Source organism: Lentzea terrae (assembly GCF_003265345.1).
Taxonomy (GTDB): domain Bacteria; phylum Actinomycetota; class Actinomycetes; order Mycobacteriales; family Pseudonocardiaceae; genus Lentzea; species Lentzea terrae.
Map to the genome: position 1 here is coordinate 287043 of NZ_QFWW01000023.1, position 113454 is coordinate 400496.

General features: G+C 68.5%; 113 protein-coding genes (2 of these 113 running past the window's edge). 49 read left to right on the plus strand and 64 right to left on the minus strand.

The features are described from left to right. Nucleotides 1-2376: the 3' portion of a multifunctional oxoglutarate decarboxylase/oxoglutarate dehydrogenase thiamine pyrophosphate-binding subunit/dihydrolipoyllysine-residue succinyltransferase subunit gene (locus DI276_RS28980; RefSeq protein ID WP_112269053.1), read on the plus strand. It extends 1296 nt beyond the left edge of the window; 2376 of the gene's 3672 nt are visible here — the last part of the coding sequence; the start codon falls outside the window, past its left edge; its stop codon occupies nt 2374-2376. Between the two features lie 78 nt (nt 2377-2454). Continuing rightward, nucleotides 2455-2637 carry a DUF6104 family protein gene (locus DI276_RS28985; RefSeq protein WP_112269055.1) on the plus strand — a complete coding sequence of 61 codons (183 nt, stop codon included), beginning with the start codon at nt 2455-2457 and terminating at the stop codon, nt 2635-2637. A 13-nt stretch (nt 2638-2650) separates the two neighbouring features. On the opposite strand, the gene DI276_RS28990 is transcribed toward DI276_RS28985, so the two are convergent. From DI276_RS28990 to DI276_RS29000, 3 genes are all read right to left on the minus strand, one after another. Then, entirely contained in the window at nt 2651-3739 is a 1089-nt protein-coding gene (locus tag DI276_RS28990) for a ricin-type beta-trefoil lectin domain protein (protein ID WP_112269057.1), read from the minus strand. A 160-nt stretch (nt 3740-3899) separates the two neighbouring features. Further along, nucleotides 3900-4892, minus strand: a complete 993-nt coding sequence (locus DI276_RS28995) for an aldo/keto reductase (protein ID WP_112269059.1) — start codon at nt 4890-4892, stop codon at nt 3900-3902. Nucleotides 4893-4947: 55 nt separating this feature from the next. Then, nucleotides 4948-6213, minus strand: a complete 1266-nt coding sequence (locus DI276_RS29000; RefSeq protein ID WP_112269061.1) for an ABC transporter substrate-binding protein — start codon at nt 6211-6213, stop codon at nt 4948-4950. Nucleotides 6214-6496: 283 nt separating this feature from the next. Between DI276_RS29000 and DI276_RS29005 the strand changes: the two genes are divergently transcribed. Next, entirely contained in the window at nt 6497-7672 is a 1176-nt protein-coding gene (locus tag DI276_RS29005) for a S8 family peptidase (protein WP_112269063.1), read from the plus strand. A 129-nt stretch (nt 7673-7801) separates the two neighbouring features. On the opposite strand, the gene DI276_RS29010 is transcribed toward DI276_RS29005, so the two are convergent. The 8 genes from DI276_RS29010 to DI276_RS29045 form a co-directional block, all read right to left on the minus strand. Further along, entirely contained in the window at nt 7802-8683 is an 882-nt protein-coding gene (locus DI276_RS29010; RefSeq protein WP_157985016.1) for a hypothetical protein, read from the minus strand. Between the two features lie 67 nt (nt 8684-8750). Continuing rightward, nucleotides 8751-9884: an imidazolonepropionase gene (hutI, locus tag DI276_RS29015; RefSeq protein ID WP_112269319.1), complete on the minus strand. Its 1134-nt coding sequence runs from the start codon at nt 9882-9884 to the stop codon at nt 8751-8753. Further along, the gene (locus DI276_RS29020; protein ID WP_112269067.1) at nt 9881-11161 is read right to left on the minus strand and encodes a formimidoylglutamate deiminase; all 1281 of its coding nucleotides are present in this window, start codon (nt 11159-11161) and stop codon (nt 9881-9883) included. Before DI276_RS29020 ends, hutI begins: the two co-directional genes overlap by 4 nt. A 93-nt stretch (nt 11162-11254) precedes the next feature. Beyond that, nucleotides 11255-12424, minus strand: coding sequence for an allantoate amidohydrolase (locus tag DI276_RS29025; RefSeq protein WP_112269069.1), 1170 nt, complete (start codon nt 12422-12424; stop codon nt 11255-11257). Continuing rightward, a complete protein-coding gene (gene hutU, locus DI276_RS29030) occupies nt 12424-14079 on the minus strand; it encodes a urocanate hydratase (protein WP_112269071.1) in 1656 nt (551 codons plus the stop codon). The genes DI276_RS29025 and hutU overlap by 1 nt, the downstream gene beginning before the upstream one ends. Further along, nucleotides 14079-15584, minus strand: a complete 1506-nt coding sequence (gene hutH, locus DI276_RS29035) for a histidine ammonia-lyase (protein WP_112269073.1) — start codon at nt 15582-15584, stop codon at nt 14079-14081. Before hutH ends, hutU begins: the two co-directional genes overlap by 1 nt. Before the next feature lie 75 nt (nt 15585-15659). Further along, nucleotides 15660-16601 carry a hypothetical protein gene (locus DI276_RS29040; protein WP_112269075.1) on the minus strand — a complete coding sequence of 314 codons (942 nt, stop codon included), beginning with the start codon at nt 16599-16601 and terminating at the stop codon, nt 15660-15662. After that, entirely contained in the window at nt 16598-17125 is a 528-nt protein-coding gene (locus tag DI276_RS29045) for a SigE family RNA polymerase sigma factor (protein WP_112269077.1), read from the minus strand. The genes DI276_RS29040 and DI276_RS29045 overlap by 4 nt, the downstream gene beginning before the upstream one ends. A 113-nt stretch (nt 17126-17238) precedes the next feature. Between DI276_RS29045 and DI276_RS29050 the strand changes: the two genes are divergently transcribed. The 4 genes from DI276_RS29050 (at nt 17239) to DI276_RS29065 (ending at nt 20312) form a co-directional block, all read left to right on the plus strand. After that, nucleotides 17239-18027, plus strand: coding sequence for an IclR family transcriptional regulator (locus tag DI276_RS29050; protein ID WP_112269079.1), 789 nt, complete (start codon nt 17239-17241; stop codon nt 18025-18027). Between the two features lie 78 nt (nt 18028-18105). Continuing rightward, entirely contained in the window at nt 18106-18492 is a 387-nt protein-coding gene (locus tag DI276_RS29055; protein ID WP_232836988.1) for a MarR family winged helix-turn-helix transcriptional regulator, read from the plus strand. A gap of 9 nt (nt 18493-18501) precedes the next feature. Next, nucleotides 18502-19335 (plus strand): haloalkane dehalogenase, encoded by an 834-nt coding sequence (locus DI276_RS29060; protein WP_112269083.1) that lies wholly within the window; start codon nt 18502-18504, stop codon nt 19333-19335. 5 nt (nt 19336-19340) lie between these two features. Beyond that, complete coding sequence (locus DI276_RS29065) at nt 19341-20312, plus strand: GNAT family N-acetyltransferase (protein WP_112269085.1); 972 nt, start codon at nt 19341-19343, stop codon at nt 20310-20312. Between the two features lie 48 nt (nt 20313-20360). On the opposite strand, the gene DI276_RS29070 is transcribed toward DI276_RS29065, so the two are convergent. From DI276_RS29070 to DI276_RS29085, 4 genes are read right to left on the minus strand one after another with little or no spacing between them, the layout of a single operon-like run. Next, the gene (locus DI276_RS29070) at nt 20361-21260 is read right to left on the minus strand and encodes an ABC transporter substrate-binding protein (RefSeq protein ID WP_112269087.1); all 900 of its coding nucleotides are present in this window, start codon (nt 21258-21260) and stop codon (nt 20361-20363) included. Continuing rightward, nucleotides 21257-21922: an ABC transporter permease gene (locus tag DI276_RS29075; RefSeq protein WP_112269089.1), complete on the minus strand. Its 666-nt coding sequence runs from the start codon at nt 21920-21922 to the stop codon at nt 21257-21259. Before DI276_RS29075 ends, DI276_RS29070 begins: the two co-directional genes overlap by 4 nt. Nucleotides 21923-21926: 4 nt before the next feature. Then, complete coding sequence (locus DI276_RS29080; protein WP_112269091.1) at nt 21927-22565, minus strand: ABC transporter permease; 639 nt, start codon at nt 22563-22565, stop codon at nt 21927-21929. Continuing rightward, a complete protein-coding gene (locus DI276_RS29085) occupies nt 22562-23644 on the minus strand; it encodes an ABC transporter ATP-binding protein (RefSeq protein ID WP_112269093.1) in 1083 nt (360 codons plus the stop codon). The genes DI276_RS29080 and DI276_RS29085 overlap by 4 nt, the downstream gene beginning before the upstream one ends. A gap of 133 nt (nt 23645-23777) precedes the next feature. Between DI276_RS29085 and DI276_RS29090 the strand changes: the two genes are divergently transcribed. Next, complete coding sequence (locus tag DI276_RS29090; protein ID WP_112269095.1) at nt 23778-25328, plus strand: bis-aminopropyl spermidine synthase family protein; 1551 nt, start codon at nt 23778-23780, stop codon at nt 25326-25328. Here DI276_RS29090 and DI276_RS29095 read toward each other — a convergent pair. Together DI276_RS29095 and DI276_RS29100 are read right to left on the minus strand one after the other, a co-directional pair. Further along, a complete protein-coding gene (locus DI276_RS29095; protein WP_232836989.1) occupies nt 25290-28478 on the minus strand; it encodes a bifunctional diguanylate cyclase/phosphodiesterase in 3189 nt (1062 codons plus the stop codon). The genes DI276_RS29090 and DI276_RS29095 overlap by 39 nt on opposite strands. A gap of 225 nt (nt 28479-28703) precedes the next feature. Then, entirely contained in the window at nt 28704-29900 is a 1197-nt protein-coding gene (locus DI276_RS29100) for an NAD(P)-dependent malic enzyme (protein ID WP_408610586.1), read from the minus strand. A 332-nt stretch (nt 29901-30232) separates the two neighbouring features. On the opposite strand from DI276_RS29100, the gene DI276_RS29105 reads away from it, so the two are divergent. Next, a complete protein-coding gene (locus tag DI276_RS29105) occupies nt 30233-30832 on the plus strand; it encodes a dTDP-4-dehydrorhamnose 3,5-epimerase family protein (RefSeq protein WP_112269097.1) in 600 nt (199 codons plus the stop codon). Here the strand turns inward: DI276_RS29105 and DI276_RS29110 are convergent. Further along, the gene (locus tag DI276_RS29110) at nt 30822-31103 is read right to left on the minus strand and encodes a S24 family peptidase (RefSeq protein ID WP_269814310.1); all 282 of its coding nucleotides are present in this window, start codon (nt 31101-31103) and stop codon (nt 30822-30824) included. The two genes, DI276_RS29105 and DI276_RS29110, sit on opposite strands and share 11 nt — an antisense overlap. Before the next feature lie 94 nt (nt 31104-31197). Between DI276_RS29110 and sodN the strand changes: the two genes are divergently transcribed. Both sodN and fxsT read left to right on the plus strand, forming a co-directional pair. Further along, nucleotides 31198-31605: a superoxide dismutase, Ni gene (sodN, locus tag DI276_RS29115; RefSeq protein WP_109639268.1), complete on the plus strand. Its 408-nt coding sequence runs from the start codon at nt 31198-31200 to the stop codon at nt 31603-31605. Between the two features lie 125 nt (nt 31606-31730). Beyond that, a complete protein-coding gene (fxsT, locus tag DI276_RS29120; RefSeq protein WP_198680970.1) occupies nt 31731-34055 on the plus strand; it encodes an FxSxx-COOH system tetratricopeptide repeat protein in 2325 nt (774 codons plus the stop codon). 32 nt (nt 34056-34087) lie between these two features. Here the strand turns inward: fxsT and DI276_RS29125 are convergent, their stop codons facing one another. Further along, on the minus strand, nt 34088-36739 hold the full coding sequence (locus DI276_RS29125) for an alpha/beta hydrolase family protein (RefSeq protein ID WP_157985017.1): 2652 nt from the start codon (nt 36737-36739) through the stop codon (nt 34088-34090). Between the two features lie 353 nt (nt 36740-37092). Further along, nucleotides 37093-37254, minus strand: coding sequence for a hypothetical protein (locus DI276_RS29130; RefSeq protein WP_157985018.1), 162 nt, complete (start codon nt 37252-37254; stop codon nt 37093-37095). 401 nt (nt 37255-37655) lie between these two features. Here DI276_RS29130 and DI276_RS29135 point away from each other — a divergent pair, with 401 nt between their 5' ends. From DI276_RS29135 to DI276_RS29160, 6 genes are all read left to right on the plus strand, one after another. Next, nucleotides 37656-38237 carry an RNA-guided endonuclease InsQ/TnpB family protein gene (locus DI276_RS29135; protein WP_198680971.1) on the plus strand — a complete coding sequence of 194 codons (582 nt, stop codon included), beginning with the start codon at nt 37656-37658 and terminating at the stop codon, nt 38235-38237. Between the two features lie 10 nt (nt 38238-38247). After that, a complete protein-coding gene (locus DI276_RS29140; RefSeq protein WP_112269105.1) occupies nt 38248-38844 on the plus strand; it encodes a histidine phosphatase family protein in 597 nt (198 codons plus the stop codon). Further along, on the plus strand, nt 38844-39317 hold the full coding sequence (locus DI276_RS29145) for a GNAT family N-acetyltransferase (RefSeq protein WP_112269107.1): 474 nt from the start codon (nt 38844-38846) through the stop codon (nt 39315-39317). Before DI276_RS29140 ends, DI276_RS29145 begins: the two co-directional genes overlap by 1 nt. A gap of 127 nt (nt 39318-39444) precedes the next feature. Continuing rightward, a complete protein-coding gene (locus DI276_RS29150) occupies nt 39445-39855 on the plus strand; it encodes a DUF5684 domain-containing protein (protein WP_198680972.1) in 411 nt (136 codons plus the stop codon). 151 nt (nt 39856-40006) lie between these two features. Next, nucleotides 40007-41479: a glycoside hydrolase family 28 protein gene (locus DI276_RS29155; RefSeq protein WP_112269109.1), complete on the plus strand. Its 1473-nt coding sequence runs from the start codon at nt 40007-40009 to the stop codon at nt 41477-41479. Between the two features lie 206 nt (nt 41480-41685). Further along, nucleotides 41686-42777, plus strand: coding sequence for an IS630 family transposase (locus DI276_RS29160; RefSeq protein ID WP_112269111.1), 1092 nt, complete (start codon nt 41686-41688; stop codon nt 42775-42777). On the opposite strand, the gene DI276_RS29165 is transcribed toward DI276_RS29160, so the two are convergent. The 3 genes from DI276_RS29165 to DI276_RS29175 all read right to left on the minus strand — a co-directional run bounded on the left by DI276_RS29165 (nt 42774) and on the right by DI276_RS29175 (nt 44957). Continuing rightward, nucleotides 42774-43574: an SAM-dependent methyltransferase gene (locus tag DI276_RS29165; protein ID WP_112269113.1), complete on the minus strand. Its 801-nt coding sequence runs from the start codon at nt 43572-43574 to the stop codon at nt 42774-42776. The genes DI276_RS29160 and DI276_RS29165 overlap by 4 nt on opposite strands. A gap of 170 nt (nt 43575-43744) precedes the next feature. After that, entirely contained in the window at nt 43745-44455 is a 711-nt protein-coding gene (locus tag DI276_RS29170; protein WP_112269115.1) for a S1 family peptidase, read from the minus strand. A gap of 82 nt (nt 44456-44537) precedes the next feature. Continuing rightward, nucleotides 44538-44957, minus strand: a complete 420-nt coding sequence (locus DI276_RS29175; RefSeq protein ID WP_112269117.1) for a hypothetical protein — start codon at nt 44955-44957, stop codon at nt 44538-44540. A 251-nt stretch (nt 44958-45208) separates the two neighbouring features. Between DI276_RS29175 and DI276_RS29180 the strand changes: the two genes are divergently transcribed. Together DI276_RS29180 and DI276_RS29185 are read left to right on the plus strand one after the other, a co-directional pair. After that, nucleotides 45209-46150, plus strand: a complete 942-nt coding sequence (locus DI276_RS29180) for a diacylglycerol/lipid kinase family protein (protein ID WP_112269118.1) — start codon at nt 45209-45211, stop codon at nt 46148-46150. 244 nt (nt 46151-46394) lie between these two features. Further along, nucleotides 46395-46649 (plus strand): WhiB family transcriptional regulator, encoded by a 255-nt coding sequence (locus DI276_RS29185; RefSeq protein WP_015104912.1) that lies wholly within the window; start codon nt 46395-46397, stop codon nt 46647-46649. A 142-nt stretch (nt 46650-46791) separates the two neighbouring features. Here the strand turns inward: DI276_RS29185 and DI276_RS29190 are convergent, their stop codons facing one another. Beyond that, nucleotides 46792-48270: a histidine kinase N-terminal domain-containing protein gene (locus DI276_RS29190; RefSeq protein ID WP_112269120.1), complete on the minus strand. Its 1479-nt coding sequence runs from the start codon at nt 48268-48270 to the stop codon at nt 46792-46794. 54 nt (nt 48271-48324) lie between these two features. On the opposite strand from DI276_RS29190, the gene DI276_RS53475 reads away from it, so the two are divergent. Further along, nucleotides 48325-48399, plus strand: coding sequence for a 50S ribosomal protein bL37 (locus DI276_RS53475; protein WP_369809028.1), 75 nt, complete (start codon nt 48325-48327; stop codon nt 48397-48399). A 64-nt stretch (nt 48400-48463) separates the two neighbouring features. Here DI276_RS53475 and rsrA read toward each other — a convergent pair whose 3' ends face one another. Both rsrA and DI276_RS29200 read right to left on the minus strand, forming a co-directional pair. Then, a complete protein-coding gene (gene rsrA, locus DI276_RS29195) occupies nt 48464-48724 on the minus strand; it encodes a mycothiol system anti-sigma-R factor (protein WP_112269122.1) in 261 nt (86 codons plus the stop codon). After that, on the minus strand, nt 48721-49386 hold the full coding sequence (locus DI276_RS29200) for a sigma-70 family RNA polymerase sigma factor (RefSeq protein ID WP_198680973.1): 666 nt from the start codon (nt 49384-49386) through the stop codon (nt 48721-48723). The genes rsrA and DI276_RS29200 overlap by 4 nt, the downstream gene beginning before the upstream one ends. Before the next feature lie 50 nt (nt 49387-49436). Between DI276_RS29200 and ybaK the strand changes: the two genes are divergently transcribed. Further along, entirely contained in the window at nt 49437-49913 is a 477-nt protein-coding gene (gene ybaK / locus DI276_RS29205) for a Cys-tRNA(Pro) deacylase (protein WP_112269124.1), read from the plus strand. Here the strand turns inward: ybaK and DI276_RS29210 are convergent. Then, nucleotides 49910-50413: a hypothetical protein gene (locus DI276_RS29210; protein WP_157985019.1), complete on the minus strand. Its 504-nt coding sequence runs from the start codon at nt 50411-50413 to the stop codon at nt 49910-49912. The two genes, ybaK and DI276_RS29210, sit on opposite strands and share 4 nt — an antisense overlap. A gap of 124 nt (nt 50414-50537) precedes the next feature. Then, entirely contained in the window at nt 50538-51080 is a 543-nt protein-coding gene (locus DI276_RS29215) for a DinB family protein (protein WP_112269128.1), read from the minus strand. A gap of 64 nt (nt 51081-51144) precedes the next feature. On the opposite strand from DI276_RS29215, the gene DI276_RS29220 reads away from it, so the two are divergent. Further along, nucleotides 51145-52002 carry a DUF7916 family protein gene (locus DI276_RS29220; protein WP_112269130.1) on the plus strand — a complete coding sequence of 286 codons (858 nt, stop codon included), beginning with the start codon at nt 51145-51147 and terminating at the stop codon, nt 52000-52002. On the opposite strand, the gene DI276_RS29225 is transcribed toward DI276_RS29220, so the two are convergent. Together DI276_RS29225 and DI276_RS29230 are read right to left on the minus strand one after the other, a co-directional pair. Further along, nucleotides 51999-52610 carry an alpha/beta hydrolase family protein gene (locus DI276_RS29225; protein WP_112269132.1) on the minus strand — a complete coding sequence of 204 codons (612 nt, stop codon included), beginning with the start codon at nt 52608-52610 and terminating at the stop codon, nt 51999-52001. The two genes, DI276_RS29220 and DI276_RS29225, sit on opposite strands and share 4 nt — an antisense overlap. Continuing rightward, nucleotides 52607-53347 carry an SOS response-associated peptidase gene (locus DI276_RS29230; RefSeq protein ID WP_112269134.1) on the minus strand — a complete coding sequence of 247 codons (741 nt, stop codon included), beginning with the start codon at nt 53345-53347 and terminating at the stop codon, nt 52607-52609. Before DI276_RS29230 ends, DI276_RS29225 begins: the two co-directional genes overlap by 4 nt. Nucleotides 53348-53596: 249 nt before the next feature. On the opposite strand from DI276_RS29230, the gene aroA reads away from it, so the two are divergent. The 7 genes from aroA to DI276_RS29265 are packed head-to-tail and all read left to right on the plus strand — an operon-like array spanning nt 53597 to nt 58684. Next, nucleotides 53597-54862: a 3-phosphoshikimate 1-carboxyvinyltransferase gene (aroA, locus tag DI276_RS29235; RefSeq protein WP_112269136.1), complete on the plus strand. Its 1266-nt coding sequence runs from the start codon at nt 53597-53599 to the stop codon at nt 54860-54862. A gap of 1 nt (nt 54863) precedes the next feature. After that, on the plus strand, nt 54864-55862 hold the full coding sequence (rsgA, locus tag DI276_RS29240; protein ID WP_112269138.1) for a ribosome small subunit-dependent GTPase A: 999 nt from the start codon (nt 54864-54866) through the stop codon (nt 55860-55862). 28 nt (nt 55863-55890) lie between these two features. Continuing rightward, entirely contained in the window at nt 55891-56457 is a 567-nt protein-coding gene (locus tag DI276_RS29245; RefSeq protein ID WP_157985020.1) for a hypothetical protein, read from the plus strand. Further along, the gene (locus DI276_RS29250; protein ID WP_112269141.1) at nt 56454-56903 is read left to right on the plus strand and encodes a hypothetical protein; all 450 of its coding nucleotides are present in this window, start codon (nt 56454-56456) and stop codon (nt 56901-56903) included. The genes DI276_RS29245 and DI276_RS29250 overlap by 4 nt, the downstream gene beginning before the upstream one ends. Then, complete coding sequence (locus tag DI276_RS29255) at nt 56900-57394, plus strand: hypothetical protein (protein ID WP_112269143.1); 495 nt, start codon at nt 56900-56902, stop codon at nt 57392-57394. Before DI276_RS29250 ends, DI276_RS29255 begins: the two co-directional genes overlap by 4 nt. A gap of 14 nt (nt 57395-57408) precedes the next feature. Further along, nucleotides 57409-57936 (plus strand): hypothetical protein, encoded by a 528-nt coding sequence (locus tag DI276_RS29260; RefSeq protein ID WP_112269145.1) that lies wholly within the window; start codon nt 57409-57411, stop codon nt 57934-57936. A gap of 22 nt (nt 57937-57958) precedes the next feature. Further along, nucleotides 57959-58684 carry an NAD-dependent epimerase/dehydratase family protein gene (locus tag DI276_RS29265; protein WP_112269147.1) on the plus strand — a complete coding sequence of 242 codons (726 nt, stop codon included), beginning with the start codon at nt 57959-57961 and terminating at the stop codon, nt 58682-58684. On the opposite strand, the gene pruA is transcribed toward DI276_RS29265, so the two are convergent. After that, nucleotides 58681-60309, minus strand: coding sequence for an L-glutamate gamma-semialdehyde dehydrogenase (gene pruA / locus DI276_RS29270; protein ID WP_112269149.1), 1629 nt, complete (start codon nt 60307-60309; stop codon nt 58681-58683). The genes DI276_RS29265 and pruA overlap by 4 nt on opposite strands. A gap of 36 nt (nt 60310-60345) precedes the next feature. Between pruA and DI276_RS29275 the strand changes: the two genes are divergently transcribed. After that, on the plus strand, nt 60346-60732 hold the full coding sequence (locus tag DI276_RS29275; protein ID WP_198680974.1) for a VOC family protein: 387 nt from the start codon (nt 60346-60348) through the stop codon (nt 60730-60732). Nucleotides 60733-60814: 82 nt separating this feature from the next. Here DI276_RS29275 and DI276_RS29280 read toward each other — a convergent pair whose 3' ends face one another. The 3 genes from DI276_RS29280 to DI276_RS29290 are packed head-to-tail and all read right to left on the minus strand — an operon-like array spanning nt 60815 to nt 63373. After that, complete coding sequence (locus tag DI276_RS29280; protein ID WP_112269151.1) at nt 60815-61306, minus strand: DUF6912 family protein; 492 nt, start codon at nt 61304-61306, stop codon at nt 60815-60817. Continuing rightward, complete coding sequence (locus tag DI276_RS29285) at nt 61306-62697, minus strand: WS/DGAT/MGAT family O-acyltransferase (RefSeq protein ID WP_112269153.1); 1392 nt, start codon at nt 62695-62697, stop codon at nt 61306-61308. Before DI276_RS29285 ends, DI276_RS29280 begins: the two co-directional genes overlap by 1 nt. A gap of 10 nt (nt 62698-62707) precedes the next feature. Continuing rightward, nucleotides 62708-63373, minus strand: coding sequence for a phosphotransferase (locus DI276_RS29290; protein ID WP_112269155.1), 666 nt, complete (start codon nt 63371-63373; stop codon nt 62708-62710). A gap of 106 nt (nt 63374-63479) precedes the next feature. Between DI276_RS29290 and DI276_RS29295 the strand changes: the two genes are divergently transcribed. Further along, nucleotides 63480-64238, plus strand: coding sequence for a TrmH family RNA methyltransferase (locus DI276_RS29295; protein WP_112269331.1), 759 nt, complete (start codon nt 63480-63482; stop codon nt 64236-64238). Here the strand turns inward: DI276_RS29295 and DI276_RS29300 are convergent. Together DI276_RS29300 and DI276_RS52470 are read right to left on the minus strand one after the other, a co-directional pair. Continuing rightward, the gene (locus DI276_RS29300; RefSeq protein ID WP_112269157.1) at nt 64220-64525 is read right to left on the minus strand and encodes a hypothetical protein; all 306 of its coding nucleotides are present in this window, start codon (nt 64523-64525) and stop codon (nt 64220-64222) included. The genes DI276_RS29295 and DI276_RS29300 overlap by 19 nt on opposite strands. An 84-nt stretch (nt 64526-64609) precedes the next feature. Further along, nucleotides 64610-65020, minus strand: a complete 411-nt coding sequence (locus DI276_RS52470; RefSeq protein WP_232836991.1) for an HAD-IA family hydrolase — start codon at nt 65018-65020, stop codon at nt 64610-64612. A 66-nt stretch (nt 65021-65086) separates the two neighbouring features. Between DI276_RS52470 and DI276_RS53480 the strand changes: the two genes are divergently transcribed. Next, nucleotides 65087-65491, plus strand: a complete 405-nt coding sequence (locus DI276_RS53480) for an Rv3235 family protein (RefSeq protein WP_408610587.1) — start codon at nt 65087-65089, stop codon at nt 65489-65491. 538 nt (nt 65492-66029) lie between these two features. On the opposite strand, the gene secA is transcribed toward DI276_RS53480, so the two are convergent. Together secA and hpf are read right to left on the minus strand one after the other, a co-directional pair. After that, nucleotides 66030-68975, minus strand: coding sequence for a preprotein translocase subunit SecA (secA, locus tag DI276_RS29310; RefSeq protein ID WP_112269161.1), 2946 nt, complete (start codon nt 68973-68975; stop codon nt 66030-66032). A gap of 336 nt (nt 68976-69311) precedes the next feature. Then, entirely contained in the window at nt 69312-69980 is a 669-nt protein-coding gene (gene hpf / locus DI276_RS29315; RefSeq protein ID WP_112269163.1) for a ribosome hibernation-promoting factor, HPF/YfiA family, read from the minus strand. 977 nt (nt 69981-70957) lie between these two features. Between hpf and DI276_RS29320 the strand changes: the two genes are divergently transcribed. Continuing rightward, nucleotides 70958-71572, plus strand: coding sequence for a ComF family protein (locus DI276_RS29320; RefSeq protein ID WP_112269165.1), 615 nt, complete (start codon nt 70958-70960; stop codon nt 71570-71572). Between the two features lie 360 nt (nt 71573-71932). Here the strand turns inward: DI276_RS29320 and DI276_RS29325 are convergent, their stop codons facing one another. From DI276_RS29325 to DI276_RS29345, 5 genes are all read right to left on the minus strand, one after another. Beyond that, complete coding sequence (locus DI276_RS29325; RefSeq protein ID WP_112269167.1) at nt 71933-73669, minus strand: LpqB family beta-propeller domain-containing protein; 1737 nt, start codon at nt 73667-73669, stop codon at nt 71933-71935. Then, nucleotides 73666-75426: an MtrAB system histidine kinase MtrB gene (gene mtrB / locus DI276_RS29330; RefSeq protein WP_112269169.1), complete on the minus strand. Its 1761-nt coding sequence runs from the start codon at nt 75424-75426 to the stop codon at nt 73666-73668. Before mtrB ends, DI276_RS29325 begins: the two co-directional genes overlap by 4 nt. Before the next feature lie 10 nt (nt 75427-75436). Then, entirely contained in the window at nt 75437-76114 is a 678-nt protein-coding gene (gene mtrA, locus DI276_RS29335; protein WP_030471262.1) for an MtrAB system response regulator MtrA, read from the minus strand. 197 nt (nt 76115-76311) lie between these two features. Then, a complete protein-coding gene (locus DI276_RS29340) occupies nt 76312-77154 on the minus strand; it encodes an SAM-dependent methyltransferase (RefSeq protein WP_198680975.1) in 843 nt (280 codons plus the stop codon). Between the two features lie 76 nt (nt 77155-77230). Next, the gene (locus DI276_RS29345) at nt 77231-77875 is read right to left on the minus strand and encodes a dTMP kinase (RefSeq protein WP_112269173.1); all 645 of its coding nucleotides are present in this window, start codon (nt 77873-77875) and stop codon (nt 77231-77233) included. Between the two features lie 132 nt (nt 77876-78007). Here DI276_RS29345 and DI276_RS29350 point away from each other — a divergent pair, with 132 nt between their 5' ends. After that, complete coding sequence (locus DI276_RS29350) at nt 78008-78976, plus strand: hypothetical protein (protein ID WP_112269175.1); 969 nt, start codon at nt 78008-78010, stop codon at nt 78974-78976. A gap of 193 nt (nt 78977-79169) precedes the next feature. Here DI276_RS29350 and DI276_RS29355 read toward each other — a convergent pair whose 3' ends face one another. Continuing rightward, nucleotides 79170-81167, minus strand: coding sequence for a TerD family protein (locus tag DI276_RS29355; protein ID WP_112269177.1), 1998 nt, complete (start codon nt 81165-81167; stop codon nt 79170-79172). 200 nt (nt 81168-81367) lie between these two features. Between DI276_RS29355 and DI276_RS29360 the strand changes: the two genes are divergently transcribed. Genes DI276_RS29360 through DI276_RS29365 form a run of 3 tightly spaced genes read left to right on the plus strand, consistent with a single transcriptional unit; the run spans nt 81368 to nt 83156 of the window. After that, nucleotides 81368-82096 (plus strand): dienelactone hydrolase family protein, encoded by a 729-nt coding sequence (locus tag DI276_RS29360; RefSeq protein ID WP_112269179.1) that lies wholly within the window; start codon nt 81368-81370, stop codon nt 82094-82096. Between the two features lie 54 nt (nt 82097-82150). Continuing rightward, nucleotides 82151-83005, plus strand: coding sequence for a helix-turn-helix domain-containing protein (locus DI276_RS50285; protein ID WP_157985021.1), 855 nt, complete (start codon nt 82151-82153; stop codon nt 83003-83005). Further along, the gene (locus DI276_RS29365) at nt 82905-83156 is read left to right on the plus strand and encodes a DUF397 domain-containing protein (protein WP_112269181.1); all 252 of its coding nucleotides are present in this window, start codon (nt 82905-82907) and stop codon (nt 83154-83156) included. Before DI276_RS50285 ends, DI276_RS29365 begins: the two co-directional genes overlap by 101 nt. Here DI276_RS29365 and DI276_RS29370 read toward each other — a convergent pair. Together DI276_RS29370 and ahcY are read right to left on the minus strand one after the other, a co-directional pair. Further along, complete coding sequence (locus DI276_RS29370; protein ID WP_157985022.1) at nt 83140-83598, minus strand: hypothetical protein; 459 nt, start codon at nt 83596-83598, stop codon at nt 83140-83142. The genes DI276_RS29365 and DI276_RS29370 overlap by 17 nt on opposite strands. Before the next feature lie 50 nt (nt 83599-83648). Continuing rightward, nucleotides 83649-85112 (minus strand): adenosylhomocysteinase, encoded by a 1464-nt coding sequence (gene ahcY, locus DI276_RS29375; protein ID WP_112269185.1) that lies wholly within the window; start codon nt 85110-85112, stop codon nt 83649-83651. 98 nt (nt 85113-85210) lie between these two features. On the opposite strand from ahcY, the gene DI276_RS29380 reads away from it, so the two are divergent. Next, complete coding sequence (locus DI276_RS29380) at nt 85211-87616, plus strand: hypothetical protein (RefSeq protein WP_112269187.1); 2406 nt, start codon at nt 85211-85213, stop codon at nt 87614-87616. A gap of 10 nt (nt 87617-87626) precedes the next feature. After that, nucleotides 87627-88151: a GNAT family N-acetyltransferase gene (locus DI276_RS29385; protein ID WP_112269333.1), complete on the plus strand. Its 525-nt coding sequence runs from the start codon at nt 87627-87629 to the stop codon at nt 88149-88151. Here DI276_RS29385 and DI276_RS29390 read toward each other — a convergent pair. Next, complete coding sequence (locus DI276_RS29390) at nt 88144-88722, minus strand: TetR/AcrR family transcriptional regulator (RefSeq protein WP_232836993.1); 579 nt, start codon at nt 88720-88722, stop codon at nt 88144-88146. The genes DI276_RS29385 and DI276_RS29390 overlap by 8 nt on opposite strands. Before the next feature lie 78 nt (nt 88723-88800). Between DI276_RS29390 and DI276_RS29395 the strand changes: the two genes are divergently transcribed. Then, nucleotides 88801-89277, plus strand: a complete 477-nt coding sequence (locus DI276_RS29395; protein ID WP_112269189.1) for a DUF2975 domain-containing protein — start codon at nt 88801-88803, stop codon at nt 89275-89277. Then, on the plus strand, nt 89277-89495 hold the full coding sequence (locus DI276_RS29400) for a helix-turn-helix domain-containing protein (RefSeq protein ID WP_090094945.1): 219 nt from the start codon (nt 89277-89279) through the stop codon (nt 89493-89495). Before DI276_RS29395 ends, DI276_RS29400 begins: the two co-directional genes overlap by 1 nt. On the opposite strand, the gene DI276_RS29405 is transcribed toward DI276_RS29400, so the two are convergent. Further along, nucleotides 89492-90727: a glutamate mutase L gene (locus tag DI276_RS29405; protein ID WP_112269191.1), complete on the minus strand. Its 1236-nt coding sequence runs from the start codon at nt 90725-90727 to the stop codon at nt 89492-89494. The genes DI276_RS29400 and DI276_RS29405 overlap by 4 nt on opposite strands. A gap of 17 nt (nt 90728-90744) precedes the next feature. Here DI276_RS29405 and DI276_RS29410 point away from each other — a divergent pair, with 17 nt between their 5' ends. Further along, a complete protein-coding gene (locus tag DI276_RS29410) occupies nt 90745-91350 on the plus strand; it encodes a hypothetical protein (RefSeq protein WP_112269193.1) in 606 nt (201 codons plus the stop codon). Here the strand turns inward: DI276_RS29410 and DI276_RS29415 are convergent. After that, nucleotides 91347-91712 carry a VOC family protein gene (locus DI276_RS29415; RefSeq protein WP_112269195.1) on the minus strand — a complete coding sequence of 122 codons (366 nt, stop codon included), beginning with the start codon at nt 91710-91712 and terminating at the stop codon, nt 91347-91349. The genes DI276_RS29410 and DI276_RS29415 overlap by 4 nt on opposite strands. 81 nt (nt 91713-91793) lie before the next feature. On the opposite strand from DI276_RS29415, the gene DI276_RS29420 reads away from it, so the two are divergent. Next, the gene (locus DI276_RS29420; protein WP_112269197.1) at nt 91794-92762 is read left to right on the plus strand and encodes a helix-turn-helix transcriptional regulator; all 969 of its coding nucleotides are present in this window, start codon (nt 91794-91796) and stop codon (nt 92760-92762) included. On the opposite strand, the gene DI276_RS29425 is transcribed toward DI276_RS29420, so the two are convergent. The 9 genes from DI276_RS29425 to DI276_RS29465 all read right to left on the minus strand — a co-directional run bounded on the left by DI276_RS29425 (nt 92759) and on the right by DI276_RS29465 (nt 102023). Beyond that, nucleotides 92759-93214, minus strand: a complete 456-nt coding sequence (locus tag DI276_RS29425) for a MarR family winged helix-turn-helix transcriptional regulator (protein WP_112269199.1) — start codon at nt 93212-93214, stop codon at nt 92759-92761. The two genes, DI276_RS29420 and DI276_RS29425, sit on opposite strands and share 4 nt — an antisense overlap. A 10-nt stretch (nt 93215-93224) precedes the next feature. Beyond that, nucleotides 93225-94967 (minus strand): alpha-L-fucosidase, encoded by a 1743-nt coding sequence (locus tag DI276_RS29430; protein ID WP_112269201.1) that lies wholly within the window; start codon nt 94965-94967, stop codon nt 93225-93227. 60 nt (nt 94968-95027) lie between these two features. Beyond that, complete coding sequence (locus DI276_RS29435; RefSeq protein WP_112269203.1) at nt 95028-96563, minus strand: amino acid permease; 1536 nt, start codon at nt 96561-96563, stop codon at nt 95028-95030. A 163-nt stretch (nt 96564-96726) separates the two neighbouring features. After that, entirely contained in the window at nt 96727-97650 is a 924-nt protein-coding gene (locus DI276_RS29440; RefSeq protein ID WP_112269205.1) for a cation diffusion facilitator family transporter, read from the minus strand. Nucleotides 97651-97709: 59 nt separating this feature from the next. Then, on the minus strand, nt 97710-98924 hold the full coding sequence (manA, locus tag DI276_RS29445) for a mannose-6-phosphate isomerase, class I (protein WP_112269207.1): 1215 nt from the start codon (nt 98922-98924) through the stop codon (nt 97710-97712). Nucleotides 98925-98943: 19 nt separating this feature from the next. Beyond that, nucleotides 98944-100008: an SIS domain-containing protein gene (locus DI276_RS29450; protein WP_112269209.1), complete on the minus strand. Its 1065-nt coding sequence runs from the start codon at nt 100006-100008 to the stop codon at nt 98944-98946. Nucleotides 100009-100012: 4 nt separating this feature from the next. Continuing rightward, a complete protein-coding gene (locus tag DI276_RS29455; protein ID WP_112269211.1) occupies nt 100013-100213 on the minus strand; it encodes a Trm112 family protein in 201 nt (66 codons plus the stop codon). 13 nt (nt 100214-100226) lie between these two features. Beyond that, a complete protein-coding gene (locus tag DI276_RS29460) occupies nt 100227-101579 on the minus strand; it encodes a phosphomannomutase/phosphoglucomutase (RefSeq protein ID WP_112269337.1) in 1353 nt (450 codons plus the stop codon). Nucleotides 101580-101663: 84 nt separating this feature from the next. Beyond that, a complete protein-coding gene (locus DI276_RS29465; protein ID WP_198680976.1) occupies nt 101664-102023 on the minus strand; it encodes a DUF3499 domain-containing protein in 360 nt (119 codons plus the stop codon). A gap of 93 nt (nt 102024-102116) precedes the next feature. Here DI276_RS29465 and DI276_RS29470 point away from each other — a divergent pair, with 93 nt between their 5' ends. Next, nucleotides 102117-102560, plus strand: a complete 444-nt coding sequence (locus tag DI276_RS29470; protein WP_112269215.1) for a metallopeptidase family protein — start codon at nt 102117-102119, stop codon at nt 102558-102560. A gap of 8 nt (nt 102561-102568) precedes the next feature. Here the strand turns inward: DI276_RS29470 and DI276_RS29475 are convergent, their stop codons facing one another. After that, complete coding sequence (locus DI276_RS29475) at nt 102569-105733, minus strand: glycosyltransferase family 2 protein (RefSeq protein ID WP_112269217.1); 3165 nt, start codon at nt 105731-105733, stop codon at nt 102569-102571. A gap of 202 nt (nt 105734-105935) precedes the next feature. Beyond that, nucleotides 105936-106241, minus strand: a complete 306-nt coding sequence (locus DI276_RS51305; RefSeq protein WP_051784712.1) for a WhiB family transcriptional regulator — start codon at nt 106239-106241, stop codon at nt 105936-105938. 245 nt (nt 106242-106486) lie between these two features. Between DI276_RS51305 and DI276_RS29485 the strand changes: the two genes are divergently transcribed. The 4 genes from DI276_RS29485 (at nt 106487) to DI276_RS29500 (ending at nt 110140) form a co-directional block, all read left to right on the plus strand. Further along, nucleotides 106487-107242, plus strand: coding sequence for a site-2 protease family protein (locus DI276_RS29485; protein WP_112269221.1), 756 nt, complete (start codon nt 106487-106489; stop codon nt 107240-107242). Nucleotides 107243-107275: 33 nt separating this feature from the next. Further along, complete coding sequence (gene cofD / locus DI276_RS29490) at nt 107276-108229, plus strand: 2-phospho-L-lactate transferase (protein WP_112269223.1); 954 nt, start codon at nt 107276-107278, stop codon at nt 108227-108229. Next, nucleotides 108222-109544, plus strand: a complete 1323-nt coding sequence (locus DI276_RS29495; RefSeq protein ID WP_112269225.1) for a coenzyme F420-0:L-glutamate ligase — start codon at nt 108222-108224, stop codon at nt 109542-109544. Before cofD ends, DI276_RS29495 begins: the two co-directional genes overlap by 8 nt. 68 nt (nt 109545-109612) lie before the next feature. Then, a complete protein-coding gene (locus DI276_RS29500) occupies nt 109613-110140 on the plus strand; it encodes an NUDIX hydrolase (RefSeq protein ID WP_112269227.1) in 528 nt (175 codons plus the stop codon). Here the strand turns inward: DI276_RS29500 and DI276_RS29505 are convergent. Genes DI276_RS29505 through manB form a run of 3 tightly spaced genes read right to left on the minus strand, consistent with a single transcriptional unit; the run spans nt 110137 to nt 112275 of the window. Then, nucleotides 110137-110325 (minus strand): hypothetical protein, encoded by a 189-nt coding sequence (locus DI276_RS29505; protein WP_198680978.1) that lies wholly within the window; start codon nt 110323-110325, stop codon nt 110137-110139. The two genes, DI276_RS29500 and DI276_RS29505, sit on opposite strands and share 4 nt — an antisense overlap. A gap of 11 nt (nt 110326-110336) precedes the next feature. Next, nucleotides 110337-111215 (minus strand): DNA-3-methyladenine glycosylase family protein, encoded by an 879-nt coding sequence (locus DI276_RS29510; RefSeq protein WP_112269229.1) that lies wholly within the window; start codon nt 111213-111215, stop codon nt 110337-110339. Beyond that, entirely contained in the window at nt 111208-112275 is a 1068-nt protein-coding gene (gene manB / locus DI276_RS29515; protein WP_232836994.1) for a mannose-1-phosphate guanylyltransferase, read from the minus strand. Before manB ends, DI276_RS29510 begins: the two co-directional genes overlap by 8 nt. A gap of 101 nt (nt 112276-112376) precedes the next feature. Between manB and DI276_RS29520 the strand changes: the two genes are divergently transcribed. Continuing rightward, the gene (locus tag DI276_RS29520) at nt 112377-112781 is read left to right on the plus strand and encodes a hypothetical protein (protein ID WP_112269233.1); all 405 of its coding nucleotides are present in this window, start codon (nt 112377-112379) and stop codon (nt 112779-112781) included. Here DI276_RS29520 and DI276_RS29525 read toward each other — a convergent pair whose 3' ends face one another. Beyond that, nucleotides 112782-113454, minus strand: partial view of a glycosyltransferase family 2 protein gene (locus tag DI276_RS29525; protein ID WP_232836995.1) — the 3' portion only. The gene runs 236 nt beyond the window's last position; only the last 673 of its 909 coding nucleotides appear in the window; its start codon lies beyond the right edge, outside the window; it ends in the stop codon at nt 112782-112784.

Genomic DNA, 113454 nt, shown 5'->3' on the forward strand with positions numbered 1-113454 from the left:
GGCTTCGCCGGCAAGGAGCGGATGAAGCTCCGCGACATCCTCGGTGTGCTGCGCAACTCGTACTGCCGCACCGTCGGCGTCGAGTACATGCACATCCTGGAGCCGGAGGAGCGCCGCTGGATCCAGGAGCGCGTCGAGGTTCCGCACGAGAAGCCGCCGGCCACCGTGCAGAAGTACATCCTCAGCAAGCTCAACGCGGCTGAGGCGTTCGAGACGTTCCTGCAGACCAAGTACGTCGGCCAGAAGCGCTTCTCGCTGGAGGGCGGCGAAACCGTCATCCCGCTGCTCGACGCGGTGCTCGACAAGGCCGCCGAGCACGAGCTCGACGAGGTCGTCATCGGCATGCCGCACCGCGGCCGCCTGAACGTGCTCGCGAACATCGTCGGCAAGCCGATCTCGCAGATCTTCCGCGAGTTCGAGGGCAACCTCGACCCCGGCCAGGCGCACGGCTCCGGCGACGTGAAGTACCACCTCGGCGCCGAGGGCAAGTACTTCCGGATGTTCGGCGACGGCGAGACCAAGGTGTCGCTGACCGCCAACCCGTCGCACCTCGAGGCCGTCGACCCGGTGCTCGAGGGCATCGTGCGCGCCAAGCAGGACCTGCTCGACCGCGGCGGCGACTCCTTCCCGGTGCTGCCGGTCGCCATGCACGGTGACGCGGCGTTCGCCGGTCAGGGTGTCGTGGCCGAGACGCTGAACCTCGCGCTCGTCCGCGGCTACCGCACCGGTGGCACGGTCCACATCGTCGTCAACAACCAGGTCGGCTTCACCACCGCGCCGGAGCACTCGCGGTCCTCGAAGTACTCGACCGACGTCGCGAAGATGATCGGCTCGCCGGTCTTCCACGTGAACGGCGACGACCCCGAGGCCTGCTACTGGGTCGCGAAGCTGGCCGTCGACTACCGCCAGGCGTTCGCCAAGGACGTCGTGATCGACATGGTCTGCTACCGCCGCCGCGGCCACAACGAGGGCGACGACCCCTCGATGACGCAGCCGGCGATGTACGACGTGATCGACCAGAAGCGCTCGGTCCGCAAGACCTACACCGAGGCCCTGATCGGCCGCGGCGACATCACGGTCGAAGAGGCCGAGAAGGCGCTGCAGGACTTCTCCAGCCAGCTGGAGCACGTCTTCAACGAGGTCCGCGAGCTCGAGAAGCACCCGGTGACGGTCAGCCCGTCGGTGGAGGCCGAGCAGCAGGTCCCGGCGAAGCTGCCCACGGGCATCACGCGCGAGACGCTGGAGTACATCGCCGACGCGCACGTCAACCTGCCGGAGGGCTTCACGCCGCACGCGCGCGTCAAGCCGGTGCTCGAGCGCCGCGCGAAGATGGCGCGCGAGGGCGGCATCGACTGGGCGTTCGCCGAGCTGCTCGCCTTCGGTTCGCTGGCCCTGGAGGGTCGCAAGATCCGCCTGGCCGGCCAGGACTCGCGCCGCGGCACGTTCGTGCAGCGCCACGCGACCCTGATCGACCGCAAGACCGGCGAGGAGTACACGCCGCTGCAGAACCTGTCGCCGGACCAGGGCAAGTTCATGGTCTACGACTCGGTGCTGTCGGAGTTCGCCGCGCTCGGCTTCGAGTACGGCTACTCGGTCGCGAACCCGCAGGCGCTGGTGCTGTGGGAGGCGCAGTTCGGTGACTTCGTCAACGGCGCGCAGCCGATCATCGACGAGTTCATCTCGTCCGGTGAGGCCAAGTGGGGTCAGCGTTCCGACGTCGTGATCCTGCTGCCGCACGGCCACGAGGGCCAGGGTCCCGACCACACCTCGGGCCGCATCGAGCGCTGGCTGCAGCTGTGCGCCGAGGGCTCCATGACCGTCGCGGTGCCGTCGACCCCGGCGAACTACTTCCACCTGCTGCGTCGCCACGCCCTCGATGGCGTCGACCGCCCGCTCGTGGTGTTCACGCCGAAGTCGATGCTGCGGCTCAAGGCCGCGGTGTCCGGCACGGACGAGTTCATCAACGACCGCTTCCAGTCCGTGATCGACGACCCGACGATCAAGGACCCGAACGCGGTCACCAACGTCCTGCTGTGCAGCGGCAAGATCTCCTACGAGCTGCACGCCGAGCGCGAGAAGCGCGGTGGCGGCGACGTGGCGATCGTGCGCGTCGAGCAGCTCTACCCGGTCCCGGCCCGCAAGCTGACCGAGACCCTGGAGCGCTACCCGAACGCGAAGACCGTGCGCTGGGTGCAGGAGGAGCCGGCGAACCAGGGCGCCTGGCCGTTCTACGGCCTGGCCCTGCCGGAGCTGCTGCCCGACCACCTGGCCACCGTCCGCCGCGTGTCGCGCCGCCCGATGGCCGCCCCGTCGGCCGGTTCGAGCAAGGTGCACGAGGTCGAGCAGCGCGAGATCATCACCCGCGCGTTCGAGTGATCACCGTGTGAACGGACGAGCCGCCGGATCAACGCGATCCGGCGGCTCGTTTTCTAGGACTACACAGGAGTTTTCGCCATGTACTTCACCGATCGCGGCATCGAGGAGTTGGAGAAGCGGCGCGGCGAGGAGGAGATCTCCGTCGCGTTGCTCGCCGACAAGCTCCGCGCGTTCGTCGACGCCAACCCCGACTTCGAGACGGCCATCGAGCGTTTCGCCACCTACCTGGCGCGCGACGACGAGGACGACTTCGAGGACTGACCTCGCGCAGAGGTCAGGGCCGCCACTGCTGGTTGGCCTGGCCCGTGCAGGACCACAGGTGCAGCTTCGTGCCGTTGGCGGTGCCGAAGCCGGAGGCGTCCAGGCACAGGCCGGACAACGCGTTGGTGATCGTGCCGTCGGAGTTGACGTTCCACTGCTGGTTCGCGCCGCCGTGGCAGTCCCAGATCGCCACCGACGTGCCGTTGGCGGTGCCCCATCCGGCGGCCTCCAGGCACTTCGTGCCGTAGACCGTGAGCTGCTTGCTGGACGTGTAGGTCCAGTTCTGGTTGGTGCCGCTGTGGCAGTCCCAGAGCTGCACCTGCGTGCCGTTGGTGGTGCTCGCACCTGGAACGTCCGCGCACCGGCCGGAGTGGACGCCGACGATCTGCCTGCCCGTGGGGTTGCCGATGCTGCCCGGCACCGACCGCAGCGCGTTGTACCAGGTCGCGGCCATCTTGTCGTAGCCGGTGGCGGTCGGGTGGACGCCGTCGATCAGGTCGGCGGTGGTTAGGGCGGCGTGCATGTCGACCAGGCGCACGCGCTTGCCCGCATTGGCCTTGCTCTGCACCATTCCGGGGATCGTGGCGTTGAAGGCCCGGCCTGCGGCCTCCTGCGACGCGTTGGTCAGCGGGATGATCGTCGCCACGAACACGTCGGCGTTGGGCGCGGTCGCGGTGATCTTGTCGACCAGTGCCGACAAGCGCGCGGGAGCGTTGGCCAGGTCGAAGTTCTGGAGCACGTCGTTGGTACCGATGTGCAGGAGCACGGTGCGGGGGTTGGTGCTGTTGAGCCAGCTGACGATGTTCGCGTCGATCTGGTCGATGCGCCAGCCGGGGTGGCCCTCGTGGTCGTGGTCGCCCAACGATCCCGGGCCGTTGAACTGCGAGCCGACGAAGTCGACGCGGTAGTTCCCGCCGCCGAGCCGCTCCCACAGGCCGATGCGGTAACCGCCGGGCACCTGCGTTCCCTCGGTGATCGAGTCGCCGAGCGGCATGACCCGAGTTCCACCGTTGGATTCCGCTACCGCAGGCGCGGTGGGCAGCAGCACGGCGGTCAACAAAGCGGCGGCGCAGGCGCTGAGCCACCGGAACCTAGCCTGCATACGTTCTCCCTGATCCGCGTGTCCAATGTTGCGTTAGCGTTAACATTGGAGGTGCGGACCAGGGAGGTGTCAAGGAATCCGTCCACTTGAGACGCCCTGGTATACGGGCTGCGCAAGGCTCGAAATGGCGGATGTTCGCGCTAACACCAGGTGGCCGTCATCACCAGGCGTAGGCCTCCGGGGCCGGCTTCGACCCGTTCGGCGCCGGCGCCGGGAACAGCTCGTCGAGCTTGCCCAGCACCTCCGCGTCCAGCTTCAACTCCGCCGCCCGCAACGAGTTGTCGAGCTGCTCGGCCGTGCGCGGACCGATGATCGGCGCGGTGACGCCCTCCTGGTGCAGCAGCCAGGCGAGGCCGACGTTGGCCGGGTCCTCTCCCAGCTCCGCGCACAGCTTCTCGTAGGCGTCGATCGTGTCGCGGTACTTCTCCAACGCGTCCGCGGACCGCCCAGAAGACGACCGAGAACCGCCGCCCTCGCGCTGCTTGCGCAACACGCCACCCAGCAGACCGCCGTGCAGCGGTGACCACGGGATGACGCCGAGGCCGTAGTGCCGGGCCGCCGGCAGGACCTCCAGCTCGACCCAGCGGGTCATCAGGTTGTAGATCGACTGCTCGGACACCAACCCCAGGAAGTTCCGCGCCAGCGCGGCTTCCTGAGCCTGGGCCAGGTGCCAGCCCGCGAAGTTCGACGAGCCGAAGTAGATGACCTTGCCCTGCTGGCGCAGCACGGAGAAGGCTTCCCAGATCTCGTCCCACGGCGTGTCCCGGTCGACGTGGTGCATCTGGTAGAGGTCGATGTAGTCGGTCTGCAGGCGCTTCAGCGACGCGTCCGCAGCGCGGCGGATGTTCAGCGCCGACAGCTTGTTGTCGTTGGGCCAGTCACCCATGCTGCCGTACAGCTTGGTGGCGACGACCGTCCTTTCGCGACGGTTGCCGCCCTGGGCGAACCAGCGGCCGATGATGTTCTCGGTGACGCCCTCGCCCTGCTTCCAGCCGTAGACGTTGGCCGTGTCGAAGAAGTTCAGGCCGTGTTCGTGGGCGCGATCCATGATCGCGTGACTGTCGGCCTCGGACGTCTCGGGACCGAAGTTCATGGTGCCGAGGCACAGGCGGGAGACGGACAGGCCGCTACGGCCGAGGTTGGTGTACTCCATGTCTTCCACCCTGCCTCGCGGCTGGGCGCAGTGCCACGTGGAGTTGCTCCAGGCATCACCGACCTGCTTTCTTGCTCACTTCCGACTCGAACTGGTTCGCGACGATCGTGAGCCCTCCCGGCACCTTGGAGTTCGGCCGGAGAACGAACGTCTGCGTCGCGGACGGCCTACCGGTGATGGAGAACCTCAGCGGAACGGACATACCTCCCGATTCAACACTTTCGACCTCGCGAAACGCCTTGAGGACGCCTTCGCGGGAGAAGTCCTTGCGCTCGCAGGCCCGCTTCAGCACCGAACCGAAGCTCAGCCCGACCAGGTGGCCGTAGTTGACCGCCATGGACGGAGTTCCCTGCGGAAAAGCCGACCGGTACGCGGCCGCGACCTGGCGTGGACCGTCGATCGCGGCATCGAAGGGGGCGACGGACGACAGCACGAAAACCTGACGCTCCATGACTGTCGCGAGTTGTCCCTGCAACAGCTCAGGAGCGAAACCCGGATTGTTGATGATGATCGGCACGGCGAGCCCGAGTTGCGCGGCGGCGGCGACGGCACTCGCAGTCTGCCGCGGGTTGGTGCTCAGAATGACCGACTTCGCGCCGGCCTGCTTGAGAGCAGCGATCCCCGGCGACATGTCCGGGTCGGTGTTCTTGAGTGCCGCTGTTGTCAGGTTGAGGCCGAGTTGCCCGACAGCGAAGGAACTACCAGCGAGGGCGTCGTCACCGTATTCGTTCTCGTCACTGATGTGCAGGTGGCCGACCGTGTCTCCGCGACTGAGCAGCCCCTGCCGCATCAGGTACTCGATCCCGTTCATGACGTCGACCTTGTAGGTCGCTCCCACCACCATCATGTACGGGTTGTCGAGCAGGGCACTTTTCCACGAGGTCGGCGCCGTCAGGATCTGCTGGTGGAGAATGTCGTCTTCGATCGACTCGGCGATTTGCGCCCCGACGATCTGGACGAATCCAAGCACCTTGGGCTCCAGGGACAGGTACTCCTTCTTTCCTCTTTCGACGTCGAACGCGTGATCACGCACGATCAGTTCGACTTTTCTGCCACAGACACCACCAGCAGCATTCACCTTGTCAACGAAGAGCTGATTACCTTCAGTAACGTTCTTGCCGCCGGAGGCGAACGGACCTGACAGATCGCTCAGAACGCCCAGATAGATCTTGTCCTGAGTCACTCCAGGTCCACCGCGAAAATAATCGGCGGAGTTCGCTAAATCGCCGCCGGCTTCACTGCAAGCCGCCAGAAGCGCTGCGGTCACAACCAAAGGAAGCACCTTGCGAGGATGGTTTCGCACCCAATCGAACATCGGCATCGGCGGAGTCTACCGCCACCCCTTTCCGATCGACAGAAGAAACGAACCAGACAGGAAGTCGAATTTGGTCATTCGACAACAGGCGATGACCTGCAAACGTTTTACCGGCGATTTTCTACTGGAAACTTTCATGTAAGGCGTTCATGGAAGCGCTCTCACGGCAGCGCCACCCTCGCCACAGTTTTGACAGTATTGGGAACTGAAGTTTCGAACCTGTCAGCGGACCGTCGGTTCGCGTTAGCTTCTCGGTGTTCCCCAGTTCATTCCCTGCCAGGAGGAACTCATGGCAAGACTCCGGCGTCATGTCGCCATTGCGGCGGCATTCGGCATCGCTTCCACGGCGCTGCTGACGCCCACCGCGATGGCCGAGGAAGCCGTGCTGCCCGGTGCGGGTGCACAGGCGGTCGAGGGCAGTTACATCGTGGTGCTCAAAGACGGCGCGCGCACCCCTGCCAGCGCGTTGGCGTCCCGCTACCAGGGCTTCCTCAAGCACACGTACAGCACGGCACTGCACGGGTTCTCCGTCACCGGGATGACAGAACGACAGGCGCGGCGGCTCGCCGCCGACCCGGACGTCGAGTTCGTCGAGCGCAACACGGTCGCGACGATTCAGGAGACGCAGTCGAACCCGACCTGGGGCCTCGACCGGATCGACCAGGCGAACCTGCCGCTCAACCAGAAGTACACGTACCCGAACACCGCGTCGAACGTGACGGCGTACGTTCTCGACACGGGAATCAGGAAAACGCATTCCGAATTCGAGAACCGGGCAACCGACGGTTACGACTTCATCGACGACGATGCCGTCGCAGAGGACTGCCAGGGCCACGGCACGCACGTCGCCGGAACGGTCGCGGGCAAGACGTACGGCGTGGCGAAGCAGGCGAAGGTCGTCGGTGTGCGAGTGCTCGACTGCGGCGGCAGCGGCGCGTGGGACGGCATCATCCGCGCCATCGACTGGGTGACGGCGAACGGCAAGAAGCCCGCCGTCGTCAACATGAGCCTGGGTGGCAGCGGCACGAACAGCTCGTTGGAGAACGCCGTGCGCCGCTCGATCACCGCGGGCTTCACCTTCGTGCTCGCCGGCGGCAACGAGGGTCAGGACGCGTGCAACTTCACCCCGGCCCGCACACCGGAGGCGATCACGGTCGGCGCGTCCGACCGCACCGACAAGCGGTCGATCTGGCGCGCGGGTTCGTCGAACTACGGCTCATGCCTGGACATCTGGGCGCCCGGTAGCGACATCGTGTCGGCCTCGCACACGAGCGACACGGGCTCACGGGCCGACGGCGGGACGTCGATGGCTGCACCGCACGTCGCGGGCGCGGCGGCGCTCTACCTGAGCGCGAACCCGAACGCGTCGAACGCCCAGGTGCGCGACGCACTGGTCGCGGCGGCAACGCCGAACAAGCTGACCGACATCAAGACCGGTTCACCGAACCTCCTGCTGAAGGTCTGACAAACACGCCGGAACCGGCTCCCTGCACCGGTGACGGCCGTCCTGGCGCCCTCGACGCGCAGGCCGAATGCGGCTCGGCCGAGCACGTCGATCGACTGGGGGCGCTCGCGGTGGGAGTGGGAGTAGCGGCTACTCCCACTCCCACCGCACTCCGTAGATCCCGGGCTTCGAGTTCCGCACGTGGATGTGCGTGGACGCGGTCGTCCCGATCCACAGATCGTTGAGCGTGGTTTCCGGTTCCTGCAACGAAGGCCGGGTGAACGCGCAGCACCGCGCCGGCACCGCGTCCGGGTGGAAGTCGATCTGCAGGACGTAGTCGCCCACCGGCCGCAGGAACCGCCGGTCGCACACCTCGCTGTCCGCACCGGGTCTCATCCGGATCGTGTAGTCGACGAGCGCCGTCTCGCCCTGCCTGAGCATCCGGTCGAACAGGATCTCCGCGACGAGGAACCCGGTGGCGTTCTCCGACCGCACCCGCCCGAGCCGACATGGCGGTCCCGCCTCGATCGTGCCCACGTCGAGGTCGGTGGGGTCGGCGAGCTGGATGGCCAGGAACCGGTCGACGCCGTCGTCCAGTGCCTGCACGATCCCGGTGCAGTGCATGGAGACCTCACGCCGGTCCGGCCCGATCACCTGCCGGTCCCGCACGCTGAGGTACGTCGACGCCGCCGGTTGCATCCGGTCGATCCGCGCCATCACCTCGCCGAGGTCGGTGGCCCGCGAGTCCCACATGTCCTCGAGCGACATCGCCTGCCCGACCCACCGCCCGCGCGGCCGCTTGTCGCCCAGCCGGTCGGTGAGGAACCCCTCGCCGAGATCGAGCAGGTCCTCCAGCGCGGCGACGACCTTCAGCGACTCCGGCCGTTCCGGACGGCTGCGGCCGCGGCGCCAGTAGCTCAGCGTCGAGATGCTCACCTGCATGCCGCGGGCGGCCAGATGGTGCTGGATGCGTTCGAGGCTGAGACCGCTGCTGTCGACGGCTTTCGTCAGTGCCTCCGCGAAGTCCACCACGGCAGCACCGTACGGCGGCGGCACCCTCCGCCAGTAGGCCCACACGGAGGGTTATGAGAGAGCGATCTCAGATGACTCGCTCACCCTTACGCCACACCGAATGCGTCAAAGGGACGCCCGGCCGGTACGCCAGATGCGTGATCGAGGGTGCGTCCAACACGTGGAGGTCAGCGCGCGCACCAGGCCTGATGACGCCGACGTCGTCCCGCCGCAACGCCTGCGCGCCGCCTGCCGTGGCCGACCACACCGCTTCCTCGACCGTCATCCGCATCTGCAGCACCGCTGTCGTCACGCAGAACGCCATCGACGAGGTGTAGGACGAGCCGGGGTTGCAGTTGCTGGCGAGCGCGACCGTGGCGCCCGCGTCCAGCAGCGCGCGTGCAGGAGGCAGCGACTGGCGGGTCGAGAGGTCGCAGGCCGGGAGCAGCGTGGCGACGGTCTCGGAGGACGCCAGCGCGTCGATGTCCTGTTGCGACAGGTAGGTGCAGTGGTCGACCGACGCGGCGCCGAGCTCGACGGCCAACCGCACACCGGGCCCCTCGCCGAGCTGGTTGCCGTGCACGCGCAGGCCGAGGCCCTTTGCCGAGGCTGCTTCGAGCACCGCTTTCGACTGGTCGTAGTCGAACGCGCCCTTCTCGCAGAAGACGTCCGCCCAGCGCACGAGAGGTGCGACGGCGTCGAGCATCTCGCCGCGGACCAGGTCGACGTACGTGTCGGCGTCCTCGCCCGGCGGGACGAGGTGGGCGCCGAGGAACGTGACCTCGTCGGCGTGCTCGGCGGCGATGCGAGCGCTGCGCACCTCGTCGGGGACGTTCAGGCCGTAGCCGGTCTTGGTCTCCACGAACGTCGTGCCCTGCCGGAGCGCCTCGGCGACGTGCTTGCGGACGACCTCCGCCAGTTCGGCGTCGGTGGCTTGCCGCGTCGCGTTGACGGTGACGGCGATGCCGCCCGCGGTGTAGGGCTTGCCGGCCATGCGCGCACCGAACTCGGCGGTGCGGTCGCCCGCGAAGACCAGGTGGGTGTGGCTGTCGACCCAGCCGGGCAGCACCGCGCGGCCCTCGACGTCCGTTTTCGAGTCGGCCGCCGGGGCCTTGGCCGACTGGCCGACCCAGACGATCTCTTCGCCGTCGACGACCAGCGCGTCGCCGGCAGCCTCGGTGTTCGTGGTCAGCTCGCCGATGCCGGTGATCAGCACGCTCATGCCCACAGCTCCTCGATCGCGTCCGCCAGCAGCCTGCCGACGTCTCCCAAAGTCTCGTGCACGCCACCGGACGCGACCACCCGGCCGCCGACCACCACGGTGTCCACATCGGACGCGGACGCGGACAAGAACACCTGCTGCGGCAACGAACCCGCGGTGCGCGGCGTCGAGCAGCTGATCGCCACGAGGTCACAGGTGGCGCCCGGTGCGATCCGGCCCGCCTGCGGCCAGCCCAGCGCGTCGTGCCGCGTGGCGACTTGCAGCAGTTCGGCCGGCGAGAACCGGCCGCGCCGGCCGGTGCGGAGGCGTTCGTTGTGTTCCAGGGCACGGGTTTCCAGCAGCGGGTCGATCACGGCGTGCTGGTCGCTGCCCAACGACAGCGGGCTGCCCGCGTCGGCCAGCTCGCGGGCCGGGCCGATGCCGTCGGCGAGGTCGGCCTCGGTGGTCGGGCAGAAGCACGCACCGGTGCCGGATCCGCCCAGCAGCGCGATGTCCTCCGGCGTCAGGTGCGTCGCGTGCACGGCCGTGGTGCGCGATGAGAGGGCACCGGCCTCGTGCAGCAGGCCGGTCGGCGTGAGCCCGTACGCGGCGAGGCACGCCTCGTTCTCGGCGGGCTGCTCGGAGAGGTGCACGTGCAGCGGCGCGTTCGGGAACGCCTGCGCCACAACAGGAAGTTCGGCGCGCGGCACGGCCCTCACCGAGTGGATCGCGGCACCGACTCGCATCACGTTGTCGGACTTGAGCTCTGCGACGCGGCTGGCCCACGCTTCGGCGGTGCCGTCCGAAAAGCGTTGCTGCACCTCGTTCACCGGCTGGTCGATGCCACCCGCGAGGTAGCAGGTGTCGAGCAACGTGAGCCGGATGCCCGCGTCCTGCGCGGCTTCCCGCAGGGCGTACCCGAACTCGTTCGACCGGTCGTGCACGTAGTGGAACTCGCCGACGGTCGACACCCCGGCGAGCGCCATCTCGCCGTAGACCGCGCGAGCGAGCCGGTAGTAGGACTGCGGGGTGAGCTTCGAGGCGAGCGCGTACATGCCTTCGCGCCACGTCCAAAACGTGCCGCCGCCGTCGTGCGTACGGCCCCTCAGCGCGCGGTGGAACGCGTGCGAGTGGGCGTTCGCGAAGCCCGGCACGACCACGCCGTACAGCCTTTTGACGCCCAGCGGAATCGTGTCCACTTCGGACACCGAGGTGATCACGCCGTTGTCGACGCGGATCAGCACGCGTTCGGCGAGCCCGTCGGGCAACCACGCCCGCTCGCACCAGAAGTTCACCACACGTCCACCTCTCGACCGCACGCCCCGCTTCGGCTACGACACCGCGACTTGCTGAAAGTCCTCTACGAACAGCTCACAACGCCTCCGTCCGGGTCATGATCCGAGATGTTCGAGCGTCGCGGCGAGCGCCTTGACACCTTCGTCGACATCGGACTGCTCGGCGAACTCCTCTGGCGCGTGACTCACGCCGGTCGGGTTGCGCACGAACAACATCGCGGTCGGCACGTGCGCGGCGAGGATGCCAGCGTCGTGGCCCGCACCGGTCGGCAACGCGGGGACGCCGCCGAGCGCGTTCGCGATGTCGTCGCGGAGGTTGGCGTCGAAGTACACCGTGTCGCCGTACGACTCCTCGGTGATCGTCACCTCGCACCCCTCCTCCTTGGCGGCACTACGCGCTGCCTCGGAGATCTCGGCGACCATCGCGCGGGTGCGCTCGTCGTCGGTGTCGCGCGCGTCCAACCACACGTCCACAGTGGACGCGATGACGTTGGTGCCGCCGGGGTTGGGGACGAGCCTTCCCACGGTGGCACGCGCGCCGTCCCTGGCCGCTTTGCGCGCGGCCAGGACGAGTTGCGATGCCGGGAGCATCGGGTCGCGGCGGTCCTCGATCAACGTCGCGCCGGCGTGATTGCCCTCGCCCGCGAACGTGAAGCGCCACCGGCCGTGCGCGAGGATGCTGCTCGCGACACCGACCGGCACCGTGAGGCCGCGGCCCTGTTCGACGTGGAGTTCGACGAACTGGCCGATGCGACCAAGGGTTTTGTCGTCCTTGCCGACCAGGTCGGGGTTGTAGCCCGCCGCTTTCATGGCTTCGGCGAGCGTGATGCCGTCCGGGTCCTTGAGGCCCAGCGCCTTGTCCGCGTCGATCGCACCGGTGAGGAGCCGGCTGCCCAGGCAGGCGACACCGAACCGGCCGCCCTCCTCCTCGGCGAAGACCGCGATGGCGAACGGCCTGCGCGGCGTGAACCCCGTGGCCTGCAAGAGATCCACGGCCTCCAGGGCGCTCGTCACGCCGAGCGGGCCGTCGAACGCGCCGCCGCCGGGCACGGAGTCCAGGTGGCTGCCGGTGACGAGCGCGTTGTCGCCGCGCTCGCCCCACCAGGCCCAGAGGTTGCCGTTCTGGTCGGTCTCGACGTTCAGGCCGCGCTTGACGGCCTGCTCGACGAACCAGTGCCGGAGCTCGAGTTCCGGCTTGGCGTAGCCGTGGCGGGAGTAGCCGCCGCGCTTCGCGTCTCTGCCGACGTCCGCGATCTGGTCGAGCATCAGCCCTCCATCGGACTGTGCAGCATCGGGATGGGCAGGCCCTTGTCGGCGGCCACCGTCTTGGCCTCGTCGTACCCGGCGTCCACGTGCCGGATCACGCCCATGCCGGGGTCGTTGGTCAGCACGCGCTCGATCTTCTGCGCGGCCAGCTCGGTGCCGTCCGCGACGGTCACCTGACCGGCGTGGATCGACCGCCCGATGCCCACGCCACCACCGTGGTGGATCGACACCCACGTCGCACCCGAAGCCGTGTTGACCAGGGCGTTGAGCAGCGGCCAGTCCGCGATCGCGTCCGAGCCGTCGGCCATGGCCTCGGTCTCGCGGTACGGCGAGGCCACCGAGCCGCAGTCCAGGTGGTCACGGCCGATCACGATCGGCGCGGACAGCTCGCCGGACGCCACCATCTCGTTGAACTTGAGGCCGGCCAGGTGCCGCTCGCCGTAGCCGAGCCAGCAGATGCGCGCGGGCAGGCCCTGGAACTCGACGCGCTCACCGGCCATCTTGATCCAGCGGGCCAGCTGCTCGTTCTCCGGGAAGAGCTCCAGGATCGCGCGGTCGGTCGCGGCGATGTCGGCCGGGTCGCCGGACAGCGCCGCCCAGCGGAACGGGCCCTTGCCCTCGCAGAACAGCGGCCGGATGTACGCGGGCACGAAGCCGGGGAACGCGAACGCGCGGTCGTAGCCGCCGAGCTGGGCCTCACCGCGGATCGAGTTGCCGTAGTCGAAGACCTCGGCGCCGCGGTCCATGAACCCGACCATCGCCTCGACGTGCGCGGCCATCGACTCCCGCGCGCGCTGAGTGAACTCGTCCGGCTTCGCGCCGGCGTAGTCCTGCCACTCCTCCAGCGAGACACCGACGGGCAGGTACGCCAACGGGTCGTGCGCCGAGGTCTGGTCCGTCACGATGTCGACGTCGACCTCGCGGCGCAGCAGCTCGGGCAGGATCTCCGCCGCATTGCCCACGACACCAACGGAAACGGCCTCACCGGCGGCCTTCGCGGCCAGCACGCGCTCGATGGCCGAGTCCAGGTCGTCAGCGACCTCGTCCAGGTAGCGGGTCTCCAGGCGACGCTGCGCGCGGTGCGGGTCGACCTCGATGCACAGCGCGACGCCCTCGTTCATCGTCACGGCGAGCGGCTGCGCACCGCCCATGCCACCTAGACCGGCCGTCACGGTCAAAGTTCCGCGAAGCGTGCCGTTGAAGCGCTTGTTAGCGACCGCGGCGAACGTCTCGTAGGTGCCCTGCAGGATGCCCTGGGTGCCGATGTAGATCCACGAACCGGCGGTCATCTGCCCGTACATCGTGAGGCCCTCGGCCTCCAGACGGCGGAACTCCGGCCAGTTCGCCCAGTCCGGCACCAGGTTCGAGTTCGCGATGAGCACCCGCGGCGCCCACTCGTGCGTGCGCATGACGCCGACCGGACGGCCGGACTGCACGAGCAGCGTCTCGTCGGCTTCGAGGTTCTTGAGCTCACGGGAGATCGCGTCGAACGACGGCCAGTCGCGGGCGGCCTTGCCGGTGCCGCCGTAGACGACCAGGTCCTCCGGGCGCTCGGCGACGTCGGGGTCGAGGTTGTTGTGGAACATCCGCAGCGCGGCCTCGGTCGACCACTGCTTGGCGGTCAGTTCGGTGCCACGGTCAGCGCGTACGACCATTACAGAGCTCCACTTCGAATCAGTGCCTCGGCGGCGGCGATCTCGGGTGCGAGGTGGCGGTCAGGACCGGGGCCCTGGACCGTCTCGCGCAACTTCGCCACGGCAGCGGCCGTCGCGGGGGCGGGCTTCAACGGTGCGCGCAGATCCAGCGCACGCGCGGCGGTCAGAAGCTCAATTGCCAGCACGGTGGTGAGACCGTCCACGGCCTTGCGCAGCTTGCGGGCGGCGGACCAGCCCATCGACACGTGGTCCTCCTGCATCGCGGAGGACGGGATCGAGTCGACGGACGCCGGCACCGCGAGGCGCTTGAGCTCGGACACGATCGCCGCCTGGGTGTACTGGGCGATCATGTGGCCGGAGTCGACGCCGGGGTCGTCGGCGAGGAACGGCGGCAGGCCGTGCGACCGCGAGACGTCGAGCATGCGGTCGGTGCGGCGCTCGGCGATGGAGGCCACGTCCGCGAGCGGGATGGCCAGGAAGTCCAGCGCGTAGGCGACGGGCGCGCCGTGGAAGTTGCCGTTCGACTCGACCCGGCCGTCCGCCAGCACCACGGGGTTGTCGATCACCGACGACAGCTCGCGGTCGGCCACCGTCGCCGCGTACGCCACGGTGTCGCGGGCCGCGCCGTGCACCTGCGGCGAGCAGCGCAGCGAGTACGCGTCCTGCACGCGGGTGCAGTCGGGGCCGCGGTGCGAGGCGACGATCTCGGAGTCGCGCAGGAACGCGAGCATCCGGGCAGCCGAGAGGTTCTGGCCGGGGTGCGGGCGCAGTGCGTGCAGCTCGGGCTCGAAGACGCGGTCGGTGCCGAGCAGCGCCTCGACGCTCATCGCGGCGGTCAGGTCGGCGATGTCGAGCAGCCTGGTGAAGTCCGCGATCGCGAGCGACAGCATGCCGAGCATGCCGTCGGTGCCGTTGATCAGCGCGAGGCCTTCCTTCTCGGCCAGCCGCACGGGCTCGATGCCGGCTTCCGCCAGCGCTTCCGCCGCGGTGACGAGCTCTCCGGACGCGTTGCGGACCATGCCCTCGCCCATCAACGCGAGCGCGCTGGCCGACAACGGTGCCAGGTCGCCGGAGCAGCCGAGGGAGCCGAACTCGTGCACCACCGGGGTGATGCCGGCGTTCAGCATGCCGGCCATCGCGTCCACAGTGGACAGCCGGACGCCGGTGTGGCCGGTCGCGAGGGTGCGCAGTCGCAGCAGCATCAGCGCCCGCACGACCTCCCGCTCGACCTCGGGACCGGAACCGGCGGCGTGCGAGCGGATCAGCGACCGCTGCAGCTGGGCACGGCGGTCCGGCGGGATGTGCCGGACGGCGAGCGCGCCGAACCCGGTCGAGACGCCGTAGGTGGGGCGTTCGGCCGTGGCGAGCTGTTCGATGTGGCCGCGGGCGGTGGTGACCGCCTCGCGGGCAGCCTCGGTGATCGCCACCGGGGCGCCGTCGCGGGCGACGGCATGAACGTCCTCGAGGGTCAGTGGCTTCGGACCCAGCTCCACCGGTTGTCGCATGCAGACATCACAGCGCTCCGGGGCCGACTCAGCGACCCCGGAGCGCGGATGCGTGTCTGGGATGCCAGACGGACCCTAACCGAGCCCTTTGCCGATCCAGCTCGTGTCAGGAGAGGGCACGAGCTCGACCTTGTTCACCGCCTCGACCAGCTGATCGGAGTAGGACTCCGCAGTCGCCCAGATCCACACGTCACCCTCGCGCACCAGGACGGCGTTGGCGGTGCGGAAGCCGACCTTGCCGCGCACCCCCACATCGCCGACATAGGTGCCGACCTGCGGCACCTGAGGCGAGACGTGCACGCTGACCTGGTTCTTCCAGTTCGCCATCGCCTCCCACTCGCCGGGCTTGGTGCCCCATGTGTGGTCGGCAGGCTTGCCGTCGACCTTGAACGGCGCCTGGTGCGTGATCTTGGCGTCAGCCCGCACCGACTCGGCGACCTGCAGCGCGACCTGCCGCACGTCGGCGAACCCGCGCACGCTGACCTTCAGCAGGTCCTGGGCCTGCCACACGAGCTCCGCGGTCTGACCGGGCGACTGGCCCTGCCGCAGCGCGATCTTCGCCTTCAGCCCGCGAACCGTCGTGTCCTGCCAGTCCGCGCCCTCCGGCTGGTCTCCGCCCACGATCAGCGCGACCTGCGGCCCGCCATCGGTGAACGGGTATCCCTTGGCCGCCGCGGGCACCCAGACCCGGTGGACCTCCCGATCCACCAGGCGGAAGTTCTCGACGTACCCGTTCGGCAGCCAGTGCGGCGCGTACTTGAGCACGACGCTCTGACCGCTGTCCGGCATGAGCGCGGCGGCCGCGTCGTTGCCGTTCGGCGGCATGTACCGGTCGCTCGCGATGACGCCCGCGAAAATCAGCACAGCGACGGCGGCGACTCCGGCGACGGCGATCATGAAGACGTTGCCGTGCCTCTTGCGCTTGCGCCGCAGTGCGTTGAGCGTCGGTCCTGGGTGCGGAGTCCGTTCGGCGAGCTTGCCGAGCGCCTCCTTGACCAGCTGTTCGGTGTCGTTCACGACAGGCCCTCCCCGAGCCGCAACCCGACACCAGCGGGCTCCGGCGTGTGATCCAGGCGGAGTGTGGCCAGCGCACGCGAGATGTGGCTGCGCACGGTTCCCTCGGCACAACCGAGCATCTGTGCGATCTCCGAGTCCTCGTAGTTCTCGTAGTAGCGGAGCACGATCGCCGCCCGCTGTTTGCGGGGCAGCTTGGCGATCCGCTGCAACATGGCTTCCCGCTCGTCGTAGTGGTGCGTCTTGTCTCCGACGGGCGGCGTGACGGACTCCAGCGTCGTCATGCAGAGAGCGACGTCCTTGGCCGCCCTGCGTCTGCGCCACGAGAGGTACTCGTTGGTCACCATGCGCTTGACGTAGGCGTGAGGGAGGTCGACTGAACCGATGCGATCCCACTTCTGCTGCGCGCGCAGCAGCACTTCCTGGACCACGTCCTGGGCCAGGTGCGGGTCACACGTGAGCACGGTGGCGTAGCGCAGCAACGGGGTCACCTGTTCTGCCACGAAGTCATCGAAACTCGGTGTCAATCCCGACCCCCTTCAAAACCGTCACACCCCTCAGACGCACCTGGCGCCTGTTCTGTTGAGTGTGCACTGATGGACGAACGGCGTGGGCTGCATCACGTGGGAAAATCACTGTTGTGGGCAGCAGCAGTGACGTTCCCGCGCTGCGGAGAGGGCTCGCGGTCCTCCGGCTGCTGGCGGGCAGACCAGGTCCCGTCTCCGCGGCGTCGGTGGCGCGCGAGCTGAATCTGCCCAGGTCAACGACCTATCACCTGCTGTCGGAGCTGACCGAGGCCGGCTTCGCGACGCACTTCCCCGAGGAAAAGCGGTACGGCCTTGGCGTCGCCTCCTTCGAGCTGGGGTCCGCGTATCTGCGGCACGACCCGCTGGAACGGCTGGCCCGGCCGCTGCTGCGCAAGCTCGCCGACCGGATGGAGAAGGTCGCCCATCTGGGCGTTCTGCACGGCGCCGAGGCCCTGTACCTGGTGCGCGAACAGCCGCGGCAGCCGCAGACGATCGTGTCCGACGTCGGCGTGCGCCTGCCCGCGCATCTGACGGCATCTGGCCGCGCGATGCTGGCACACGCCCCTCCAGCCCAGGTCAGGGCGTTGTTCCCGTCCGTCGCGTCGTTCGTCGACCGGACCGGGCGCGGCCCGCACAACCTGCCCGCGTTGCGCCGGCTGCTGACCGCGGAACGCCGGCAGGGCTGGTCGGTCGAGGACGGGTTCGTGACCGTGGGCTTCGCGTCGGTGGCCGCACCGGTGTTCGACCACGGCGAGCGACCGATCGCGGCCATCACGCTGACGTTCCGGCACGTCTGCGACACACCCTGCGGTCAGACGTGGCCCGAGCTGGCCAAAGAGGTGCGGAAGGCGGCCGAGGAGCTCACTTCACGGATCGGCGGTCACGCAGCTCCCGCCAATTAGAAGCCATGTACATAGTAGCCATGTACTGTATCTGCCATGAGCAGTGCAGGACCTGGCCATCTCGTGTGGCGCCTGGCGATGAAGTGGCGGACCGCCGTTGACCGCGCGTTGGACCCCCTCGGGCTGACACACGCGCAGTACGTCGTGCTGGCGTCGCTGACCGCCATCGACCAGCCACCTTCGCAGCGCGAGCTCGCCGACTTCACGGGGCTCGAACCGCTGTACGTCTCGAAGCTGGCGCGCGCGCTCGAATCCTCGGGGCTGATCGAGCGCACACGCGACGCGGTCGACACACGAACCGTTCGCCTGACACTGACCGATCACGGCCGCTCGGTCGTCGTCCCCGCCATCGAAGTCGTGGCTGCCCTGCTGGACCGCCTTCTCGAGCCCCTGGGCGGACGGTCCGGCGACCGCACGACGGCCTTTTCCCGCGAGCTGACCGCGCTGCTCGACGTCCCCCTCTGAGGAGTTCCCATGCCTGTTGTTCCCGTCCTCGACTCGACCATGCACTACGAAGCGTCCGGCTCCGCGCCGTTCGTGTTCCTGCACGGCAACCCCGCCTCGTCGCACATCTGGCGCAACGTGCTGCCGGAGTTAGGCGGCCTGGCTCCAGATCTGATCGGCATGGGCCGCTCGGGCAAGCCGGACATCTCCTACTCGTTCGCCGACCACGCCCGCTACCTCGACACGTGGTTCGACGCTCTCGGCCTGGATCGGGTGGTGCTCGTCGGCCACGACTGGGGCGGCGCGCTGGCGTTCGACTGGGCCGCGCGCCACCCCTCACGCGTTGCCGGGATCGCCTTCTTCGAGACGATCGTGAAGCCGATGACCGGCTCGGAGCTGCCACTGCCCGCGCAGGAACGGGTGCGCAGGTTCCGCACCACCGAAGCGCTGGACGACGACGGGTTCGTGCGCCAGGCGTACACGGGTGGCGTGCGGACGCCTGTTTCGGACGAGAACATGGCGGTGTACCTGGCACCGTTCCCGGATGCCTTGAGCCGACGTCCGGTGCTCGCGTGGGCGCGGCAAATGCCGTTCGACGGCTCGCCGGCCGAGTTGATCCCGCGCATCGAGGCCTACGACGCGTGGCTCGGTGCTTCTTCGGAGGTGCCGAAGCTGCTGATGACCTTCGAAGGCTCGCCGACGTTGCTGATCGGGCCGGAGCTCCAGGCCTGGTGCGCGGACAACATCGCCGCGCTGGAGATCGTCGCCGTTGGCGAGGCCGGCCATCACGCGCAGGAGGACCGGCCGAAGGAGATCGCGGCGGAGATCGCTGCTTGGACGGAGCGCCACTCCCTGGTTGCATAGCGTGCATGGGGGAAATCGACGTCGAGGAACTCGACCTCGCCAGTGCGACCGAAGCCGACCTGCGTGCCCTGTTCGACCTTCAGGTGGTCTGGTGGACGACCGCCATGCCGGCACGTGAGCTGCCGGACTTCAACGGGTGGGTGCAACGACTCCGGGTGCCCGACGTCCACTGGGGCCTCCCGCGGTTCGCAGTCGCGCGGGACAACGGGCTCATCATCGGGTACGCGAGCGGCTACCTGCCCGCGACCGAGAACACGCACCTCGTCACGGGCGTCGTGGTGGTGAACGAGCGGTGGCGGGGCCGGGGTGTCGGCAGCAGCCTGCTCTGCTTCGGGCTGCGGCTCGCCAACCGGGAAACAGCGGAAGCCTCGTGGGTTCCCGGAGGCGGCGCGGGCGAGCAGTGGGCCCTCAGGCGTGGTTTCGCCGTGGCCAACGCGCTCACCCTGCAAGATCTTGTGCTCACCGACCCGCTGCCCGAGGTGGGCGAGGTCCCGTCCGGGTACCGCCTGGCGCAGTGGACCGGGCGAGCACCGGACGACTTGCTCGATGCCTATGTCGACGCCCTCAGCGCGATGAACGACCAGCCTCTGGGCGACAGGTCGGTCAACCCGTTCACGTACTCGCGAGAACGGGTGCGACAGGAAGAAGACGAGCTGTTGGCCGGCGGTGTCGACGTGTGGGTCGTCCTCGCGCTGCATGGCGACGAGGCCGCCGGGGTGACGGTCATGCACCGGTCTCTCGCACGACCTTCGGTAGGCCACCAACGGCACACCGGCGTGCTTTCCGCCCATCGCGGCAAGGGCCTCGGCCGTTTGATCAAGGCGCAGCTGCTCCGCGGGCTGACCGGCATCGAAATCGTCGAGACGGAGACGGACAGCACCAACGAGCACATGCGGCGGATCAACCACTCGCTCGGCTACACCGACCGACTCGTCACTGTCGACCTCAGCGCACGCGTCGCCGATCTGAAGCTGTGAAACGGAATGGGGCGAACACCCGCAGGTGCCCGCCCCATTCCGCCGAGATCAGATGCCCGCGGAGGCCAGCCACTCCTTGGCGACCTTCTCGGGCTCCGGCTTGTCCGGCGCCGCGAGCTTCTGGTTCAGCTCCAGCAAGACCTTCGTGTCGAGCTTCTTCGAGATGGCGTTGAGGGTGTCGCGGACCTGCTGCGACGCCTTCTTCTCGTTGATCAGCGGCAACACGTTCTCCGCGGCGAAGACGTTCCTCGGATCTTCCAGCACCACGAACTCGTTGGCCTTGATGGCGGAGTCCGTCGTGAACAGGTCGGCCGCCTGCACGGTGTTGTCCTTGAGGCCCGCGACGGTCAGCGGGCCGCCGACGTCGAGCGCCTTGAACTCCTTGAACTCGCAGTTGTACTTGGCCTTCAGACCGGCCAGGCCGTCCGGGCGGTTCTGGAACTCCGGCGGGCCACCGAAAACGAAGTCCTTGCAGTACGGCACGAGGTCCTCGAGCGTCTTGAGGCTGTACTGCGCGGCGGTCTGCTTGGTGACGACGACCGCATCCTTGTCCTCCGCGGAGGACTTCTCGAGCACGATGAGGCCCTTCGGCAGCGCCTTCTGCAGCGCCGCGTATACCTCCTCGGAGCCGACCTCGGTCGCCTCTTTGTTGACGTGCTTGAGCAGCACGCCGGTGTACTCGGGGATCAGGTCGATCGAGCCGTCCTGCACGCCCTTGAAGTACAGCTCGCGGTTGCCGATGTTCATCTTCTTGGAGACCTTGATCCCCTTGCCGGCCAACGCTTCCGCGTAGATCTCGGCGAGCAGGCGCGACTCCGGGAAGTTCCCGGAGCCCACGACGATGGTGTCCGTCGGGGCCGGGTTGTTGCCGCCGCCGTTCGACAGCGGGTCACCACCGCACGCCGACAAAACCATTACCGCAGCGAGGGCTGTGGCGATGCGCTTCATCTCTTTCCTCCGGTTCCCACTGGACGCAGCCCTGGCGAGACCGTCAGCCGTTGCAGGCCGGCGAACCCCAGGTCGACGAGAACGGCGAGCAGTGCCACGAGCACCGCGCCGGCGAGCATCTGTCCGAACTCCTGCAGGGCGAGGCCGTCGAAGACGAGCCTGCCGAGACCACCGGCGCCGGTGTAGGCGGCGATGGTGGCGGTCGCGACGACCTGCAGCGCGGCGCCGCGGAAACCGCCGTAGATCAACGGAAGCGCGTTCGGGATCTCCACGTTCAGCAGCACGCCCGACTCGCGCATGCCGACACCCCTGGCCGCGTCGACCGTCACCGGGTCGACCGCGCGGATGCCCGCGTAGGTGCCCGCCATGATCGGCGGGATCGCCAGCAGCACCAGCGCCACGTAGACCGGGAAGTCGCCGAGGCCGGCCCACAGCACGACGAGGATCAGCACGGCCGTGGTCGGCAGGGCGCGCAGCACGTTCGAGAGTCCGACGACCAGGAACCCGCCCTTGCCGGTGTGGCCGACGAACGCGCCGAGCGGGATCGCGATCACCGCGGCGATCAGCAACGTCAGCAGCGTGTAGCCGAGATGTTCCAGCAGCCGCACCGGAATGCCGGTCGTGCCGGACCAGTGCGCGGGGTCGAAGAGCCAGTCGCCCATCAGCTCACCTCCCCGCCCTCGTCCACGGCGTGAGCAGCCGTCCGATCAGCAACAGCAAACCGTCCGCGAGCGCCGCGAGCACGATCGTCCCGATGAGGCCCGCGAGGACCTTGTCGGTGTGGTCCGTCTGGTATCCCTCGGTGAAGAGCTGGCCGTAGCCGCCGAGTCCGACGAGCGCGCCGACGCTCACCATGCTGATGTTCGACACCGTCGCGACCCGCAGACCGGCGATTGTCACGGGCAGCGCCAGCGGGAAGTCGACGGTGAGGAAACGCCGCAACGGCCGGAACCCCATCGCGTTCGCCGCGGCCGTGACGTGCCCGGGCACCGCCGACAGCGCGTCGGCGACCGAGCGGACCATCAGCGCGACCGTGTAGATCACCAGCGGCACGACGACGTTGATCTCGTCGAGGATCTTCACGCCGATCAGCACCGGGGTGATCACGATCAGCGCGATGGACGGGATCGTGAACAGGATGTTGGCGAGCGGGAAGAGGATCGCGCGCGCCGTGTTCGACCGGCTCGCCACCCACCCCAGCGGGATGGACAGCAGAAACCCGATCACGACCGGCACGACGGAGAGCCGGAGGTGCACCTCGGTGACTTCCCAGAACCTTTCCCAGTTCTCGAAAATCCAGGTCACTTCGGGACCTCACCCGCCGCGCGGGCCTTCGCGAGCGCCTTGATCACGTCATCCGCCTTGACCACACCGGTCACCGCGCCGGCGTCGTCGACCACCACACCGAGCGCGGACGGCGAGCTGAGCGCCGCGTCGAGCGCACCCCTGAGCGTGGAGCCGTCGTAGAGCGAGCCGCCCGAGATCAGGTCCTGCTCGCTGATCTCGACCTCACCGTCCACACCGGACAGCCAGCCCTTCGGCCGGTTCGCGTCGTCGACGACGAGAGTCCAGTCGGTGACCGTGATGCGCTGCCCGAGCTTGGCCGTGGTGATGGGGTGCACCGGCACGTCGGCGTGCAGGAACGTCAGCGTGCGGTAGCCGCGGTCCCTGCCGACGAACGACGCCACGAAGTCGTTGGCGGGCGCGGCCAGCAGCTCGGTCGGCCGCGCGTACTGCGCGAGGTGCCCGCCCGTCTGGAACACCGCGACGCGCTCGCCGAGCTTCAACGCCTCGTCGATGTCGTGCGTGACGAACACGATCGTCTTGTCGAGTTCCGCTTGCAGGCGAAGGAGTTCGTTCTGCAGGTCCTCCCTGACCACCGGATCGACCGCGCTGAACGGCTCGTCCATCAACAGCACCGGCGGATCCGCCGCGAGCGCACGGGCAACCCCCACACGCTGCTGCTGACCGCCACTCAACTGCGCCGGATACCGCTTGCCGAACGCCGGGTCGAGCCCGACGATCTCCAGCAGTTCCGCGGCACGGGTGCGCGCCTTGCGTCTGTCCCAACCGGACAGCAGCGGCACCGTGGCGACGTTGTCCAGCACCGTCCGATGCGGGAACAGCCCCGCCTGCTGGATCACATAGCCGATGCCACGCCGGAGAGTCGGCGGATCCACGGTCAGGACGTCCTTGCCGTCCACCAGGATCGTGCCCGACGTGGGGTCGATCATGCGGTTGACCATGCGCAGGGACGTCGTCTTGCCGCAGCCGGAAGGACCGACGAACACCGTGATGGTGCCCGCCTCGACCGTGAGGTCGAGCTCGTCGACAGCGATGGTCCCGTCCTCGAACCGCTTGGTGACGGCCCGGAACTCGATCACCCTTCGGATCCCTCCGGTCGTGACGGTCTCCCCGATTCGGACCGCCCTGGATGCAGATCCCTGTGACCTTAACTCGTTCGGCGTACCCCGGCACAGCGTTCCATGATGTGACAGGCCGTATGGTTTACCGCTTGTGACGATCGACCAGGTTCGCCAGAAGGTGGCGGAGCGCGGGCTGCACGCCCGCAAGCTCCGCGAGGTGTTGTCCCTGCTCAGCGAGGACTGGCACCCGCTCGCCGAACTCGTGCGCCTACCTGCTGTGCCCCGCCGCACGGTCCAGGACCTGCTGAAAGCCCTCGGCGACGACATCGAATCTTCAAACGATCGTTACCGCATCGCGCCCGGCAAAGTCGCTGCCTACCGGGACGCGTTCGGCATTTCGGGCGTCCGCGACCACACCGACGTGCTGCGCCAGATCCTCGTCGACATCGCCGACGTGCCGCCGCCGTTGTCCTCGTTGGACCACGTGCAGGCGACGGCCGAGACCGCCCTGAACCGCGCGGTGTGGCTGGATTCCGTCTACGACCTGGCAGGCAAGCGTTTGCTCTGCCTCGGCGACCACGACCTGACCTCACTGGCCGTCGCCGCCGTGAATCCCAACGTGTCGATCACGGTCGTGGACCTGGACGAGCGGCTGCTGGAGTTCATCGACGCACGGGCTGCCGCGCGGGGCTTGAACATCCGGACGTTGCACTGCGACATGCGTTTCGGGCTGCCCACGTCCGTGATCGAGTCGGTGGACCTCGTCTTCAGCGACCCGCCCTACACGCCCGAAGGCATGGGGCTCTTCGCCGGGCGTGCGGTCGAGGCGCTCAACGACGTGGCCGACGGACGGGTGCTGCTGGCCTACGGGTTCTCCGACCGGACACCCGCGCTGGGGTTGAAGGTGCAGCAGGAGTTGCAGAAGCTCGGGCTGGTGTTCGAGGCGATCCTGCCCGCGTTCCACCGGTTCGACGGCGCTCAAGCCATCGGATCTGCCGCCGATTTGTACGTTTGCCGGCCCACTGGGCGGCGTGCGGTGTCCGGTGGCACGCGGATCTACACGCACGGCGCGCAGTCCGTGGAGTCTTCCGGACCGTCGAAGGAAGCCCTCGCCGCTTTGTCGGACCTGGCGCCGCGACCGGAGTCCTCGCCGCCGCCGAAGCCGCGCCAGGCCGGGTGGACCGAGCCCGTCGGCAAGGGCGCGGCGTCGCTGGCCGTTGACCTGTCGGCGGATCCAGGGCCGTGGTTGCTGCGCACCTTGCTGGCTTCGTCGCCGGCTCGGTTGGCTTGCTTGGTGCCGAACAACCATCCGGCCGTGTCGTCGGAGGCCGGGCAGAAGGAACTGCAGGAGCTGGTGCAGACCCGGTTCAAGCTGAAGTTCCTGCGCAACAACCCAGATGGCAAGACGACGATCGTCGTCGCCGACCAGGTTTTGACAGGGACACTGTCACTGGGCGACCGCGCGATTCGCGAGGTGCTCATGAAGGCGCACGGCAAGCTGCGCAACGTGTGGCGTGAGGCGTTGATCACCGCGTCGCAGGGCGTGCTCACGAAGAAGCAGGCCGCGGAGATCGTCGACAACGCCGACGTGGCGTCCGACGACCTCGAACTGCGGTTGATCGATCTGCCCAAGCACCGGATCGCGGCGCTGTTGCCGGAGATCTCAGCCAGCGCGCGGTATGTGGAGCGGCCCGAGGGCTAGCACCGCGCGGAACTCCTTGGGCGGCACCGGACGCGAGAACAGCCAGCCCTGGTACGCGTCCACGCCGACACCGCGCAGCACGTGGAACTGCGTCGCCGTCTCCACGCCCTCGGCCACGCACTTGCGTCCCATCGCCCGCGCCATGTCCACGACGGCGCGGGCCACGGCGAAGTCCGAGGAGTCGTTGCCCACGCCGGAAACGAAGCGGCGGTCCACCTTGATGATCTGCGCCGGCAGGTCCTTCAGGCGGGCCAGCGACGAGTAGCCGGTGCCGAAGTCGTCGACGGCGAACTGCACGCCGCGCTGCACCAGTTCGTCCATCGACTGGCGGACACGCGAGGGCAGGTCGACGAATGCGGTCTCGACGAGTTCCAGCACCACCCGTTCCCACGGGACGCCGGACTCCAGGATCGCGGTCGACACGATGTCGACGAACTCGGGATCGCCCGGCACCAGGCCCGCGAGGTTCACCGCCACCGACACCGGCCGGCCGTCGGGGGCGGGCCAGGTGGCGGCCTCACGAAGAGCCGTTCGCAGAACCCAGCGGTCCAGCTCGCGCATCAGGTCGCCCTGCTCGGCGACGGGCAGGAAGACGTCTGGCGGCAGCAAACCGCGGTCCGGGTGTGGCCAGCGCACCAGGGCTTCGGCGGTCAGCACGGCGCCGTCGACGCCCACGACCGGCTGGAAGTGCAACGCCAGACCGTCGTGCTGCAGGGCGTCGCGCAGCTGGCCTTCGAGGTGCACCTGGCGGTCTGCGGAGGCGATCAACGCGGCCGAGGCCAACGAAACCCGCCCGGCACCGTTGCGCTTCGCCTCGAACATCGCCGCGTCAGCGAACCGCAGCAAATCCGCGCCGTTGGCCCGCGAACCGTTGGGAACAGCGGCGCCGATCGAGGCGGAGACCCGGACCAGCTGCCCGTGCACCGGAACGGCAGTTCTCAACAGAGAAGCGACCCGCGTGGCAAGAGCGTCGACGCCACCGACCGAGTCGATGTCCTCGCAGATGATCACGTACTCGTCGCCGGACAGTCGCGCGGCGGTGCAGCCGTCGGGCAGGCCGCCCTCCAACCGGCGAGCAAGAGCCACGAGCAGCTCGTCGCCCGCGTCGTGGCCGAGAGAGTCGTTGACGCGCTTGAAGTTGTCGATGTCGCAGAAGAACACGGCGACCTTGGACCGGCCGGGGCCGTCCAGCAGCTTGCCGAGCATCTCCTTGACCAGCGCGCGGTTCGGCAGGCCGGTCAGCTCGTCGTGCGTCGCCTGGTGCCGCAACGCCTCGGCGGTGCGACGACGTTCGGTGATGTCGAGGAACACGATCAGCCAGAACCGGCGGCCGTCGTCCTGCACGGACAGCGCGATGTGCAGCTCGCAGTAGACCTTCTCGCCGTCGGGACGCACGAGGATGCGCTGCGGGATCTTCTGCGTGCGCTCGGCGGCCCACTGCAGGCCCGGCGAGGTGTCCTCGGGGTGGGTGAGCTGCTCGGCGGTCATGCCGCGCAGCTGTTCCAGCTCCATGCCCAGCAGGTCGCACAACGCGTCGTTGGCGTCGACCAGGCGCTCACCCTCGTCGAAGAGCCCGATGCCGACCGGCGTGACGGACACGAGGTCCGTGAAGCGCTGCGACGAACGCTTCATGCGGGCCTCGGCGGCGCGCTGCTCGGTGACGTCCTGGGCAGTGCCGACGGCCAGCTGGTTGCCCCGCGGGTCACGAACGATCATGCCGTGGCAGCGGAAGATCCGCATGGAACCGTCGCGGCGCACCACGCGGTGCTCGCACTGCACGGCGATCTCGTCCACGGCCAGCTGGCGCCACAGATCGTCGACCCAGCCGCGGTCTTCGGGGTGCACGAGGTCGAGGTACGTCTCGTAGGTGCCCACGACGTCGGCGGGGATGCCGTAGAGCTCGCGGAGCATGTCCGACCACACGACGTCGCCCGTCGCCGGGTTCCACTCCCACATGCCGAGGCGCGCGGCCTGCTGCGCGTCCGCCAGTCTTCGGCGGTCCTCGCGCATCTGGCGTTCCAGCGCACGTGCTTCGGTGACGTCCTGGATGGTGCCGTGGTAGCGCTCCACCCGGCCGGAGGCCGAGAACTCGGCGCGGGCGCGGCAGACGTAGACGCGCTCGCGGAGCTCGCTGCGGACCTCGACCTCGACCGGAGCGTCGTCACGGGTGTGCAGCAACTCGTGCCGCAGCGCCTTGACGGCTTCGCGGTCGTCCGGGTGCACGCCGCTCAGGAGGTCGTCGTCCGGGGTCATGCCCAGCTCGGCGTACATCTCCATGAGCACTTCGCTGCGGTGCACGGCGCGCGTGCCGGTCTCGTAGGCCCAGCTGCCGATGCGGGCGATGCGCTGGGCTTCGAGCAGCCGCGCGCGTTCCTGCGCGAGCTCGGTGGCCGCGCGCTTGGACTCGGTGATGTCGCGGATGTAGCCGGTGATCTTGTCCAGCTGGCCGTCGTCGAGCAGCCTCGCCTCGGCGACGCCGCGGATCCACCGCAGCTGGCCGTCCGGGCGGACGATCCGGTACTCGATGTCGATCGGGTCGCCGGTGATCTCGCGGCCCTGCCAGTACGACTCGACCATGTCGTAGTCGTCGGGGTGCACCACGTCGAGGACGGCCTGCGCGCCCGGCACGACGGCGCCGCGTTCGACGCCGAGAAGTTCGTAGTGGGTGTCCGACCAGATCGTGAGACCGCTTTCCGGGTCGTACTCCCACGAGCCCAGCTCCGCGACCCGCTGGACCTTGCGCAGCCGGCGCTGTTCGTCGCGCAACGCGTCCGCGGCGGCGGAGAGATCGGAGACGTCGATCAGCAGGACGGCCTGCAGGCCCGTGCCGGGAACGGCGTTCCTGGCCACGCGCACCGGCAGTTCGCTGCCGTCACCGCGCGACAACCGCAGGTCGGACTGGTTGCCGAGGAGCAGCTGGCTCAGCGGGTGCCCGACGAGGTCGTCGGCTCCCTGGACGCCGGCCAGCTCGACGGCGGCCGGGTTCGCCTGCATGACGACGCCCTTGGCGTCGACGAGCAACGACGGTGCGTCGGGCAGGGTCAAGCCGTCCAGCGTCACCGGTGGCTTGCCTGCAGCCGGCCCTGAAGCCGACACAGCCGTCCGTGCACGGCCGTTCACCACCGTCGCGCGTCCTACCCACTTGGGCACCGGCCCACCCTCTCCCGCATCCGCCGCCCGCGGCAATTCGGGTGGGCACGACAACGGCACCCGAACGGCGGCAAACACGAACCCTCTCCTCGGGTGAACACCCGAGGAGAGGGACGGTAGCGCTTCAGAGCGTCATCGCCCACCCCTTGCCGGGTTAACGAAAAGCCACGTTCGTGGTTCCGGTACCCACCGACTTGCAAAAGGGTGGCAAATGTTCGGGCCGGCTCAGGCGACCCCGTCGGCCTTCGCCGCGACCGCCACAGCGGCTGCGACCTCGGGTCCGACGCGCGGGTCCAGTGCGGACGGAACAATTCGGTCTGGCCCCAAATCATCTTTCGCAACGGCCAGAATGGCATCCGCGGCCGCGAGCTTCATGCCTTCGGTGATCCGCCGCGCACCCGCGTCGAGCGCCCCGCGGAAAATGCCGGGGAACGCGAGCACGTTGTTGATCTGGTTCGGGAAGTCGCTGCGGCCGGTCGCCACGATGGCGGCGTGCCTGGCGGCGACTTCCGGGTGCACCTCGGGGTCCGGGTTGGACAGTGCGAACACGATCGAGTCGTTCGCCATGCTCGCGATCAGCTCCTCGGACACCTTCGACGACGACACGCCGATGAAGACGTCCGCGCCGCGCAGAGCCACGTCGATGCCGCCGTCGAGGTTGCTCTGGTTGGTGACCGCCGCGATCTCTTCCTTGATCGGGTTGAGCCCGGCCCGGCCGGTGCGGACGATGCCGCGCGAGTCGAGCAGCGTGACCTCGCCGACGCCGGCGGCGAGCAGGATCTTGGCGATCGCGATGCCCGCGGCGCCCGCACCGGAGATGACCACCCGCTGGTCATTCACCTTCTTGCCGAGCACCGTGTTCGCGCCGTTGAGCGCGGCGAGCGACACGACGGCCGTGCCGTGCTGGTCGTCGTGCATGACCGGGCAGTCGAGCGCCTCGATCAGCTTCTGCTCGAGCTCGAAGCAGCGCGGCGCCGCCACGTCCTCGAGGTTGACCGCGCCGAACGACGGGCGCAGCCGGACCAGGGTCTCGACGATCTCGTCCACGTCCGTCGTGTTGAGCACGAGCGGGATGGAGTCGAGGCCGCCGAACGTCTTGAACAGCGCGGACTTGCCCTCCATGACGGGCAGCGACGCGCTGGGGCCGATGTCACCGAGGCCGAGCACCGCGGTGCCGTCGCTCACGACGACGACCAGGCGGTGCGCCCACGTGTACTTGGCGGCGAGGCTCGCGTCCTGCGCGATGGCCTTGCTCACTCGTGCGACACCAGGGGTGTACGCGATGGACAGCGCTTTCGGGTCAGCGAGCGAGGCGGTCGCGCCGACCTCGAGCTTCCCGCCCAGGTGCGCGTTGAAGATCTCCTCGTCCGTCAACTGCGTCGGATCGGAGTTCTCGGTACGGGCTTCGTTCACTGCTGTCACGGCGTCCCTCCTGCGGTGCGGGCGGCGTAGTAGCCCCAACTGGGCTCATCACCAAACGGCGCACCGGCCCAGCGTTGTCACGCCGGGTGCACGGGGCCTGGAAACTCGGTCGATGCCCTCCGACGAGTTGCGTCGCAGAACCGCCCGAGTGCTGCGGGTGACGGAATTGTGGCAGGGTCGCGTCGCGCTGTCTGCGGCGGGGATCACACTTTTTCCGCAGGTCAGAGGGCATGTAGCAAGACGTCCGTCCGGTTTTCTGCACCGACCGGTCGGTTTATGCAGGCAGGAAGCACCCGATCGGTCAAGAAAGATTGACGCCTTAGAGTGACGGGATGCAGGCGAGTTCGCTGAAAATTGACGGCGCGTTCGAGTTCGTCCCCACGACATTTCCCGACGACCGCGGCGTGTTCGCCTCGCCCTACCAGGAAGCCGCCTTCACCGAGGCGGTCGGCCACCCGCTCCGGCTCGCCCAGACGAACCACAGCGTCTCCAGCGCGGGCACCATCCGCGGCATCCACTACGCCGACGTCCCGCCGTCCCAGGCGAAGTACGTCTTCTGCCCGCGCGGCTCGTTCATCGACGTGATCGTCGACATCCGGGTCGGCTCCCCCACCTTCGGCCAGTGGGACGCGGTGCTCGTGTCGTCCGCGAAGTGCAACGCCGTGTACGTCGCCGAGGGCCTGGGCCACGCGATGATCGCCCTGGAAGACGACACGATCATGAACTACCTGTGCTCCACGCCCTTCAACCCGTCCGGCGAGCACGGCCTGACGCCGCTCGACCCGGCGCTGGACCTGCCATGGCCACGCGAGTTCGAATTCCGGCTCTCGGCGAAGGACCAGGAGGCGCCGACACTCGCCGAGGCGTACGAAGCCGGCGCGCTGCCGCGTTACGACGACTGCCTGGCGCTGTACGCGTCCCTCAAAGCCTGAGCCTGGGTCTCGGCCATAGTCGAGCTTTGACGACGCCGACCACCTCAGCCGGCCCGAGTTGCGCGGAGTCGGTGCTCGCGTACGGGTTGTCTCCCACCACGTGCCACCCGCCGTCCACGTGGTGAGAGACACGCTTGATCGAGAGCTGCCCCGGTCTGCTGGCCCACCGGACCAGCACGACGTCGTTGGGTTTGGGCGTCGCACCCCATCTGACCAGCACGATGTCTTCGTTCTTGAGCGCAGGTGCCATCGACGGACCACGGACGAGCACGGTGGAGAGGCGCGGTCTCAACGATCACCCTTCGGTCAGCCGGAGTAGGGTCCTTCTTGTCGGAGCATCCACTGTTTTCATTCTGGGAGGAACGATGCGACTCGTGTCGCGCATTCTCCGCCCGCGCGTCGAAGCCACCGCGCACTGCGACCTGCCCTGCGGCGTCTACGACCCGGCACAGGCCCGCATCGAGGCCGAGTCGATCAAGGCGGTTCAGGAGAAGTACCAGGCGAACGAGGACCCGGAGTTCCGGGAGCGTGCCGTCCTGATCAAGGAGCAGCGCAGCGAGCTCGTCAAGCACCACCTGTGGGTGCTGTGGACGGACTACTTCAAGCCGCCGCACTTCGAGAAGTACCCCGAGCTGCACGACCTCTTCAACCGCGCCACCAAGGCCGCGGGTGCGGCGGGCACCAAGGGGTCGATGGACCCGGCGTCGGGTCAGGCGCTGCTCGACCTGATCGCGCAGATCGACAAAATTTTCTGGGAGACCAAGCAGGGCTGAGTTTCCTTTGAACGGCGTCGCTCCCTTGGGCAGGGAGCGACGCCGTTTGTCGTTTGGGCGTAACCCTGCGTACGCGACGTGCGATTTGACCTGATGTGGCCGGCGACGAGACGTGGGACTTCTTCGTGTCCTACACAGGGGTCGACAAGACCTGGGCTGAGTGGATCGCCTGGGAGCTCGAAGATCAGGGACATCGCGTTCTGATTCAGGCCTGGGACATGGTGCCAGGCACCGACTGGTTCGAGCGCATGCACGCGGGGGTCCAGGGTTCTCGACGCACGATCGCGGTGTTGTCGACCGCCTACCTCGATTCCGTGTTCGGAACGATGGAGTGGCAGGCCGCACGCCGTACTGATCCGGCGGGTGCGGACCGCAAGCTGCTGGTGCTGCGGATCGAGGACTGCGAACGGTCGGGACTGCTGGGCTCAGTCGTCAGCGACGACCTGTTCAACGTCGACGAGGACACGGCGCGCGCACGGCTGCTCCGAGCCGTCCAAGGCGCCGTGACAGGGCGGCTGAAGCCGGCAATGCGTCCCGGCTTCCCCGGTCGGGTGAAACCAGGCTTCCCAGGCGCGCTGCCGGCCGTGTGGAACGTCCCGCCGCGCAACCCCAACTTCACCGGCCGGGCCGAATCGCTTAAGCGAATGCGATTCGGCCAGACCGTGGCGGTGCACTCGTTGCACGGCATGGGTGGTGTGGGCAAGACGCAGTTGGCAATCGAGTACGCCCACCGTCATGCGAGCGACTTCGACATCGTGTGGTGGATCCCCGCCGAACAGCCAGCGTTGATCCCCGACCACCTGACCGTGCTTGGCGTCGCTCTCGGCCTCGACGTGGACCCCTCGACCATCACACCGGTTCTCGCGGCTCTGCGCGTCCGTCCGCGGTGGTTGCTGGTGTTCGACAACGCAGAAGACCCCGCGGCGTTGAGCCCGTTCCTCCCCGGCGGCACGGGCAGGGTCGTGATCACCACGCGGCGCAACGGGTTCAGCGCGCTCGGCACGGTGTTGGACCTGGATGTCCTCGATCGTGAGGAAAGCATCGCACTACTCCGGCGCCGTGTGCCCACGGCGCCTCAGGCGCAACTGGCGGAACTCGCCGAACTGCTGGGAGACCTGCCCCTGGCCATCGAGCAGGCCGCGGCGTACCTGGAGACCACTGGCATTCCAGCGGACGAGTACATCGTGCTGTTCCGCCAGCGAACGGCAGATCTCATCGGTCGTGGGCGGTTGATCGACCGGCATGAGACGTTGACGACGCTGTGGGACATGTCGCTGGCCGCGCTGGCGGAGCAGAGTGCCGCCGCGGTCCAGGTGCTTGATCTGCTCGCGTGGATGGCGCCGGAGCCGGTACCGCTCGACCTGTTCACCCTGCATCCCGGTGAGCTTCCTCAGCCCCTGGCCGACGCGGTCCGTGACCCGTTGGACTGGGTGGAGACGGTCGGAGCCCTGGCCGACTGGTTCTTCGTGCGACGTGGCAGTGGGGAAATGACCATCGCCCACCGGCTGCTCCAGCAATCGCTGAAGGCACGCCAGATCGACGGAACAACCTCGAACGCGTTGGTGCAGGCGCTCCTGTGGGCAGAAGCAACCCCCAACATCGAGGACGCTCCGGAGAACTGGGGGCGCTGGCGAGCACTGCTTCCGCACATTCTGTCCGCCACCACCGACGCAAGCGCAGCAACCACCGAGCGCAGCTCTTACCTGCTGAGTCGCGCCGGCAGATTCCTCCGCGTCACAGGCCGGCTCAACGAGGCGCGCTCGCTGCTCGAACAAGCCCTCACGATCAGCGAAGCGGCCCACGGCCCGAACAGCGTCGAGGTCTCCACCACCTTGAACAACCTCGCACTCGTTCTCAAGGATCAGCACCTCCCCGCCGAGGCCGAGGTCTTGTTCAACCGCGCCCTCGCCATCGACGAACCGATCTTCGGTCCGAACAGCGCCCGCGTCGCCACGACCTTGAACAACCTCGGCAACGTCCTCTCACACCAGCAACGCCACGACGAGGCACGAGAACAGCTCGAACGGTCGCTCGCGATCCGTGAGGCCACCGACGGCCCCGACCGCATCCAGACCGCCATCAGCATGACCAACCTCGGTCAGACGCTGACGTCCATGGGCCGTCCCGACGAGGCATTGGAGTTGCACGCGCGGGTCCTCGCCGTCATGGAGGCCGCGTACGGAGCCCGTCACCCCTGGGTTGCGACGGCTCTGAGCAACATGGCGGTCACCTTGCGCGTCATGCACCGCAGCGACGAGGCCAAGCCTCGGGCGGAACTGGCACTGGACATCTACCAGGAGGCGTACGGACCGCACCATCCCGAAGTCGCCACTTGTCTGCTGCACCTCAGCCGCATCCACGTCGAACTGGGCAACGCACGCGAGGCTCAGCAACTTCTCAACCAGGCGCGGGAGATCGACGAACGGAACAAGGACGGTGCCGCTCCCTGAACTGAACCAAGAAGCGGCACCGTAGTTGAGTACTACGCGGCGTTCGTCACCTTGCCGGTGACCTCGAAGCCGATGCCCGTGGGCGAGCGCCCCTCGAACTTCAGCTTGATCTGCTCCTCACCCTCGGCCTCGGCGTCGGCCACGGTCGGCACCGTGACCTCCGTGCTCGTCTCCCCCGGCGAGATGTACGCCGACACCTGGAGCCCGCTGGTGGACAACAGCCGCGAGGGCAGCTGTTGCACTCCGCCGTTCCGGATGAGCCAGTGGTCCGGAACGTCTGTTGTGGACAGTTCGGCGGTACCCGGTGCCACCGGCAGGCCGACCAGCGCGATGCCCGCATCGGCGGGCTCCGACAGGGTCAGCTTCCAGCGCAACGTGCCGCCCTCGGCAACGCTGTCGGCGACCGGGGTGACGGTGAGCGTCGGGACCGGGTCGTCGTTGCGCACCAGCAGGCCGCCGAACGCGGCGCCGACCACGGCGTTGTCGATCGCCACCACGCCGATGGGGTAGCGGGTGTCGGCGCCCCACCTCGTGTTGGCGGTGTAGGTGATCGGCACGTCCGCGCGGTGCTCGCCCGGCTTCAGCGTCACGAGCTTGGTGACCGGGTTGTTCTGCTCGTCGAAGTAGAAGAGGCGGACAGCGCGGGTGCCGTTGCCGGTGGCGGTGACGACGACGTTGTGCGTCACCGTGCCGGAGTCGCCCTCGTCCACCGGGGTCACGGTGGCGTCGACTCGGCCCAGACGTGCGGGCACGACCGGGACCAGGCCCTTGCGCCAGCCGTGGGCGTCCATCAGCAACGCCTGGCCGGAGTCGGAATCGGGGACCAGTTCCAGTGCGGTCGCGTGGCCGACGCCTGCAGGCAGCGGCACGCGAACTTCCTGAGCCCACAACGAACTGAGGCGCCCGGTGGCTGGGAGACCGGCCACCGACACCGCACCCAGCGCACGCTTCTGTCCACTTTGGTCGGTGATGGAAACGCTGAAGCGCGCGGCCGGTGTGTTGCCTGGGACGGCCAGGCGCAGAGCGAGTTCCTTCGAGCCGTGCAGTGACACGGGCTCAGCAAGGTTCACCACGGCCGCCTGTCCCGCGGCCGTCCACTTGAGCTCGATCGACTGGCGTTCCGGCTGCGACGAGGCGAAGCGGAAGCGGACGAGGTGTGGCGAGCGGGTGGTACCGCACGAAGCCGCGAGATCCGGGGTGACCTGGGCACAAACCCTTGCACTGCCGGAAACCTGAGTGTCTGCGGCAGGCACGACGAACGGCTTGCGGTCGCCACCGACGGCGTGCGCGAAGACGCGGGCCGGGTCGGCGGACGGGGCGCGGACGCCGGAGCCGTCGAGCAGCGGCAGCACCGACTCGTCGCGGGCCAGGAAGAGCTGGGCCGACGCCGCGGTGTAGGTGGCGCCCGCGGTCTGCTGCTGGTCCGCGGTCAGGCGAGTGGCGGTTCCCGGCGAACACACGGCGTCCGCAGGCTCACCCGGGGAGAAGTCGTCGAACGCCGGCGCCTCGGCCTGGCCGGGCGTCCATTCGCTGTTGTAGAAGTTGTGGTTGGCACCGACCATGTACAGCGCGCTGTGCAACGCGGCGCCGCGCGAGACGCCGCGCGTCTGGTCGACGAACATCTGGCCCTGCAGGTCGGACACGTCGCCGTCACAGCCGGGCAGGAACGTCACGGACGGCACGTCCGGCTGCGGGTTGTGGCCGAAGATCGTGGGGCCGATCAGCACGGTGCCGCGGATGTTCCAGCGCACCGGACCGGAGAACCCGGTGTCACCGGGCGGCGGGTTGAGGCTGTCGGTGGCGGCGCGGTTGACGCCCTCGCCACCGCGCGAGTGGCCGACCAGCAACACCTTCGACAGGTCGGCCGGCGCGGACTTGACCACGGCCGGAACGTTGCCACGGCCGACGGACCAGTCCGCCCACTTCGCCAGGTGGTGGCGCACCAACGACGAACGCCCCTGCGCGCCCGCGTCGACCGTCGCCGCGTCCTGCGCGTTGATGCCGTTGGCGGAGATCGACACCGTCACGTATCCCTGCGACGCCAGCAGTTCCTGCGCCTTCAGGTAGCCGCGGTGGCTCGGCACGGACTTCAGCCCCGCCGGGCACGGCCAGTTGCCGGTGATCTGCCCGGTCGGGCTGTAGCAGGTGAAGTGCCTGCCGTGCAGGAACAGCACCAGCGGCCGCTTGCCGGACGCACCCTTGGGCGCGACGACGACGGCGTCCATCTCGATCGCTGCCGGGTAGTCGGGCAGCTGCACCGGGTCGAGCGTGTACTCGCCCTTGGTCGTCGCGTACTGCCCCGGCTTGCCGGGGTCGACCCCCGACTCGGGCAACAGCGCGGGCAGCTGCGGCACGGCCAGACTCGCGGGCGGTGCGGGCGGCGCCACGTCGAGCCGCTTCCCCGCCGACCGCACCTGCAGCGCGTCCGGGTTCCGCAGGTCGGCCGTGAGCGTGAAGGTGCGCAGGTCGGCCGACTCCCTGGCGGTGCCGAGGAGCCGGTCGCCCTCCCAGAACTCGACCCCCGCGTCCGACAGCGGCATGGGCGTGGCAGCGGTCCACCGGATCACGTCACCGGCGACTGACCAGCCCGGTGTCGACGGTGGTTCCGGTGCGGCCGCGGCCGGCAGCGCGGGTAGGACCGCGGCCAGCGCAACGGGTAACAAAAGTGCGACCATTCGGCGCATGAGTGGGACCCCCTCAAACGGAATACCACTCAGTTCTAGCCACGTCGCAGAGCACTCGGCACGTCGTTCGCCGCCAATCCGCCAAACAAAACGACAACCCGACGTGAGTAGTACGCCGTTCAGCCGAACGCCGGGGGATTCCCCTCGTCAGGCATGAGGCTGATGGAGGTGATGGGCCAGGCAACGCTGCTCACCGCGCTGGCAGCCATCACGCCGTCGGCCTCATCGGCACCCGGCAACCCCTGGAAATCCAGTACATGTCCCACGTCGTTACCCCCAAATCCGCGAACAGGACCTCCCAGCGAAGCAGACAGCGCGCACCCACCGCTCACATTTCGAGCAGGGCCGAAATATCACTGGCCTCTGGAGTCGGTGTCGCGCTCGTTCTGGCGCAGCTTGTTCCACGTCGAGGTGAGCTCAGCACGGATGCGCGCGACGCGAACCCCGAAGGCCTCGCGGATCTCCTGGGCATCAACCTCGTCGGGGGCGCCGTGGTCGGGGTGCTCGGCGGTCATGGCGAGCGGGGTACCTCCGAAGAGGACTCCCCCAAACGTGCTCCCCGTCACCATGTCCTTCGAAGAACGTCCCGGCCTTCAAGCCGCAGAGGAATTCTGACCGGCATCAGTGGTCCGGCAGGAGCCAGGGTGGTCCGGGCTCGCAGCGCGCTGACAACGATGTTGGCAGGTGGCGCGATGCCAGCGGCACCTGACAGGGGCGAACATCTGTTCGACAGTGTGGCCTGCATGGCGGTTTCGATGAGCGTGGGCCGGTATACCTACCGGCTTCGCCTGTCGTCGTCGACCCGTCAGGTATTGCTGATGGAGTGGGATCGCTGCCGGTGGGTGTGGAACCAATGCGTCGCGCAATCGCGGGAGGCCCATCGGCACAACCGCGAGAATCCCGACGACCCGCGCACGTGCGGCCCGACCCAGTTGGACAACTGCTGACGGGCTGGCGTGCGACCGCGGCGAAGGGCCTGGCGCGGTATCAGCGGATGATGGCCCGTCGGCGTCCGGCCAAGGGCCGGCCCGGTTCGAAGGGGTACAAGCACGCCAGACGGCAGGCGGCGAAGGTCCAGAAGAAGGTCGCCCGGCGTCGGCAGGACACCGCGCGCAAGTGGGCCAAGCGGGTGGTTCGTGACCATGACGTGCTCGCCGTGGAGGACTTCCGGCCGAAGTTCCTGGCGAAATCCACGATGGCCCGCAAGCACGGCCGCGACGTGCGGCTGGTGGATCCGAAACACACCACGATGGACTGTGCGGCATGCGGTGCGAGAACCAAGCACGCTTTGCCGTTGTCCGAACGCACCTACACCTGCACGTCGTGTGGAGCCGTGTCTCCCAGGGACAAGAACTCCGCGGCGGTGATGCTGGTCCGGGCAGGTTTGAACCCGGTCGGTGATGAAGGGCACAAGACCTGTTCGTCCGCCGGACGAACAGGCAGCCTGAGCCGAAAATCCCACATAGCCCGTGCAGGGCAGGGAGCATTCAATCCTTAGGATCGAACAGGTGAGCACCCACCTCTACCTGCTGCGGCACGGCCAGACCGAGTGGTCCGAGAGCGGCAGGCACACGGGACGCACTGACATCGAGCTGACGCCTGAGGGCGAGCAGCAGGCACGGCGGGCGGGCGCCACGCTCGCCCGGCTGCGGGGCACGGACCAGGCGCCCGCGCTCGTGCTGACGAGCCCGCGGCAACGTGCGACCAGAACTGCGGAACTGGCCGGCCTGGAGATCAACGGCACGACCGAGGACCTCGCCGAGTGGGACTACGGCGACTACGAGGGCATCACCACGCCGCAGATCCGCGAGCGCGTGCCCGGCTGGACGGTGTGGACGCACCCGATGCCCGGCGGCGAGTCGCACGCCGAGGTGCAGGACCGGGCCCGCAAGGTGCTCGGCGAGGTGCGCAAGATCCTGCCCGGCGGCGACGTGGTGCTGGTCGGGCACGGGCACTTCAGCCGCGTGCTGATCGCGGCGTGGCTGGGACTGGCGCCCGACCAGGGCGTCCACTTCGGACTGGACCCGGCCGGCACCTGCCAGCTGGGCGACGAGCGGGGCGACCCGCAGGTGCGCAGGCTCAACGTGCCTGCTTGGGAGATCTGATGATCCGACGGGTGGAGCCGCGCGACGTCGACGCGGTCGTCAAGCTGGTGCACGAGCTCGCGCTGTACGAACGTGCGCCGGAGCAGTGCCACCTCACCTCGGAACAGTTGCACACCGCACTGTTCGGCGAGAGCCCCGCGCTGTTCGGGCACGTGGCCGAAGTGGACGGTCAGGTCGTCGGGATGGCGTTGTGGTTCCTCAACTTCTCGACGTGGGACGGCGTGCACGGCATCTACCTCGAGGACCTCTACGTCACGCCGGAGCAGCGCGGCAGCGGCCTCGGCAAGCAGCTGCTGGTCGCACTCGCCCAGGAGTGCGTCGCCAAGGGCTACTCGCGGCTGCAGTGGTCGGTCCTCAACTGGAACGAGCCGAGCATCGGTTTCTACAAGTCGCTGGGTGCCGTCCCTTTGGACGAGTGGACAGTGATGCGAGTGGCCGAAGAAGCCTTGCAAAAGCTCGGTTCTTCACTCTGAAGGTTGACGGAAGGTCTCGAAAGGCTCACGAAAAGGGAATTCCACTCAGGACGGGTCCACGGTGCTGGCAGCGTCCCCGCTCGCCGATCCTCCGGCACCAAAGTAAGCGTGGAAAGAAGGAAAGACCGTGGACCCGACAACGCCCCAGATCGACCCGAACGCCGCTGCCGGTATCGGCATCGTGGGCACGATCATCTACCTGGCCTTCATCGTCTTCGGCATCGTCGTCTTCTGGAAGACCTTCACGAAGGCAGGTCAGCCGGGCTGGGCGGCGATCATCCCGTTCTACAACATCTACGTGTGGCTGAAGGTCGCCGGCCGTCCGGGCTGGTGGCTGATCCTGATGCTGATCCCGTTCGTCAACGTCATCATGGCGCTGATCGTGTCGATGGACATCTCGAAGTCCTTCGGCAAGGACTCCGTCTTCGGTGTCGTCGGCCTGTGGCTGTTCAGCATCATCGGCTACGCGATCCTCGCGTTCGGTGGCGCGCAGTACCGCGGCCCGGCCGCGCTGGGGGGCCAGCAGGCCGCCTACTGAGGCTGAGCCTGTGAGCTGAGGCCGGGTCAGAAGTCACCCCTGTACTTCAGGCCCGGCCTTCACTAAGGTCAGAAATGAAATCGTTTTCAGAGCGTTTCAGACGCCGAGTTGCCGCCGCCCTCGACGCACGACGAGGAAGGACCTCTCAACGATGAGGCGTCGACTGACCGGCGCGTTCGTCGCGCTAGCGGTGGTCGTGGCACCGGTGGGCGTGGCGAAGGCGGCCAGCTTCAACGTCAAGGACTACGGCGCGAAGGGCGACGGCAAGGCGATCGACTCGGTCGCCATCGACAAGGCCATCGCCGCGGCGGCGGCGGCGAACGGCGGCATCGTCGAAATCCCGCCCGGCACGTACCTCTCGCGCTCGATCCACCTCAAGAGCAACATCACGATCAACATCCAGCAGGGCGCGCGGATCGTGGCGTCCGGCAGCGGCATCGACGCGCCGGAGTCGAACCCGAACTCGCGCTACCAGGACTTCGGCCACAGCCACTTCCGCAACGCGCTGCTGTGGGGCGAGAACGTCGAGAACATCAACTTCACCGGCAAGGGCGTGATCGACGGCGCCAACAAGCTCGAGACCGGCGAGAACATCCCGGCGGGCAAGGGCGACAAGATGCTGTCGCTGAAGTTCTGCAAGAACGTCAACATCACCGACGTGACGTTCCGCGAGGCCGGCCACTTCGCGATCATCGTCAACGGCTGCAACGGGATGAAGCTCGACCGGATCACCGTCGACAGCCCCGACGACCGCGACGGCATCAACTTCATCAACAGCTCCAACATCGAGCTGTCCAACTCGACGATCATCTCCAGCGACGACGCGGTGGCGTTCAAGTCCGACTTCGCCACGGGCAAGACCTTCTTGTCAGAGAACAACATCGTCCGCGACTCGACCATCCAGTCGACGGAGAACAACGCCATCCAGTTCGGCTCGGAGACCTGCGGCAGCTTCAAGAACATCCAGTTCCGCAACCTCAAGGTCACCGGCGCCTCGAAGGCGGGCCTCGGCATGGTGTCGATGGACGGCGCGACGATCGAGGACGTCGTCTACGACAACATCCAGCTCACCAAGACCGCCTCGCCGATCTTCATCCACATCGGCAAGCGCGGCCGCTGCCCAGGCAGCCCGCCCGCCGGGAAGATCCGCAACATCACCTACCGGAACATCACCGGCACGAACCTGACGGCGCCGCGCGACATCCCCGGCGACCCGGAGTACGCGTCGACCATCTCCGGCCGGTCCGACTCGAAGATCACCGGCCTGACGTTCGACCACGTGCAGCTCACGGTTCCCGGCAACCACAAGGAATCGGACGCTTCCCGCACGCCTCCGGAGGTCTCCGACGCGTACCCGCCGCGGATCTTCGGCGTGCGACCGGCGTTCGGCTTCTGGATCCGCAACGCGACCGACGTGAAGTTCCTCAACAGCACGATCGAGTTCGACCGGAACGACGGACGGCCGGCGTTCACCACCGACAGCGTGCAGAACATCTCGCTCAACGGCGTGCAGGTGGAACGCAGCACCGGCGCGAATGACCTGCAGTGGCGAAAGAGCAGCGGCACGTCGGTCACGAACAGCACGTCGACGAGCGGTCAGGCCTTGCGCGCCAAGACGAGCTAGTGGCGCGGCTCGGAACGTTGCCGAGCGAATTCGCGGTCAGACGGGTGCATCGTGGTGCCGCCCCCGCGTCCTCGTACTGGATGTATGGGGGGCGCGGGGGCGGTGCCGCGAGGCGCCCTGCTGAGCGTGAATTCACCGCCCACGTTCCGAGTCGCGCCACTAGTGTCCTGCGCCTGAAATCCGCCAGGTAAGTCTAGTGTGGGTTGATGGCACGGATTGGACGTCCTCCTGCTGAGGTGACGTTGACCGAGCAGGAGCGGGAGACGCTGGAGCGGTGGGCGCGGCGGGCGAAGTCGTCGCAGGTGCTGGCGCAGCGGTGCAGGATCGTGCTGGCGTGCGCGGATGGTCTGCCGGGCAAGCAGATCGCGGAGGACCTGCGGGTGCATGAGGCGACGGTGACCAAGTGGCGCAGGCGGTTTCTGCGGGATCGACTGGATGGCCTGGTCGATGAGCAACGGCCGGGCCGGCCGCCGTCGATCACGGTGGACCAGGTCGAGGAGGTGATCGTGGCGACGCTGGAGGAGACTCCGCGCAACGCCACGCACTGGTCGCGGGCGTCGATGGCCGAACGCACCGGCTTGAGCAAGTCGACCATCGGCCGGATCTGGCGCGATTTCGGCCTCAAGCCCCATCGTGCCGAGACGTTCAAGCTCTCCACTGATCCGTTGTTCGTGGAGAAGGTCGTCGATGTTGTTGCCCTGTACCACAATCCGCCCGAGCGGGCGGTGGTGCTGTGTGTGGACGAGAAGAGTCAGATCCAGGCGCTGGACCGGTCCCAGCCGGTGCTGCCGATGATGCCGGGCATGCCCGAGCGGCGCACTCACGACTATGTCCGCAACGGCATCACCAGTCTGTTCGCCGCGTTCAACGTCGCCGATGGCACGGTGATCAGTGAGTTGCACCGCCAGCACCGCGCCGCCGAGTTCCGCAAGTTCCTGGTCACGATCGACAAGACCGTGCCCGCGGAGTTGGACGTGCACCTGGTCTGCGATAACTACGGCACCCACAAGACTCCGGCGATCAAGACCTGGCTGACCCGCCATCCCCGGTTCCACATGCACTTCACCCCGACCGGATCCAGCTGGATCAACCAGGTCGAACGCTGGTTCGGCTTCCTCACCGACCAGCAGATCACCCGCGGCACACACCGCAGCGTCCAGGCGCTGGAGAAAGACATCCGCGCCTGGATCACCGACTGGAACACCCACCCGCGGCCGTTCATCTGGACCAAGACCGCCGAAGAGATCCTCGAATCACTCGCCCGATTTTGCAGGCGAATTTCCGGCGCAGGACACTAGATGACGCCGACCGCGCCATAGGTAGAGGCGTCCGCGGCCGCGGACGTACCGGGCAGCTCGCCGTCCGATCTCCAGTGGGCGGCGAGCACCAGTCCGGGCTCGAGCAGCTTCAGCCCGCACACGAACTCTTCGACGTCCTGCTTGGTGCGCGGGACCAGCGTGCTGCCGAGGTCGTCGGACAACGAGAGCAGCCCCTCCACGAGATCGGGCTCGACGTCCTTGGTCAGGTGCGTCAACGCCAGCACACTGCCCTCGCACAGCGCCGCCCGATAGCGTGCGACGACACCCGCGGGCTCGTCGTGGACGTACGGGAGGATGCCGACCATCAGCACGGCGGTCGGCTTGGTGAAGTCGATGAGGCGGCGCGTTTCCGGGTCCCGCAGCACGGCGCCGACATCGCACACGTCGGCCTGCACGATGGCGGCGCTCAGGTTGTCGCGCAGCATGGTGCGGGCGTGGGCGACGGTCACCGGGTCGTGGTCGACGTAGACCACGTTGCAGGACGCGTCGAGGGCCTGGGCGACCTCGTGCACGTTGCCCGCGGTCGGGATGCCGCTGCCGAGGTCGAGGAACTGGCGGATGCCCATCTCCTCGACGCACAACCTGACGACCCTGCGCGAGAACGAGCGGATCGCGCGGGCCATCTCGGCCACCGGGAAGTGCTTGATGGTCTCCTCGGCGAGGGCGCGGTCGACCGCGAAGTTGTGGGCGCCGCCGAGGTAGTAGTCGAAGAGGCGAGCCACGTTTGGGCGTTCGGAACCGCCGTTTGTCGTCACCCGCTTCGGGCCGTCCTGCACTGCGACACCTCACCCTGCTGCCGAGCGGCGCGAACGCTGGCAGCACGGTAACTGGCTACTCCGTTCGTGTCCATCCACCATTCGTGAACACGCACGGTGACGTCTGCAGATGGCACGCGGGGCGCTTTCGCACGCTCATGTCGTACGAAAGCGCCCCGCGTGCGGTCAGATCAGACGCCGGCGGTCGTGCGGATCCAGTTGCGGTACGGGGTGTGGTTGATGCTGGTGTAGTTGGAGCGCGTCGCGCGGTCCGACGTCGAGGCGACGCCGACCTGACGGCCGTTGGCGAACATCGGGCCACCGGAGTCACCGCCGGCCGCGATGCCGTCGACCCGCTGGACCGAGATGGCGACGCCACCGCGGTAGTCACGGCCGTTGGTGGACGTGACGCGGGTGTTCGCGACCTTCAGGTAGCGCGACTGGCAGTTGATCTCCGGCTGGTTGGTGCAGGTGGCGCCCCAGCCGTAGAGCTGCACGGTCTGGCCGACCGAGACGGGGTTGACGAGCGGGGAGAACGGCGCGGACATCGACGTGGTCACGTGCACCAGCGCCAGGTCGGCGGACGGGTGCTTGATCACCCGGTCACCGGTCACCAGCTGGCCACCGGACGTCTGGTCCAGGCTGCCCGCCCGGAACGTGTACCTGGCGGTGCTGGACGCCACGCAGTGCTCAGCGGTCAGGATCCACTGAGGTGCGATCTTGGTGGCCGAGCAGTTCTCCCGGCCGTTGGCGAACAGACGTGCCGCGTAGGGGAAGTTCGACGCGTAGCTGCCACCGATGATCATCGGCGACATGTCCGGCTCGTCCGGAGCAGCCGACGCGACAGGAGCGAGGGAGAGCGCCGCCAGGAAGGCGCCCGCGATCGCGGTCAGAACACGCATGGTTGGTCACCTCGTGAGTGCAGGGAGTGGTTAAGCAACCACGCACAGCTTCACCCGGTCGTGTGACCCTGACCACCCTCCGTTAGTCGGCTTTGTCGCCTTCCGAGACATCGGAGAGGCCCATCGCCCACTTGCGCCCGTCGCTGGTGAACAGCAGCACGAGCACAACGACGCAGTAGATGCCCGCCAACGAGCCCAACAACTGTTGCTCTGACGGCCCGTAGGCGTACCAGGCGCAGCCGAGCAGCAGCAGCTGCGTGACGATCACGGGCGTGCGGGCGCCGTGCTGGCCGCGGAACAACATGACCGACGCGAAGATCGCCCCGCCGAACCAGATCACGAGCACACCGGCGGCACCGAGGATCGGGCCGCCGGAAGGTGCGCCCTGAATCACCCGGACGACGAGTGCGACGGCCAGCGCGATACCGCCCAGGCCCTGCAAAAAGGTGAGCGCGGCGGCACCACGCACAGCGCGCGGTGGCACCGGGGTCGCAGTGGTCACTGGAGACCTTTCCTCACGTTCTGTACTGGTCACGGATCGTAGGCCACCCGGTTGGAGGGCTCTCCGAGCACGCCCGGCGCGGGAAGATCAAGGGGCCTTCAGCGAGCCGGCGGTCGTCCGGGGTGCACTCGGCTGCGAGGCGCACGCAGTGCTAGCGGAAGGGAGATTTGGGCCACTTTCGTGAGGCCGGAGCCACCCTTAGGGAGGACATGCGCGCCGCTGACGGTCACGCACTGTCTTACTCTCAAGTAGTGCGCGCTCTTCTCGTGGTGAACCCGCAGGCGACTACAACAACGCCGGCGGGCCGTGACGTGTTGGCGCACGCGCTCGCCAGCGACGTGCGGCTGGAGATCATCGAGACCTCCTACCGCGGCCACGCGGCAGACGCGGCGCACAAAGCTGCGGAGGACGGGTTCGACCTGGTCATCGCCCACGGCGGCGACGGCACGGTCAACGAGGTCGTGAACGGCATCCTGCGCGGCGGCCCCCGTCCGGACAAGCCGATGCTGGGCGTCGTGCCCGGCGGTTCGGCCAACGTCTTCGCCGGCGCGCTGGGCATCCCGCGCGACCCGGTCGAGGCCACGCACGTCCTGCTTCAGTCGATCGAGCACGGCACCAAGCGCCGGATCGGGCTCGGCCAGGTGTTCGCGGACGTCGTCGAGGGCGACAAAGGCCGCTGGTTCACCTTCAACGCGGGCATGGGCCTCGACGCCGACGTCGTCGCGGGCGTGGAGAAGAAGCGCGCCAAAGGCCGCAACGCGAGCCCTGCTCTCTATCTGACCGTCGCGCTCGGGGCTTATGCGCAGAACGTCCGGAAACCGCAGCACTTCACAGTCGAGGTGCCGGACGAGGCCCCGTTCAGCGACGTCGGCATGGTGTTCGTGTCGAACACCGACCCGTGGACGTACTTCGGCGACAAGGCGATCCAGCTCAACCCCAGCACGTCCTTCGACGGTGGCCTGGGCCTGAGCGCTCTGAAGACCCTTCGCGTGCCCACCGTCGGGCGCTATGTAGCCCAGGTGCTCGCCACCGGTAACCCGAAGGGCGGGAATCTCGTTCGGCGCGATGACGTGGGTTATGTCAGAGTGAAGTGCGAGGAGCCCGCCAACCTCCAGGTCGACGGTGATTTCCTCGGCATGACGACGGCGGTGGAGTTCCGGGCGGTCCCCGATGCGTTGACTGTTGCCGTATAAGCAACTTGACAGTCCGTGATCGGTTCGTGACCGTCTCGGTACCCACCCGGGATGTACTGCAGTCGAGTGACAGCAGAGCGTGAAACCCCAGGTGAACGGTGTCGATCTTTTGGGTGAGTTCACTCACCGGGTCAGTGCTAACCCCTTGACATCCCAGCCGTTCGTGAAAGCATTCACAAGCACCCCAAAACGACCGCTGACAACCGGCGTGCCCTTGTGCGCGCCTAGCTGAGGAGTAGTTCCAATGGACTGGCGCCACCGCGCGATCTGCCGCGACGAGGACCCCGAGCTGTTCTTCCCCGTTGGGAACAGTGGTCCCGCGCTGCTTCAGATCGCCGAGGCGAAGACCGTCTGCCGCCGTTGCCCCGTCGTATCCGACTGCCTCGCGTGGGCGCTCGAGAGCGGCCAGGACGCCGGCGTCTGGGGCGGGATGAGCGAAGACGAGCGCCGCGCTCTCAAGCGCCGCAACGCCCGCACGCGGGCCCGCAGCAACGCCTGACCAGGCAGTTAGCCGCGACAAGCTACATATAAGTAGAAGCCCGACACCGTGCCAGGTGTCGGGCTTCTTCTTTGTTTGCACACCCTCCCGCATGACCACGTGAGACCGCTGAGGCTGGTCGTCACGTGTGCACGGCGTTAGTTTAGCGCCGCCCTCTGAGCGGTACGCGCAGGACCGCCTCTGTACCGCCTCGAGGCCTGCGCCGCAAGCTCAACGAGCCCCTCAGTTCGGAGTCGACGAGGGTCCGAACGATCTGCAAACCGAGACGATCCGTGCGCTCCAGGGAGAAACCGGGCGGAAGCCCCTTGCCGTCGTCGGAGATCGTCACGTCGAGCCACTTGGCTGACCGCTCGGAGTGCACGACGACCTCTCCGCGCTGGCCAGGGGCGTAGGCGTGCTCGAACGCGTTCTGCACGAGCTCGGTCAGCACCATCACGAGCGGCGTCGCGATCTCGGCCGGAACGATCCCGAAACCACCCTCGCGGCGGACCTTCACCTGGGTCTCGGTGACCGCCACGTCGCTCATCATCGGGATCACCTTGTCGACCACGTCGTCAAGATCGACTCGCTCGTCCACGGACATCGACAACGTCTCGTGCACGAGTGCGATGGAAGTCACACGCCGCACCGACTCGGCGAGCGCCTCCTTGGCCTCCGGGTTCGTCAACCTGCGACTTTGCAGCCTGAGCAACGCGGCCACGGTCTGCAGGTTGTTCTTCACCCGGTGGTGGATCTCGCGGATCGTGGCGTCCTTGGACATCAACGCTCGGTCGCGGCGGCGCACCTCGGTGACGTCGCGGCACAGCACGATGGCGCCGGCAGCCTGTCCGCGTGGCCGTAGGGGCAAAGAACGGAACAGTACTGCGGCACCGCGCCGTGACTCGGCCTCCATGCGCATGGACGGCTGCCCGTCCAACGCCTGCCGGATGCGTTGAGCGACCTCGGTGGCGTCGAACGGGTCGCCGATCAGGCTGCGCGTCAACGGCGCGAGATGCACGCCGACCAGGTCTGACGCGTGCCCCATGCGGTGGTAGGCCGACAGCGCGTTCGGCGAGGCGAACACCACCGCACCGGACGGGTCGAGCCTGATCAGGCCGTCACCGACGCGCGGGCTGGTGTGCACGTCCGGGGACGGTTCGGGCGCGGGGAACGTGCCGTCCGCGATCATCTGGCACAGGTCGGCCGCGCTGCCCAGGTACGAGATCTCCAACGGCGACGGCACGCGCGGCACCGCCAGGTTCGTGCTGCGGCTCAGCACCGCGATGACCTGGGCGCCCAGCCGCACCGGGATGGTTTCGCGGCGCACGGGCACGCCCAGGTGCCAGCGAGGGTCCTCCTCGCGGCAGATCCGCGACTCGTCCATCGCCCTGCGCAGCTGCGGGTGCTCGTCCGCGTGCACCTCGCTGCCGACCACGTCCTCCGGGTGGGCCGTGGGCGCCGTCGTCGGACGGGCCTGGGCGACGCAGAGGAAGTTCTGGTCGTCCAACGGCACCCACATGAGGAAGTCCGCGAACGACAGGTCGGAGAGGAGCTGCCACTCGGCGACGACCAGCTGGAGGTGGTCGACGGCGGCGCCGGAGAGCTTCGTGTGCTCAGCCAGCAGGTCCGTGAGCGTAGACAGAACTCCTCCATGAGAAACTGGTGGGTGAAGCAGTTCTGATCCTAGGAGACACCCATGTCGAAGCGTGCTCGCAAGCGCCGCGACCGCAAAAAGGGCGGCGCCAACCGAGGCAAGCGCCCCAACGCCTGAGTGCTGCGAAAAGGCCTGGACACCATGACGGTGACCAGGCCTTTTTGTCTTCTCACGAGGACACTCAGTCCTCGGTGCGGATCTCCACGATCGTGGCTCGGATGCGCGCCTTCAGGTCGGCGGGGGCGTAGTCGCCGCCGCACTTGCGGGCGAGCAGCGCCTTGAGGTGCTCCTCCAGCCCGAACTGCTCCAGGCACGGATGGCACTCGTCGAGGTGCGTCTGCAGTGCCGCCCTGCGGGTCTGGTCGCACTCGTGGTCCAGGAACAGCCAGACCTCGGAGAGGACTTCCGAGCAGTCGGTGTCGTGGGGTTCGCCGCAGTTCATGACGCGTCTCCGTTGTTGCCTCGGAGGAATCCACGTTCGCGGGCGACGTCCGCCAGCATGTCGCGGAGCTGGCGACGGCCCCGGTGCAACCGGGACATCACCGTGCCGATCGGGGTGCCCATGATGTCTGCGATCTCCTTGTACGCGAAGCCTTCGACATCGGCGAGGTAGACCGCGATCCGGAACTCCTCCGGCAACCGCTGCAATGCTTCCTTGACGTCGCTGTCGGGCAGGTTGTCGAGTGCCTCGACCTCTGCGCTGCGCAGCCCGGACGAGGTGTGGCTCTCCGCCTGCGCCAGCTGCCAGTCAGTGATCTCGTCGGTCGGCTGCTGGATCGGCTGGCGCTGCTTCTTGCGGTAGCCGTTGATGTAGGTGTTGGTCAGGATCCGGTACAGCCAGGCCTTGAGGTTCGTGCCCTCCGAAAAGGACGCGAACGCCGAGTAGGCCTTGAGGAACGTCTCCTGGACCAGGTCCTCGGCGTCAGCCGGGTTGCGCGTCATGCGCAGGGCAGCCGAGTAGAGCTGGTCGAGCATCGGCATCGCGTCGCGCTCGAAACGCGCGGCTCGCTCCGCCGTCGTCTCCGTCGTGCCGGTGGCGGGCACCGCGCTCCCTTCCCACTGGATCTGGGTCGGGTCCGACTCTACGCGGGGCCGCTCGAGCATGTTCGTAGCCACGTCCCTCGTAACAACGGAGGTGCTGGTAGTAATTCCGCATGGCCGGACGTGGGACGCCCGCCACAGCGCTGCTGGAGAAGCAGCGGGTGGCGCACACCTTGCACTCGTACGAGCACGACCCCCGCCACGAGTCCTACGGACTGGAGGCGGCCGAGGCGCTCGGGCTGGTGCCGGAACGCGTGTTCAAGACGCTCGTGGCCGACGTGGACGGCAAGCTCGCGGTCGGCGTCGTGCCGGTGACGTCCCAGCTAGACCTGAAGGGTCTCGCCGCGGCGCTGAAGGGCAAGAAGGCGAAGATGGCCGTGGTCGCCGACGCCGAACGCGCGACGGGTTACGTCGCCGGCGGCATTTCTCCACTCGGGCAGAAAAAGCGCCTTCCGGTTGTGCTCGACGAATCGGTTTCGCAGTTCGACACGATTTTCTGCAGCGCCGGCAGGCGTGGTCTCGAAGTCGAGATCACGCCTGCCGACTTGGTGCGGTTGACGAATGCGGTGGTCGCGCGAATCAGCGCTTAGCTGACCGGCATCATCACGCCGCTCAACTGAACGGGCGTACCGACACTCGACGGCCAGGCGATCTTGACCGAGTCGCCCAGGCTGCCCTGACCCGGCAGGTCGAAGCGGATGAACGCGGGGGTCACCTGAGGATCCTTGCGCGGCGAGCCGACGTAGACGGCAGCCTCGCCGTTGGCGTCGACCAGCGCCTCGGTGTACTGCCCCTGGCCACCCGTCAGCGAAACACCCATGTCACGGCCGTCGGCGTCGAGGAAACGCACGTTGCTGAGGCGGCCACCGATCCGGCAGGAGACACCCTCAGCGGCGACGAACCTGATCCGGTGCGCAGTGGTGGCGCTCGACGGCGAGCGCATGTCGTTGGCGCTGATCACCAGATCGCTGCCGGTGCACCACGGGGTCTCCGCCGAACTGTTCGACTGCGCCTGAGCAGCCAGAGTCCCCGCGCCGGCCAGAAGTGCGGCGCCGGCAACTACGACAGCAGTCTTGCGGAACGCGTTCACTTGTTCTCCCGAATTCACGACGATCTGCGATTTCCCTTACGCCCTGAGGTGACGTCGCCGATCCCCATTCGGTTGTCATCGAGAACGAAACTAGTCCTGCAGGATGATTCCGTCTCGATTGGTGCTATTCGCCCGTTTGGCCGTCGATCGACTCCCTGAGCAGGTCGGCGTGGCCGTTGTGGCGGGCGTACTCCTCGACCATGTGGGTCAGGATCCAGCGCAGGCTCATCCGGCGGCCGTCCTTCCACGGCGCGCGCTTGGACAGCTGGCCGAGGTCGCCGGTTTCGAGGGCTTCGGCGACGGCCTTGCGCGCCCGTTCCACGTCCTCCTGCCAGAGGGAGACGAGCTGCTCGGGGGTGTCCTGCGCGGCCGAGTGCCAGTCCCAGTCGTTGTCGGCCTTCCAGTCCACGGTCGCCCACGGCCCCAGCGGCTCACGGTCGTGCAGCACGACGTGGAACCACTGCTGTTCCACGTACGACATGTGCTTGAGGATGCCGCCGAGCGTCATCGACGACTTCGCGGTGGTCTGGTTCAGCTGCTCGGCGGTGAGGCCGGCGGTCTTCCACGCGAGGGTCGCTCGTTGCCACTCCAGGAAGCCGTTCAGGGTGGCGAGCTCATCGCCGTCCATGGGTGGTTCCGGCCGGCCGTGCTCGTCGAAGTCGGTCATGGGCGTGATCCCAGCCGAAGCCGTAGAGTGCGACCACATGGTTTAGACCAATCGGGAGGCCGCCGTGCGCATCCTCGACCTCGACCGCTCCGGGCTCGCCGCACTCCGCGGACCGGAACTCTCCCGCGCAGTCGCCGCATCCGAGGGCCGGACCATGGTCGCCGAGGTGTTCGCCGACCGCGCGGCACTGTCGTTCGACGGCCAGACCGGCGTGCACAACGCCGAGCTGATGGCCGCGTTCGGCGCCGACGTCATCGTGCTGAACATGATCGACCGGGTCTGGGACGGCACCATGTTCCGCTTCCCCGGCCTCGGTGAGTTCGCGAGCCTTGCCGAGCTGGCCGCGAAGATCGGCCGTCCGATCGGGGTGAACCTGGAGCCCGGCACCGTGCCCGAGTTGCGGAAAGCCTCGAAGGACAACGCCCAGAGGCTCGCCGACGCCGGCGCCGCGCTGATCGTGCTCACCGCCAACCCGAGCACGGACGGTTCGCTCGACGGCATGGCCCGCGCCACCGAGCAGCTCGGGACCGGGGCAGGGCTGTGGGTTGGCAAGATGCACCACGCCGGTCACCCCGAGCCCATCACCGCGCAGAAGCTCGGGAACCTCGTCGACGCGGGCGCGGACGGCGTGATCCTCCCGATCCCCGGCACGCTGCCCGGCATCACTCGGGAAGCCGCCGCAGAGGTGGTTCAAGCCGTGCATGCGAAAGGCGCGGTCGTCATGGGTGCGATCGGCACGTCACAGGAGGGCGCGCACACCAACGTCGTGCCGCAGCTGGCCCTCACGGCCAAGGAAATCGGCGTCGACGCACACCACATCGGCGACTGCTTCCTGCCGGGCATGGGCGATCCCGAGCTGCTCTACGCGTACTCGGTGGCCGTCCGCGGCCGCCGGCACACGTGGACCCGGATGGCGCGCTAATCCAGCGGCCTGAGCACGCGATCGAGCCATTCCCCGACGGACCGGCCCACGTCCGCGACGGACGCCTTCAACGAGTGGTCGCCCTTCAGCAGCACCACTTCACGGTGGAGGGCGCGCGGTGGCTGGCCGAACGGGTCGTTCTCGCCCTGCACGACCAGCGTGGTGACCTCGACGCCGTCCAGCTCGGCCATGCGGGACTTCTCCGGCTTGCCCGGCGGGTGCACCGGGAACGCCAGGCACAGCACCGCGACCGCCTGCCCCTCGACCGACGTCCGGCAGGCCACCCGCGCGCCTGACGACCGGCCCCCGAACACCAGGGGCAGGCCGTCGAACCAGCGTTCGCCGAGGTCCTCGACGACGGACAGCCAAGCCGTGTCGAGCTGGTTGGCCGGCGCCGGGGCACGACGGCCCGCGACGCGGTAGGGCTGTTCGATCAGGGCCACGTGCACGCCGACGGCATTCGCGGCGTGGCACGCGGCCACCAGGTCCGGTGCCTCGACTCCGCCACCGGCGCCGTGGCCGAGGAGGAGCGCTGCACGCGGTTCGTGGGCACAGTGCAGTGAGGCCCGCGCGGGGCCGTGCGGCGTGTCCACCAACAGAGTCGTCACGACGTCTCGAACAACGTGGGTGAGGGCTTCTCGTCTTCGGCGAGCGAGACGCGGTCGATCAACGAGGCGTTGTTGTTCTTCACACTGTTCACCGCCGTCGACACAGGACGCAGCTCAAGTGCGTCAACGATCGAAGGGTCCGGGGTCAGCAGCTCGGACGGGTCCAGCGACGTCGGGTCGAGCCACGCCGACCAACGGTCCCGAGGCAGCAGCAACGGCATGCGGTTGTGCACCTCGGTCATCGCACCGATGGCGTCCGTGGTGAGCACCGCGCACGTCACGGTCGGAACGTCATCCTTCCACCACACGGACCAGATGCCGGCCATCGCGAGCGAGGTGTCGTCCCCGAGCGTCATGAAGTACGGCTGTTTGCGCCCCTCGCCCGGCTGCCATTCGTACCAACCGGCGGCGGGGATGATGCAGCGGCGCTTCATCGCGGACTGCTTGTAGGCGGGCTTGGTGAGCACGCTCTCGGCCCGCGCGTTGATCATCTTGGCCGCGCCGGAGAGGTCCTTGGCCCAGTGCGGGACCAGGCCCCAGCGCATGACGCGGAGGCTGCGCTCCAGCTCCTCGCTGTCTGCGTCTTCTGCGGGTTTGCGCTCGACCACCGCCATGACGTGCTTGGTGGGAGCGATGTTGTAGTCCGCCCCTGGCGCCTCGTCGCCGGTTCCGTCCACCGCGTCGAACTCGGCCGCCAGCAGCGCCGGGTCCTTGGTGGAGGCGTACCTACCACACAAAACCGATCACCTCCGAAGTCGTCATCGTCGCACGTCGGGAACACCTGTGCGAGCCGCCCCGGGGAGGTGACCGCCAGCCTTTGCCCCGTCCTTCGCCGTTCAGACGGTTGCATCGCGGTGCCGGCCCCGCGCCCTCATATCGGACATATGGGGGCGCGGGGCCGGTACCGCGAGGCGACCTGCTGGGCGCCGGAGGGCGCGGTGAAGGCTGGCGGTCACCTCCCCACCCCGATGCGGGATCATTCGTGCATGACTCAGCACTGGTCAGCCCCCAGCGCACCCGGTCCAGTCCACTCGACGGTGCCGGTGCCCGGCTCGAAGTCGATCACGAACCGCGTCCTGGTGCTCGCAGCACTGGCCGACGGCCCGTCCACCGTGCACGCGCCGTTGCGCAGCCGGGACACCGTGTTGATGGCTGCCGCGCTCTCTTCGTTGGGCGTCGGTTTCGTCGATCGCGAGGACGGCGGCTGGGACGTGACGCCCGCTCCGTTGCGCGGTCCGGCCGAGGTCGACTGCGGTCTCGCGGGCACGGTCATGCGGTTCCTGCCGCCCGCCGCCGCGCTGGCCGAGGGCGAGATCAGGTTCGACGGCGACCCGCACGCCCGCACGCGGCCGATGAGCACCGTGCTGGGTGCGTTGCGTTCGCTGGGCGCGGACGTCGAGGGCGACGCGCTGCCGTTCACGTTGCGCGGCACCGGATCGCTGCCCGGTGGTGAGGTCACGATCGACGCGTCGGGCTCGTCGCAGTTCGTGTCCGGGCTGCTGCTGTCCGCCGCCCGTTACGACAAGGGCGTGACGGTGCGCCACGCCGGCAAGCCCGTGCCTTCGTTGCCGCACATCGACATGACGGTCGAGACGCTGCGGTCGGTCGGGGTGCGGGTGGAGACCGACGCGAACGTCTGGCACGTCGAGCCCGGCCCGATCGTGGCTCGCACGTGGCACGTGGAGCCGGACCTGTCGAACGCGACGGTGTTCCTGGCCGCGGCCGCGGTGACCGGTGGCGAGGTCACGATCCCGCATTGGCCGGCGCGAACCACCCAGCCCGGTGACGCGGTGCGCGGCATCCTCGAGCGCATGGGCTGCACGGTCGAGGTGTCGGAGCAGGGCCTGACCGTGCGCGGACCCGAGAAGCTGTCCGGTTTGGACATCGACCTGCGCGACGAGAGCGAGCTGACCCCGACCGTCGCCGCACTGGCCGCGCTGGCCGAGGGGCAGACGATCATCCGCGGGGTCGCGCACATCCGCGGCCACGAGACGGACCGGATCGCGGCACTGGTCAACGAGATCAACGGCTTGGGGGGCAACGCCTCCGAGACCGAGGACGGGCTGATCATCAACCCGGCGCCGCTGCACGGTGGCGTCTGGAAGGCCTACGCGGACCACCGGATGGCGACCGCGGGCGCGATCATCGGGCTGGTGGTACCGGGCGTCTCGGTGGACGACATCGGGTCGACGACCAAGACGATCCCCGACTTCCCAGGCATGTGGGACGCCATGCTCGCGGGGGCGCGTTGACGTGAGCAAGCGGGACTGGCGCAAGCTCGACGAGTCCGACGTGCGGGTGCGCCCCGGCAAGGGCACGCGGCCGCGCAGCAAGAGGCGACCGGAACACGCCGACGCCGAGAGCGCGATGGTGATCGGCGTCGACCGGGGCCGCTGGACGTGCGCGTTGGAGTCCGGTGTCGTCGTCACCGCGATGCGTGCGCGCGAACTCGGCCGCACGCCCGTGGTGGTGGGCGACCAGGTCGGCATCGTCGGTGACACGTCGGGCCAACCGGACACGCTGGCCCGCATCGTGCGCGTCGAGGAGCGGACGTCCGTCCTGCGCCGGACCGCGGACGACACCGACCCGTTCGAACGCGTCGTCGTCGCGAACGCCTCCCAGCTCATCATGGTCGTGGCGCTCGCCGATCCACCGCCGCGCACGGGTTTCATCGACCGGTGCCTGGTCGCCGCGTACGCCGGTGGCCTGGAACCGGTGCTGTGCCTGACGAAGTCGGACCTCGCGTCTGCGGACTCGTTGCTCGCTCTGTACACCGAGCTCGACGTACCGGTGATCGTGACGCGGTTCGACGAGGAGCCCGCGGTTCTTCGTTCGCGGCTGACGGACACGGTGTCGTGCCTGATCGGCCACTCCGGCGTCGGCAAGTCCACTTTGGTCAACCGGCTGGTACCGGACGCGAACCGCGCGGTGGGCGTGGTGTCCGGCGTCGGCAAGGGCCGGCACACCTCGACGCAGGCCGTGGCGCTGCGGCTGCCTGAAGGCGGCTGGGTCGTGGACACGCCGGGCATCCGCTCGTTCGGCCTCGCGCACATCACCCCGGACGACATCGTGAAGGCGTTCCCGGACTTCGCCGAGGCCGCCGAGGAGTGCCCGCCCGGCTGCGGCCACCTCGGCGCACCCGAGGACCCCGGCTGCATGCTGGACGAACTGGTGCCGGACGCACCGGGCCGGCTGGCGTCGTTGCGCCGGTTGCTCGCATCTCGTGCCGGGCTGGACGAACACGGGGACTGAGGTTGCTCCGGTCAGTCACACTCTTCGCGTGAAGAGACACCTGGGGGTGGCCGCGCTGCTGGTAGCGCTGGCCTCGTGCGCCGCGCAACCGGCCGCACCGCCGAGCACGACCGCCACGACCAGTACGCCAACATCGACGGTGACCACGACGTCTCCGCGCATCGACATACCGCGCAATCTCGCGGGCGTTGACCCGTGCAAGCTGTTCTCCGAGACCGACTTCACCCGCAACAAGTACGGCCCGTTCTCCCTCCCGCCTGCGCCCTACGAGAAGATCCCTGGCAGCTGCGCCGCCACGGTGAGCACCGGCGGGCCCGACGACCTCGTCGTTCTCGTCGGAGTGCTGCCACGGACCTACGACGCGGAGAAGGCGAACAACCCCAACGGGCACCAGGGCTTGATCGGCGGTCACCACGTCTGGTTCTCGTGCGGCGGCACCGCGGACAACCGATCCTGCGCCGCGTGGGCGTCGATCGCGCCCGACCACACACTCATGGTGTCGCTGGGAGGTAAGAACATGAACGAGTCGCGTCTGTTGCTCAACACCCAGGAGCTGATCACCAACGTGATCGACCGGATTCCGAGGGCGTCGTGAAGCATCTCTGGACGGCTCTGCCGCTGGTGGTGCTGACGGCGTGCACCGCAGAGCAACCCGCTGCCCCGAAGTTCGAGGACGCCGACGTGTGCGCGCTGCTGCAGTCCGGCGACGCGGGCAGCCTCAAGGGAACAGCGAAGAGCTCGCGGGCGTGTGACTTCACGTTCGACTCGCTGACGGTCCGCCTGACGCTGCGCACCGAGAAGTTCGCGGACGCGTCGCAGCCGTTGCAGTCCGACGGCGGCTACGGCGCGGTGGTCAACGACCACCCGATGACGCGCCGTTGCACCGATGCGTCCGGGACGGTGACGTGCGATGCCGTTGTGGAGGTGCGGGACGGTCAGCTCATCGGGCTGAAGGTGGTCCAGCGCAGCCACGACGCCAACGCCGTCGGGCAGGTCACGCAGGGATTGGCGTCGAAAGCACTGGAAAGGCTGCCGAAGTGAGGATCTGGTTACCGCTGCTGCTGCTCGCGCTTGCGGCGTGCGCGCCGACGGTCCACGTGGTCGAGGACAAGCGGCCGACGTTCGCCGATGTCGACGTCTGCACGCTGTTGAAGGACAACGACGTGGAGGGGCAGAAGCTGACGGGCACGACTGCGACCGGCAAGCGGTCATGCGAGTTCGTGTTCGGCAAGGACGAGGGCGCGGTGTCGGTCCAGGTGACGCTGCTCGCGAAGTCCTGGAGCGACGCGACGAGTTCGCTCTGTCCGTCCGACCTCGGCTGCAACGCCCAGTCCACCAAGGTCAACGGCCGATCGATCGCGCACAGGTGCGACGGGTCCGGATCCGTCCAGTGCGACGGCTTTGCCCAGGCCGGGGAGCAGAAGCTCGTGAGCCTGGTGGTGAAGCGGTCGCCGGACTCCGCGGAAGCGCTGGGCCGGCTCACGGACGACATCGCACAGAAGCTGCTGATCCAGAAGGCTGTCACGTCCTGACATACGCTGCCGGCGTGAAGCGCTTGATCCCCTTGCTGCTCCTGCTCGCCGGGTGCAGCAGTGCACCGGTGGCGACGACGACGCCGTCCAGCACCACCGAGACAACGACGACGACGGTCACCACGACGTCGCCGCGGATCGACACGCCGCGCAAGCTCGTCGCCGACCCGTGCCAGCTGCTGACCGCCGCGGACTTCGACACGCCGTTGAGCGGCACACCGCAGCCGTACCCGGACATGCCGCGGTCCTGCGCCTTCCGGGAGGGCAACGGCACCGAGTCGGACCTGATCGTCCTGGTGGTGTTCGCGGACGCCTACGCGCGACCGGCGAACTCCTTCGAGATGCTCATCGGCGACGGCCACACGGCGTCGTCGTCGTGCGCCACTGGCCCGGACGTCGTCGAGTGCACGACGCACGTGGCGGTCAACGCGACCGAGTCGTTCAAGGTGATCGCCCACCTGCGGAAGGGCAACGCCGACCAGGTCGCCGCGATTTCGCAGGGCAAGGCCCGCCAGGCGTTCAAGAGGCTTGTCACGTCCTGACGCGCTTTCTCGTCCACCTGTCATGAAGGTATTCGTGATCGGTGCGTCGGGTGTGCTCGGACGAGAAGCGCTGCCGCAGCTACGAGCAGCGGGACACGTGGTCGGCGTGCTGGACCGGCACACCACCTCGATGTTCGACGTCGAGCAGCTCACGGCGGCGTTGACGGGCTACGACGCCGTCATCAACCTCGCCACCCGCATCCCGCTCAGCGCGAAGGCGGTCTTCGCGAGCGCCTGGGCGGAGAACGACCGCATCCGCACCGAGGGCAGTGCAGCGCTGGTCGAGGCGGCCTCCAGAGCAGGCGTCGCGCGGATCGTGCAGGAAGGCATCTCGTTCGTCTACGCGGACGGCGGCGATCGCGAGCTGGACGAGTCCGCGCCGCTCAAGCCGGTCGGGCACATCGCCAGCTCGGTCCGGGCACAGGAGAACGTGCTGCGGCACCCCGGTGGCGTGTTCCTGCGCATCGGGTTGCTGACGGGCGGCGAGGCGCAGTCGCCGCCGGTGCTCGTGGGCGACGGCTGGATGTCGGTCGTGCACCCCGGTGACGCGGCCGCCGCGGCCGTGGCCGTGCTGGCCGCGCCTGCCGGGATCTACAACGTCGGGTCGCCGGTGTTGAAGCGGGACATGGGCATCACGCGGCTGCCCAAAGCCTTGGGCAGGTTCGCGGCGTCGTTCGAGGTGTTCGGCCGGTCGCAACGGGTCGTGAGCACGAAGCTGGCCGAGGCGACCGGCTGGAAACCTCGCTAACCCATGTGCGGGTACTGGTGATCCGTCGGCGGCACCAGCGTTTCCTTGATGGCGCGCGGGCTGGTCCAGCGCTGCAGGTTGTAGATCGAGCCCGCCTTGTCGTTGGTGCCGGAACCGCGCGAACCGCCGAACGGCTGCTGCCCCACAACGGCGCCGGTCGGCTTGTCGTTGATGTAGAAATTGCCGGCCGCGAACCGCAAAGCCTTGTGCGCCTGCGCAACGGCGGCGCGGTCGCGTGCGAAGACGGCGCCGGTCAGCGCGTACGGCGTGGAGTTGTCGATGGTTTCCATGATGTCCGGGAAGTCCGCGTCCTCGTAGACGTGCACGGCGAGGATCGGGCCGAAGTACTCCGTGGTGAAGATGTCGTGCCGCGGGTCGCTGCCGAGCAGCACCGTCGGGTCGACGAAGTAGCCCACCGAGTCGTCGCACGTGCCGCCCGCCAGCACCTCCACCGAGGTGGACGCGGACGCCATCAGCAGCGCCTCCTTGTGCTTGGCGAACGCGCGGTGGTCGATCACCGCGCCGCCGAACGCCGACAGGTCCGTGACGTCGCCGTAGGACAACGACTTCGTGACGTCGAGCAGACGTTCGCGGACCTCGCTCTCCCACAGCGAACGGGCGACGTACGCGCGTGAGGCCGCCGAGCACTTCTGGCCCTGGTACTCGAAAGCGCCGCGGACCAGTCCAGTGACGAGCGCCTTGGGATCGGCGGAGGCGTGGGCCAGCACGAAGTCCTTGCCGCCGGTCTCGCCGACGACCCGCGGGTAGGAGCGGTAGTGGTCGAGGTTGCCCGCCATGGTCTGCCACAGCGCCTTGAACGTCCGGGTGGAGCCGGTGAAGTGCAGGCCGGCGAAGTACCTGTCCCGCAACGCCACCTCGCTCACCGCGTGGCCGTCGCCGGTGACGAGGTTGATCACGCCGGGTGGCAGGCCGGCCTCCTCCAGCATGCGCATCGTGAAGTGCGCGGCGAGCTGCTGCGTCGGCGACGGCTTCCACAGCACCGTGTTGCCCATCAACGCCGGCGCGAGCGGCAGGTTGCCGGCGATGGCGGTGAAGTTGAACGGCGTGATCGCCACGACGAACCCGTCCAGCGGCCGGTGGTCCATCCGGTTCCACACACCGGGACTGCTGACCGGCTGCTCCTCCAGGATGCGGCGGCCGAAGTGGACGTTGAAGCGCAGGAAGTCGATCAGCTCGCACGCCGAGTCGATCTCGGCCTGCTGCACGGACTTCGACTGCCCGAGGATCGTGGCGGCGTTGAGGGTGTCGCGCCACGGCCCGGCGAGCAGGTCGGCCGCCCGCAGCAACACCGCGGCACGTTCGTCGAACGGCAGCTCCTGCCAGCCGGGTGCGGCGTGCTGCGCGGCCCGCATGGCGTCCGCGACGTCCGACTTCGTGGCCTGCGCGGTCACGCCGAGCACGTGCCGGTGATCGTGCGGCTGGACCACGTCGATCCGGTCGCCACCGCCCATGCGCTGCTGGCCGCCGATGGTCATCGTCAGCTCGTGGGTGGTGCCTTCGAGTTGCGCGATGCGTCGTTCGAGACTCGCGCGTTCGGCGCTACCAGGAGCGTAGGTGTGCACCGGCTCGTTGACCGGTTCGGGTGCAGACGTTACGGCGTCCATTCCCCCATCGTGGCACGCGGTAGTAGGGTCCGTCGGGTGGCGCGGGTGACTGGCATCGGCGGGGTTTTCCTGCGTTCCCGAGATCCTGCGCGCTTGGCGGCCTGGTACCGCGACAACCTCGGCGTGCCGATGAGCGAAAAGGGCACCGTCACCTTCCACTGGCTCGACACCGCGACGAACGAGTACCCGGGCACGACGACCATGGCGTTGTTCGCGCAGGACACCGAATACATCGGCGAGCCGCACCAACGGGCAATGTTGAACCTGCGCGTGGACGACCTGCCGTCGTTGATGGCCAAGCTGAAGGCGCGCGGGGTCGAGGTGCTGCCCGACACCGAGGACTCGGAGTTCGGGCGGTTCGGGTGGTGCGTTGATCCGGAGGGGAACCGGATCGAGCTCTGGGAGCCCGCGGAAGGCATGTGAGCGCCACTGTCGGTGGTGCCCACTAGTCTTGAAATTGGGGGTACCCGGCCGGACTCGTGTGTGTGGTGCGCGCCTATCGGGGCTACATCAGTTCCAGCACGAACGCGAGCTCCTGCGGCGCGTACCAGGCCAGCTCGTGGTCCTCCGCGCTGCCCAGGGTGAACTCCGCGTCCGGGTCGCCCATGTCCGCCGCGTCCACCACTTCCGCCGCCGCGCGCACGTCCTCTTCGGCCTCGGCCGTGTCGAGATGGACGGACGCGACGTCCTTCATCGTGGCCGAGCCCGCGACCTTCACCACCGAGTAGTCGAGGTCGGGACGCAGCGTCACGTCGTCCATGTCGACGGCGACCACCGCGCGGCGCGGCTCCGCCTTCTCGTCGCCCGCCAGCAGCCGCAGCGACGCACGGGCGGCGTCGAGCATCGCGGCGTACTCGAGCTCCTCCGTGTCGCCCGCCGCGTACGACTCGCGCAGTGCGGGCGTCAGCGCGAACGCGGTGCCGCCGATCGGAGTCAGTTCGCCGCTGTCGACGAACGTGCGCAGCATCGACACCGTGGCCGGGATGTAAACCCTCATCACGCGCTCGCCGTCCCCATCAGTTCCTCCACCGACTCCTCGACCATGGTCGCGAGAACGTCCACATCGGACATGGCGTCGCGGTCGCCGTTCAGCCCGAAGTAAACACCGCCGTCGTACGACGTCACCCCGATGGCCAGCGCCTGGTTCTTCGCGAGCGGGACGACCGGGAAGATCTCGGTCATTCTCGCCCCTGCGGCGTACAACGGCACCTGCGGGCCGGGAACATTTGTGACGATCACGTTGAACAGCCGGCGACTGAACGAGCTGGCCGCTCGCGCGCCCAGTGCGTGCAACGTCGGCGGTGCGAAGCCGGAGACCTTCACCAGCGCGTCGGCGGCGACGGACTGGCCGGATTCCTTGTGCGCGCGCATCGCGTGGCTCACGTGGTGCAGGCGGACGACCGGGTTCGGTTCACCGACCGGCAGATCGACGAGGTAGGCGCTGACGTTGTTGCCCGACTCCGGGTCGGCCTCGCGGACGGACAGCGGCGCCATCGCTCGGATCGTGGTGCTGCCGGTGACGTTCTCGCCGCGGCTGAGCAGCCAGTTGCGAAGGGCGCCGCTGAGCGCTGCGAGCACGACGTCGTTGACCGTGCCGCCGTGGGTCTTGCGGATGGCGCGCAGGTCGTCGAGCTGGGCGCGCGCGACGGCGAACCGGCGCTGCGGCGACGTGATGCGGACGTTCAGCGGGCTGCCGGGCGCGGGCGTCGCGGCGGTGCGGACGGCGGCGGCCACGGCACCGAAGGCGTTGAACACCTTCTCGACCGTGGCGACGGTGTCGAGCGCGGCGCTGCGGACGTTCTCCACGAGCTCGCCGGGCCGCTGCACGATGTCCGTGACGGCGTCGGCGACGAGCTGCAGCGCACCCGGTTCCGGCTGCGGCATCCAGAGGTTCTCGACGTTCGTCCGCGGCGACGGCGACACGTCCAGCATGACCTGGCCGATCTCCAGCGACGCGATGCCGTCGATCATGGCCTGGTGGGTCTTGGTGATGACCGCCGTCTGGTTCTTCGCGAGGCCCTCGACCAGGTAGATCTCCCACAGCGGGCGGGAGTGGTCGAGCGGGCGGGACATCAGGCGCGCGACGAGATCGTGCAGCTGGGTGTCGTTGCCCGGCTTGGGCAGGGCACTTCGGCGGACGTGGTACGTGACGTCGAAGTCCGGGTCGTCGACCCAGACCGGGCGCGCGATGCGTCCGGGGACGTGCACGACCTTCTGCCGGTAGCGTGGCACGAGACTCAGGCGTTGCTCGATGAGGTCGACGAGCTTGTCGTAGTCGAAGCCGGCCTTGGGCCGACGGAACACCGCCACGCCGCCGACGTGCATCGGCGTCGTGGAGTCCTCCAGGTACAGAAACGAGGCGTCCAGCGCTGACAGTCGGTCCGGCATGGTCGCCAGCCTAGTGGCGTTCGCGGTCCATCAGTTTTTGAAGTAGCGCACGTTCCTGCGGATCGCGGTCGTGGCGTTCGAGCCGGATGCGCGCGGCCTCCGGGATCGCCTCGATCGCCTTCGGGTCGACGTTGGCCATGAACGAGCGGAGGAAGCGCCACCGCGTGAGCTTCTTGACCGGCGCGAGGCGGGCGACGGCGAGTGACACCCAGCTGAGCGCGACGTCGAGCCTGCGGTCGCCCTTCGTTGCTGAGGCCCAGTCCAGGACCACTGGCCCTTCCGGGCCGAGCACGACGTTGCCGGGGTGCAGGTCGAGGTGCAGGAGGTCGCCGTCGCCGTTGAGGAAGTCGGGGGCTGCTACGGCGTCCAGGCGGTGGTGCAGGTCGGCGAGTTGGGTGCCGAGGCTGCCGGCGAGCCAGGGCTTGCGGCCGATCTCCTCGGACATCCGCGGGCCGGGCACGTACTGCATGACGAGCTCTTGTGGGGTGGCCTCGTGCACGCGCGGGACGGGGATGCCGTGGCCGCTCAGGTACAACATCATCTCGGCTTCGCGTCGCAGGTCACGGCCTGTGCGCGTGCGCTTGACCAGCAAGCCGTCGGACCGGATGAACACGTCCGAGTCCTGACCGCTCGCGAGATGTTGACGTTGCGCGACGCTGCGCATACCTGCCGTCATGTGACGATCATCATGCATATGATCCAAAGCACAAGGGCCGAATGGCTCTAGCCGAGCTCTTCACCCGTTTGAGCCTTCTGTGCTCGCTTCTGTCACTCTCTTCTCCGTGGAGATCTCGCCCAAGGACCGCTTCGTCACCGTCTACGGCCGCAAACCAGTGCTGGAAGCGCTGGACGACCCGGCGCTGTCGGTGGACAAGGTGGTGCTCGCCGACACGGCCCGCGGCCCGGCAGCGCGCGAGATCCTCGACGCGGCCCGTTCCCGTGGCGTCGCGGTCCAGCGCGCCACGGCACAGCGCGTGAAGGTGCTGGCGGGCAACGGAAAGCAGGACCAGGGCGTGCTCGCCGACGTGGTGGCGCCGCGCATGAAGCCGCTGTCGCTGGCTTTGGAATCTTCGGCTTTGCGGTCCGTGCTGGTGCTGGACGGCATCACCACGCCCGCGAACGTCGGCATGATCCTGCGCACCGCCACCGCCGCGGGCATCGACGGCATAGTGGTGCCGCGCCGTGGCGTCGCCTCGATCGACCCGCTGGTGGTGAAGGCCTCCGCCGGGGTGGCTTTCCGCGCGCCCGTGCTGCGCTGCGGCACCGCGGCGGAGGCCTCTGCTTTGTTGCGCGCGTCAGGCTTCCCGCTTTACGCGTTGGACTCCCACGCGTCCGAAACCCTGTATTCGGCTTCTTTCGGTGGACGCGCCGCTTTTGTGTTGGGCAGCGAAACCTCCGGAATCACCGATGACGTGCGTCCGCACATCACGTCGTGGCTGTCAATTCCCATGGCGGCTGGCGTGGAATCCCTGAACGTGGCCTCAGCGGCCGCCGTGCTCTGCTTCGAACTGGTGCGCCGCGCTCAAAGCCAGCGCACGTGATAGTCGTTGATCTGCGGGTGCCCGAGCAGTGACGTGCACTCGGCGAACGACGACGCACCCCTGACCCTGCCGACCGTGCCGTACTGGTCCCAGTAGAACCCCAGGCCGTTGGAGCAGTGCGCGACGGCCTGGAACCGGCTGGGCGCCCCGTGGTCGCAGAAGACCTCGACGCTGCGCCCGTTCCAGTGGAACTCGTCATAGCAATCGCGCGGCCCGTGCGCCTGCGCGGGTGATGCAATTGCCGTGGCTGCAATGGCGACTGCAACACAAGCGACAATTCTTCGCATTGTCTCCCCTAAGCATTCGACTACGTGCCTAATCGACCGTAGTGCTGGTTTGAATGCCGAGCAATTACGCTGCGGGGTGAACCTCTAATCGCGGAGTGCGACCGCTAGCAGGATTTCCAGCTCCTCGAGGGTGGACTCGGTCGACCGATGGTGGACGCCCACCATGCCCGCTGCTTTTGCGCCGTGAACGTTGATCGCCAGGTCGTCGACGAAGACGCACTCTGCTGGTTCGAGGGCCAGCTGGTGCGCAGTGAGCAGGTAGATCTCTCGTTGCGGCTTCGCCAGCCCGACCTCGCCGGAGATGACCGTGGCGTCGAACAGGCCCTGGTAGGTGGTCGGCGGCTGCCACCAGCCGTCCGCGTTGGAGAGCAGGGCGGTTTTGAGGCCTGCGTGTTTGGCCTTGCGGAGGGCAGTGAGGAGCGGGGGTTCCTGCGCGTTGTCCTCGCCGGGGTCGGTCAGGACGCCGCCGTAGTCGAGCACCAGGGCTTTGAGCACGTTGGGACGGTACCCACTTTCGGGTGGCGCATGTCCTGATCTGCCCGGTGCGTCGCCTGGTTCGGCATGCCCCCAGTTGTTCGTCGTTTGCCTGCCTATGAGCCGCCGGTCGGGGTGGCTTTTGTTCCGCGACCTCGGCCTCGGCCTGTTTGGGTGCCGGTTCCTGAGCCGCCGTCGCCTCGGTTGGACGCTGCCCGGTTGATCTGGGTGGTCTTGGAGGTGCTGGACGGGCGGCGGTCCGCTCGGGTGTTGCGGGAGGTTGCTGTTCCCCGGTTGGTGGCCCGGCTCTCGGCGTCGGTCCGGGTGCGGACCACTCGGCTGGTTCGGCCGCCGCGGGTTTGTCATCCGGCTCGGTTTGTTGCCGAGATTTCGGTGACTGTGCGGAGGGAGGGGCGGGTTTTGGCGGTGGCTGCTCGGGCCGAATTCCGGGGTGGGAAGTGGTGGTTGACCACGTTCTCAGTGCTGGAGTGACGGTTCCAGCGGAGGGGTCGCCTTCTGCTGGCTGGTCGCGTTCCAGCGTGGTTGCGTGGGCAACCGGACGGGCTTTGGCCCACGTTGCTATAGGAGCATCGGTTCGGCTTCGCCATCGCCGCTTGCCTTCGGCTTCGCGAGATACAGAAGGAAACCTCGTGGCTCGCTCCCGGAGAGGCGTCAACGGGTACCGCGAACAATTGAGCTAGCTACTGGTTGCCGCGCCAACGTCTGAGCTGGCTGCGGGTCGCTGCGCCAACATCGGCTCGCGACCTCGCCGGTACGCCATCACCACACCATGACTCACCATGCAGACTGGCCGCGCCGGCCGTATGCGGTGGGCTCGCCGTGCGGGCTGGCCGCGCCTCGTCGGTATGCGGTGGGTTCGCCATGCGGGCTGGCCACGCCTCGCCGGTACGCCACGGGCTCGCTGTGCGACCCGCTTGCCCACCCCGTGCCCGCCGTCAACCTGGCCCGGAATGCCGCGTGGGCCGCGCTCCCGGAGGAACGCGGCCCACGTAGACCGGTGCTGGTGCCGTCAGCGGCGCTTGTTGCGGTTGCCCTTGGCTGCCTGGCGGGCTGCCTCGCGGCGCTCCTTGCGGGTGCCGCCCTGCTGGGACGCGTCGCTCGGGTCGCCGTGCTGCTCGACGCCGCCGTCCTCGGCCGGGCCGCTGTAGCTCAGGTGCTGCTGGCCAGGGCCGCCGAGGCCCTTGCCGCGCAGGGCCGGCGGGATGGCGTTGCCGCTCGAGAGCTGGGCCATGGCCGGGCCTGCCGGGGCCTGGGCCTGCTGCTGCGCCTGCTGCTGGGCGGCCGCTGCGGCGCGGGCTCGGGCTCGGGCGCCACCGCCGCCGCCGTTGCCGGAGACCTGCGGGAGGGCCTGCGGGGCCGCGGCCAGGGACACGGGGACCTCTGGCTCGGCCGGCTCGGGCTCGGCTGCTTCCACCTGGAGGTTGAAGAGGAAGCCGACGGTTTCCTCTCGCAGCGCGTCGAGCATCGCGTTGAACATCTCGAAGCCCTCGCGCTGGTACTCGATCAGGGGGTCGCGCTGCGCCATGGCGCGCAGGCCGATGCCCTCCTTCAGGTAGTCCATTTCGTACAGGTGCTCGCGCCACTTGCGGTCCAGGACGGACAGCAGGACGCGGCGCTCCAGTTCGCGGGTGGCGCCTTCGCCGACTCGGCCGTCGATGTCGGCCTCGCGGGCGCGGTAGGCGTTCAGGGCGTCCTCGACCAGGACGTCGCGCAGGTACTCGCGGGTGATGTCCTCATCGGACTCGAGGATCTCGTTGGCGTCCAGCGAGACCGGGTAGAGGGTCTTGAGGGCGGCCCAGAGCTTCTCGAAGTCCCAGTCCTCGGCGTAGCCGTCGGCGGTGGCGCCGTTGACGTACTCCTCGACGACGCTCTCGATCATGTGCTCGACCTGTTCCTTCAGGTCTTCGCCGGCGAGAACGCGGTGGCGCTCGGCGTAGATCACCGTGCGCTGGCGGTTCATGACCTCGTCGTACTTGAGGACGTTCTTGCGGATCTCGAAGTTCTGCTGCTCGACCTGGGTCTGCGCGCTGCGGATGGCGCGGGTGACCATCTTGTGCTCGATCGGCACGTCGTCCGGCACGTTCAGGCGCGTCATGACCATCTCGACCATGGACGCGTTGAAGCGGCGCATCAGCTCGTCGGACAGCGACAGGTAGAAGCGCGACTCACCGGGGTCGCCCTGACGGCCGGTGCGGCCGCGGAGCTGGTTGTCGATGCGGCGCGACTCGTGGCGCTCGGTGCCCAGCACGTAGAGACCGCCGGCCTCGCGCACCTCGTCGGCCTCTGCCTTGCCCAGGGTCGTGAGCTCCTCGACGACCTTGGCCCACTCGGCCTCGTACTCCTCCGGCGTCTCCACCGGGTCGAGGCCGCGCTCGCGCAGCTCGTGGTCGGCGATGATGTCCGGGTTGCCGCCCAGCACGATGTCGGTACCGCGACCGGCCATGTTCGTGGCGACCGTGACGGCACCCTTGCGGCCGGCCTTCGCGATGATCAGCGCCTCGCGCTCGTGGTGCTTCGCGTTCAGCACCTCGTGCGGGATGCCCTTGCGCACCAACAGCTTCGACAGGTACTCGGACCGCTCGACGCTCGTCGTACCGACCAGGACCGGCTGGCCCTTCGCGTGCTTCTCGGCGATGTCCTCGGCGACCGCCTCGAACTTCGCCTCCTCGCTCTTGTAGACGAGGTCGGGCTGGTCCTTGCGCTGCGGCGGGCGGTTCGTCGGGATCGGCACGACGCCCAGCTTGTAGGTCTGGTGGAACTCGGCCGCCTCGGTCTCGGCGGTACCGGTCATGCCGCCGAGCTTCTCGTAGAGGCGGAAGTAGTTCTGCAGCGTGATCGTGGCGAGAGTCTGGTTCTCCGCCTTGATCTCCACGCCTTCCTTGGCCTCGATTGCCTGGTGCATGCCCTCGTTGTAGCGGCGGCCGGCGAGCACACGACCCGTGAACTCGTCGACGATCATCACTTCGCCGTTGCGGAGGATGTAGTCCTTGTCGCGGTGGTAGAGCTCCTTCGCCTTGAGGGCGTTGTTCAGGTAACCCACCAACGGCGTGTTCGCCGCCTCGTACAGGTTGTCGATGCCGAGCTGGTCCTCGATGAACTCCACACCGAGCTCGGTGACGGCGACCGTGCGCTTCTTCTCGTCGTACTGGTAGTGGTACGACTTCGACTTCTCCTCGACGACCTCGATGCGGTCCTTCTGGGAGAGCTGCGTGACGTCGATGCCGCGCATGCGCGGGGCGAGCCGCGCGAACTCCGTGTACCAGCGCGCCGACTGCTCGGCCGGACCGGAGATGATCAGCGGCGTGCGCGCCTCGTCGATGAGGATCGAGTCGACCTCGTCGACGATCGCGAAGTAGTGGCCGCGCTGCACGCACTCGTCCAGGCTCCACGCCATGTTGTCGCGCAGGTAGTCGAAGCCGAACTCGTTGTTCGTGCCGTAGGTGATGTCCGAGTTGTACGAGACACGCCGCTGCTCCGGCGTCATCTCGGACAGGATCGCGCCGACAGACAGCCCGAGGAAGCGGTGGACGCGGCCCATCCAGTCCGCGTCGCGCTTGGCCAGGTAGTCGTTCGTGGTGATGACGTGGACGCCCTTGCCCGCGAGCGCGTTGAGGTAGACCGGCATGACCGAGGTCAGGGTCTTGCCCTCACCGGTGCGCATCTCGGAGATCTGCCCGAGGTGCAGCGCCGCGCCACCCATGAGCTGAACGTCGTAGGGGCGCTGACCCAGGGTCCGCTTCGCGGCCTCGCGGGCCACGGCGAACGCCTCCGGCAGCAGCTCGTCCAGCGACTCGCCCTCGGCGTGGCGCTTCTTGAACTCGTCGGTTTTGGCGCGCAACTCGGCGTCGGAGAGGTCGACCACGTCATCTTCTAGGCCGTTGATGGCGTGTGCGATGTTGCGGAGGCGCTTGAGCATCTTGCCCTCGCCGGAGCGGAGCAGTCGGGACAGCACCATCTGGATAGACCTCATCACCTGTATCGCGGCGCGCCCACGTCGGACGCCTTTCCCCTGCCCATCGTAGGCAAGTCGCCAAGATGTGCGCACAGACACAGGCGGATTGGGCCCCACGACCTGGTATATGCAGGTCAGGTCCGTTCGCAAGGTGTCGCCGCCACCTCGGCTACTGGTCTTTTGAACGCATGAGGCCCGCGTAAAGGTTCCTGGTCCGGCCAACTTCACCTTGACCGTGAACGCTCCGGCGCCGAATGGCGGTAGACGCACGCCGCCGCCCTCGCACGCGAGGGGTGCGAGGGCGGCGGCGGTCGTAGGTGGGTGTGTGTAGTTACCGGGTCAGGCCAGCCTGATCACGCCGTAGTCGAATCCCTTCCGGCGGTAGACGACGCTCGGGCGCCCGCTGTCGGTGTCTGCGAACAGGTAGAAGTCGTGTCCGACCAGCTCCATCTCGTAGAGGGCCTGGTCGACGGTCATCGGTTTGGCGGCGTGCTCCTTTTCGCGTACGACGCGTCCGGGCAACTTGTCCTCGAGGCCGTCGTCCCACCGCTGCGCGGGCACTTCCGCCATGCCCTCGTAGTCGGCCTCGGGTGCGTCGAGCACCGCGGTCTTCGCGCGGCGTGACGTCATGGTTTCGCCAGCGGCGGAGGGATCCCCCAGTCCGCTTGTCGCTTCCGCCACCGAGATCGGGGCCCTGGCCCCGTGGTGGACGCGCCTGCGGTCGTGCGACCGACGCAGGCGGTTCTCGAGCTTCGCGACCGCAGAATCGAGCGCGGCGTAGAAGTCACCCGCGCAGGCTTCGGAACGGACCACAGGTCCACGTCCCTTGCCGGTGATTTCGACCCGCTGGCAGTTCTTCGACTGTCGGCGGTTCGGCTCGTGGAAAAGCTCCACGTCGAAGCGGATGACCTTGCGGTCGTAGCGCTCAAGCCGGGCCAGCTTTTCGGCGACGTGAACCCTGTAGTGATCGGGCACCTCGACGTTGCGGCCCTTAACGACGATGTCCATACACGACCTCCCTCGCTTTGCTGCGAGCTTTGGCTGGACTGCATTCAGAGCGCCGTGGCGATCTTGGATCGCAGATGTGTCGCAGAGGGTCGTCTCCCTCAGCACTCACGGCGCCAGGGTCATGGGCTGTTCGCCTCCTCCCCGCGGGCCGGGAACGCTGATAGCGGTGCACGTTAGCTTGGGATTCACCGTCGCGTAAGCCCCCTTGACGGGGGAACGACGAGATTTTTTGGTGACTACACAGCGCGACGACAGCGCGTTGCCAGTCGTGTCCCGAGCGTGCCACGAACCATGCTCACCGGCATCTTGCTCACCCGTACGGCCCAGCACCGCACCGGCACTCGACGGCAGCATCGCTGCGTCGAACGGGTCCAGGTGCGGCCTCATACCCAGCCAACGGGCGACCGGCGCGTCATGTTCCCGAAACCTCGAAGAGATCGATTCCGATGCGTGAACTGGCCCCTGAGTGCACTTCTTGCAACTGAACTGATCGGTGCCGATGACCGATCACGACCCAGTCACGCCCGGCTGAACGGGGGATTTCGCCCAATCCCGGACAAGGCCGTTGATCACCGCCACGACCGGACATCGCGGTATTTCAATGAATAACCGCTGGTCAGCTCCACAAGTGAATAGTCGTTAACCCGCACCGCCCGCTCCGGACGCCGGTTCGAACCGCTCGGCGGCGCCGGCTCGCGACCGGACCCGACCCGGTCGAGACGCCCAACCTGCGGACCCCTCAGTTCTGAAACATCCCGTCAACAGAGGTTGAGACAAACGGGTCGAAACGACCTTTCGGATCTTCGGAGATCGTCACAGAACTCCCGGCGAGCTGGGCAGATGCGTCCAACCTGGACCCCAATGGTGATCGACAACGCAACCGGAACTTCACCCTTGTGGGCGGATCCGAAAGTCCTCGCCCCGTACCGGGACGCCGACCGCGATTTTTTGTCAGACCCCGTCGCCATGCTTGTCCCATGACCGCACTCGACCTGCTCCTGCCGCCCTCCTGCGCCGGCTGCGACCGCCCCGGCACGCCCTGCTGCGCCACGTGCCTCGACGACTTCGGGCCGCCGCAGCGAATCCAGGTGCCCGGTGTCGGGCCGCCGGTGTGGACGCTGGCCGCCTATCGCGGTGCCGCAAGGGAACTCGTCCTCGCCTTCAAGGAACGGGGCGCACGAGCCCTCGTGGCGTGGTTCGGCGCGATGGTGGCGGCGGCACTGGTCGCCGTCGGGCCGCGGCCGTGGACGCTCGTGCCGGCTCCGTCACGGCGCAGCGCCGCCCGTGATCGAGGCGGCGACCACATGCTGAGAATCGCGCGGGCCGTGCAGATCGCGGACGTGGCTCAGGTGCTGAGGCTCGCGCCTGGAGTGAGCGACTCGGTCGGGCTGAGCGCTGGGGAACGAAGACAGAACCTCGAGGGCCGCGTTCAGGTCCACGGCAGACCGCAGCCGGGGACCACGGTGCTGCTCGACGACGTGATCACCACGGGTGCGACGGCGTCGGCCTGCGTCAAGGCTTTACGGCGGGCAGGAGTGCGCACGCACGCCGTGCTCGCCCTCACCTCGGCCCGGCCCGCTCAGCCGGGGTAGCAGGCGCGCGCACCGGCGTCGATGTCCCTCCACGCCCACCACCGAGCAGAAGTCGGCGCACCTCAGCACTTCGCGCTGATCACTGCCTGGCGGGTGCACCTGCACGCCGGACGCCCAGCCGGAGCGCAGGCACGCCGTGTTCGTGCTGACCTCAGCCCGACCAGCTCAGCCCGGAGTGGAAGCCAACGCACCCCGGCGTCAGCGCGCACCCACGCTCAACACCAAGCAGGCGCGCACGCCGTGCTCGCCCTACCTCGGTCCGGCCCGCTCAGCCGGGGTAGCACCGGCGTCGACGTACGTCCACGCCCAACACCGAGCAGGCGCGCACGCCGTGCTCACCCTCACCTCGGCCCGGCGCGCTCAGCCCGGGTAGAACACGAGCGAACCCGGCGACACCCGGATCGAGCTCGACTTCCACACGTCGGTGATGTCCGACGCGGACCACAACCCCGAGGGGTCGATCACCTGCACCTGACGGGCGGGCGCCGCCGCCACCGAACCGACCGGCACGGTGAGGTTCGACTGGCTGTAGCGGTCCAGCTTGAAGCCGTCCGTGTAGACCTTCGTGACCGGCAGCGAGGGCAGATTGGAGGACACGGCCAGCACGTCCTGGGAGAGCCAGTCGATGGACTGCACGGCCGACCCGAGCGTCGACTGCTGGATCTGGCGGGGCGTGCGCAGCGCCACGTCCTGGTCGTTGCGCACCACGGACGCGATGTAGAGCCTGCCGCCGATCACCAATGCTGCTCGCGTGCCGTCGCGGGACAGGCGCAGGTCGCTGATCGAGCCGAACTGGGTGAGGTCGGTGATGTTGACGCTCTTGGCCGTCCAGCTGCCGTTGTCGGAACGGGTCACGCGGGCGACGGAGGTGCCGTCGACCACCGTCCACACCTCGATGCCCGGCTCCTTCGGGCCGCTCGAGAGCAGCCACGTCGGTCTGGTCAGGGTGGTCGCCGGGAAGTCCACCTGGGACAGCTCCTGCTCCAACTCCCCCACCCGCAGCCGCATTCGGCCACCGGAGCGGGAGACCACGGCCAGGCGCGAGCCGTCCAACGACTGCGCCGCCGAGACTGCGCCGTACGCGCCGCTGCCCGCTGGGCCCTTGATCGGGTTGCCGTCGGGCAGCGACCTGATCGCCCCGTCCACCACGAGCATGCCCTGGAGGTTCGAATTAAGCGCCAGCAACGCCTCACCCGCGGTCGCCGACACGTCGGACGGCCGGTAGTCCCGTTGGTCCGGCAGGATCTGCTGGCCGTCGACGAGGACGCGGACGCGCGAAGTCGTGACGCCCGAGAGCGACTTCACGATCTGCGCGACGATCTGTTTGCTCTTCTCGGGCGTGAGGTCCTTGCCCACCTTGGTGAGACTGACCTCCAACGCGCCGTCGTCGGCTTCCTTCGTCTCCGAGAACGTGTCCGCGTCCGGGCTGATCGCGCTGCGCAGCGTGTCCCGCACCGTGTCGCCGGGGCCCTTGATCAGCAGGTCGGTGACCCGCGTCGGGATGCTCGTGGCCGGCGGGATCACGACGTACCGCGGATCCGGCACCAGCACGGTGAACTCGGGGTTGTAGAAGTACAGCGTCACCCGGCGGTAGTTGTTGTTGAAGACGTTGAGCGGCAGGTAGACGGCCGACGGCGCTTCCGAGATGCGCCACTGGTTCTCGCTGTTGCGCTCCACCTTCACCGGCTCGCGCAGGTCGCCGATCTCCGGCACGAACGCGTTGTCGCCGCCCAGCCGGCCGACGCGCTTTCCTTGCAGCAGCACGATTTGCGTCTTGTCCTGCGGCGCGGAGGCGGTCGGCACCGTCGAGAAGGCCGACTCGATGATGACGGGGCTCTTGGCGTTCCAGTTCTTGCTGGCCTCCGGCGTCAGGTACGCGCGGGCCGCCGCGTAGTCGCTGTCCGGGTTCGACGTCGCGTCGATGAACTCGCGCACGAGCATGAACGGGTCGATGCCCTGCCGCGGTTCCGGCACGCTGGCCGTGTTGCTGGCCTTGTTGTCCTTCGGCCCGATCGGCTTCGGCTGGGTGTTCGTCGGGATCGCCGCACACCCCGTGACGGTCACGAGGACGAGCACCAGCAACGCCAGCCGTTTCACCGCACTTCCTCCGAAACCTCAGACTTCTCCGCGACGGCAGGAGATCCGTCCACCGGCTCGGCCGGCTGCCAGGTGATCTCCTCCGGCGTCAGCTCGACCTCTTCCGGTTCCTCCGTCACGACCGGTTCATCCACCACCGCGACGGGTGCGAGCGCGATCGCCGGCGCGAGCGGCAGCGGGCTCTCCCGCACCTCCTCGCCGTGCCTGCGCGGCAACGTCAGCCGGAACACTGCGCCGTGGCCCGGTTCGCCCCACGCCTCCAGCCAGCCGCCGTGCAGTCGCGCGTCCTCCAGCGAGATCGACAGGCCCAGACCGGTGCCGCCGGTGCGGCGGTTGCGCGACGGGTCGGCCCGCCAGAACCGGCTGAACACCAGCTCGGCCTCGCCCTGGCGGAGGCCGACGCCGTGGTCCCGCACGGTGATCGCGACCGCGTCGGCGTTACCGCGCATGGTGAGCTCGACCGGCTGGCCCTCGCCGTGGTCGATGGCGTTGGCGAGCAGGTTGCGCAGAATCCGTTCCACGCGGCGGGAATCGAGCTCCGCGGTGAGCTCGGAGTCCGGGAGGTCGAGCACCACGGGCGAGTTCGCGGTCGTCGAGATCGCGCGCACCGAGTCGTGCGCGCGGCGGGCCAGCACGCGGATGTCGACCTGTTCGGCGGTCAGCTCCTCGACACCGGCGTCCAGTCGCGAGATCTCCAGCAGGTCGCCCAGCAGCGACTCGAACCGGTCGAGCTCATCGACCAGCAGCTCGGTGGAACGGGCGAGTCCGGCGGGGAACTGCTCACGAGAGGCGTGCAGGACGTCCGCGGCCATGCGCACGGTCGTCAACGGTGTGCGCAGCTCGTGCGAGACGTCCGAGGTGAAGCGGCGCTGCAGCTGGCCGAACTCCTCCAGCTGCTTGAACTGGGCCTGGATCGACTCGGCCATCTCGTTGAACGACTCGGCGAGGCGCGCCACGTCGTCCTCGCCGACGACGTGCATGCGTTCGTGCAACGTGCCGTCTGCGAATCTTTCGGCGACCTCGGCGGCCTGCCGCACCGGCCGGACCACCTGGCGCGTCACCAGGTTCGCGATCAGCGCGAGCAGGACCAGCAGCACGATGCCGCCCACCGCCAGCGTCGACTGGACCACCTCTGCGGTGCGCTGCTCCGCGGTGAGCGGGAAGATCAGGTACAGCTGCATCGAGCGCGCGGACGTGCTCATCGGCAGGCCCACGACGAAGAGCGTGGTCGGTCGGCCGCCGCGCTGCACCGTGTGGATCTGGGTGCCCTCGGTGCCGTTCTCGACCATGTCGCGCAGGCTGCGCGGCACGTCGTCGAGCGGTCCGACGGACGGCACCCGCCCGGCGCCACTGGCGCCGAGCCCGTCGGCCAGGACGGGCTCGAACGCGCCGGCACCCGCCGTGGTGGCGTCCGTGCCGGCACCACCGACGGCGAGCTTGTTGATCGCGCTGGTGAACCGCGTCTGCACGCTGTCCGGCCCTGGGTTCAGACCGACCAGGTCGGACTGGATCAGGTTGCGCGAGGCCATCGCCTGGCGCACCGCCGCCTCGTCCTTGGTGTTCAGCAGCTGGTTGGTGATCTGCATCTGCAGGACCATGCCCAGCACGAACACCACGGCCGACGACAGCGCGAGCGTGGACACGACAACGCGCAGCTGCAGCGAACGACGCCACAGGTCACCAAACGCGGCCCATCGCTTCCGCGCTTCCTCGGCGAGGAGCTGCGCCTTCGCGACGACCGGCCGAACGAACTTCATACGCCACCTGTCACGGAGGGCCGGCCTTGTACCCGACACCGCGGACAGTCAACACCACCTCGGGGTGCTCCGGGTCCCGTTCGACCTTGGAACGCAACCGCTGCACGTGGACGTTCACCAGACGCGTGTCGGCGGCGTGGCGGTAGCCCCACACCTGCTCGAGCAGCACCTCGCGGGTGAACACCTGGCGCGGCTTGCGGGCCAGCGCGACCAGCAGGTCGAACTCCAGCGGCGTGAGCTGGATGGGCCTGCCCTCGCGCAGCACCTCGTGGCCGGGGACGTCGATCGTGAGGTCGCCGATCTGCAGCACCTCGGACGGCTCGGCCTCCGTGCGGCGCAGGCGCGCCCGGATGCGGGCCACCAGCTCCTTGGGCTTGAACGGCTTCACCACGTAGTCGTCGGCGCCGGACTCGAGGCCCAGCACCACGTCGACCGTGTCGCTCTTCGCGGTGAGCATCACGATCGGCACGCCCGACTCGGACCTGATCGCCTTGCAGACGTCGATGCCGTTCATTCCCGGCAACATCAGGTCGAGCAGCACGAGGTCGGGCTTGAGCTCGCGCAGCGCGGGCAGGGCACGGGCACCGTCGGCGACCACCGCGGTGTCGAAGCCCTCCCCGCGCAACACGATCGTCAGCATCTCCGCCAGGGCGGGGTCGTCATCGACGACGAGCACGCGTGCCTTCATACTCAACATCGTCGCACTCCCGGTCGCGCGTTCGCGCACCGCCCACGTTCCGTTGCCGCTGGTGGCGGTGTGCGCTCGTTCGGTAACCGGCCGGAACTGTCGCTCCACGTACCCCACCTCGCCCGATTTGGCCTGCTCGCCGCGCCTGCGGTTGACGGAGTATCCGCGCGACGCTCACCTTTCGTTACCTGGTGTGCTCAGGCCGTGCGGATGGCCGAGGCCAGCCAGATGCGCGCATCACCCACCTTCCGCGGGTCGGTGATCGCCGGTACCGCGCGGTCGTGCCGCGCGGCGAGGTCGACCTGGTGCGTCACTGCGGCGTGCCAGCCGTACCCGCCCAACCACCCGATCGGGTCCTCCACGTCGGCGCGCCAGCGGGCGTCCAGCGTGTCGAACCGCTCGTGCACCGCTCTCATCTGCGGCAACTCGCGGAACGCGCGGTTGACGTGTTCGAGCGCGAGCGTGCTGCCCAGGGCGGACAGCGCACTCACCCAGTACATGATCCGCTCGCCCGCGTCCGGCGGCAGAAACATGAACAGGCCCTCCAGCAGCCATGCTGTGGGCCTGTTCGGGTCGAATCCGGCGCGGATCAGCGCTGTCGCCCAGTCCTCGCGCAAGTCGCAGGCGACGACGACTCGCTCGCAGCCGGGTTGGGCGCCGAGATCGTCCAGCGCGTCCTCCTTGAACTCGAGCAACTCGGGTAAGTCGAGCTCGAAGAGTGTTGTGCCCGGCGGCCACTGCAGCCGGAACGCTCTGGTGTCGAGGCCCGCCGCCATGATCACGACCTGGGGCCGGGCCGAGTTCTGGGCCGAACTGAGGAGCTGGTCGTCGAAATACCGGGTGCGCAGGACGAAGTGCTCTCCTGCGAGGGTGCGGACGCCGATCAGGTCGTTCGCGGAGCCGGCCGCCTCCACGAGTCCTGCGGCCAGTGGGTCGTCGAAGAGGCGGCGGAGATGACGTTGCTCATTGGCGCGGGCGGCAGCGATCAGAACAGCCGTGCGGACGACTCCGACCGGGGGGCGCTGCAGAACACGCTTCAAATTGTGATCTCCCATTCACTCACCGTGACGTGCCGGATTCACGATCGTGTCAACCGGTACGCACGTGAGCGACCACTCAAGGAGTGAAGAGTCGTCTCAGAAGCGAATCGAAGTTCACGTTTGACCGCCCGTCGACCACTTGCCACGGGGCCAGCCAGTTGATGTTCGCCAGTCCGTCGTAAACGGCCCCGCACCGCGTCTGCAGGCCGCCGTCGGACTCGTAGAGGTCCCGCGCACGCGAGCCGTCGTCCTGCTCGCGCTTGGCGGCGCGTTCGGCCGCGACCTCGACGGGCACGCGAAGAAGGAGGTGCAGATCGGGAACAGGCAGACCAAAGCGGTCGATCTCCAGCTCGCGGACCCACCGGACGAACTCGCCGTGCTCGTCCTGGTGCAGGCGCGCGGCGCTGTAAGCGGCACTGGACGCCACGTAGCGGTCGAGCAGCACGACGTCGTACTCCTCGAGGTCCTTGCGGATCTGGTCGGCGGCGCCGCGCCGGTCGAGCGCGTAGAGCACCGCCATGCCGTAGACGGAGTCGCTGAGGTCGCCGATGGTGCCGTAGAGAGCGTCGCGGACCAGGTCGGCGTGCACGCTCTGCCCGTAGCGCGGGAACGCGAGGCTGGTCACGGTCCTGCCCTGGGCGTGCAACGCCTCGGTCAGGCCGTTCGCGAGCGTGCGCTTGCCGGCACCGTCAAGGCCTTCGATCACCACGAGCTTTCCCACGGCCGAACCCTAACGGCCACTCACACGGCCGCAGCACATCCCCCACACGGGCGGAATCCGATCTTTCGATCACTAGAACGAGTGACTACGGTGAACAGTCACACGGCGCGTGTGTGAAGGGTAGGTGCCGCGGTGGCCGCGGATTCCGGGCACGCCGAGTCGGTCAACGAACCGAACGGTCACCCGACCGGGGGTCTGCCGACCCCCCTCGCCGAGACGCTCCGCTACGGGCCGTTCCACCGCGCCCTGCGCGAGGCGATCGCCCACCGGGGCCTCTCGCTCGCCCGGCTGCGCGCCCACCTCGAGCAACTCGGTGTCCAGGTCGGCCAGTCGACGCTTTCGTACTGGCAACGCGGCCTGCGTCACCCCGAAGTCCCCCGCGCCATCAGCACAGTGCGCGCTTTGGAGTCCGTGCTGCGCCTGCCGCCATCGTCCTTGTTGGACCTGATCGGCCCGCGCAACGCCAACTCCTACGCGCCACGCCCGGTGGCGACCTGGCCGGAGCCCGCGCCGCTGCTCTCGGCGTTCGACTCCGTACCGGAGGCCGCGCGCGGCAACGCCGACCTAGAGGTGCTGTCCGTGCACGACACCGTGCAGCTGGGCATGCACCGCGAACAGCGCTCGATCACGACGCGGCTGGTGGTGCGGGCGGTGCGGCAAGGCCCAGACCGGTACCTGGTGGTGCACCGCGGCGACGAAGGATCGTTGATCGAGAACGCGATGGTGCGCGCCGGCGAAGGCTGCCGGCAGGGGCGCCTGCGCCGGGAAAGCGCATCCCGCAACCTGGCCGTGGAAATGCTCTTCGACCGCAGGCTCGCGGCCGGCGAGGAGCACGTCTTCAGCTTCACCATCGTCGACGACACCGGCGGCGCGAGCCCTGGCCACCACCGGACGTTCCGCGACGTGTGCGGTTCGTACCTGGTGCAGCTGTCGTTCCACAGACGGGCGCTGCCCGCGCGCTGCATCAAGCAGTTCCGGGCCTCGGCCGACGCGACGCCGGTCGACGTCGAGGAGCTGGTGTGCGGGCTCGGCGGCGTCGTCAGCGCGTACTTCGGCGACGTGGGGCCTGGCATCGCGGGCATCGCCGTCGAGTGGAGTTAGACCTGGGGTCTGGGGTGTCCCCAGAAGACACTGCGCACGACGCGGTCCGCGCTCTCCGCGGACACACGTCGTCTGAGTGAGCACGAGGAGAGCGAGAGGGCTGATAGACCGGCGGTCCGAAGACCATTCCGGTTCCGGATTTAGAAGGAAGCCCTCTCATGGCCTCGCGTGCGCCACGTTAGCAGCGAAACCCTCAGTCCGACAGCATGTTTCCCAGTTCCGCAACGGTGACGCCGGGGCGGGTCAATCCAATGTGGATCGCTGGAGCGTCCGATGTGGAACCCTTGCGCTCGAACAGTTCCACCACCCTGCGCACGGTGAAGTACCTGCGGTACAACGCCGCCGATGCGATCAGCCGCACCAAGTCGCGGTTCTCCTCGACCCGGTTGCCCCACGCGGTGCCGCGCAGGTAGAGGTGCAGCCAGGTGCCGTACCAGGTGTCGCCCTCCCGCTCGAACATCATCGGCAACGCGATCTTTCCCTTGCCGCGCATCGACGATCGCGCCCGCACCGTGCTGGGTTCGAACGGCTTGCCCAGCTGGTCGAGGTCGCGGGTCATGAACCCGAACGTCGACTCGGCGACAGCGTCGAACCCCTCGCCGGCGTAGATGTTCACCTGCGGCACGACGTACTTCGCGGTGACCACGTCCCGATGGAGATCGAGGAACTCGGTCGCGCCGTTCGGCGCTTCGGTGAGGTCGCCGGAGTGGAAGGCGCCGGTGTCCGTCAGGCGCGTCCACGACACCTGGCCCTGGTACTGGAAGTTCTCGTCCAGCAACACGGCAGACAGGTCGTAGTCGGTGCGCTTGGAGCTCTGCCGCCAGTGCACGAAGAACCGCAGGACATCGCCTTCGAGCCGCAGCTTCGAACCGCGTGGCAGCACGCCGAAGCCGTCCTCGGTGGCGGTGCCGGACATCGGCACGACGACGTCGAGCACCTCCTGGTCGACGGTCAGCGCGGAGAAGTCCGGCAGCCTGCGCACCAGCTCGTCCTCCACCACCGCGACGATCGCACTGACGGCGTCAGGATCGAGCGGCGGGCGGTCGTCGTCCGCGATCCAGACCTTGCGGCTGCGGCTTGCGAAAACCCGTGCGGTGTCTGGCTTTTCGCGGTTTGACAGGTGCTCCAGCACCGATACCAGCACGCGTCCGGACACGTCGGGCACGGCAACTGCCACGGCTTCGGCGACACCAGCGGCGCCGTTGCGGATCAGCCGGTCGACTTGGCGCAGCAGTAGGCCGGGCGCCTTCGAGAGGATGCGCAGCGCGAGGTCAGGATCGTTCTCCGCGAACGCCACTTCCACCTGGCCGGCGAACGACCGGGTGGTCTTCTCCTTGCGCGCCACCGCGAACACGTCCTGCGCCTGCTCGAACGGGTGCTCGTGCGGGTGCAGCCGCTCCCCCAGCCGCTTCCACGCCTCGCGGTGCTGGTTGACGTCGCCGAACTTGCTCGGCGCCACCTCGTTCAACGCGGCGAGCAGCGCGCGGCGCTCCGGCCTGCGGAACGACCGGAAGCGGGTCGGTTCCCGCAACGTGACGTCGCCGCCGGAGGCCTCTGCCGCCAGGCGCAGGACGTCCGTCACCGTGTCGATCTCGATCAACGGCCGCTGCGCGACGAGGCGCGCGGCGTTGAGGATCGCGCGGTTCTCCCTGGTGGGGATGGTTTCCGGCGCGAGGTCGAGGCGCTGCGTCGCGAGCTCGCCCAGCAACGCCCGGTCGTCCTCGCCGAGCGGGATCGGGCTCGCCGCGAGCTCCAGGTAGAGGCGGCTGATCTCCTCGTCGAGGGTGCCGCCGAGGTGCAGGACGGTGACGCGGTCCTTGAGCGACGGGATCAGCTCGTCGTGCGCCTTCAGCATTTCCTCGTACGAGTGCTGGACGCGGCCGTACTCGGTCAGGTCGAAGAGGCACTCCAGCCAGAACTCGACGGTGTCCGGCACGTTGTGCGGGAAGTCCTTGAAGTACGGGTTGTGCTGGGCCTGCGCGCCGACCAGTTCCTTGACCGCCCGGACGACGTCGTGTGCGTACTCCACCGCGTCCGCGAGGTTCGAAACGTGCTCGAGCAGCTCGCGCGAGGCCTTGAAGCCGACCTTCAGCAGCGCGGCGTCGAGCTGTCTGGCGGTCGTGCCGCCATCGCCCGCTGCGCCGTCCGACAGGGGCACGCGCAGGGTCTTCTTGATGATGGTCGTCCGCACCTCGCCAGTAAAACCCGCACGTCAACCGTAAAAACGCTGGCGACTTCGAGGCGCCCGTTGCTACTTTTCCGGCGACCGTGCGAGAGACCGAGGAGGTGGTACCCGTGAACGTTTCGACATGGGTGCTCCCCTGCGGGGTCACGGTCGGGCGGTAGGTCGTCCGGGAGCGCCGTTCACTCCCGTTGGAAGGCACGACCTCCATGCACTTCACTTCCGAACAGCGCCTCGACAACGGCGTTCTCGAGCGCAGGTTCACCGTCGGCGACGTCCCCGGCATCCTCTGGACCCGCGGGTCCGCACCGGCGCCGTTGGTCCTGATGGGCCACCCCGGCGGACTGGACATGATGTACCCGCGGCTGGCGGCCAGGGCTCTCGGCACCGTCGCGGAGGGCTACGCCGCGGCCACCATCGAGCTGCCCGGCGCCGGTGACCGCCCCCGGCTGGCCGGCGTCGATGCTGCCCGTGCCGAACTGCTCAAGGCGATTCAGGCCGGCGAACCGGTCTCGGACGACATCGTCGAGCGGCTCGTCCTCCCCCTGGTCGACCAGGCCGTGCCGGAATGGCAGGCCGCTCTGGACGCCCTCCTCGCGCTACCCGAGATCAACGATGGCCCGGTCGGAATCGCGGGAGGGGTGATCTCCATCGGCGTCCGGCTGGCGGTGGTCGAGCCGCGTATTTCGGCCGCGCTGCTGTTCGCCGGGAGTTACGTGCCGCGCAGCACGTTCTCAGAGGCGCGGCAGGTCACCATTCCACTGCTTGTGTTGCTGCAGTGGGACGACGAGGGCAATGACCGGCAGATGGCGCTGGATCTGTTCGATGCGTTCGCGTCCAAGGAGAAGACGTTGCACGCTAACATGGGTGGTCATACCGGAATACCGGCGTTCGAAGGTGAATCCGCGAACCGGTTCTTCGCCCGGCACCTCAGGTAATTCCACCCGTTTGGGCACGGTGTTGTTTCTGCTCCATCGCCTAACGTCGGAGCAATGAACGGCGATCCGTCGACTCCGTACAGCCGCGACCTCGGCGACGAACTGCGCCAGGTGCGGGAGCGCTACACGACGTTCCGCGGTCGGCGGATCGCCCGCATGCTCGGGTGGGATCCGGGCAAGGTCTCCAACATCGAGCACGGCAAGGTGCGGGCGACGGAGATCGACATCATCCAGTACCTGGGCCGGTGCGGACGTCCGCAGACGTTCATCGAGGACTTCCTGAGCCGGTACCGGTCAGCGTTCGACCACTACTTCGTGCAAGTGCCGACCAACCTGCGCACGGTGACGATGGCGGAGTCGAGTGCCGACAAGATCACGACGTACAACCTGACGGCCATTCCGGGCTTGGTGCAGACCGAGGAGTACGCGACGGCGTACTTCGAGATCGGTGGGGTGGTCAGTCCAGAGGACATCAAGACGTTTGTCCGTTTCCGGATGGAACGGCAGGCGATCCTCCAGCGGCCGAATCGCCCGCATTGCACCTTCTACGTTCACGAGAATGCGCTGCGGCTCAAAGTCGGCAGTGACGAGGTCATGGAGGACCAGCTCATGAGGCTGCTCTTCCACACGCACGTCATCCGGATCGTGCCCGCCTCGATTGGCGCAGCAGGGATCTTCGACGCTCCGTACGTGCTGTGGGAGTACGAGAAACGCAGCAGCGTCGCTTACACGGAGTCCGACCTCGCGATGGTGTTCGTGCAGGACCTGGCCGGAGTCAAGATGTGCAAGTCGATCTTCGCGCGGCTGGATGCGCTGGCCCTCAGTGAGGAACAATCGCGGTCGATGGTGGCGGATCTCGCCAGCCGATCGCGGGAGGACCTCAGTGGCCGGAAACTGCACCTGGCGTAAGAGCAGCTACAGCGGCAACACCGACGGGGGTCAGGAATGCGTCGAGGTGGCGTTTGCCCAGGCTGTGCGTGTGCGTGACTCCAAGAACGCCGCCGGCCCCGAGCTGAAGTTCAGCGTCGAGGCGTGGCAGGGGTTCATCGAAGCTCGGTAGGCAGCGGCAGGTCCAGCAACTCCAGGAACCGCGCCGTCTTGATCTCGACGAACACGTCGACGTCCTCGACGTCCACTCCCTCGTCCAACGAGAGATCGTCGGGGTTCTCGTCCTCGGCCAGGTAGCCGAGGATCTCCGCCTGCTTGGCGGGGGCGTCACCGGTGTTGTGCAGCGCCCACCACGCGGCCAGCCCTGCGGCCTCGCGCAGGACGTCCGTGGGGTCGGAGGCGTTGTCGTTCTCGAAGTAGGTGCGCGGCGTCAGGCCGAGGTAAGCGACACCGGTGCCGGGGCCGTGAGGCGCGTAGACGACCGAGGCGATGTCGCTGTCGTGGATGTCGATCCACAGGAACGGCTCGACGAGCGGCGGAAGCTCGCCCTCGGACAGCGTCTTCCATGAGCCGTGCTCGTAGGCGAAGGTGCCGAAGAATCCCACAGCGCACATGAAACAGGGGCCTCCCGCGACGCGCGCGGGAGGCCCCTGGCAAAGCGAGCTCAGTAGCGGTAGTGCTCCGGCTTGAACGGGCCCTCGACGTCGACGTCGATGTACTCGGCCTGCTCCTTGGTGAGCTTGGTCAGCTCGCCGCCGAGCGCCTCCAGGTGGATGCGGGCGACCTTCTCGTCCAGCACCTTGGGCAGGCGGAAGACCTCGTTGTCGTACTCCTCGTGCTTGGTGAACAGCTCGATCTGCGCGATCACCTGGTTGGAGAAGGAGTTCGACATGACGAACGACGGGTGGCCGGTCGCGTTGCCCAGGTTCATCAGGCGGCCCTCGGACAGCACGATGATCGTGCGGCCGTTCGGGAAGATCCACTCGTCGACCTGCGGCTTGATGTTGTTCTTGCGGATGCCGGGGTAACGCTGAAGGCCGGCCATGTCGAGCTCGTTGTCGAAGTGGCCGACGTTGCCCAGGATCGCCTGGTGCTTCATCTGCGCCATGTGCTCGACGGTGACGACGTCCTTGTTGCCGGTCGTCGTGATGACGATGTCGGCGATCGGCAGGACCGTCTCGAGCTTCGCGACCTGGTAGCCGTCCATGGCGGCCTGCAGAGCGCAGATCGGGTCGATCTCGGTGACGATCACGCGGGCGCCCTGGCCGCGCAGGGACTCGGCCGAGCCCTTGCCGACGTCGCCGTAGCCGCAGACGACCGCGACCTTGCCGCCGATCAGGACGTCGGTGCCGCGGTTGATGCCGTCGATCAGCGAGTGGCGGATGCCGTAGCGGTTGTCGAACTTCGACTTCGTCACGGCGTCGTTGACGTTGATGGCCGGGAAGAGCAGCTCACCGGCGGCGGCCAGCTGGTACAGGCGCATGACGCCCGTCGTGGTCTCCTCGGTGACGCCGCGGATGCCCTCGGCGATGTTCGTCCACTTCTTGCCGTCCTTGGCGAGCGACGCGCGGAGCGTGTCGAGGACGATCTTCCACTCCTCCGGGTCGTCGTCCTCGGCGTTCGGGACCACGCCCGCCGCCTCGTACTGGACGCCCTTGTGGACGAGCAGCGTCGCGTCGCCGCCGTCGTCCAGGATCATGTTCGGGCCCTTGCCGTCCGGCCACGTGAGCATCTGCTCGCACGTCCACCAGTACTCCGGCAGCGTCTCGCCCTTCCAGGCGAAGCAGGCGACGCCCTTGGGCTCCTCCTCCGTGCCGTACGGGCCGACGACGACGGCGGCGGCCGCGTGGTCCTGGGTCGAGAAGATGTTGCAGGAGGCCCAGCGGACCTCGGCGCCCAGGTCGACCAGCGTCTCGATGAGCACGGCGGTCTGGATGGTCATGTGCAGCGAGCCCGAGATGCGCGCACCCTTGAGCGGGTACACGCCGGAGTACTCGCGGCGGAACGCCATCAGGCCGGGCATCTCGTGCTCGGCCAGGCGGATCTCCTTGCGGCCGAACTCGTGGAGTGAGAGATCGGCGACGGCGAAGTCGATCCCGTTGCGGGTCTGCAAGCGGTCCGCAGTCATTGCGAAGTCCTCCAAGGCACTTCAGAGAGGGTGTCGTCCGACCATACCGCCCGCTGATGCACCACTATGACCCCCACGCTGGGTGAGGGAGGTCTCGGGTGTTGATTGCGGGCCCGGACACGCGTGTCGTCGAACTGCGGGTGCACGGCGTGCAGGGCACGACGCCGCAGACGCTGGTCGACGCCGTCGCGGCCGTGGACGTTGCGGGAGACGGGCTCGGGCGCATCGTGCGCCCCGCCGACAGACTCCGCAGGCCCGCGCCGGGCCCGGTGCTGCAGACGGAGGGACGCCCGGTGACCCGCGTGGTCGAGGGGTACCTGTGGGGTGGAATGACGTCCGGCGGTGTGGCCAAGGCCACATGGGCGCTGCTCTTCCCGTTCAGCATCGCCAACGTCGCGCACTGGATGCTGCCTCCCGTCCCGGAGCGGAACCTGGCCGCCCACCTGCTCGGCCTCGGTCTGCGGTCGTTGCTGCGGGTGTTCGCCCTGCTGCTGACGGCGCTGCTGGTCGCGCAGGTCTCCGTGGTCAGCCTGGACCTGCTCGCCGCACAGTGCCTCCAGCCGGGTGCTGACTGTTTGACCAGCATTCCCACCGACGTGCGCCTGTTCCCCTGGTTCCGCACCTTCCTCGGCCTGCTGCCGATCGTCGTGCTGATCGCGGTGATGCGCCGGATCTCGCACGTCGAGTGGCGGATCGAGCGGCGGGAGATCGCCGAGGCGGAGGACGAGGAACGCCAGCCCGCCTCGGGACTGCCCGGCGCGCACGTCGCGACCGACCCGGACACCCCGGCGTTGCGGTCGCTGCACGTCGTGACGGCTCTCGCGGTGGCGTCGCTGATCGCGCTCGGCGGGCCGTTGAAGCAGCTCACTGCCAGCGGGTCGATGGGTGTGGCGATCACGGTGGCGTGGGTCGTCGCGTTGGTGTTCATCGGACTGTCGGTGCTCGGTGTGCTGCTGCTCGACGACCCGACCGGTGGCGCTCCTCATCGCGGTGGCCGCTGGTTGCGGGCGGCGTTGGGCCGACGGCCTCGGCGGGCGCTGTTGGTGCTTTCGGCGCTTTTGGTTTTGACGACGCTGGGACTGCAGGAGCAGCTGCCGTTGCGGGTGCCGGGCGCGGACGTGACCGTGCAGTTCGTGGCGTTGCTGATGGCGTTCGTGCTCGTGCTGTTCGGGGTCTTGTTGGTGCCGGCTGCGCTTTTGGCTCGCAAGTCGTGGGCCTCGTCGCCGCGTGAGTTGCGACCGTGGGCCGGTGGCTGGTTCGCGGCGCCTGTCCTGGCGATTGCCGGTCTTTTGGGCGGCGGCTTCGGGGCCGGGGTCGCGCTGCCGGTGCGCAAGGCGCTGAGCTCCGACCTGGACCTGCCGGACGGGTACGCCTACATCACGCTGCTGTGGGGTGTGGCGGGTGCGTTGGCGCTGCTGACCACGTTCGCGGTGGCGTCGTTCACCGGCGCGGTGCGGTGGCGGGCGTTCCGCAAGGGCAAGGTGTGGGCGCGCGAGGCGTCGTTGCTGCACTCGGGCCGGATGCGTGACCTCCGCGCGGCGACGCGCGCGTGGTGGTGGGCGCGCTGGGAACGCAACCACGGGCACCACATGATCCTGAACATCGCTTCTGTGCTGGTGGTCGGCGCTGTGCTGGCTTCGTTGCTGCGGGTGCAGAACGTGGCACTGCCGTCCTGGACCGTGCCGTTCCAGGCGTTCGGCGTGGGCGTGCTCGGCTTGCTCGCCGTTTCGCTGCTGCGGGCCGTTTACCTGGCGGCGCGGCAGCCGGAGTCCGGGCGGCGGCTCGGGATCATCGCGGACATCGCGCAGTTCTGGCCGCGTGAGGCGCACCCGATCGTGCCGCCTTGCTATGCGTTGAAGGTCGTGCCGGAGCTGGTTTCTCGCGTGCAGGACCACTTGCGTGACCCCGGCACTCGCGTGGTCCTCTGTGGACATTCGCAGGGGTCGTTGCTGGTTGCTGTTGCTGCGGCGCGGTTGTTGGAGGATCTGCCGGCGCACGATCGTGAGCGGATCGGGCTGGTCACTGCCGGGTCGCAGCTGCAATGGGCCTATCCGCGGGCGTTTCCTGCTGTGGTGCCGCATGCGTCTCTTGCCCGGTTGGCCGGCGGGCTGGACGGGCGGTGGCGGGCGTTGTGTCGCGGCACGGATCCGTTGGGTGGCGCGGTGATGACTTGGCGACGGCAGGTTTTCGACGGGATGCTGCTCGGCGTCGGGTATCGGCCGGACGGGTCCGAGGGGGCGTTGGCGCCGGCGTTGCGGGGGCCCACCGGGGCGTTGGTGCTCGGGGGCGATCACTGGTTGCCGGATCCGCAGCGGGGGCCGTTTCCTGGGCGACGGTGGCGGTCCGGGGTGTCTGCTCACTCGGACTACACGTCGGATCCTGAGTGGGATCGGGCGGTGGCCATTGCGGCCGGGTTGCTGGAGGTTGACGCACCTGAGGCGCCGTCGTTGCCGTTTGCGCGGAAGCCGGAAACTCGGTCGCGGGACGCGCTGGGTGGTTCCTAATGTGCGCATCATGCTGACCGGAGATCTTGTCCGACTGCGGCCCCTAGAACCCGAGGACGCCGACGCGCTCTACCGCTGGCACAACGACGACGAGGTCATGCGCTGGCTGCAGGCCTACTTCCACGAGTCGTTGGCGGGCCTGCGCAAGCGCCTGGCCGACCGCGAAGAGAACTCGCACGACAAGGTCACCCTCATCATCGAGACGCTGGACGAGCGCAAGTCCATCGGCATCGTGGCGTTGCGGGAGGCGGACCCGATCAACGCGCGGGCCAAGGTCGACATCTACATCGGCGAGAAGGACCACTGGGGCGGCGGGTACGGCACCGACGCGTTGCGCAGGGTCTGTCGGTACGGGTTCGACACGCTGCGGTTGCACTCGATCGAGCTCACCGTGGTGGAGGCGAACGAGCGGGCCATCAAGTCCTACAAGAAGCTCGGGTTCCAGGTCGACGGGCGGCTGCGGCAGGCGTTCCACCGCGATGGCGAGTGGCACGACGAGCTGCTGATGTGCGTGCTGAAGGACGAGCTCACGTGAGGGCGGGCGCGAGGTGGCCGATCGCCTCGCGCAGGCAGTCCTCGATGGACGTTTCCGACACCACGACCAGGCCCGACGGGCGTTGATCCACCCAGCGCTGCACGGCGATCCGTGCGGCGGCAGACACCGCCGCGGCCAGCACCTCGGCGCCGAGCGGGTCCTTGCCGGTGCGTTCCGAGATCACGTCAACGATCGGCGGTTCCATGGAGGACGTGGAGTCGAGGTAGGCCTCGCGCAACGACGGTGTCGACGTGATCAGCGCGAGAGCCTCGGTCGGCGGCTCGCGGTACTGCTCGGCGAACGCGAAGATGATCGACTCGACCAAAGGCTCGTCGGCGGGGCGCGAGCGCAGCGCGGCAGACACATGGAGAGCGCGGGAGGCCGTGATACCCGCGACGATCGCCTGTTCGCGGCTCGCGAAGTAGTTGTTGTAGGTGCGCGGCGAGACGTTCGCCGCCTCGGCGATCTCGTCGACTCGCACGTTGTCGGCGCCCTTCTCCAGCGCCAGGCGGAGGGCGGCGGTCGAGAGGGCCGCTCGGGTCTCGGTCTTCTTGCGCTCACGCAGTCCCACGCCGCTCACTGTAGAGACCTGTTGCAACACGATCACTACCGATTGACTTTCGATAGATCACTACCGATACTCGATCGCATGATTGCTGAGCGTTGGGCGGTGACCGCCCTCCGGGTCTTCCTGGTGATCCTGTTCGGGATCCTCGTCGTGTTCGAGACGCTGTCCCTGCCGGGGAAGTTCCGGTACATGGCGGAGCAGAACCCGAACGATCCCCTGATCTGGCCCGGCGCGATCATCTCGATCTTCTGGGTGATCTGCGTGCAGGTGGTGATCGTCGCGACGTGGAAGCTGCTCACGCTGGTGCGCAAGGATCTGATCTTCACCGACGCCGCGATCAAGTGGGTCAACGTGATGGTCTGGGCCGTTGCGGCAGGATGGGTCGTGCTGGTGGGGGTGTTCCTCTGGGTCGGCTTCAACGCCGACGACCCCGGCGCGCCGATGTTGCTGTTCTTGTTGACGACGGGGGCCACCGTGTTCGGGCTCGTGCTGATCGTGATGCGGGCGCTGCTGCAGCGCGCCACGACGTTGCGTGCGGACATGGAAGCGGTGATCTGATGGCCATCGTCGTGCGCATCGACGTCGAATTGGCCAAGCGCAAGATGAGCGTCGGCGAGTTCGCGGAGAAGGTCGGGCTGACGCCGGCCAACGTCGCCGTGCTGAAGAACGGGCGGGCGAAGGCCGTGCGGTTCAGCACCCTCGAAGCCATGTGCCGGGTGCTGGAGTGCCAGCCCGGCGACCTGCTCGAGTTCGTCGACGACGAGGAAGCCTCCTAGGCCAGTCGTTTCGCCAGTCGGTCGGCGGCTTCGAGCCGCCCCGACTCGGCGAGCAGGCCCACCGGTGCCAGCACGTAGTCGCGGTCGACGGTGATCTCGGCGGTGCGCAGGACAGGGCGCAGCACCGGGTCACCGCGCAGCGCCTCCACGATCGGCGTGATGTCCGGTGTGTGCCGGAAGACGCCGCCGGAGAGCACCAGCAGGCCCGCGCCGTGCGGTCCGAGCTGGCCGTCGACCTGGCGGAGATGCCTGCGCACAGCCAAGATCGCCGCGAACGACGCCAGTTGCACGTCCACCGCCGGATCGTCTGGCAGCCAGCCGACGTTCTCCGCGCGCATCTGGGCTTCCGCGGACAGGTCCTCGGTCGTGAGGCGTTCGGCCAGCGCTTCGGCCACCACGCCCGGCGCGGACCAGCGCATGCCGAGGTCGCCCTCGACCGTGCGGCGGTCTGGTGGCAGCGCGACGGTCCGTTCCAGACCCTCGCTGTCCGCTGTGGACACCGCCGAGTAGACGTCCGTGGTCGCGCCGCCGACATCCACCACCAGCACGGCGCCCTCACGGTCTTGCGCCGCCAACCGCGAGACGCCCGCCAACACGGCGTCAGGTGTCACGGCGCGCACGAGCTGGCGGAAACGGGGACCGCGGGAGAGGCCTTTGCCGCCGATCACGTGCTGTAGGAAGGCCGCACGGATTGCCCGCCTGGCCGGTTCCGGGGCGAGCTGACCGACGTCCGGGAGCACGTTCGGGCAGGCCACGACCGTGCGCGAAGCCAGCAGCCGCAACGCTTCCGGCTGCGCCTCGACGTTGCCGGCCAGCACGATCGGCACGGCGACGCGGGCGAGCTTCGCGGCGTTGTGCAGCAGGACGGACTGGTCGCCGCCGTCCGTGCCGCCGACCAGCAGCACGAGGTCGGGAGCAGACGCCCGCAAAGCTCGCACATCCACCGGACCCGCACTGACGTGCACGATCTTCGCGCCCGCAGACAGTGCGACTCGGTAGCCGGCCTCCGCGCTCACGACGCGTTCCTGGCCGACGACCGCGAGCCGCAGCCCACCGCCGGCCGACGAGCACGCCAGGATCTCGCCGTCACCGACGTCGGCGCGCAACGCGTCGATGCCGCGCAGCACCTCGGGAGGCGTGGTCGGGTGCTGTCCGGTCCGGACCAGCTCGCCCTCAGGCGTGACGAGAGCGGCCTTGGTCCAGGTGGAACCGACGTCGAGACAGAGGATCACGAGGCAAGCTAACCACCATGAAGCTCACGCCCAAGGTGATCCTCGAAGGCACCCGCCTGACCGGCAAGACGGACCTCGCCTACGCGCTCAACGAACACCCCCGCCTCGTCGGTCACCGCAAGTACCGCTACCACTCGCCGTTGATCTCGGGCGAGTGGAGCGCGTTCAGCAACGAACCTTGGGGACGCAACTTGCTGACGTTTGCGCCGGAGGAGACCGAGCTGGCGTTGGAGATCTACGAGACATGGGTGCGGATGTTCGAACTGCAGCGCTTCTACTCGTGGATCGTCGACCGGTTCCACCTGTCCACGATGGCCTACCAGGCGCAGCAGGGGCGTGAGTTCGACTTCGGCTGGCTGGAGGAACGGCTGAAGCCGCTCAACTTCGCGATCGTGCTGTGCACTCGCCCGGAGGACACGTTCGAAGAAGCGCGCGCGGAACGGCTGAAGATCAGCGCGAACCCGAAGCAGTACGTCTCGCTGGAGCCGTTCATCGAGGAGCAGGCGCAACTGCGGGAGCTCGCCAAGAAGTCGATCCTGCCCGTGTTCGAGTTCGACGTGACGCGGCACGGGCCGGACGACGTGGCCGACTTCCTGGAGGAACGCGACCTGCTGACCCTCTAGCGGCTGAAGAAGTTGACGAGGTTGCCGTCGGGGTCCCGGAACAACATCGACCGGTTGCCCCACGGCATCGTGGTGGGCTCGGTGACGAAGTCCGTGACGAAGCCGGTCAGGTTCTGGTGCACGCGGTCCACGTCCTCGACGAGGAACTCGATGATCACGCTGTGGTTGTCCGCCGGGTGGGCAGAGCCAGGGGCGAACAGCCCGACCGTGCGGGTGCTTGCGATCGCGAGGGTTGCGCCCGCGGTCTTGAGCTCGGCGAAGTCCTCGGTGGCCCACGCCGCCCGCACCCCCGTTGCTCGCTCGTAGAAGCCGACGAGGCGCGCCACGTCGCCGGTGATGATGCGGATCGAGACGAAGTCCATGAAATCTCCTTGGCTGAGCGGGTTACCTGGCGCAGGCTAGGAGAAATACTGGACAGAATCGGTCCGGTATTGTGCGCGAACATGCCTCGTCCCACCGGCCGCGTGTTGACGCTCCTGGAGCTGCTGCAGTCAGGCGGCACCCGGACGGTGGCCGAGCTCGCCGACCGGCTCGGCGTCGACGGGCGCACCGTGCGCCGGTACGTGGACCAGCTGATCGACCTCGACGTGCCGGTGGAGTCGGTGCGCGGCCGCTACGGCGGGTATCGGCTCGGCCCCGGCTACCGCTTGCCTCCGCTCATGTTCAGCGACGACGAGGCGCTGGCCGTCCTGCTCGGCCTCGTCGCCGGCCGCCGGGCGGGGTTGACGACGACGGAGCACACGGCGAGCGAGACGGCCTCGGCGAAGATCCGGCGGGTGCTGCCCAAGCACGTCGCCCGGCGGCTCGACACACTCCTGGAAGCTCTCGCCTTCACGGATCAGCCCGGCGAGTTCGACACCCCGGACGCCGGGGTCCTGCTCACGATCGCCGACGCGGTGCGGCACCGGCGGCCGGTCTCGATCCGCTACACCGACCGGGACGGACAGCGCAGCGAGCGCACACTGCACGCGTACGGGATCGTCGCCCACTCGGGCCGTTGGTACGTCACGGGCCAAGACGCCCAGATCGGCGAGGGCCGGACCTTCCGGCTCGATCGCATCGCGGACGCGCGGACCCTGCCCGGCTCGTTCGAAGCCCCAGCGGGTCCCGATCCGGCACAGCGCGTGGTTTCAGGGTTCGCCAACGCCGAGTACCGGCACGAGGTGACCTTGCAGATCCAGGGGACGGTCGAGCAGATCCGCGCTCGCCTTCCGGCCAGTGTCGCGAGCCTGGAGCCCGCAGCCGACGAGGACGGCTGGCTGCGCGTCGAGCTGCGGGCAGAGCGGCTCGACTGGTTGCCTCCGGTGCTCGCCTCGCTCAACCTGCCGTTCGTCATCGAGCGCCCCGACGAGCTCCGCGACCTCGTCATCGCGTTCGCCGATCGCCTCCGGTCCCACGCCGCCCAGCTCTAGTCGTCCGCCTTCTCCGACACCACCTGCATGAACGAACCGAGCTGCGCGAGCTGCTCCGGTGTGAACAGGTCGATCAGGTAGGCGCGGACCGTCTCGACGTGACCGGGTGCGGTGGCCTGCAACAACTCCTGCCCCGCGTCGGTGAGGACCGCGAGGATGCCGCGCTCGTCGGACTCGTGCGGTTCGCGCCGCACGAGTCCGGCCTTCTCCAGCTTGCCGATCTGGTAGGTCAACGAGCTCTTCGAGACCACGACGCGGCGGGCGAGCTCGGTCATCCGCAACCGGCGACCGGGCTCTTCGGACAGCACGACCAGCACGTTGTACTGCGCGTGCGACAGGCCTGCGGCACGCTGCAGCTGCTGTTCGATCTGTCGCTCCAGGAGGTGGTACGCCTGGACGAAGTGGTGCCAGGCGTTGCCCTCCGCCTCGGAGAGCCACCGCGCGTTTCCCATGGTCAGCAGGTTAGTTGGTGTACAGCTGTTCCTCCGGCACGACCTGCTGGTTTTGGTTCGGCGAAGTCCACAGCAGCTTGAAGTGGGCCTCGCCGGTGTGCTCGGCGTAGTCGACCTTGATCGAGTACTTCTTCCCGGCCTGCAACGCGATCGCGCCCTTGTCGATGCGCACCTGGTGGGGCGTGGAGGCATCGATGATCAGCTTGCCGTCCACCCACACCTTCGCGATCTCGTCGGAGACCGCGAGGAACGTGTAGGTGTCGCTGAACCTCGGCTGCACGAAGCCGGTCCAGCGCGTGGAGAAGTTGTCGCCGCCGTCGAAGCGCCACGCGAAGCTGAGCGACGGGTCCGTGCGGGTGGTGGGCGTGCCGGTCCAGTTGTTCGTCGGGAAGTACTGGGCTTTGAGGCCGTTCCCCGTGCCCTTCGGCGCCGGCTGCTCACCGCGGACGGTCAGCTCGATCACGGTGGCGACGTCGTTCGTCTTGGCACCACTGGGTTTCACGTCGTAGCCGTCGCCTGCCTTCGTGACGGCGACGGTCTGCGGGCTGCCCAGTACGCGTGCTGCCGTGACGTCGAACTGTTCGAGAACCTTGAGGTGCAAGGAGTTCGACCAGTCGTAGACGGAGAGGTGGAGCTTGTCGCCCTTGCGCGACACGGCTCCCCAGGCCGGGTCGGCGACCCACTGGGCGGCGTTGGCGCCGTAGACCGCGTCACCGTGCTGCTTGAGCCAGGAACCCATGGCGCGCAAGCGATCCGACTCAGCGGCGGGGATGCGGCCGAGCTTGTCCGGACCGACGTTGAGCAGGTAGTTGCCGCTGCGGCTCGCGATGTCGACGAGGTTGCGGGTGAGCGTGGTGGCGCTCTTGAAGTTCTTGTCCCACTTGGCGTATCCCCACTTGCTCGGGATGGTCATGCAGGACTCCCAGAGCTGGCCGTCGATCGGCGCGGACGGGAAGGTCTGCTCCGGCGTGCCGAAGTCGCCGTCGACGACGCGGCGTTCCTTGACGCCCGGTGCGCGCTTGGAGATCCGGTTGTTGATGAGCAGGTCCGGGTCCTTGGCCTTGAGGAACTTCTCGAGCTCCGCGCCGTCCTGCTTGGTCCACGGGTTCGGCGGGTTGTTCGTGTCCCAGTCGCCGTCGAACCACAGCAGCGCCGGGTCGTAGTTGTCCATCAGCTCGACCAGCTGGGCGCGCATGCGGGCCTTGTACCGCGCGAAGTTCTGCGTGCTCCGCGCATCGGGGTCGTGCCAGTCCCACGTGGAGTAGTAGAGGCCGAACTTGATGCCCTGCTTGTCGGCTTCGGCCTTCAGTTCGGCCAGGACGTCGCGCTTCTTGTCGAACGCCGAGTGGTCGCGCAGGCTCCACTTGTTGACCTTCGTGGGCCACATCGCGTAGCCGTCGTGGTGCTTCGACGTGATGACGATGTACTTCTGCCCCGCCGCCTTCGCCGTGTCCACGACGGCCTTCGCCGAGAACTGGGCGGGGTTGAACGACTTGACCAGCTTCTCGTACTCAGCGGTCGGGATCTTGCACTTGTTCATGATCCACTCGGCGTCCTGACACGTGGAGCCGTCGGACCTCTTGTACTCGCCTTCGAGCTGCGAATAGCCGCCGAAGTGGATGAACATGCCGAAGCGGGCGTCCCGGAACCACTCCGCCCGCTCTGCCGTGAACGGGTCGTCGGTGGCGTGATCAGGGCCGGGACCAGCCAGGGGCAGCACCGCCAGCAGCGCTGCGACCAGCGCGTTGAGCATCGGTCTCCTCCTCCAAGCTCATGGCGGCACCATGAGCTTGGAGGAAGAAAGATCCGATGTCTAGAGGCCTGGCTCCTCGCCGTGCTTGATCACCGGCTCCGGCTTCACCGGCGCGTGGCCGGTCTTGCCGAGCACCGAGTTGCGGCGGCTGTAGACGAAGTAGACGACGACGCCGAGCGCCATCCACGCGAGGAACCGGACCCAGGTGAGCGCGGTCAGGTTCAGCATCAGCCACAGGCAGGCGAGGATCGCGAGGATCGGCACCAGCGGCACGAGCGGCACCTTGAACCCGCGCTCCAGCTCCGGCCGCGTCTTGCGCAGCACCAGCACGCCCGCCGAGACGAGGATGAACGCGAACAGCGTGCCGACGTTCACCATCTCTTCGAGCTTGCCTGCCGGGAAGAAGCCGGCCGCGACCGCGACCAGCACACCGATGATGATCGTGATGCGGGTCGGCGTGCCGTGGCTGCCCGTCTTCGCAAGGCCGCGCGGCAGCAGTCCGTCACGGGACATCGCGAACAGCACGCGGCTCTGGCCGAGCATCAGCACCATGACGACGGTGGTGAGACCGGCGAGAGCGCCGACCGAGATCACCGTGGCGGCCCAGTCGACCCCGTTGTCCGCGAACGCACTGGCTAGCGTCGCGCGCGTGCCGTCCGGCTGCGTCGCGAGCTTCGTGTACGGCACCATGCCGGTGATCACCAGCGTGACGGCGACGTACAGCACGGTGACGATCGCCAGCGAGCCGAGGATGCCGCGCGGCACGGCCTTCTGCGGGTTCTTGGTCTCCTCGGCCGTGGTCGCCACGACGTCGAAACCGATGAACGCGAAGAACACGATGCTCGCCGCGGCCAGCATGCCGAGCACGCCGTACGTGCTGCCCGAGTAGCCGGTGATCAACGAGAACAGCGACTGCTCGATGCCTGTGTGCGCGGCGGGCCCGCTCTCGGCGGCCGGCGGGATGAACGGGGTGTAGTTCTCGGCCTTGATGTAGCTGATGCCGAGCACGATCACGAGCAGCACCACCGCGACCTTGATGGCCGTGATCACCGCGCTGACCCGCGAGCTCAGCTTCGTGCCGACGACCAGCAGGACGGTGAGCACCGCGACCAGCAGCACCGCGCCCCAGTCGAACTTGATGCCGTCGCCCACCTCGGTCTTCACGTCGATGCCCAGCAGGCCGAGCGTGGTCTGCAGGTAGGCCGACCAGCCCTTGGCCACCGCGGCCGAACCGACGGCGAACTCCAGCACCAGGTCCCAGCCGATGATCCACGCGGCGAACTCGCCGAACGTCGCGTAGGAGAACGTGTACGCGCTACCCGCCACCGGCACCGTCGAGGCGAACTCGGCGTAGCACAACGCGGCCAGCGCACACGCGATCGCCGCGAGCACGAAGCTCAGCGAGACCGACGGACCCGCGATGTTGCCGGCGGTGCTCGCGGTGAGCGTGAAGATGCCGGCGCCGATGACGACCGCGACGCCGAAGACCGTGAGGTCCCAGGCGGTCAGGTCCTTGCGGAGCTTGGTGCCCGGCTCGTCCGTGTCAGCGATCGACTGCTCGATCGATTTCGTGCGCCACAACCCGTTCCCCGGCACGGTGCATACCTCCTTGATTGACCCGTTCGGCCCACCCTAGAGGTATCCAGCATGTGGAATCCCCACAGCCGATGTTCGACGTTTGTCCGAACTTCCGCCGAAAACGATGAAGGGAACCTTCATCCACGTCAGGTGGATGAAGGTTCCCTTCATCAGTCTCAGATCAGGACCTGGCGACGGTGGTGCGGTCGAGGTCCGGCTCCAGGTAGATGAGGCGCGCGTGCGGCACCTTGTTCCGCACCCGCTGCTCGGCGTCGTTGATCGCCTGGGCGACGTCGTCGAGCGACAGCTGCGGCTCCAGCGCGATCTTCGCCGCGACGAGCAGCTCCTCCGGCCCGATGTACTGCGTCTTGATGTGGATGACGCGCTGCACCTTGCCGGCGGCCAGTTCGTCGCAGATCACGTCGAGGTCGGTGTCCGAAGCGCCTTCACCGATCAGCAGCGACTTCATCTCGATGATCAGGATGACCGCGATGATGCCGAGCAGCACACCGATGCAGATGGTGCCGAGCGCGTCGAAGGCCGGGTTGCCGGTGATCATGGTGAGGCCGACGCCGAACAGTGCCAGCACCAGGCCGACGAGCGCGCCGAGGTCCTCCAGCAGCACGACCGGGAGCTCCGGCGTGCGGGAGTTGCGGATGAAGCCCCACCACGACGAGTCGCCCTTGATCTTCTTGGACTCGTTGATCGCGGTGATGAAGCTGTAGGTCTCCAGGCCGATCGCGACGACGAGGATGCCGACGGCGACCAGCGGGCTGGTAAGGCCCTCGGGGTGCTGCAGCTTGTGGATGCCCTCGTACAGCGCGAAGACCGAGCCGAGGCTGAAGAGCAGCAGGGCCACCACGAACGACCAGAAGTAGCGGTCGCGGCCGTAGCCGAACGGGTGGAGCCTGGTGGCCTTGCGCTGGGCCGTCTTCTGGCCGAGCAGCAGCAGGCCCTGGTTCGACGTGTCGGCCACCGAGTGCACCGACTCGGCCAGCATCGACGACGAGCCGGTGATCAAGAATCCGACGAACTTGGCCGTCGCGATGCCGGCGTTAGCCACCAACGCCGCGACGATGGCCTTGGTTCCGCCCCCTGCTGACACGCCTGTCTCCTCGCAACCAGTCCTGGCCGAAACCAGTCCGCTTTGTCCGGTCGTGAACCTTAGTCTGTTCCCGCGGTCGCGCGGAAAAGTTGGGCGGATTCAACACCATCCGGCCGGACGAGCACGGCCGGGTCGGACGCGGGCAGCCACACGGACTGGCCACGCGCCAACCGGAGCTCGTCGCCGCGGGCGTTCGTGAGGACCGCCGCGCCGGCCGTGCAGATCACGATCTGCGGGCCGTCGTGGTTGATCCGGGCCTCGGCGGAGACGTCCAGCCGCGAGAGTTCGAACTCCGGTGCGGGCGTGCGGTAGACGCGGACACCCGGCGAGACCTCCTCGCCGGTCATGACGTCCATGTCGCCGCACGTGAAGTCGAGCACGCGCAGCAGTTCGGGCACGTCGACGTGCTTCGGCGTGAGGCCGCAGCGCAGGACGTTGTCCGAGTTCGCCAGGATCTCGATGCCGGTGCCGCGCAGGTACGCGTGCAGGTTGCCGGCGGGCAGGTGGATCGCCTCGCCCGGCTGCAGCACGATGCGGTTCAGCAGCATCGCGGCCAGCACGCCCGCGTCGCCGGGGTAGGACTCGCCGAGCTCCAGGATCGTGCGGCACTCGAGGTCGAACTCGCCGTGTTCCTTCACGTGCAGCACGCACGCGTCGAGCACCTGCGGCAGCAGCACGCTCAGCGACGTCTGCGGCAGCGTGATCAGCATCGTGAACAACGCCCGCAGGCCGTCCGAGTCCGGCTGCGCGACCAGCATCTGGGTGTACGGCGCCAGCGCGGGCGCGTCCAGGGCGCTCAGCAACGCCACCGTCCGCGCCGGGTCGCGGAAGCCCGCGAGGGCGTGGAAGTCGGTCAGCGCGCAGATCAGCTCGGGCTTGGCGGCCGGGTCCTTGTAGTTGCGCACCGCGGCGTCGAGCGGCACGCCGGCGCGCTCCTCGGCGGCGAAGCCCTCGGCCGCCTGGGCCGCGGACGGGTGCGCCTGCAGGCTCAGAGCCTCCTCGGCCGCGAGCACCTTGAGCAGGAACGGCAGCCTGCTGCCCCACCGCTCGGACACGCGCTGGCCCAGCTGGCCCTCGGGGTCGGCGGACAGGAGCTCGAGCAACGAGCGCTCGACGCCGTCCGGCCCGAGCACGCGCGACGGGTCGCCGGGGTGGGCGCCCATCCACAGCTCCGCCTCGGGATGAGGTGCCGGCACCTCCTTCCCGAGCAGGTCGGCGATGGCCGTGCGCGATCCCCATGCGTACGGCCTGACCGCGTTGTGCAGCAGGTCCACTTCTCAGTCAGCTCCCAAATCAGTACGGGTTGCCGCCGAGAGTTCCGGCGGCGAGCCCGAGGTACAGCGCGGCCAGTTCGAAGCGGAGAGCGAGCAGCGCGGCACTGACCGCGTCGCCTCCCGCCACCTCGACGGCCGGCTCCAAGACATCAGCACCCGGCAGGGCGTCCTCGGCGGCGTGCCGAAGAGCATCGGCCACCGGGCCCTGGCGCACGGCCAGCAACAGCACGCGCACGAGTCCGCCACCCGGTTCGTCGTCCGGGTCGGCGAACAGATCTGCACCAGAAGTCCCCTGAACCGCGCGGCGGTGCAGCACCGGCCGGGTCAGTGCCTGCGGATATCCGGCGACGTCGCAGGCCACACCGGCGAACGCCGCCAGCACGCCCGCACCGTGCGCGCCCACCGACGTGGCGACCTCGTCGAGGCCCCACAGCAGCGGCGTGCGGTCGGCGACGCGCAACGCCAGCGACTTCGCCGGGTTCACGAACGACTCGTGCATCGGGTGGTCGCGCTCGGCCTCGCGGTCGAGCTCGTCCGCGACCAGATCCACGTCGACCTTGATCAGGCCCAGCGAGTTCAGCACCGTGAGCCACGCGGCGAGCGCGCGCGGGAAGCTGAAGCCGGGCGGTACGTCGACGCGGGGCGCGAGCAGCACGGCCTGGCCCGCGGCAGCAGCGGCGACGGGACCGGAGTCGGGCGCCGTCAGCAGCGTGCGCGCGCCACGGCGGCAAGCGCGGTCGATCGACTCGGCGAGCACCCGGTCGCCTGGGTCCTCGGTGTGCGCGAGCACCACGTCGAGCGCGCCGACCCACGGCGGCACCTCGTCGGACACCACCACGGGCACCGAGCAGCCGGGGCCGAGCAACGCCATGACGACGCCGGCGACCGCCACCGCGTGTCCGGGCCTGGTGACCAGCACGATCGCGCGCGGGCGTTCGGCGAAGATCCGCTCCACGCCCGCCTCGGCCGCAGCCTCCGCGGTGGAACGCACCTGTGCTCCCGCCCGAGCGGCCGCGCGCAACCAGCCGTTGGTGTCGGCGTCGGCGAGGCGGCTCGGGTCGTCGAGCAGCGTGTCGTCGAGCACGGGATCACTCAGCCGACGGCGGCTCGACCGCCTCGTCCAGCAGCAGTACCGGGATGCCGTCGCGCACCGGGAACGAACGTCCGCACGCGGTGCACGTGAGGAAGTCCGCCTCCGGATCGTCCGGCGTCCCGACCTGCAACGGCGCGTGCTCAGGGCACGGGCAGGCGAGGATTTCCAGCAACTGCTCTTCGAGCTTGACGGCCACTTCTGTTCTCTCCTCAGGCCCGCACGATCGCGAGGACCTCGTCGCGCAGTGCGGCGACGGCCTCGTCGTTGGCGGCTTCGACGTTCAGGCGCAGCAGCGGCTCGGTGTTCGAGGCGCGGAGGTTGAACCACGACCCGTCCGGCAGCTGCACGGTGAGACCGTCCAACTCGTCCAGCGTGACGCCGTCCTTGGAGCCGTACGCGTCCTTGATGGCGGCGATCCGCCCGGCCTGGTCGGCGACCGTGGAGTTGATCTCACCGGAGGCGGAGTAGCGGTTGTAGACCTCGGTCAGCTTCGACAGCGGCCCGTCCTGCTCGCCCAGCGCGGCCAGCACGTGCAGCGCGGCCAGCATGCCGGTGTCCGCACGCCAGAAGTCGCGGAAGTAGTAGTGCGCCGAGTGCTCGCCACCGAAGATGGCGCCGGTCTTGGCCATCTCCTCCTTGATGAACGAGTGGCCGACGCGCGTGCGCACGGGCTCACCGCCGTGCTCCTTGACGATCTCCGGCACCGCGTGCGACGTGATCAGGTTGTGGATGATCGTGCCGCCGGGGTCCTTGGCCAGCTCGCGCACGGCCACCAGCGCCGTGATCGCGGACGGGCTGACCGGGTCGCCGTTCTCGTCCACCACGAAGCAGCGGTCCGCGTCACCGTCGAACGCGACACCGGCGTCGGCACCCTCGGCCTTCGTGCGGGCCTGCAGGTCGACGATGTTCTTGGGGTCGAGCGGGTTCGCCTCGTGGTTGGGGAAGCTGCCGTCGAGCTCGAAGTACATCGGGACGACCTCGATGGGCAGGCCCTCGAAGACCTGCGGCACCGTGTAGCCGCCCATGCCGTTGCCCGCGTCCACGACGATCTTGAGCGGGCGAATGCTCTTCAGGTCGACCAGCTGGTTCAGGTACGCCGCGTAGTCCGCGAGCATGTTGCGCTCTTCGAACGTGCCCTTGGCCACACCCTCGGCGTCCGGAACCTGGTTCTCGGCGTCCTGGCGGATCTGCGCGAGCCCGGAGTCCTGGCCGACCGGCGACGCGCCCGCACGGCAGAGCTTGATCCCGTTGTACTGCGCGGGGTTGTGGCTGGCGGTGAACATGGCACCGGGCAGGTCCAGCTGGCCGGACGCGAAGTACAGCATGTCCGTGCTCGCGAGCCCGATGCTGATCACGTTGACACCCTGCGCCTGAGCACCCTCGGCGAACGCCCTGGAGAGCGCCGGCGACGACTCGCGCATGTCGTGCCCGATCACAATTGCGGGTCCACCGACCAAGCGCGCGAAAGCAGCGCCGAAGTCGCGAACCACGCCAGCGTCCAACTGCTCGCCGACCACCCCGCGGATGTCGTACGCCTTGACGATGCCGGACAGGTCACGCACGCCGCACACTCCCAGGAAACTCGCTCTTGACGGCCACTGCTTGGGCAGCCTACCGGCGAGCGAATCAGCAATGCGTGTGGTCAGTCAGTCCTCGTGCGGATCGGGCAATACCCGCAGGTGACCGCGCCGCTGCGTGCCGATGGGCACGTCGGACACCACCGGGGCCACATCAGCGCGCCCAGCCTCGCGCACGGCCTCGGCCAACGCCGTCAGGTCGTCCACAGTCGGCTCGGGCGCCGCGAACTCACCCTGATGCCTGACGACCTCCCACCCGCGCGGCGCCGTGAGCCGCAACGCGTGCTCCTCGCACAGGTCGTAGCTGTGCGGTTCGGAGTACGTGGCGAGCGGTCCGACGACTGCGGTGGAGTCCGCATAGGCGTAGGTGAGCGTGGCGACAGCCGGGTTAGCACACCCGGTTCGCGAGCACCGTCTCACGCTCCGCACGATCGGGGACGATAGCGCGTCCACGCGAGCCTGTGTGTGAGGCACGCTGTGTTTGCTCCCCGCTCGCAGCAACTAGGCTGCTCGGTTGTGGTGATGGCACGAGGTTCACGTCGACAGGACTCGCCGCGTCGGCGCAACCGAGACCGACACGGCCGAGGCCTGCGCGGCCCTCTTTACCCAGCCACGCTCCCAGCCGCCCGCTCCCGCGCGGAACGCTTCGACGCCCTGGTCATCGAGGCTCTCGAACCGATCGAGGCGCGCTGGCGCACCGAACTGACCCAGCTCGACGTGGCCGTGGACGACGTCCCGGACGTCCAGGTGGAGGGCGAGGACGGCGTGGTCGAGGACGGCAACGTCCCGCTGGCCCGCCTGCTGCCCGCAGCCGCTGACAACCGTGCCCGAATTGTTCTTTATCGCCGTCCCCTTGAGGCTCGGGCGAAGGACGGCGCGGACCTGGCCGACCTGGTGCACGACGTGCTGGTCGAGCAGGTCGCCAACTACCTGGGCCTGGACCCGGACGTGATCGACGAGGGCTGAGACCCCTCTCACACCCCTGCGCCCCGCCTCCGCGTGGGGATGGCCGTCAAGAACGTGAACAGCGCCGCCGCGGCCTGCGCCAGCAGCAGGAAGTCCCGCACAGTCGTGGACATCTCCGCCCGGACTTCGGCGGCGGACGACGGCAGGGGCACCCCGACCAGATGCCCCCAAGCCCGCACGATCGGCACCCGCTGGCCGTCCACGGTGACCGTCCACCCCGGCTCGTCCTCGGCGGCCAGCACCAGCACCCGGCCCTCTCCACCAGCGGAAACCCGCACCGCCACCTCCGGCAGCGACACGTTCACCGGCGCCACCCCGGCGGCGGCCAGCTCAGCGGGAGGTTCGCCACCGGTCCGGGCCCGCCGAGCCAGGTCCGGTGCCAGCAACACCCCGGTGTCCGCAGCCAGTCGCACCCGCAACACCGGACGGCCGTCCGAAGCGGCAGGCGCGACCGAAACCAGTTCCCCGGCGGCAGCCCGCACCCGGCCGGCCACTTCCTCGGACGGCAACACGAGGAACACCACCCCGGACGACGCCGCCTGAGCCAACGCCACCTTCACCGCAGGCGCAGCACCGTCCAACAACGCCGAGTTCCACCGCCGCAACCGAGCAGGCGACGACACGGTAGGCACCAGATCGTCGTCCCCAAAAGCAGGCATCCGCCCAGCCACCTGCCGAACAGGCGACCCAAGAATCAACACAGACCGCCCAGTGCGCTCCAACTCAGCCGTCAACGACGAGGACAGCCGCACACCGCCGTCAGCCCGCAACGGCCCGGACCGAAGATCCAGAAACCCGGCCACGCCAAGGCTGACCAGCGTCACGACACCAACGACGTACACGGCCCGCCGCACCCGAGCCTGCCCGGCAACCCCAGGCGCCACCCCGCGCTGACACCCGGCGAGCACCACCCAAACGAGCCCCCACGCCAGGATCACCAACGGCGTCCCGGGCCAGGCCTGAACCGCGGCAACCGCAGCCAACGCCCCGATGGCCAGCACGATCACCAGCAGCCCCGGCAACATCGCCGCATTGGGCCGCAGCACCGCGGCCGCGAACGCAGCCGCCACGAACACCGAGCACACGATCAGGTTCGGCGGAGGAGACGAAAAGGCCGCGCCGAGGCCGTTCAAGACCATCTCGGGGTGTTGCAACAGCACCGCGGGCCAAGGCAACAACAACGCCATCGGCAACAACACGATGGCGAACAACGCAGCGATGCGCCGCGCCCCACCGGACACCGCGATGAACCCGCCCAAAGCCCCGACGATGGTCACCGCGTGGGTCAACGGCGAGAAGGCCCCGAGAACGGCGACACCGATGGCCGTGCCGGAAGCCATGGGCAACCAGGCGTGCGTGGACGACGCGCGCAAGACCGCGTACACGCCGGCGAACACCACGGGCGTCACGACGTGGACGACGACAACGTCCAGCCGTCCCTCGGCCACGGCGGTGGTGGCCACCGGCAGCAAGCCGTAGAAGGCCGCCACCACCGCGCGCACGGACCGTCGCACGCGCATCCCGCGTGACGCGATGTAGGCCGACAACGCCGCGAGGGGGATGTCGCCGAGCAACAGCAACGCGACCGCGAACGAAGGTCCGCCGGGGATCAGTCCCAAGACCGCCAAGGCGGCCGGGGCCGGCGCGGCGGTGCCACCGAAAACGGGATGCCACGACGCCAGGTAGGTCGACCAGACCGAGCCCAACGAGCCGACGGGCAGCAGCCGGCCGCCTGCCAGGTCGAGGCCGAGGCGGGACCAGTTCGCGATCACCGCGACCGCCGAGAGGCCCAGCAGCAACAACACCGGAGGTGCCAGCAGCAGCGATCGCAGCACGCGCGACTGGTCGACCTCGACGAACACCATCTCCGGACCGCGCGGTCCGGGAGAGGGCCGTGGCCGCGGCGAAGGACGCAACGCACCCGGCAAAGCGGCGTCGACCGGCACGACGACCGGAGGCCTGCGCAAGCCGGCGACCCGAGGACGGCCCCGCGCGGCACCGGCCGGCAACCCGGAAGGGCCCACCGGCAGCGAGTCCACTTCGGACGGTTCGCGCCACGCCGAACTGGCATCGGACGCAGGCAAACGGCCCAGCGCGGCGTCGGCCTCGACGCGGCGGCGGATCAGGAACGTGGCGCCGGCGCGCACGGCGTTGCGGAAGCGGGTCAGGCGCGAGGTGAAGAGGCCGCGGACGACGGCGGAACCGCGACGCACCCGGCGTCCTTCGAGCAACTTGCCGCGGGTCAGGAGGTAGCGCGCGGCGCCCACTTCGGCGTGCGCGTCGGCGAAACGTCGGAGGAACAGGAAACCCAAGGCCCGCAGCAAAGACAGAAACAGCAGCCGGGGAAGTCCGATGAGGAACGAGAAACCCGAGGTGTTCACGAGGAACGTGCGCATGCCGTGCGCGCGGTCGACGCCACGAAAGGACGGGCCCGGACGAGCCATGGCCGCGTCCAAACGGCGTGCACCTTTAGTCGCCGCACGGGCGTGCCGCATGCGGGCGACCGGCACGCACAGCACCAGATGACCGGCCCGGTTGGCGCGCCAGCCGAAGTCGAGGTCGTCGCGCAGCAACGGCATCGCTTCGTCGTAGCCGCCCAACTCGTGCCAGACCTCGCGGCGGATCAACGAACCCGCGGACGAGACCGCTAGCACCTCGGTGCTCTGCTGGAACGACGCGGAGTGCTCGGCGGAGGACAGCCCGGTCTGCCGATGTCCGGACGAATCCGTCGACAAACCTGCCTCGACGACCAGACGAGAATCCACCCAATCGAGGCACAGCGGGCCCAGCACGGCAGCAGAGGGCGACACCTCGACCGCGGTGAGCAACGCGGCCAGGCAGTCGGGTTCGGGTGCGCTGTCGTCGTGCAACAGCCACACCCATTTGCCGGGATCGCCCCACCGTTCGACGGCGTGCTCGACGGCAATGCGCACGGCGGTGCCAAAACCCGTGCCGCGCGGCAGGGTCAGGACGCCGTCCAGCAGATCTTCGGCCTCCGCCAGCACCTTCGGTGTGCGGTCGTGGGATCCGGTGTCGACCGCGATGACGTGCCGAGGGCGAATTCGCTGACGCCGCAACGCGGACAGCGCCGTGCTGAGCCACTGGTCGCCGTCGTGGCAGACCAGAACGCACAGCACCGGCGCGGTCCGGAGCCTCGGTTGAGGACTTGTCACGTCCTCAAGTTAAGGCACAAAGATCACACTTCGAGCGCGCTGATCACTAACCTCCGCCGCGTGTTTCACCGCTCAGACGGGTGCATCGGGGTGCCGCCCCCGGCGCCCTCATATCGGACATATGGGGGCGCGGGGGCGGTGCCACGAGGCGCCCTGCTGAGCGGCGAAACACGTGGTGGAGATTGTGGTCAGGGTGCTCTGTTCAGACGGCTCGCTTCTTCAGCTTGCGGCGCTCCCTCTCCGAGAGACCGCCCCAGATGCCGAAGCGTTCGTCGTGCTGGAGTGCGTACTCAAGGCACTCCGAACGAACCTCGCAGCCCAGGCAGATGCGCTTGGCCTCCCGCGTCGAACCACCCTTTTCGGGGAAGAACGCCTCGGGATCCGTCTGGGCGCAAAGCGCGCGCTCCTGCCAGTCCTGCTCGTCGGCAGGGTCGAACAGGTACGACAGCTCGCCCTGTACGACCGGCTGCGTGACGTGATCTTCTTCGAGTTCTTCGAATTCCTGCATATCGTCCGCCTCCTCGCCTTCCGCTCTCCCCGGTTGGCGGACGCCAGACGCCGCTCCCACAACGACGAATGACACCGATGTGATTACACCTGCGTCACAGCAAGGGGTCAAGTGGAGTCCACACGTCGGGGGATATTCGCGCAGATGGCCGCAAAAACCTTGACTGGCAGCACTGACAGTGATCCACGTGTCGCAACAGGTGCCCGAACGGCCCACCACGCCAGCCGACACGCCACACTGGTGGGGTGAAGCGATCAGCGGTGCGCCCCAGTCCACTGTTCCTCGGTCTGCTCGCGGCAACCGCCGCCGGAGCCGTTCTCACCCTGCTCGAAGGTGACGTCGCCATCATCTCGGGCACCATCCTCTTCGTACTCGCCGGGTGGGCGGTGACGCTGTGCCTGCACGAGTTCGGGCACGCCGCCGTGGCGTACAAGGGCGGCGACTTTTCGGTACGTGACAAGGGTTATCTCACACTCGACATCCGCCGTTACACCGACCCGGTGCTGAGCATCGTGCTGCCGCTGGTGCTGTTGGTGTTCGGTGGTATTCCCCTTCCGGGTGGCGCGGTGTGGATCAACCACCACGCGCTGCGGTCCAAGAAGATCGAGTCTCTCGTCTCACTCGCGGGACCGGTCACGAACCTCGTGCTCGGCGTGCTGCTCGCCGGAATCGTCACGCTGTTCTCGCCGCCTGCCGCGCTCGCCGCCGCAATTTCGTACCTGGCTTTGTTGCAGGTGATCGCGTTCGTGCTGAACATCCTGCCGATTCCCGGCTTGGACGGCTGGGGTGTTTTGGAACCGTTCATGTCGTACCAGGCGCAGCAGTTCGGCGCGAAGGCCCGGCCGTGGGCGCCGCTGATCCTGTTCGCGGTGCTGATCGCCTTCGCCGAGGTGAACCGGCTCTTCTTCATGCTGGCCACGTCGGTCTTCGAACTGGTCGGCGGTGACCCGACCTCGGCGGGCTCCGGTGCGGTGGTGTTCCAGTTCTGGCGCTACCTGTAAGGCTGAACCGGCTCTGTGGAAGCATGGCGCGGCGTGAAGGTCGTAGCACTGGTCGGCGGGGTCGGCGGCGCGAGGTTCCTGCAAGGACTCAAGCAGCTCGGGGCTGACGTCACCGCGGTGGTCAACACCGGCGATGACGTGTGGATGCACGGGCTGCGCATCACGCCCGACCTCGACACCTGCATGTACACGCTGGGCGGCGGTATCGACACCGAACGCGGCTGGGGCCGCGCGGACGAGTCGTGGACCGTCAAGGAAGAGCTGACGGCGTACGGCGCCGACCCGACGTGGTTCGGGCTCGGCGACCGCGACATCGCGACGCACCTGGTCCGGACCCGCATGCTGCGGGCCGGCTACCCGCTGTCGGCCGTCACCGAGGCGCTGTGCGACCGCTGGAAGCCGGGCGTGCGGCTGCTGCCGATGTCCGACGACCGGGTGGAGACGCACGTCGTCGTCGAGCTGGACGGCGAACCGAAGGCGATCCACTTCCAGGAGTGGTGGGTCAAGCACCGGGCCGGCATCCCGGCGCAGTCGTTCGCGTTCGTGGGCGCTGAAGCAGCTGTTGCCGGGCCTGGCGTGTTGGACGCGATCGCCGAGGCGGACGCGGTGATCCTGGCCCCGTCCAACCCGGTGGTGAGCATCGGCACGATCCTGAACGTGCCCGGCGTGCGCGACGCGCTGCGCAAGACGGAGGCCGGTGTCGTCGGCCTGTCGCCGATCATTGGCGGAAAACCGTTGCGGGGCATGGCCGACGCTTGTTTGGACGCGATCGGTGTCGAGACCACCGCCGAGGCGGTCGGGCGGCTCTACGGTTCCCGCAAGTGCTCGGAGGACGGCATCCTCGACGCGTGGCTGGTGCACACCGGCGACCGCGCCGACGTGCCGGGTGTCGCGGTCCGCGCGGTCCCGCTGCTGATGTCCGATGTGGACGCCACGGCGCAGATGGCCAGGGTCGCGCTGGAAATGGCCGGAGTCGAAGTTGACTGACCACGCCGCCGCGGCCTTGGAGCTGCTGCCGGTGCCGGGCCTGCCGGAATTTCGCCCCGGCGACGACCTGGCTGCCGCGATCGCCTCCGCCGCGCCCTGGCTGCGCGACGGCGACGTGCTGGTCGTCACGTCCAAGATCTTGTCCAAAGTGGAGGGACGGCTGGTCCGCGTGCCCGCCGACCCGGAGGAACGCGACCGGATCCGGCGCTCGCACGTCGAGGCCGAGTCCGTGCGGGTGCTCGCCCGCAAGATGCGGACGCTGATCACCGAGAACAAGCTCGGCATCGTGCAGGCCGCGTCCGGCGTCGACGCCTCGAACGTGGCGGGCGACGAGATCGCGCTGCTCCCCGTCGACCCGGACGGCTCAGCGGCGGCGTTGCGCGGCGCGTTGAAGAGCCTGCTCGGCGTCGAGGTCGCCGTGGTGGTGACCGACACGATGGGCCGCGCGTGGCGGATCGGCCAGACCGACGCGGCGATCGGCGCGTCCGGCATCCGCGTGCTGCACGACTACGCGGGTTCGGTCGACGAGCACGGCAACGAGCTGGTCGTGACCCAGGTGGCCGTCGCGGACGAGATCGCGGCCGCCGCCGACCTGGTCAAGGGCAAGCTCGGCGCGGTGCCGGTGGCGGTGCTGCGCGGGTTCGACGTGGTGGACGACGGGTCGTCCGCGCGCGACCTGACGCGGCCTGCTGACGAGGACCTGTTCCGGCTCGGCACCGAGGAGGCGCTGGCCCAGGGCCGTGCGGAGGCCGTGCTGATGCGGCGGTCTGTGCGGTTCTACTCGGCTGAGCCGGTGGATTTGGATGTTTTGAAGCGCGCGGTCGGGGCTGCGTTGACCGCGCCCGCGCCGCACCACACGAAGCCGCTGCGGTTCGTGCTGGTGCGGGAGAAGCGCGCCGAGTTGCTTTCCGCGATGCGCACGCAGTGGATGGCCGATCTGCGCGGCGACGGGTTCACGTCCGAGCAGATCGCCCGGCGGGTGCGGCGGGGTGACCTGCTGGTCGAGGCGCCGGAGATCGTGGTGCCGTTCCTGGTGCGCGACGGGGCGCACGCGTATCCGGACGAGCGTCGGGCCGAGGCCGAGAAGACGATGTTCACGGTCGCCGGTGGTGCCGCCGTGCAGGGCCTGCTGGTGGCACTGGCCGCCGAGGGGCTCGGCTCGTGCTGGGTGTCGTCGACGATCTTCTGCGCCGACGTCGTGCGCTCCGTGCTGGGGGTGCCGGAGGACTGGGAGCCGCTGGGTGCGGTGGCCATCGGGTACCCGACGGAGCCGCTGACGCCGCGCGAGCCGCTGGAAGGGCTGATCGAGCTTTGAGGTGCCGGTGAGCGCGGTCGCACCTGCGCCGCTCCCCCGCACAAGCCACGAGAAGGGCTGATCGAGCTGTGACACTGCACGACGACGCGGTCTCCACCCTGAGCCGGTTCGCCGGCCAGGACGCGTTGAAGGAGGCCTACCTCGGCTTCCTGGCGGCCCGTGAGGACGCCTGCATGCGCTCCTGCGAGCCGGGGCACCTGACGGCCTCCGCGCTCGTCCTGGACGCCACCGCGGAGCACGCGCTGCTGACGCTGCACCCGCGGGTGGGCCGGTGGCTGCAGCTCGGCGGCCACTGCGAGCCCGGCGACGACTCGCTGGCCGCGGCCGCGTTGCGCGAGGCCACCGAGGAGTCCGGCATGCGCGGGCTGCGGATCGAGCCGACGCCGATCCACCTCGACGTGCACCCGATCACGTGTTCGCTCGGGAAGCCGACGCGGCACTTCGACGTGCGGTTCCTGGTGCGGGCGCCGGTCGGGGCGCAGCCCGTCCGGAGTGCCGAGTCGGTGGACCTGCAGTGGTGGCCGCTCGACTCGTTGCCGGACAACGTGGACGACCTGCACCCGTTGATCGAGTCGGCACTGCAGCGCTTGCGCTAGCGCCGGAGCGCCCGGTAGCGCTTGAGCAGGGCGGTGACGCGCGAGGGGTCGTTGGCGCCGTTCAGCTCGGCGAGCAGGTCGTCGGGGCACAGCTCGTAGTGGTCGCCCCACCAGCGCCGCGACTTGTTGTTCCAGATCCGGTACCCGCCGGGCACGCCTCTGGCCACGTACTGCCGCTTCGCCAACCCGCGCCCCCTCAGAACTTGCGGTAGTCGCGCGGCGAGAACCGAGGCGCGCGCCGCGGCCGTTGCATCCCCGCCGCCTCCAGGTAGCGAACGGCCCGGTGGCGCTGCGGCTTGTACGGCTCCAGCAGCTCCATCATCCCGTCGTCGTCCACGGGTTTGCCGGTCAACGCCCAGCCCACGTTCTTGGCGACGTGGTAGTCGCCCACGCTCACCGCGTCCGGGTCGCCCCACGACCGTTGCGCCACCTCGGCCGAGGTCCACACGCCGATGCCGGGCACCTTCTCCAGCAGCTCGCGGCTGCGCATCTCGCAGGCCTTCTCCAGCCGGTGCGCGACCTGGGCGGCGTTGATCAGCGTGCGACGACGGGCGCCGTCGAGGCCGCACTGATGCCACTCCCAGTCCTGCAGACCGAGCAGTCGCGCGGGCGTTGGCGGGACCTTCAACCCCAACGGCCCCGGCGCGGGCTCCCCGAAGCGGCGGCCCAGCTCGCGCCACGTGCGGAAGGCCTCCTTGCCGGTGACCTTCTGCTCCAGGATCGAGGCGAACAGCAGGTCCCAGACGCGGCCGCACGCGCCCAGCCGGAGTCCTGGGCGTTGGCGGCGGGCTTCGGCGATCACGGGGTGGTGGGCGACGAACTCGTCCACCGGGTCGTCCGCGCCGAGCAGGGCGGGCAGGCCGTCCAGCAGCCACAACGCGCCGTCGCCCCACGCTTCGGCCTCAACAACGTCAGTGCGACGAACGCGCAGGGTCCCCGGACCGCACGGGGTGTTCGCCGCGAACCAGATGCCGCCCTCCGTCGAGAAGGACGGATCACCTGGTCCGCGGCGCAGCGGGAAGAGCACCGCGCCCAGGTCGAGTGGGAACGGTGGTGACCAAGATCTGCTAGGCATCCGTGCTGAAGCGCACGCCGGCCTCGGGCAGCACCACGCCCGGCCACACGCGCGCTCCGCCGATCAGCTCACACCGAGCGCCGATCACGGCCGCGTCGCCCACGACCGCGTCGCGCAGAACCGCGCCGGCCTGCACCAAAGCGCCCGCACCGACGATCGAGCGCTCGACGACCGCGCCCTCGCCGACGACCGCGCCGTCGAACAGGATCGCGCCGTCGAGCACCGCGCCGTCCGCGACCGTGCACTGCGCACCGACCGCCGAGCCGCCGCGCACCGTGGCGCCCTCGTGGATCGACGAGCCCTCGAGCACCAGGAAGTCGCCGGGCTGGGCAACCGCGGCCGACGGCGCGATGCCGCGGACCAGGTCGGCCGAGCCCTGCACGAACGCCTCCGGCTTGCCCAGGTCGAGCCAGTAGGTGGCGTCGACGTGGCCCTGCAGGCGACGACCGGACTCCAGCAGACCGGGGAACGTCTCGCGTTCAACTGAGACCGGGCGGCCGGCGGGGATGGCGTCGATCACGTCGCGCTTGAAGACGTAGCAACCGGCGTTGATCTGGTCCGTCGGCGGGTTGTCGGTCTTCTCCAGGAACGCCTGCACGCGGCCCTCGTCGTCCGTCGGCACGCAGCCGAACGCGCGGGGGTCCGCGACCTTCACGAGGTGCAGCGTGACGTCCGCCTCGTGCTTGCGGTGCGTGTCCACGATCCCCGTCAGGTCGACACCCGACAGGATGTCGCCGTTGAAGACCATCACGTCGGGTTCGCGCAGCTTGTCGGCCACGTTGCGGATGGCGCCCGCCGTGTCGAGCGGCACCTCCTCGACCACGTACTCGAGCTCGAGGCCGAGCCTCGACCCGTCGCCGAAGTACTCCTCGAAGACCTCGGCCTTGTAGGACGTGCCGAGCACCACGTGGGTGATGCCGACCTCTTTGATCCGCGACAGGAGGTGCGTCAGGAACGGCACCCCCGCGGTCGGGAGCATGGGCTTGGGAGCGGACAGGGTCAGCGGGCGAAGACGGGTGCCCTTCCCCCCGACCAGTACCACCGCTTCGACGCCGTGCACCTTTTTCCTCCTCCGCGTTACAGCGAGCCGTTCGACGGAATACTCTGGCACGAAGCAGATCGTCATACGGGATGTGGTCCCGGCAAGGAGCTAAATCCGACATGGACCCCCGCGACCGGGCCGACGCCATGCTCGCCCGCGCCCGCGCACGTGGGCGGAACATCGTGACGCCGGACAACATGACGTCCCCCATGGACGCGTCCGACACCCAGCAGATCCCTCGCACGCTGGTCAACGCCATGGACCCGCGCCGGGTGGACCCGGACTCGACCATGATCATCCCGCCTGGTCAGATGGCTCAGCAGCAGCGGCCGCACCCGCCGATGCCCCAGCAGATGCCGCAGATGCCGCAGCAGGTACAGCAGCCCATGCCGACCCAGCCGATGCCGGTCGCGGCCGATGACGCCGAGATCACACAGGTCGTGCAGCAGGGCGTGATCCCGACCGCGACGAACCACCAGCAGACGCGGAACTCGCTGACTCAGCGCCTCAACGGCAACATGTAGCTAGCGGCCGGCCCAGTCCCGCCAAACATCGCGGCGGGCGATCTTCGCGCGCACACCGATCACGAGCCGCTGGACGACCGTCACCGGCACCCTGAGCAGCACCTCGCCGAACACCCGCAACCGCAGCCCGACGCGGAAGTTCGCGGCGTCCGGCACGTTCCTGCGCACCGGCAGCAGCGCCGTGATCACCAGGAACCGGGCCAGCTCCCGCACCGCCACCGCCGCAGGGGCGCACCGCAGCAGCATCAGCAGCCGGTTGCGCTCGTTCCACCGGTGGAAGAGCGCCGAGCCGGGCCGCGTGCTCGCGCCGTGCCGGTGCCGCACCCGAGCCGGACCCACCGAGATCACCCGGTGCCCGGCCAGCCGCAGCCGCCACGCCGTGTCGGTGTCCTCGTAGTAGCAGAAGAAGTCGGCCGGCACGCCACCCGCGGCGCGCAGCTCGGCGGTCCGCAGCAGGGCCGCGCCACCGCAGAACCCGAACACCTCGCGCCCGGCGAGCACGACGTCCTTGCCGTGGCCGTCCGCGGTCAGCGCCACGCCGACGGACTGCGTCGAACCGTCCGTCAGCAGGATCGACGAGGTCGCGGCGGCCGCACCGGGATCGCCTTCGAGCGCGTTCTCCAGCTCGGTCAGCCAGGACGGGTCCGGCACCGCGTCGTCGTTGAGCCACGCC

Excerpts from the sequence above, each read along its gene's own strand:
- DI276_RS28985 (WP_112269055.1), top strand. The coding sequence starts at position 2,455 with ATGTACTTCACCGATCGCGGCATCGAGGAGTTGGAGAAGCGGCGCGGC.
- DI276_RS28990 (WP_112269057.1), bottom strand. The coding sequence starts at position 3,739 with ATGCAGGCTAGGTTCCGGTGGCTCAGCGCCTGCGCCGCCGCTTTGTTG.
- DI276_RS28995 (WP_112269059.1), bottom strand. The coding sequence starts at position 4,892 with ATGGAGTACACCAACCTCGGCCGTAGCGGCCTGTCCGTCTCCCGCCTG.
- DI276_RS29000 (WP_112269061.1), bottom strand. The coding sequence starts at position 6,213 with ATGCCGATGTTCGATTGGGTGCGAAACCATCCTCGCAAGGTGCTTCCT.
- DI276_RS29005 (WP_112269063.1), top strand. The coding sequence starts at position 6,497 with ATGGCAAGACTCCGGCGTCATGTCGCCATTGCGGCGGCATTCGGCATC.
- hutI (WP_112269319.1), bottom strand. The coding sequence starts at position 9,884 with ATGAGCGTGCTGATCACCGGCATCGGCGAGCTGACCACGAACACCGAG.
- DI276_RS29025 (WP_112269069.1), bottom strand. The coding sequence starts at position 12,424 with ATGCTCGACCAGATCGCGGACGTCGGCAGAGACGCGAAGCGCGGCGGC.
- hutU (WP_112269071.1), bottom strand. The coding sequence starts at position 14,079 with ATGGTCGTACGCGCTGACCGTGGCACCGAACTGACCGCCAAGCAGTGG.
- hutH (WP_112269073.1), bottom strand. The coding sequence starts at position 15,584 with ATGCGACAACCGGTGGAGCTGGGTCCGAAGCCACTGACCCTCGAGGAC.
- DI276_RS29055 (WP_232836988.1), top strand. The coding sequence starts at position 18,106 with ATGAAGTGGCGGACCGCCGTTGACCGCGCGTTGGACCCCCTCGGGCTG.
- DI276_RS29060 (WP_112269083.1), top strand. The coding sequence starts at position 18,502 with ATGCCTGTTGTTCCCGTCCTCGACTCGACCATGCACTACGAAGCGTCC.
- DI276_RS29065 (WP_112269085.1), top strand. The coding sequence starts at position 19,341 with ATGGGGGAAATCGACGTCGAGGAACTCGACCTCGCCAGTGCGACCGAA.
- DI276_RS29070 (WP_112269087.1), bottom strand. The coding sequence starts at position 21,260 with ATGAAGCGCATCGCCACAGCCCTCGCTGCGGTAATGGTTTTGTCGGCG.
- DI276_RS29075 (WP_112269089.1), bottom strand. The coding sequence starts at position 21,922 with ATGGGCGACTGGCTCTTCGACCCCGCGCACTGGTCCGGCACGACCGGC.
- DI276_RS29105 (WP_112269097.1), top strand. The coding sequence starts at position 30,233 with ATGCAGGCGAGTTCGCTGAAAATTGACGGCGCGTTCGAGTTCGTCCCC.
- sodN (WP_109639268.1), top strand. The coding sequence starts at position 31,198 with ATGCGACTCGTGTCGCGCATTCTCCGCCCGCGCGTCGAAGCCACCGCG.
- DI276_RS29125 (WP_157985017.1), bottom strand. The coding sequence starts at position 36,739 with ATGCGCCGAATGGTCGCACTTTTGTTACCCGTTGCGCTGGCCGCGGTC.
- DI276_RS29130 (WP_157985018.1), bottom strand. The coding sequence starts at position 37,254 with ATGACCGCCGAGCACCCCGACCACGGCGCCCCCGACGAGGTTGATGCC.
- DI276_RS29145 (WP_112269107.1), top strand. The coding sequence starts at position 38,844 with ATGATCCGACGGGTGGAGCCGCGCGACGTCGACGCGGTCGTCAAGCTG.
- DI276_RS29155 (WP_112269109.1), top strand. The coding sequence starts at position 40,007 with ATGAGGCGTCGACTGACCGGCGCGTTCGTCGCGCTAGCGGTGGTCGTG.
- DI276_RS29160 (WP_112269111.1), top strand. The coding sequence starts at position 41,686 with ATGGCACGGATTGGACGTCCTCCTGCTGAGGTGACGTTGACCGAGCAG.
- DI276_RS29170 (WP_112269115.1), bottom strand. The coding sequence starts at position 44,455 with ATGCGTGTTCTGACCGCGATCGCGGGCGCCTTCCTGGCGGCGCTCTCC.
- DI276_RS29185 (WP_015104912.1), top strand. The coding sequence starts at position 46,395 with ATGGACTGGCGCCACCGCGCGATCTGCCGCGACGAGGACCCCGAGCTG.
- rsrA (WP_112269122.1), bottom strand. The coding sequence starts at position 48,724 with ATGAACTGCGGCGAACCCCACGACACCGACTGCTCGGAAGTCCTCTCC.
- DI276_RS29200 (WP_198680973.1), bottom strand. The coding sequence starts at position 49,386 with ATGCTCGAGCGGCCCCGCGTAGAGTCGGACCCGACCCAGATCCAGTGG.
- ybaK (WP_112269124.1), top strand. The coding sequence starts at position 49,437 with ATGGCCGGACGTGGGACGCCCGCCACAGCGCTGCTGGAGAAGCAGCGG.
- DI276_RS29215 (WP_112269128.1), bottom strand. The coding sequence starts at position 51,080 with ATGACCGACTTCGACGAGCACGGCCGGCCGGAACCACCCATGGACGGC.
- aroA (WP_112269136.1), top strand. The coding sequence starts at position 53,597 with ATGACTCAGCACTGGTCAGCCCCCAGCGCACCCGGTCCAGTCCACTCG.
- DI276_RS29265 (WP_112269147.1), top strand. The coding sequence starts at position 57,959 with ATGAAGGTATTCGTGATCGGTGCGTCGGGTGTGCTCGGACGAGAAGCG.
- pruA (WP_112269149.1), bottom strand. The coding sequence starts at position 60,309 with ATGGACGCCGTAACGTCTGCACCCGAACCGGTCAACGAGCCGGTGCAC.
- DI276_RS29280 (WP_112269151.1), bottom strand. The coding sequence starts at position 61,306 with ATGAGGGTTTACATCCCGGCCACGGTGTCGATGCTGCGCACGTTCGTC.
- DI276_RS29285 (WP_112269153.1), bottom strand. The coding sequence starts at position 62,697 with ATGCCGGACCGACTGTCAGCGCTGGACGCCTCGTTTCTGTACCTGGAG.
- DI276_RS29290 (WP_112269155.1), bottom strand. The coding sequence starts at position 63,373 with ATGACGGCAGGTATGCGCAGCGTCGCGCAACGTCAACATCTCGCGAGC.
- DI276_RS29300 (WP_112269157.1), bottom strand. The coding sequence starts at position 64,525 with ATGCGAAGAATTGTCGCTTGTGTTGCAGTCGCCATTGCAGCCACGGCA.
- DI276_RS53480 (WP_408610587.1), top strand. The coding sequence starts at position 65,087 with ATGCCCCCAGTTGTTCGTCGTTTGCCTGCCTATGAGCCGCCGGTCGGG.
- secA (WP_112269161.1), bottom strand. The coding sequence starts at position 68,975 with ATGGTGCTGTCCCGACTGCTCCGCTCCGGCGAGGGCAAGATGCTCAAG.
- hpf (WP_112269163.1), bottom strand. The coding sequence starts at position 69,980 with ATGGACATCGTCGTTAAGGGCCGCAACGTCGAGGTGCCCGATCACTAC.
- DI276_RS29320 (WP_112269165.1), top strand. The coding sequence starts at position 70,958 with ATGACCGCACTCGACCTGCTCCTGCCGCCCTCCTGCGCCGGCTGCGAC.
- mtrB (WP_112269169.1), bottom strand. The coding sequence starts at position 75,426 with ATGAAGTTCGTTCGGCCGGTCGTCGCGAAGGCGCAGCTCCTCGCCGAG.
- mtrA (WP_030471262.1), bottom strand. The coding sequence starts at position 76,114 with ATGAAGGCACGCGTGCTCGTCGTCGATGACGACCCCGCCCTGGCGGAG.
- DI276_RS29360 (WP_112269179.1), top strand. The coding sequence starts at position 81,368 with ATGCACTTCACTTCCGAACAGCGCCTCGACAACGGCGTTCTCGAGCGC.
- DI276_RS50285 (WP_157985021.1), top strand. The coding sequence starts at position 82,151 with ATGAACGGCGATCCGTCGACTCCGTACAGCCGCGACCTCGGCGACGAA.
- DI276_RS29365 (WP_112269181.1), top strand. The coding sequence starts at position 82,905 with ATGCGCTGGCCCTCAGTGAGGAACAATCGCGGTCGATGGTGGCGGATC.
- DI276_RS29370 (WP_157985022.1), bottom strand. The coding sequence starts at position 83,598 with ATGTGCGCTGTGGGATTCTTCGGCACCTTCGCCTACGAGCACGGCTCA.
- ahcY (WP_112269185.1), bottom strand. The coding sequence starts at position 85,112 with ATGACTGCGGACCGCTTGCAGACCCGCAACGGGATCGACTTCGCCGTC.
- DI276_RS29385 (WP_112269333.1), top strand. The coding sequence starts at position 87,627 with ATGCTGACCGGAGATCTTGTCCGACTGCGGCCCCTAGAACCCGAGGAC.
- DI276_RS29395 (WP_112269189.1), top strand. The coding sequence starts at position 88,801 with ATGATTGCTGAGCGTTGGGCGGTGACCGCCCTCCGGGTCTTCCTGGTG.
- DI276_RS29400 (WP_090094945.1), top strand. The coding sequence starts at position 89,277 with ATGGCCATCGTCGTGCGCATCGACGTCGAATTGGCCAAGCGCAAGATG.
- DI276_RS29410 (WP_112269193.1), top strand. The coding sequence starts at position 90,745 with ATGAAGCTCACGCCCAAGGTGATCCTCGAAGGCACCCGCCTGACCGGC.
- DI276_RS29415 (WP_112269195.1), bottom strand. The coding sequence starts at position 91,712 with ATGGACTTCGTCTCGATCCGCATCATCACCGGCGACGTGGCGCGCCTC.
- DI276_RS29420 (WP_112269197.1), top strand. The coding sequence starts at position 91,794 with ATGCCTCGTCCCACCGGCCGCGTGTTGACGCTCCTGGAGCTGCTGCAG.
- DI276_RS29425 (WP_112269199.1), bottom strand. The coding sequence starts at position 93,214 with ATGGGAAACGCGCGGTGGCTCTCCGAGGCGGAGGGCAACGCCTGGCAC.
- DI276_RS29430 (WP_112269201.1), bottom strand. The coding sequence starts at position 94,967 with ATGCTCAACGCGCTGGTCGCAGCGCTGCTGGCGGTGCTGCCCCTGGCT.
- DI276_RS29470 (WP_112269215.1), top strand. The coding sequence starts at position 102,117 with ATGGCACGAGGTTCACGTCGACAGGACTCGCCGCGTCGGCGCAACCGA.
- DI276_RS51305 (WP_051784712.1), bottom strand. The coding sequence starts at position 106,241 with ATGCAGGAATTCGAAGAACTCGAAGAAGATCACGTCACGCAGCCGGTC.
- DI276_RS29510 (WP_112269229.1), bottom strand. The coding sequence starts at position 111,215 with ATGCCTAGCAGATCTTGGTCACCACCGTTCCCACTCGACCTGGGCGCG.
- DI276_RS29520 (WP_112269233.1), top strand. The coding sequence starts at position 112,377 with ATGGACCCCCGCGACCGGGCCGACGCCATGCTCGCCCGCGCCCGCGCA.